General features: G+C 26.6%; 121 protein-coding genes and 1 other annotated feature (2 of these 122 running past the window's edge). Of the genes, 106 read left to right on the forward strand and 15 right to left on the reverse strand.

Features of this window, described 5'->3' with window-relative positions:
• The 3 genes from NG901_RS07440 to NG901_RS07450 all read left to right on the forward strand — a co-directional run.
• Positions 1-515, forward strand: partial view of an ABC transporter ATP-binding protein gene (locus NG901_RS07440; RefSeq protein ID WP_252213187.1) — the 3' portion only. It extends 496 nt beyond the left edge of the window; the window shows 515 of its 1,011 coding nt (coding positions 497-1,011); the start codon falls outside the window, past its left edge; it ends in the stop codon at positions 513-515.
• On the forward strand, positions 515-1,495 hold the full coding sequence (locus tag NG901_RS07445) for an ABC transporter ATP-binding protein (protein ID WP_252213188.1): 981 nt from the start codon (positions 515-517) through the stop codon (positions 1,493-1,495). The genes NG901_RS07440 and NG901_RS07445 overlap by 1 nt, the downstream gene beginning before the upstream one ends.
• A gap of 193 nt (positions 1,496-1,688) precedes the next feature.
• A complete protein-coding gene (locus NG901_RS07450) occupies positions 1,689-3,341 on the forward strand; it encodes a peptide ABC transporter substrate-binding protein (RefSeq protein ID WP_252213189.1) in 1,653 nt (550 codons plus the stop codon).
• A 185-nt stretch (positions 3,342-3,526) separates the two neighbouring features.
• Here the strand turns inward: NG901_RS07450 and dapB are convergent, their stop codons facing one another.
• The 3 genes from dapB to NG901_RS07465 are packed head-to-tail and all read right to left on the reverse strand — an operon-like array spanning position 3,527 to position 6,182.
• Positions 3,527-4,285, reverse strand: a complete 759-nt coding sequence (gene dapB, locus NG901_RS07455) for a 4-hydroxy-tetrahydrodipicolinate reductase (protein ID WP_252213190.1) — start codon at positions 4,283-4,285, stop codon at positions 3,527-3,529.
• Between the two features lie 9 nt (positions 4,286-4,294).
• Positions 4,295-5,173, reverse strand: coding sequence for a 4-hydroxy-tetrahydrodipicolinate synthase (gene dapA, locus NG901_RS07460; protein ID WP_252213191.1), 879 nt, complete (start codon positions 5,171-5,173; stop codon positions 4,295-4,297).
• A 16-nt stretch (positions 5,174-5,189) separates the two neighbouring features.
• The gene (locus NG901_RS07465; RefSeq protein WP_252213192.1) at positions 5,190-6,182 is read right to left on the reverse strand and encodes an aspartate-semialdehyde dehydrogenase; all 993 of its coding nucleotides are present in this window, start codon (positions 6,180-6,182) and stop codon (positions 5,190-5,192) included.
• A 272-nt stretch (positions 6,183-6,454) separates the two neighbouring features.
• Here NG901_RS07465 and NG901_RS07470 point away from each other — a divergent pair, with 272 nt between their 5' ends.
• The 3 genes from NG901_RS07470 to hslO all read left to right on the forward strand — a co-directional run bounded on the left by NG901_RS07470 (position 6,455) and on the right by hslO (position 8,526).
• Positions 6,455-6,724 (forward strand): alpha/beta-type small acid-soluble spore protein, encoded by a 270-nt coding sequence (locus tag NG901_RS07470; RefSeq protein WP_252213194.1) that lies wholly within the window; start codon positions 6,455-6,457, stop codon positions 6,722-6,724.
• Positions 6,725-6,886: 162 nt separating this feature from the next.
• Complete coding sequence (locus tag NG901_RS07475; protein ID WP_252213196.1) at positions 6,887-7,624, forward strand: class I SAM-dependent DNA methyltransferase; 738 nt, start codon at positions 6,887-6,889, stop codon at positions 7,622-7,624.
• A gap of 17 nt (positions 7,625-7,641) precedes the next feature.
• Positions 7,642-8,526, forward strand: a complete 885-nt coding sequence (gene hslO, locus NG901_RS07480; protein ID WP_252213198.1) for an Hsp33 family molecular chaperone HslO — start codon at positions 7,642-7,644, stop codon at positions 8,524-8,526.
• 167 nt (positions 8,527-8,693) lie between these two features.
• Here hslO and NG901_RS07485 read toward each other — a convergent pair whose 3' ends face one another.
• Positions 8,694-9,398, reverse strand: a complete 705-nt coding sequence (locus NG901_RS07485) for a DUF6873 family GME fold protein (protein ID WP_252213200.1) — start codon at positions 9,396-9,398, stop codon at positions 8,694-8,696.
• 152 nt (positions 9,399-9,550) lie between these two features.
• Between NG901_RS07485 and ytxC the strand changes: the two genes are divergently transcribed.
• The 12 genes from ytxC to NG901_RS07545 all read left to right on the forward strand — a co-directional run bounded on the left by ytxC (position 9,551) and on the right by NG901_RS07545 (position 22,804).
• Complete coding sequence (ytxC, locus tag NG901_RS07490) at positions 9,551-10,459, forward strand: putative sporulation protein YtxC (protein WP_252213201.1); 909 nt, start codon at positions 9,551-9,553, stop codon at positions 10,457-10,459.
• Between the two features lie 156 nt (positions 10,460-10,615).
• On the forward strand, positions 10,616-11,137 hold the full coding sequence (infC, locus tag NG901_RS07495; protein WP_252213202.1) for a translation initiation factor IF-3: 522 nt from the start codon (positions 10,616-10,618) through the stop codon (positions 11,135-11,137).
• Positions 11,138-11,158: 21 nt separating this feature from the next.
• Entirely contained in the window at positions 11,159-11,356 is a 198-nt protein-coding gene (gene rpmI / locus NG901_RS07500; protein ID WP_003373773.1) for a 50S ribosomal protein L35, read from the forward strand.
• A gap of 28 nt (positions 11,357-11,384) precedes the next feature.
• A complete protein-coding gene (rplT, locus tag NG901_RS07505; protein ID WP_003369926.1) occupies positions 11,385-11,744 on the forward strand; it encodes a 50S ribosomal protein L20 in 360 nt (119 codons plus the stop codon).
• Between the two features lie 148 nt (positions 11,745-11,892).
• Positions 11,893-13,242 carry a TrkH family potassium uptake protein gene (locus NG901_RS07510; protein WP_252213203.1) on the forward strand — a complete coding sequence of 450 codons (1,350 nt, stop codon included), beginning with the start codon at positions 11,893-11,895 and terminating at the stop codon, positions 13,240-13,242.
• Positions 13,243-13,255: 13 nt separating this feature from the next.
• The gene (locus tag NG901_RS07515) at positions 13,256-13,924 is read left to right on the forward strand and encodes a potassium channel family protein (RefSeq protein ID WP_252213204.1); all 669 of its coding nucleotides are present in this window, start codon (positions 13,256-13,258) and stop codon (positions 13,922-13,924) included.
• A gap of 14 nt (positions 13,925-13,938) precedes the next feature.
• A complete protein-coding gene (locus tag NG901_RS07520) occupies positions 13,939-14,718 on the forward strand; it encodes a TrmH family RNA methyltransferase (protein WP_252213205.1) in 780 nt (259 codons plus the stop codon).
• A gap of 56 nt (positions 14,719-14,774) precedes the next feature.
• Positions 14,775-14,999: a binding site (T-box leader), on the forward strand.
• A 52-nt stretch (positions 15,000-15,051) separates the two neighbouring features.
• The gene (gene pheS / locus NG901_RS07525; RefSeq protein WP_252213206.1) at positions 15,052-16,071 is read left to right on the forward strand and encodes a phenylalanine--tRNA ligase subunit alpha; all 1,020 of its coding nucleotides are present in this window, start codon (positions 15,052-15,054) and stop codon (positions 16,069-16,071) included.
• Between the two features lie 34 nt (positions 16,072-16,105).
• On the forward strand, positions 16,106-18,481 hold the full coding sequence (gene pheT, locus NG901_RS07530) for a phenylalanine--tRNA ligase subunit beta (RefSeq protein WP_252213207.1): 2,376 nt from the start codon (positions 16,106-16,108) through the stop codon (positions 18,479-18,481).
• A 127-nt stretch (positions 18,482-18,608) separates the two neighbouring features.
• Positions 18,609-19,526: a S66 peptidase family protein gene (locus NG901_RS07535; protein WP_252213208.1), complete on the forward strand. Its 918-nt coding sequence runs from the start codon at positions 18,609-18,611 to the stop codon at positions 19,524-19,526.
• Positions 19,527-19,827: 301 nt separating this feature from the next.
• The gene (locus NG901_RS07540) at positions 19,828-20,769 is read left to right on the forward strand and encodes a ComEC/Rec2 family competence protein (protein WP_252213209.1); all 942 of its coding nucleotides are present in this window, start codon (positions 19,828-19,830) and stop codon (positions 20,767-20,769) included.
• 340 nt (positions 20,770-21,109) lie between these two features.
• Positions 21,110-22,804 (forward strand): putative bifunctional diguanylate cyclase/phosphodiesterase, encoded by a 1,695-nt coding sequence (locus NG901_RS07545; RefSeq protein WP_252213210.1) that lies wholly within the window; start codon positions 21,110-21,112, stop codon positions 22,802-22,804.
• An 88-nt stretch (positions 22,805-22,892) separates the two neighbouring features.
• Here NG901_RS07545 and NG901_RS07550 read toward each other — a convergent pair whose 3' ends face one another.
• The gene (locus NG901_RS07550; RefSeq protein WP_252213211.1) at positions 22,893-24,140 is read right to left on the reverse strand and encodes an MDR family MFS transporter; all 1,248 of its coding nucleotides are present in this window, start codon (positions 24,138-24,140) and stop codon (positions 22,893-22,895) included.
• A gap of 212 nt (positions 24,141-24,352) precedes the next feature.
• On the opposite strand from NG901_RS07550, the gene NG901_RS07555 reads away from it, so the two are divergent.
• From NG901_RS07555 to NG901_RS07615, 13 genes are all read left to right on the forward strand, one after another.
• Positions 24,353-24,499 carry a hypothetical protein gene (locus NG901_RS07555; protein WP_252213212.1) on the forward strand — a complete coding sequence of 49 codons (147 nt, stop codon included), beginning with the start codon at positions 24,353-24,355 and terminating at the stop codon, positions 24,497-24,499.
• A gap of 303 nt (positions 24,500-24,802) precedes the next feature.
• Positions 24,803-26,419: a cell division protein ZapA gene (gene zapA, locus NG901_RS07560; RefSeq protein ID WP_252213214.1), complete on the forward strand. Its 1,617-nt coding sequence runs from the start codon at positions 24,803-24,805 to the stop codon at positions 26,417-26,419.
• 224 nt (positions 26,420-26,643) lie between these two features.
• Complete coding sequence (locus NG901_RS07565) at positions 26,644-28,989, forward strand: U32 family peptidase (protein ID WP_252213216.1); 2,346 nt, start codon at positions 26,644-26,646, stop codon at positions 28,987-28,989.
• 13 nt (positions 28,990-29,002) lie between these two features.
• A complete protein-coding gene (locus tag NG901_RS07570) occupies positions 29,003-31,360 on the forward strand; it encodes an endonuclease MutS2 (protein ID WP_252213218.1) in 2,358 nt (785 codons plus the stop codon).
• 374 nt (positions 31,361-31,734) lie between these two features.
• Positions 31,735-32,472 (forward strand): 2-thiouracil desulfurase family protein, encoded by a 738-nt coding sequence (locus NG901_RS07575; RefSeq protein ID WP_252213220.1) that lies wholly within the window; start codon positions 31,735-31,737, stop codon positions 32,470-32,472.
• 166 nt (positions 32,473-32,638) lie between these two features.
• Positions 32,639-34,366, forward strand: coding sequence for a phospho-sugar mutase (locus tag NG901_RS07580; RefSeq protein ID WP_252213222.1), 1,728 nt, complete (start codon positions 32,639-32,641; stop codon positions 34,364-34,366).
• Between the two features lie 99 nt (positions 34,367-34,465).
• Positions 34,466-35,554 carry a tetratricopeptide repeat protein gene (locus NG901_RS07585; RefSeq protein ID WP_252213223.1) on the forward strand — a complete coding sequence of 363 codons (1,089 nt, stop codon included), beginning with the start codon at positions 34,466-34,468 and terminating at the stop codon, positions 35,552-35,554.
• Between the two features lie 504 nt (positions 35,555-36,058).
• Positions 36,059-36,772, forward strand: coding sequence for a WecB/TagA/CpsF family glycosyltransferase (locus tag NG901_RS07590; protein ID WP_252213224.1), 714 nt, complete (start codon positions 36,059-36,061; stop codon positions 36,770-36,772).
• A 5-nt stretch (positions 36,773-36,777) separates the two neighbouring features.
• Positions 36,778-38,310 (forward strand): murein biosynthesis integral membrane protein MurJ, encoded by a 1,533-nt coding sequence (murJ, locus tag NG901_RS07595; protein WP_252213225.1) that lies wholly within the window; start codon positions 36,778-36,780, stop codon positions 38,308-38,310.
• Between the two features lie 11 nt (positions 38,311-38,321).
• Positions 38,322-39,605, forward strand: coding sequence for a glycosyltransferase family protein (locus NG901_RS07600; protein ID WP_252213226.1), 1,284 nt, complete (start codon positions 38,322-38,324; stop codon positions 39,603-39,605).
• A 5-nt stretch (positions 39,606-39,610) separates the two neighbouring features.
• Positions 39,611-40,774, forward strand: a complete 1,164-nt coding sequence (locus tag NG901_RS07605; RefSeq protein WP_252213227.1) for a glycosyltransferase — start codon at positions 39,611-39,613, stop codon at positions 40,772-40,774.
• Positions 40,755-41,993: an O-antigen ligase family protein gene (locus NG901_RS07610; RefSeq protein ID WP_252213228.1), complete on the forward strand. Its 1,239-nt coding sequence runs from the start codon at positions 40,755-40,757 to the stop codon at positions 41,991-41,993. The genes NG901_RS07605 and NG901_RS07610 overlap by 20 nt, the downstream gene beginning before the upstream one ends.
• 12 nt (positions 41,994-42,005) lie before the next feature.
• Complete coding sequence (locus tag NG901_RS07615; protein ID WP_252213230.1) at positions 42,006-42,656, forward strand: cyclodeaminase/cyclohydrolase family protein; 651 nt, start codon at positions 42,006-42,008, stop codon at positions 42,654-42,656.
• Between the two features lie 381 nt (positions 42,657-43,037).
• Here the strand turns inward: NG901_RS07615 and pdaA are convergent, their stop codons facing one another.
• On the reverse strand, positions 43,038-43,961 hold the full coding sequence (gene pdaA / locus NG901_RS07620) for a delta-lactam-biosynthetic de-N-acetylase (RefSeq protein WP_252213232.1): 924 nt from the start codon (positions 43,959-43,961) through the stop codon (positions 43,038-43,040).
• 363 nt (positions 43,962-44,324) lie between these two features.
• Between pdaA and ychF the strand changes: the two genes are divergently transcribed.
• From ychF to NG901_RS07635, 3 genes are all read left to right on the forward strand, one after another.
• On the forward strand, positions 44,325-45,422 hold the full coding sequence (ychF, locus tag NG901_RS07625; RefSeq protein WP_252213234.1) for a redox-regulated ATPase YchF: 1,098 nt from the start codon (positions 44,325-44,327) through the stop codon (positions 45,420-45,422).
• A gap of 150 nt (positions 45,423-45,572) precedes the next feature.
• The gene (locus NG901_RS07630) at positions 45,573-46,409 is read left to right on the forward strand and encodes a TerC/Alx family metal homeostasis membrane protein (protein WP_252213238.1); all 837 of its coding nucleotides are present in this window, start codon (positions 45,573-45,575) and stop codon (positions 46,407-46,409) included.
• Between the two features lie 151 nt (positions 46,410-46,560).
• The gene (locus NG901_RS07635; protein WP_252213241.1) at positions 46,561-47,898 is read left to right on the forward strand and encodes an FAD-dependent oxidoreductase; all 1,338 of its coding nucleotides are present in this window, start codon (positions 46,561-46,563) and stop codon (positions 47,896-47,898) included.
• Positions 47,899-48,016: 118 nt separating this feature from the next.
• On the opposite strand, the gene NG901_RS07640 is transcribed toward NG901_RS07635, so the two are convergent.
• Both NG901_RS07640 and NG901_RS07645 read right to left on the reverse strand, forming a co-directional pair.
• On the reverse strand, positions 48,017-48,316 hold the full coding sequence (locus tag NG901_RS07640) for an AzlD domain-containing protein (protein WP_252213244.1): 300 nt from the start codon (positions 48,314-48,316) through the stop codon (positions 48,017-48,019).
• Positions 48,317-49,063, reverse strand: a complete 747-nt coding sequence (locus NG901_RS07645) for an AzlC family ABC transporter permease (protein WP_252213247.1) — start codon at positions 49,061-49,063, stop codon at positions 48,317-48,319.
• 194 nt (positions 49,064-49,257) lie between these two features.
• Between NG901_RS07645 and NG901_RS07650 the strand changes: the two genes are divergently transcribed.
• From NG901_RS07650 to NG901_RS07750, 21 genes are all read left to right on the forward strand, one after another.
• Complete coding sequence (locus NG901_RS07650; protein ID WP_252213250.1) at positions 49,258-49,539, forward strand: hypothetical protein; 282 nt, start codon at positions 49,258-49,260, stop codon at positions 49,537-49,539.
• 169 nt (positions 49,540-49,708) lie between these two features.
• Positions 49,709-50,137, forward strand: coding sequence for a division/cell wall cluster transcriptional repressor MraZ (gene mraZ, locus NG901_RS07655; protein ID WP_252213253.1), 429 nt, complete (start codon positions 49,709-49,711; stop codon positions 50,135-50,137).
• A gap of 12 nt (positions 50,138-50,149) precedes the next feature.
• Positions 50,150-51,082: a 16S rRNA (cytosine(1402)-N(4))-methyltransferase RsmH gene (rsmH, locus tag NG901_RS07660; protein ID WP_252213256.1), complete on the forward strand. Its 933-nt coding sequence runs from the start codon at positions 50,150-50,152 to the stop codon at positions 51,080-51,082.
• A gap of 37 nt (positions 51,083-51,119) precedes the next feature.
• Positions 51,120-51,632, forward strand: coding sequence for a cell division protein FtsL (locus NG901_RS07665; RefSeq protein ID WP_252213259.1), 513 nt, complete (start codon positions 51,120-51,122; stop codon positions 51,630-51,632).
• Between the two features lie 165 nt (positions 51,633-51,797).
• Entirely contained in the window at positions 51,798-54,056 is a 2,259-nt protein-coding gene (locus NG901_RS07670; protein WP_252213262.1) for a stage V sporulation protein D, read from the forward strand.
• Positions 54,057-54,179: 123 nt separating this feature from the next.
• Complete coding sequence (locus NG901_RS07675; protein ID WP_252213265.1) at positions 54,180-55,634, forward strand: UDP-N-acetylmuramoyl-L-alanyl-D-glutamate--2,6-diaminopimelate ligase; 1,455 nt, start codon at positions 54,180-54,182, stop codon at positions 55,632-55,634.
• A gap of 19 nt (positions 55,635-55,653) precedes the next feature.
• Positions 55,654-57,015: a UDP-N-acetylmuramoyl-tripeptide--D-alanyl-D-alanine ligase gene (locus NG901_RS07680; RefSeq protein WP_252213268.1), complete on the forward strand. Its 1,362-nt coding sequence runs from the start codon at positions 55,654-55,656 to the stop codon at positions 57,013-57,015.
• Between the two features lie 40 nt (positions 57,016-57,055).
• A complete protein-coding gene (gene mraY / locus NG901_RS07685; protein WP_252213271.1) occupies positions 57,056-58,030 on the forward strand; it encodes a phospho-N-acetylmuramoyl-pentapeptide-transferase in 975 nt (324 codons plus the stop codon).
• A gap of 142 nt (positions 58,031-58,172) precedes the next feature.
• Positions 58,173-59,297, forward strand: a complete 1,125-nt coding sequence (spoVE, locus tag NG901_RS07690) for a stage V sporulation protein E (RefSeq protein WP_252213274.1) — start codon at positions 58,173-58,175, stop codon at positions 59,295-59,297.
• Positions 59,298-59,736: 439 nt separating this feature from the next.
• Entirely contained in the window at positions 59,737-60,402 is a 666-nt protein-coding gene (locus tag NG901_RS07695) for a cell division protein FtsQ/DivIB (RefSeq protein ID WP_252213277.1), read from the forward strand.
• A 15-nt stretch (positions 60,403-60,417) separates the two neighbouring features.
• Entirely contained in the window at positions 60,418-61,146 is a 729-nt protein-coding gene (locus NG901_RS07700; RefSeq protein WP_252213280.1) for a DUF881 domain-containing protein, read from the forward strand.
• A 20-nt stretch (positions 61,147-61,166) separates the two neighbouring features.
• On the forward strand, positions 61,167-61,505 hold the full coding sequence (locus NG901_RS07705) for a small basic family protein (RefSeq protein ID WP_003371191.1): 339 nt from the start codon (positions 61,167-61,169) through the stop codon (positions 61,503-61,505).
• 13 nt (positions 61,506-61,518) lie between these two features.
• Positions 61,519-62,250, forward strand: a complete 732-nt coding sequence (locus NG901_RS07710) for a DUF881 domain-containing protein (protein WP_252213283.1) — start codon at positions 61,519-61,521, stop codon at positions 62,248-62,250.
• 104 nt (positions 62,251-62,354) lie between these two features.
• Positions 62,355-63,029 (forward strand): YggS family pyridoxal phosphate-dependent enzyme, encoded by a 675-nt coding sequence (locus tag NG901_RS07715; RefSeq protein ID WP_252213286.1) that lies wholly within the window; start codon positions 62,355-62,357, stop codon positions 63,027-63,029.
• Positions 63,029-63,490 (forward strand): cell division protein SepF, encoded by a 462-nt coding sequence (locus NG901_RS07720; RefSeq protein ID WP_252213289.1) that lies wholly within the window; start codon positions 63,029-63,031, stop codon positions 63,488-63,490. Before NG901_RS07715 ends, NG901_RS07720 begins: the two co-directional genes overlap by 1 nt.
• Positions 63,491-63,498: 8 nt before the next feature.
• A complete protein-coding gene (locus tag NG901_RS07725; RefSeq protein ID WP_252213292.1) occupies positions 63,499-63,765 on the forward strand; it encodes a YggT family protein in 267 nt (88 codons plus the stop codon).
• A gap of 2 nt (positions 63,766-63,767) precedes the next feature.
• A complete protein-coding gene (locus NG901_RS07730) occupies positions 63,768-64,532 on the forward strand; it encodes a YlmH family RNA-binding protein (protein ID WP_252213295.1) in 765 nt (254 codons plus the stop codon).
• A 13-nt stretch (positions 64,533-64,545) separates the two neighbouring features.
• Positions 64,546-65,166, forward strand: coding sequence for a DivIVA domain-containing protein (locus tag NG901_RS07735; RefSeq protein ID WP_252213298.1), 621 nt, complete (start codon positions 64,546-64,548; stop codon positions 65,164-65,166).
• 281 nt (positions 65,167-65,447) lie between these two features.
• Entirely contained in the window at positions 65,448-66,356 is a 909-nt protein-coding gene (locus tag NG901_RS07740) for an RluA family pseudouridine synthase (protein WP_252213301.1), read from the forward strand.
• A 28-nt stretch (positions 66,357-66,384) separates the two neighbouring features.
• Complete coding sequence (pyrR, locus tag NG901_RS07745) at positions 66,385-66,927, forward strand: bifunctional pyr operon transcriptional regulator/uracil phosphoribosyltransferase PyrR (protein ID WP_252213304.1); 543 nt, start codon at positions 66,385-66,387, stop codon at positions 66,925-66,927.
• A 33-nt stretch (positions 66,928-66,960) separates the two neighbouring features.
• Positions 66,961-68,121 carry a THUMP domain-containing class I SAM-dependent RNA methyltransferase gene (locus NG901_RS07750; RefSeq protein ID WP_252213307.1) on the forward strand — a complete coding sequence of 387 codons (1,161 nt, stop codon included), beginning with the start codon at positions 66,961-66,963 and terminating at the stop codon, positions 68,119-68,121.
• Between the two features lie 250 nt (positions 68,122-68,371).
• Here NG901_RS07750 and NG901_RS07755 read toward each other — a convergent pair whose 3' ends face one another.
• The gene (locus NG901_RS07755) at positions 68,372-70,105 is read right to left on the reverse strand and encodes an Rqc2 family fibronectin-binding protein (protein ID WP_252213310.1); all 1,734 of its coding nucleotides are present in this window, start codon (positions 70,103-70,105) and stop codon (positions 68,372-68,374) included.
• 263 nt (positions 70,106-70,368) lie between these two features.
• Between NG901_RS07755 and dapF the strand changes: the two genes are divergently transcribed.
• From dapF to NG901_RS17145, 39 genes are all read left to right on the forward strand, one after another.
• The gene (dapF, locus tag NG901_RS07760) at positions 70,369-71,190 is read left to right on the forward strand and encodes a diaminopimelate epimerase (protein ID WP_252213313.1); all 822 of its coding nucleotides are present in this window, start codon (positions 70,369-70,371) and stop codon (positions 71,188-71,190) included.
• A gap of 25 nt (positions 71,191-71,215) precedes the next feature.
• Positions 71,216-72,220 carry a hypothetical protein gene (locus NG901_RS07765; protein WP_252213316.1) on the forward strand — a complete coding sequence of 335 codons (1,005 nt, stop codon included), beginning with the start codon at positions 71,216-71,218 and terminating at the stop codon, positions 72,218-72,220.
• A 94-nt stretch (positions 72,221-72,314) separates the two neighbouring features.
• Complete coding sequence (locus NG901_RS07770) at positions 72,315-73,691, forward strand: GspE/PulE family protein (RefSeq protein WP_252213319.1); 1,377 nt, start codon at positions 72,315-72,317, stop codon at positions 73,689-73,691.
• Positions 73,678-74,754, forward strand: a complete 1,077-nt coding sequence (locus tag NG901_RS07775; protein WP_252213322.1) for a type II secretion system F family protein — start codon at positions 73,678-73,680, stop codon at positions 74,752-74,754. Before NG901_RS07770 ends, NG901_RS07775 begins: the two co-directional genes overlap by 14 nt.
• Positions 74,751-75,188, forward strand: coding sequence for a prepilin-type N-terminal cleavage/methylation domain-containing protein (locus NG901_RS07780; protein WP_252213325.1), 438 nt, complete (start codon positions 74,751-74,753; stop codon positions 75,186-75,188). Before NG901_RS07775 ends, NG901_RS07780 begins: the two co-directional genes overlap by 4 nt.
• Positions 75,189-75,219: 31 nt before the next feature.
• Entirely contained in the window at positions 75,220-75,648 is a 429-nt protein-coding gene (locus NG901_RS07785) for a hypothetical protein (protein WP_252213328.1), read from the forward strand.
• A complete protein-coding gene (locus NG901_RS07790) occupies positions 75,641-76,096 on the forward strand; it encodes a competence type IV pilus minor pilin ComGF (protein WP_252213331.1) in 456 nt (151 codons plus the stop codon). Before NG901_RS07785 ends, NG901_RS07790 begins: the two co-directional genes overlap by 8 nt.
• A complete protein-coding gene (locus tag NG901_RS07795) occupies positions 76,087-76,485 on the forward strand; it encodes a hypothetical protein (RefSeq protein WP_252213334.1) in 399 nt (132 codons plus the stop codon). The genes NG901_RS07790 and NG901_RS07795 overlap by 10 nt, the downstream gene beginning before the upstream one ends.
• Positions 76,486-76,532: 47 nt before the next feature.
• Positions 76,533-77,234 (forward strand): hypothetical protein, encoded by a 702-nt coding sequence (locus NG901_RS07800; protein WP_252213337.1) that lies wholly within the window; start codon positions 76,533-76,535, stop codon positions 77,232-77,234.
• Positions 77,185-77,613: a hypothetical protein gene (locus tag NG901_RS07805; protein WP_252213340.1), complete on the forward strand. Its 429-nt coding sequence runs from the start codon at positions 77,185-77,187 to the stop codon at positions 77,611-77,613. Before NG901_RS07800 ends, NG901_RS07805 begins: the two co-directional genes overlap by 50 nt.
• Complete coding sequence (locus NG901_RS07810) at positions 77,600-77,980, forward strand: hypothetical protein (protein WP_252213343.1); 381 nt, start codon at positions 77,600-77,602, stop codon at positions 77,978-77,980. The genes NG901_RS07805 and NG901_RS07810 overlap by 14 nt, the downstream gene beginning before the upstream one ends.
• Positions 77,981-78,171: 191 nt before the next feature.
• Complete coding sequence (gene efp, locus NG901_RS07815) at positions 78,172-78,729, forward strand: elongation factor P (RefSeq protein ID WP_252213346.1); 558 nt, start codon at positions 78,172-78,174, stop codon at positions 78,727-78,729.
• Positions 78,730-78,815: 86 nt separating this feature from the next.
• Complete coding sequence (locus tag NG901_RS07820) at positions 78,816-79,181, forward strand: CD1247 N-terminal domain-containing protein (protein ID WP_252213349.1); 366 nt, start codon at positions 78,816-78,818, stop codon at positions 79,179-79,181.
• Positions 79,182-79,524: 343 nt separating this feature from the next.
• Positions 79,525-80,445, forward strand: coding sequence for a stage III sporulation protein AA (gene spoIIIAA, locus NG901_RS07825; RefSeq protein ID WP_252213351.1), 921 nt, complete (start codon positions 79,525-79,527; stop codon positions 80,443-80,445).
• On the forward strand, positions 80,433-80,951 hold the full coding sequence (spoIIIAB, locus tag NG901_RS07830; RefSeq protein WP_252213354.1) for a stage III sporulation protein SpoIIIAB: 519 nt from the start codon (positions 80,433-80,435) through the stop codon (positions 80,949-80,951). Before spoIIIAA ends, spoIIIAB begins: the two co-directional genes overlap by 13 nt.
• A gap of 14 nt (positions 80,952-80,965) precedes the next feature.
• Complete coding sequence (gene spoIIIAC / locus NG901_RS07835; RefSeq protein WP_003374374.1) at positions 80,966-81,163, forward strand: stage III sporulation protein AC; 198 nt, start codon at positions 80,966-80,968, stop codon at positions 81,161-81,163.
• Positions 81,164-81,171: 8 nt separating this feature from the next.
• Positions 81,172-81,555 (forward strand): stage III sporulation protein AD, encoded by a 384-nt coding sequence (gene spoIIIAD / locus NG901_RS07840; RefSeq protein WP_252213357.1) that lies wholly within the window; start codon positions 81,172-81,174, stop codon positions 81,553-81,555.
• An 11-nt stretch (positions 81,556-81,566) separates the two neighbouring features.
• The gene (gene spoIIIAE, locus NG901_RS07845) at positions 81,567-82,823 is read left to right on the forward strand and encodes a stage III sporulation protein AE (protein WP_252213360.1); all 1,257 of its coding nucleotides are present in this window, start codon (positions 81,567-81,569) and stop codon (positions 82,821-82,823) included.
• Between the two features lie 3 nt (positions 82,824-82,826).
• Entirely contained in the window at positions 82,827-83,414 is a 588-nt protein-coding gene (gene spoIIIAF, locus NG901_RS07850) for a stage III sporulation protein AF (RefSeq protein WP_252213363.1), read from the forward strand.
• Between the two features lie 11 nt (positions 83,415-83,425).
• Positions 83,426-84,055, forward strand: coding sequence for a stage III sporulation protein AG (gene spoIIIAG, locus NG901_RS07855; RefSeq protein WP_252213366.1), 630 nt, complete (start codon positions 83,426-83,428; stop codon positions 84,053-84,055).
• Between the two features lie 40 nt (positions 84,056-84,095).
• Positions 84,096-84,641 carry a SpoIIIAH-like family protein gene (locus tag NG901_RS07860; RefSeq protein WP_252213369.1) on the forward strand — a complete coding sequence of 182 codons (546 nt, stop codon included), beginning with the start codon at positions 84,096-84,098 and terminating at the stop codon, positions 84,639-84,641.
• Positions 84,642-84,757: 116 nt separating this feature from the next.
• Complete coding sequence (locus NG901_RS07865; protein ID WP_252213372.1) at positions 84,758-85,138, forward strand: Asp23/Gls24 family envelope stress response protein; 381 nt, start codon at positions 84,758-84,760, stop codon at positions 85,136-85,138.
• 118 nt (positions 85,139-85,256) lie between these two features.
• Positions 85,257-85,658: a transcription antitermination factor NusB gene (gene nusB / locus NG901_RS07870; RefSeq protein ID WP_252213375.1), complete on the forward strand. Its 402-nt coding sequence runs from the start codon at positions 85,257-85,259 to the stop codon at positions 85,656-85,658.
• Positions 85,659-85,680: 22 nt separating this feature from the next.
• Positions 85,681-86,529 carry a bifunctional methylenetetrahydrofolate dehydrogenase/methenyltetrahydrofolate cyclohydrolase gene (locus tag NG901_RS07875; RefSeq protein ID WP_252213378.1) on the forward strand — a complete coding sequence of 283 codons (849 nt, stop codon included), beginning with the start codon at positions 85,681-85,683 and terminating at the stop codon, positions 86,527-86,529.
• Positions 86,519-87,718, forward strand: a complete 1,200-nt coding sequence (xseA, locus tag NG901_RS07880; RefSeq protein WP_252213381.1) for an exodeoxyribonuclease VII large subunit — start codon at positions 86,519-86,521, stop codon at positions 87,716-87,718. Before NG901_RS07875 ends, xseA begins: the two co-directional genes overlap by 11 nt.
• A gap of 12 nt (positions 87,719-87,730) precedes the next feature.
• Positions 87,731-87,955, forward strand: coding sequence for an exodeoxyribonuclease VII small subunit (gene xseB / locus NG901_RS07885; RefSeq protein WP_252213384.1), 225 nt, complete (start codon positions 87,731-87,733; stop codon positions 87,953-87,955).
• Positions 87,942-88,811 carry a polyprenyl synthetase family protein gene (locus tag NG901_RS07890; protein WP_252213387.1) on the forward strand — a complete coding sequence of 290 codons (870 nt, stop codon included), beginning with the start codon at positions 87,942-87,944 and terminating at the stop codon, positions 88,809-88,811. The genes xseB and NG901_RS07890 overlap by 14 nt, the downstream gene beginning before the upstream one ends.
• A gap of 17 nt (positions 88,812-88,828) precedes the next feature.
• Entirely contained in the window at positions 88,829-90,688 is a 1,860-nt protein-coding gene (gene dxs, locus NG901_RS07895) for a 1-deoxy-D-xylulose-5-phosphate synthase (protein ID WP_252213390.1), read from the forward strand.
• A 16-nt stretch (positions 90,689-90,704) separates the two neighbouring features.
• Positions 90,705-91,514, forward strand: a complete 810-nt coding sequence (locus tag NG901_RS07900) for a TlyA family RNA methyltransferase (protein WP_252213393.1) — start codon at positions 90,705-90,707, stop codon at positions 91,512-91,514.
• Positions 91,515-91,531: 17 nt separating this feature from the next.
• The gene (locus NG901_RS07905; RefSeq protein WP_252213396.1) at positions 91,532-92,386 is read left to right on the forward strand and encodes an NAD(+)/NADH kinase; all 855 of its coding nucleotides are present in this window, start codon (positions 91,532-91,534) and stop codon (positions 92,384-92,386) included.
• Positions 92,383-92,835, forward strand: a complete 453-nt coding sequence (locus NG901_RS07910) for an arginine repressor (RefSeq protein WP_252213399.1) — start codon at positions 92,383-92,385, stop codon at positions 92,833-92,835. Before NG901_RS07905 ends, NG901_RS07910 begins: the two co-directional genes overlap by 4 nt.
• 18 nt (positions 92,836-92,853) lie before the next feature.
• On the forward strand, positions 92,854-94,542 hold the full coding sequence (gene recN, locus NG901_RS07915) for a DNA repair protein RecN (protein ID WP_252213401.1): 1,689 nt from the start codon (positions 92,854-92,856) through the stop codon (positions 94,540-94,542).
• Positions 94,543-94,832: 290 nt separating this feature from the next.
• Positions 94,833-96,023 (forward strand): SpoIVB peptidase, encoded by a 1,191-nt coding sequence (gene spoIVB, locus NG901_RS07920; RefSeq protein ID WP_252213403.1) that lies wholly within the window; start codon positions 94,833-94,835, stop codon positions 96,021-96,023.
• 379 nt (positions 96,024-96,402) lie between these two features.
• A complete protein-coding gene (gene spo0A, locus NG901_RS07925) occupies positions 96,403-97,221 on the forward strand; it encodes a sporulation transcription factor Spo0A (RefSeq protein WP_252213405.1) in 819 nt (272 codons plus the stop codon).
• A gap of 145 nt (positions 97,222-97,366) precedes the next feature.
• Positions 97,367-97,495: a hypothetical protein gene (locus NG901_RS17140; RefSeq protein WP_286674257.1), complete on the forward strand. Its 129-nt coding sequence runs from the start codon at positions 97,367-97,369 to the stop codon at positions 97,493-97,495.
• 4 nt (positions 97,496-97,499) lie between these two features.
• Positions 97,500-97,730, forward strand: coding sequence for a hypothetical protein (locus NG901_RS07930; RefSeq protein ID WP_252213407.1), 231 nt, complete (start codon positions 97,500-97,502; stop codon positions 97,728-97,730).
• Positions 97,731-97,973: 243 nt separating this feature from the next.
• Positions 97,974-98,393: an RDD family protein gene (locus NG901_RS07935; protein ID WP_252213409.1), complete on the forward strand. Its 420-nt coding sequence runs from the start codon at positions 97,974-97,976 to the stop codon at positions 98,391-98,393.
• Positions 98,394-98,846: 453 nt separating this feature from the next.
• Complete coding sequence (locus tag NG901_RS07940; RefSeq protein ID WP_252213411.1) at positions 98,847-99,281, forward strand: hypothetical protein; 435 nt, start codon at positions 98,847-98,849, stop codon at positions 99,279-99,281.
• A 72-nt stretch (positions 99,282-99,353) separates the two neighbouring features.
• Positions 99,354-99,479: a hypothetical protein gene (locus NG901_RS17145; RefSeq protein ID WP_286674256.1), complete on the forward strand. Its 126-nt coding sequence runs from the start codon at positions 99,354-99,356 to the stop codon at positions 99,477-99,479.
• A 52-nt stretch (positions 99,480-99,531) separates the two neighbouring features.
• Here NG901_RS17145 and NG901_RS07945 read toward each other — a convergent pair whose 3' ends face one another.
• A complete protein-coding gene (locus NG901_RS07945; RefSeq protein WP_252213413.1) occupies positions 99,532-99,672 on the reverse strand; it encodes a hypothetical protein in 141 nt (46 codons plus the stop codon).
• Between the two features lie 279 nt (positions 99,673-99,951).
• On the opposite strand from NG901_RS07945, the gene NG901_RS07950 reads away from it, so the two are divergent.
• From NG901_RS07950 to NG901_RS07960, 3 genes are all read left to right on the forward strand, one after another.
• Entirely contained in the window at positions 99,952-100,128 is a 177-nt protein-coding gene (locus NG901_RS07950) for a hypothetical protein (RefSeq protein WP_252213415.1), read from the forward strand.
• Positions 100,129-100,572: 444 nt separating this feature from the next.
• Entirely contained in the window at positions 100,573-101,223 is a 651-nt protein-coding gene (locus NG901_RS07955; RefSeq protein ID WP_252213419.1) for a hypothetical protein, read from the forward strand.
• A 106-nt stretch (positions 101,224-101,329) separates the two neighbouring features.
• Positions 101,330-101,878 (forward strand): hypothetical protein, encoded by a 549-nt coding sequence (locus NG901_RS07960; protein ID WP_252213422.1) that lies wholly within the window; start codon positions 101,330-101,332, stop codon positions 101,876-101,878.
• A 124-nt stretch (positions 101,879-102,002) separates the two neighbouring features.
• Here the strand turns inward: NG901_RS07960 and NG901_RS07965 are convergent, their stop codons facing one another.
• Entirely contained in the window at positions 102,003-102,545 is a 543-nt protein-coding gene (locus NG901_RS07965; protein ID WP_252213425.1) for a hypothetical protein, read from the reverse strand.
• A 280-nt stretch (positions 102,546-102,825) separates the two neighbouring features.
• Here NG901_RS07965 and NG901_RS07970 point away from each other — a divergent pair, with 280 nt between their 5' ends.
• The 7 genes from NG901_RS07970 to scpB all read left to right on the forward strand — a co-directional run bounded on the left by NG901_RS07970 (position 102,826) and on the right by scpB (position 109,791).
• Positions 102,826-103,248 (forward strand): hypothetical protein, encoded by a 423-nt coding sequence (locus tag NG901_RS07970; RefSeq protein ID WP_252213427.1) that lies wholly within the window; start codon positions 102,826-102,828, stop codon positions 103,246-103,248.
• Between the two features lie 107 nt (positions 103,249-103,355).
• Positions 103,356-104,927, forward strand: a complete 1,572-nt coding sequence (locus NG901_RS07975) for an alpha-amylase (protein ID WP_252213430.1) — start codon at positions 103,356-103,358, stop codon at positions 104,925-104,927.
• Positions 104,928-105,127: 200 nt separating this feature from the next.
• The gene (gene spoIIM, locus NG901_RS07980; protein WP_252213433.1) at positions 105,128-105,760 is read left to right on the forward strand and encodes a stage II sporulation protein M; all 633 of its coding nucleotides are present in this window, start codon (positions 105,128-105,130) and stop codon (positions 105,758-105,760) included.
• A gap of 119 nt (positions 105,761-105,879) precedes the next feature.
• The gene (locus NG901_RS07985; RefSeq protein WP_252213436.1) at positions 105,880-106,758 is read left to right on the forward strand and encodes a tyrosine-type recombinase/integrase; all 879 of its coding nucleotides are present in this window, start codon (positions 105,880-105,882) and stop codon (positions 106,756-106,758) included.
• A 292-nt stretch (positions 106,759-107,050) separates the two neighbouring features.
• Positions 107,051-108,241, forward strand: coding sequence for a D-alanyl-D-alanine carboxypeptidase family protein (locus NG901_RS07990; protein ID WP_252213441.1), 1,191 nt, complete (start codon positions 107,051-107,053; stop codon positions 108,239-108,241).
• A 217-nt stretch (positions 108,242-108,458) separates the two neighbouring features.
• Positions 108,459-109,214 carry a segregation/condensation protein A gene (locus NG901_RS07995; protein ID WP_252213443.1) on the forward strand — a complete coding sequence of 252 codons (756 nt, stop codon included), beginning with the start codon at positions 108,459-108,461 and terminating at the stop codon, positions 109,212-109,214.
• Positions 109,198-109,791 carry an SMC-Scp complex subunit ScpB gene (gene scpB, locus NG901_RS08000; protein WP_252213446.1) on the forward strand — a complete coding sequence of 198 codons (594 nt, stop codon included), beginning with the start codon at positions 109,198-109,200 and terminating at the stop codon, positions 109,789-109,791. Before NG901_RS07995 ends, scpB begins: the two co-directional genes overlap by 17 nt.
• A gap of 109 nt (positions 109,792-109,900) precedes the next feature.
• On the opposite strand, the gene ytfJ is transcribed toward scpB, so the two are convergent.
• Both ytfJ and NG901_RS08010 read right to left on the reverse strand, forming a co-directional pair.
• Positions 109,901-110,383 (reverse strand): GerW family sporulation protein, encoded by a 483-nt coding sequence (gene ytfJ / locus NG901_RS08005; RefSeq protein WP_252213449.1) that lies wholly within the window; start codon positions 110,381-110,383, stop codon positions 109,901-109,903.
• On the reverse strand, positions 110,373-110,939 hold the full coding sequence (locus NG901_RS08010; RefSeq protein ID WP_252213451.1) for a DUF2953 domain-containing protein: 567 nt from the start codon (positions 110,937-110,939) through the stop codon (positions 110,373-110,375). The genes ytfJ and NG901_RS08010 overlap by 11 nt, the downstream gene beginning before the upstream one ends.
• 140 nt (positions 110,940-111,079) lie before the next feature.
• On the opposite strand from NG901_RS08010, the gene NG901_RS08015 reads away from it, so the two are divergent.
• Positions 111,080-111,949, forward strand: coding sequence for a D-alanyl-D-alanine carboxypeptidase family protein (locus NG901_RS08015; RefSeq protein WP_252213453.1), 870 nt, complete (start codon positions 111,080-111,082; stop codon positions 111,947-111,949).
• A 74-nt stretch (positions 111,950-112,023) separates the two neighbouring features.
• Here NG901_RS08015 and NG901_RS08020 read toward each other — a convergent pair whose 3' ends face one another.
• Both NG901_RS08020 and NG901_RS08025 read right to left on the reverse strand, forming a co-directional pair.
• Positions 112,024-113,301 (reverse strand): FAD-dependent oxidoreductase, encoded by a 1,278-nt coding sequence (locus NG901_RS08020; RefSeq protein WP_252213455.1) that lies wholly within the window; start codon positions 113,299-113,301, stop codon positions 112,024-112,026.
• Positions 113,298-114,287 carry a sulfide/dihydroorotate dehydrogenase-like FAD/NAD-binding protein gene (locus NG901_RS08025; protein WP_252213457.1) on the reverse strand — a complete coding sequence of 330 codons (990 nt, stop codon included), beginning with the start codon at positions 114,285-114,287 and terminating at the stop codon, positions 113,298-113,300. Before NG901_RS08025 ends, NG901_RS08020 begins: the two co-directional genes overlap by 4 nt.
• Positions 114,288-114,587: 300 nt before the next feature.
• On the opposite strand from NG901_RS08025, the gene yaaA reads away from it, so the two are divergent.
• Positions 114,588-115,343, forward strand: partial view of a peroxide stress protein YaaA gene (yaaA, locus tag NG901_RS08030; protein ID WP_252213459.1) — the 5' portion only. The gene runs 18 nt beyond the window's last position; 756 of the gene's 774 nt are visible here — the first part of the coding sequence; it begins with the start codon at positions 114,588-114,590; its stop codon lies off the right edge, out of view.

The raw sequence follows: 115,343 nt of genomic DNA on the forward strand, positions 1-115,343 counted from the left end.
CAATGAGTTTAATTTGTGAACCAAAACTTATAATTGCTGATGAACCAACAACAGCATTAGATGTTACAATTCAAGCACAAATTTTAGATTTAATGAAGGAGTTAAAAGAAAAACTTAATACTTCTATTATATTAATTACTCATGATTTAGGAGTTGTTGCTGATCTTTGTTCAAGAATTAATGTAATGTATGGTGGAATTGTAGTTGAAACAGGTACTACAGAAGATATATTTTATAGAGGAAAACATCCTTATACTTGGGGTCTTTTACGAAGTGTACCAAATCCTAAGGAAAACTCTAAAGAAAAACTTAGACCAATTGAAGGACAACCACCAGATTTATTAAAACCACCAGTAGGATGTCCTTTTGCAGCTAGATGTGAATATGCAATGAAGGTTTGTCTTCAAAAACAACCTCCACAATTTGAAATAGGAGAAAATCATAAGGTATCATGCTGGCTATGCCATGAAAATGCTCCTAAAGTAGAGTCACCTATAAAGAGGAGGGAAGAATAATGGAAAAAGATAAAGAAGTAATTTTAGAAGTAAAAGATTTATGTAAATACTTCCCTGCTAGCAAAGGTTTATTCAAAGGAAAAAGTTATGTTAAAGCTGTTGATAGAGTTTCTTTTACAATAAATAAAGGGGAAACTTTAGGACTAGTAGGAGAATCAGGTTGTGGTAAAACAACTACAGGAAGAACAATATTAAAATTATACAATCCAACAGCAGGAAAGATAATTTTTAAAGGAAAAGATATTACTGATTACTCAGTAAAAGATATGATATCTTTAAGAAAAGATATGCAAATGATTTTCCAAGATCCATATGCATCATTAGATCCAAGAATGACAGTAGGGGATATTATAGGAGAAGCTATTGATATTCATGGATTATATAAAGGTGAAGAAAGAACTAATAGAATAAGAAGTCTTTTAACTAAAGTAGGTCTTGCTAGTGATCATATAAACAGATATCCACATGAATTTTCAGGTGGACAAAGGCAAAGAATAGGTATTGCTAGAGCATTGGCAGTTCAACCATCTTTAATTATATGTGATGAACCAATATCTGCACTTGATGTTTCAATTCAGGCTCAAGTTATAAATATGCTTGAAGAGCTTCAAGAAGAGTTAGGATTAACTTATCTTTTTATAGCACATGACCTTTCAATGGTTAAACATATATCAACTCATATTGGAGTTATGTATTTAGGTAGAATGGTTGAAAAAGGAGAAAGTAATGCAGTATACTCGGAGTCAATGCATCCATATACTCAAGCACTTCTTTCAGCAGTGCCAATACCTGACCCTGATGAAGCTAAGAATAATCAAAGAATAATATTAGAAGGAGATATACCATCTCCAATTGATCCACCTCCAGGATGTAGATTTGAAGGTAGATGTAGATATGCTAAACCAATTTGTAGTGAAATTGATCCTGAATTAAAAGAAGTTAAGCCAGGACATTTTGTAGCATGTCATTTATATGATTAATAAATATCTTTAATTAGATATTTATAATAAAATAGGATTATAAGTTTTCAGGTGAAGTTAAAAAGCTTCATCTGAAACTTAAAGTCCTTATCTAGGGTGCTGCAATCGTTATCTTTTTGCTTATTATGGAAATAAATAATGATTGTTAGTTTGCAAGATAAATTTGACAGAATTGTTAAGGGGGAAATTTTTAATGAAAACTAGTAAAATTAAAAAGTTGTGTGCAATAACATTGGCATTAACTTTAGGTTTTTCAACTTTAGTAGGCTGTGGTGGAGGATCAAGTAAGAATGATCCTAATGCACAAATTATAACTTATAATTTAAATGCAGATCCTAAAACTTTAGATCCAGCATTAAGTGAAGCTGTAGATAGTGCAACTATTATAGTAAATGCATTTGAAGGATTGTATAAATTAGATGAGAATAACAAGGCTATTCCTGGAATTGCTGAAAAATGTGATGTTTCAGAAGATGGAACAGTTTATACTTTTCATTTAAGAGATGGTGTTAAATGGTCTAATGGAGAATCAGTTACAGCAAATGATTTTGAATATTCATGGAAGAGAGTATTAAATCCAGCAACAGCATCAGGATATGCATTCCAAATGTCATATATCAAAGGTGCAGAAGCTTATAACCAAGGAAAAGGAACCGTAGAAGAAGTAGGAGTTAAAGCAATTGATGATAAAACTTTAGAAGTAACATTAGCTGCTCCATGTCCATATTTCTTAGATTTAACAGCATTTACTTGTTATTTACCAGTAAATAAGGCTACAGTTGAAGCTAATAAGGATACTTGGGCTCTTAATGCTGAAACTTACGTTTCAAATGGACCTTTCAAGATAACTAAATATGGTATGAAAGATGAAATAGTATTAGAAAAGAATGAAAATTACTATGATATTAATAATATAAAACTTGATAAGTTAGATGTAAAATTAGTTACTGAAGATACATCTGCTTGGGCTAGCTTTAAAACAGGTGATTTTGATATGGTAGATATTGTGCCAACATCAGAAATAGAAGGCGCATTAGCAGATGGAACAGGAAAGAACTTCCCATTACTAGGAACAGGATTTTATGTAATAAATGTTTCTGATTCAGTAAATGCAATTGATCCTAATGCTACAAAAGTATTACAAGATAAAAGAGTTAGAAAGGCTTTAAATCTTGCAATAGATAGACCTTCAATAATTAAAAATATATTAAAAGGTGGTCAAACACCAGCAACAGGATTTGTAGCACAAGGAATTAAAAACCCAGATGGATCAGATTTTGCTGATAAAAAATACTTTAAAGCAGAGGGTGATTTAGAAGAAGCTAAGAAATTATTAGCAGAAGCTGGATATCCAAACGGAGAAGGATTCCCTAATCTTGTAGCACTTATTAATCCAACTAATCCAAATGGAGATATTGCTCAAGCGCTTCAAGATATGTGGAAAACTAATTTAGGAATTAATGTTGAACTTCAAAGTCAAGAATGGAAAGTATTCCAAACTACAAGAACTGCAAAACAATATGAAATTGGATTCCATTCTTGGGTAGGTGATTATATAGATCCAATGACATTCTTAGATATGTGGGAAAGTACATCAGGCCAAAACTGTGCAGGATATAATAATCCAGAATATGATAAGTTAATAAGAGCTGCAAAGGTTGAACAAGATCAAACTAAGAGATTTGAAATGTTACATCAAGCAGAAGATATATTAATGGAAGATATGCCTGTAATACCATTAAATTATCAAGTTAAAACTAAAGGGATTAAAGACTATGTAAAAGGTGTTAAAGTATCACCATTAGGATTCATATACTTTGATAAGGCATATGTAGAAGGAAAATAAAATTTAAGCAAAGTGCTGATTATGTATAAATAAAATGGACTGAGTAATTGAACTTAGGAATTCTCAAAGTCCAATTACAATGACATATTATCTATTACATAATCAACACATATTTAAAATATGAATAGATAAAAAAGAGGAGATTTTTAAAATCTCCTCTTTTTTGAATTTAAATATCCAAAAAATTATTTAGTTATACCTATAACATCATCCATAGTGTATAAACCTGGAATTGATATATTACCCATGTATTCACAAGATTTTAAAGCTCCGATAGCAAATACTTCTCTAGAAATCGCTTTATGAGATAATTCTATTACCTCTCCAACTCCAGCAAAGATTACATCATGATCTCCAACTATAGAGCCACCTCTAATAGCATGAATTCCTATTTCATTCTCTTCTCTTTTAGATGCTCCTGAACGTCCATAAACGAATTTTGTTTCATCATTTATAGATTCCTTTATTGTATCTGCAAGTAAAACTGCAGTACCACTAGGAGAATCTACCTTTTGATTATGATGTTTTTCTATGATTTCAATATCATAATTACCATAAAGAAGAGGTGTTACTTTTCTTAATAGAGAATTTATTAAATTTATTCCAAGAGACATATTAGCAGAACGGAATAATGGAAGAGTTTTACTCTTTTCCTCTATTAAAGTTAAATCTTCATTAGAAAATCCAGTTGAACAGATTACTAAAGGTTTCTTAGTTTTTTCAGTTAGATTTAATAATCCTTTTAAAGCACCAGCTCTTGAGAAATCTAATAGTACATCATAATCTAGATCTAAGTCTTCAGGCGTTTCAAATATAGGATAAGATGTTTCATGAGGGAACTTATCTATACCAGCAATAATTTTTAAATTATTAAATTTGCTAGCACATTCAGTTATGACTTTACCCATTTTGCCACAGCAACCGTTTAATACTATTTTTATCATTTAATCACCTTATATTAATTTATTTTCCTTTAAAATAGTCTTTAATGTTTCTAAATTACTATCTTCCATTTCGCATAGTGGAAGTCTTAAAGAGCCAACTTCAAATCCCATAAGATTCATAGCTGTTTTTACAGGAATAGGATTTGTTTCTATAAATAAAGCATTTGTTAATTTCAATCTGTTTAATTGAATGTCTAAAGCTTCATTAAATTTTCCTTCTAAACACTTTTTGGTAAGTGTGTGAACTTCATTTGGTATAACATTAGCTGAAACTGATATAACGCCTTTGCCTCCAAGAGACATTATTGGAACTATTTGATCATCATTACCAGAATAAATATCTATTTTATCTTTACATAATGATTTCATTTCCATAATTTGGCTTATATTACCACTTGCTTCTTTTATAGCAACTACATTATTTAACTCTGCTATTTGTACTAAAGATTTAGGTGTTATATTTACACCAGTTCTACTTGGTACATTATAAAGAATTATAGGAATATTTACAGAATCATTTACTGCCTTAAAATGCTTAAATAATCCTTTTTGTGAAGTTTTATTATAATAAGGAGTAATTACAAGTATAGCATCAACTCCAACACTTTCAGCGTATTTACTCATTTCAATAGCAGAAACAGTGTTGTTTGAGCCAGTACCAGCAATTACTGGTATCCTTTTATTTATTGTATCAACTGCAAATTTGATTACAGCTTTTTTTTCGCTTTCTGTCATAGTAGTTGCTTCACCAGTAGTTCCACAAATAATTATAGAATCTGTTCCTTCTTTAACGTGCCATTCTAATAAATCCTGTAATTTATCATAATCTATTCCGTTATCATTAAAAGGAGTAACAAGTGCTACACCAGAACCTTCAAATACTGACATTAAAATTCCTCCATTTTTAATTGTTAGATTGGATCATTATTTCAGCAATTTGAATAGCATTAAGAGCTGCTCCTTTTCTTATATTGTCTCCAACAACCCATAGGTTTAAGCCATTATCAATACTAAAGTCCCTTCTGATTCTACCAACATAAACATCATCTTTTCCTGATACCATAAGAGGGGTAGGATATTTTAATTCTCTTACATCATCATATACAGTTACACCATTAGTGTTTCTAAATAATTCAAAAATATCTTCCACTTCAAATGGAGAATTTAATTCTACATTTATACTTTCACTATGCCCATTTAATACAGGAACTCTAGCTGTAGTAGCTGTTATTCTTAAATCAGGACAATTAAGTATTTTTCTTGTTTCATTAATCATTTTTTCTTCTTCTTTAGTGTATCCATTATCTAAAAAGACATCTATATGAGGTAGAACATTACCTGCTATAGGATAAGGAAATTTTTTTGGTGCAATTCCTTTAACGCCATCTTCTAAATCTTTTATGGCTTGAATTCCGGCACCTGATACGGCTTGATAAGTTGAATATACTATTCTTTTGATTCCATATTTATCATTTAATGCTTTCACTATAGGCATAGCCTGTATAGTAGAGCAGTTTGGATTAGCAATTATTCCTTTATGAAGTTTTATATCTTCAGGATTTACCTCTGGTACTATTAAAGGTACCTCAGGGTCCATTCTCCAAGCACTACTATTATCAATCACTACAGCTCCATATGAAGCAAATATAGGTGCAAATTCTTTACTAGCATCTCCACCTGCTGAAAAAAGTGCATAGTCTATTTTTTTACTTTTTATATTCTTTTCACATGTTTCTTCAACAATAAAATCCTTTCCTTTAAACTTTAAAGTTTTTCCTTCGGATCTTTTAGATGCAAAAAGATATAAATTTTTTACTGGAAAATCTCTTTCTTCTAGAATTTCTAAAAATTTTCTTCCTACATTTCCAGTAGCCCCAACTATTGCGACATTATACACATTAATCCCTCCTAATTATTTTTATAAGTATAATTTATTTTAAAAAATTATCTAATATACAAATACTATAGTTAAATATAATGAAAATATCAAGTGCATGTATAAAATAAGTGAAAATTTTTCATATAATAGCTATGTTTTATACATACTAATAGTATATTCAGAACATATTATTAGTGAATAATGATATAAAACAAATTAAGAAAATAATATACACTTTATTAGATATTATATAGTCTTAATAATTTGTTTTTTGAAAGGAGTGCGTAACTGTGAGTGGTACACCATTAAAAAAAATAATAAAATCCAAAATAAAATCTAATAAAGAACTTACTGAAGCAGAAAAAATGAGGGAAAAATTAAAATATGAAATTGCAGAAGAACTTGGCTTAAGTGATAAAGTTGATAAAGAAGGTTGGGGTGGACTTTCTGCAGAAGAGACAGGTCGTATAGGAGGTCTTATGACAAAAAGAAAGAAAATACTTAATATGCCAACTAATAATCAAATATTACAAAATTTAAATTATAATAAGAAAATATAATTTAAAGTATAAAATCTATATGGCTATAGTCTAATATTTATATGTAGTAAAGGAAATATATATGATAATGTGATTATATTCTATTAAAGTTGACGAATTACTTATTAAGATATAATATAATTGTTGGAAATATATATGATATTTTAAGGATGGGTAATATTTATGGCTTATGGCGAATTTGCAAATATTTATGATAAGTTAATATATGAAGATATAAATTACGACTTAGTAGGCAATAGAATTATAGAACTATGTAAAGAAAATAATATAAAATATGAAGACTACTTAGATTTAGCATGTGGGACAGGTAATGTATCAATAAATGTAGCTACATATTTTAAAAATACATATGCTGTTGATTTGTCAGATGATATGTTAAATATAGCATTTGATAAATTCAAAAAAAATAAAATTAAAGCAAAAATAATATGTCAAGATATGTGTGAGCTATCATTAAATCATAAATTTGATTTAATAACATCTGTTCTTGACTCTACAAATTATTTAACAGAATATGATGAGTTAATAAGTTATTTTAATAGAGTACATGAACATTTAAAAGATGACGGAATATTTATATTCGATATAAATTCTTATTACAAATTATCAACTATATTAGGTAATAATATTTATACATATAATTCAGATGATGTATTTTATACATGGGAAAACGTATTTGAAGAAGAAGTACTTAATATGTTTTTAACTTTTTTTGTTAAAAGTAAAGAAGAATTATACGAGAAATTTGAAGAGCAACACATAGAAAGAGCTTATAAAGAGGTTGAATTAGAAAAAGCTTTAAAAGACTGTGGTTTTAAATTAGTAGGTAAGTTCGATAGTTACAGTAATAAATCTGTATTTAAAGAAAGTGAAAGAATAGTTTATGTTGTAAGTAAATAATGGAGGGCGATATTTATATGAAAGATAAAATAGTTAGAGCAACGGCTAAAAATGGGATGGTTAGAATAATAGGAGGAATCACTACAAACTTAGTTGATGAGGGTAGTAAGATTCACGAATGTACTCCAGTTGCAGCAGCAGCGTTAGGAAGAATGCTTACTGCAGGAACTTTAATGGGAACTACATTAAAAAGTGAAAAAGAGTCTTTAACTTTAAAGATAAATGGTGGAGGAGAAGCAAAAGGAATAACAGTTACTGCACACAATGATGCAAGTGTGAAGGGTTTTATAGGGAATCCATATGTTACTAGGGAATTAAACGCTAAAGGAAAGTTAGATGTTGGTGGTGCTATAGGTAAGGATGGACTTTTATATGTAATTAAAGACTTAGGTTTAAAAGAACCATATGTAGGTCAAGTTCCAATATATAGTGGGGAAATAGCAGAAGACTTTGCTTATTATTTTACAGTATCTGAACAAACACCATCAGCAGTATCTTTAGGAGTGCTAGTGGATAAAGATATATCTATAAAAGCAGCAGGAGGATTTATAGTTCAAATGATGCCTGATGCAGATGAACTTTTAGCTGATTTAGTAACATATAGATTAGAAGAGATACCACCTATAACTACACTTATATCAGAAGGAAAAAGTATAGAAGAAATATTAGAATTTATATTTGAGGGCATGGATTTAAATATACTAGATTCTATTGAACCTAAATATAGATGTGATTGTTCAAGAGATAAAGTAGAGAAAGCATTAGCATCTATAGGTAAGAAAGAGTTGCAAGAAATATATGATGATGGTAAAAATGAAGAAATAGTATGTAATTTTTGTAACACTAAATATGCATTTACAACTAAAGATATTGGTGAGTTATTAAATTCTACAAAAAAATAATAGTAAAATTTACAACTAAATTATAATCTTAAGCAGTAAGTAATAAAAATGTACTTTGACTTTTAAGTTAAAGTACATTTTTTATATTAGAAAAATATTAATATAGGAACAGAAAAAAAATAAAATCATATTATTAATAGTGGATGTGATAAATTTACAAATTAGGTTTAAAGCACAAGTAAGCTACCTCTATCTATTAATTTACCTTTTCTTAAATAAATAGGAGAAACATCATATTTATATAAAAACTTATTCACTTCATTTCCCCACGTATAATGACTTAATTCACCAAAGAAAGCTATCTTATTATCAGAAATTAGCCCTCCAGTACCTCCAATAAATCCATAATTTAAATTTGGAAGAAGTATATCACCCGGAGGAAGCAAAAGGACATCAAAATCATAATTTATTAGTGTGGAATAAATTCCTACATCACTTGTTATAAGTGCTTTGTTTCTAACAGGTAGTACAGAGCATTTTGTATATCCTTGAGATACATTGATATTTAACTTAGATGATTGAGAATTTAAGAGAGTATTGTCACTATATTTTAAGTTGTGAATAAAATAATCATCTAAAATTAAAGAATTTAAAATAATATCTTTAGGGTATGTATTAGACAAGTTAGAATTTGAAAGAATATATTTTATATTCTTACTATCCAATAGTTTTATAAATTCTAAAGGGATATCTTTATGAATAATAATTTGATTTTCAGATGAATTGTTTAATATATTCATTTGAATATCAGGATGACCATTTATTGAGTCATATACATTATTAGATTTAGGAACTAAAATGGGTTCAATATTAAGTTTGTGTAAATTATTAATTTCTTCTTTTGTTGCTCTATAGTCAATAAAACAATACATAGTAATACTCCTTTAATATAGTAATTTATAATAAGAAATTACTACAAGATTAAAAAAAAAACAATAGGATATGAAAATCTAAAATTTAGTATTTTTATAAGTATAAGAGTTTTAAGTTTATTACATACTAATGTAAGAAGGGAGTGAAATCCATGCTTGTTTTGAAATTAGCTTATAATGATGAATTAGATTTTGTTGGTGAATTACAAGATTTAAGAGAATTGCTAAAGAAAAAAAATATAATAATAGGATTAGTAGAAAGCATAGAAGATAAGACTCATATTATAAAAATTATTTGTGAAGAAGAACATTATAATGAAAAGGTAAAAGATATTATTAATTTATATGTAAGTAATATTTTATATAAAGTTGTTATTGAAAATTATAGACAAAAAGAAATGTTTGAATTTTTAACAGAAAATTATTTTTTCTTAAAACAAGATGAAATATTAGAAATAGAAGATGATATTGTTAAAGTATTAGAATGTGAAAGTGGATTAAAAGATGGTAACTCTATTTATTATTTAAATAAGATGAACGGAATTATTGAAGAGATAAAAGATTGCATAAAAGAAAAGCAAGAAATTAATATAAATGGATTTATAACATTTAGAATGAAGAAACTTAGAGGCGATATAGAGAAAATAATACAAAAAGTAGTTGAAAATTATATTGTTGAAAAGGAGTATAAGGAATTTGTTAAGTTATTAAAGTATTTTGTTGATATACAAGATTGCAAGATAGAACTGATAGATATATCTATAGAAGAAAATGGTAACTATATAGTAACTGATAATTATGGAACAGATTTATTAAAAACATTTAAGGAAGAATTTTCGGATTGTAAGAAAATGAGCGATGTTAGTACAGAAGATATATTAATAAGTGGATTAATTACAAACACTCCTAAAAAAATAATAATTCATAATAAAGAGAATTCTATTAATAGAGAATTTTTAGATACTATTAATAATGTGTTTGAAGAGAGGGTCGAATATTGCACAGGATGCATGAAATGTGAAAATAAAAAAATAATAATAAAAAGTATTGACACATTATGAAATGCTTGATATAATTTAGTTCGTAAAGAAGAAACATAGCCGTTTCTCACCATACAGTTGTGAAGTACTAGTGTGGTTATATCTCTAGATTTTATCAATAGTGATAGTGTAAGACGGCTTATGGCCGTCTTTTATTATGTATAAAATTCCTCGGAGGTGAAAAGTATTAGTAAAGATTATTTTATTAATGAAGAGATAAGACAAAAAGAATTAAGAGTAGTTGCAAATGATGGAGAACAATTAGGTGTAATTTCTTCAAGAGAAGCTATGAGAATAGCAGAAGAACAAGAGTTAGATTTAGTTATGATTTCACCAAATGCAAACCCTCCAGTGTGTAAAATAATGGACTTTGGTAAGTTCATATATGAACAATCTAAAAAAGAAAAAGAAGCTAAGAAGAAACAAAAGGTTGTAAGTGTTAAAGAAGTAAGAGTAAGTCTTACAATAGAAGAACATGACATTGCTATAAAAGCAAAGAATGCCAGAAAATTCTTATTAGACGGAGATAAAGTTAAAATCACTGTTAGATTTAGAGGTAGAGAGATGGAATTGACTCATATTGGAGCAAGAATTCTTGATAACTTCGCAAAGAAATTGGAAGATGTCTGCCAAATAGAAAAGCATCCAAAAAAAGAAGGCAGAAACATGACAATGGTTTTAGGCCCTAAAAAGGGATAACTTGAGAGGAGGATTTTATTTATGCCAAAAATGAAAAGCCACAGAGGTGCAGCAAAGAGATTTAAGAAAACAGGTACAGGAAAGCTTAAGAGAGCGAAAGCATTCAAAAGCCATATATTAACAAAGAAGAGTCCTAAAACTAAGAGAAATCTTAGAAAAGGTGGATACGTATCAAAATCAGAAGAAAAAGTAATGAAAAAATTATTACCATATCTATAATTTGAAGAGGTTACAGGAGGTTTAAAGCATGGCAAGAGTAAAGAGAGCAAAAAACGCTCGTAAGAATCATAAAAAGGTTTTAAAACTTGCAAAAGGATACTACGGTGGAAAGAGTAAGTTATTTAAAACAGCTAACGAATCAGTAATTAGAGCATTAAGAAATTCTTATGTTGGAAGAAAGAATAAAAAGAGAGATTACAGAAGATTATGGATTGCTAGAATAAATGCAGCAACAAGAATCAATGGTCTTTCATATTCAAAATTCATGAACGGAATTAAATTAGCTGGTATCGATATAAACAGAAAAATGTTATCAGAAATCGCTATAAATGATGCAAAAGCATTTGCTGATTTAGTAGAAGTAGCTAAAAAACAATTAAACGCTTAATAAAATGCGACCTAGGTCGCATTTTTATTATATATTGAAAAATATTATAATATAAAAATTATTTATATATCTTTAGTTTACATAAAATTTATATTAAATAGGTAAAATAAAATGAAGTAATTTTAAATTAACCTTTTGAGGTGAGTATATGGGAAAAGTTCTGACAAAAAAATCAAGACTTAATGCAGTTCAAGTGCTATCTATAGGTTTTGCTATAGTTGTTTTAATAGGAGCACTTATATTAACTTTACCTATTTCTTCTGTCAGCGGTGAAAGTACAAATTTTATAGATGCCATTTTTACATCTACATCAGCAGTATGTGTTACTGGGTTAGTTACATTAGACACAGGAACTCACTGGAGTACTTTTGGTCAAGTTATAATTATAATGTTAATAGAAATTGGTGGCATGGGCTTCATGTCTTTTACTACATTTATTGCAATATTATTAGGAAAAAAGATAACTTTAAGGGATAGATTATTAATGCAGGAAGCTATGAACACTTTCAATATTGAAGGTTTAGTAAGAATGGTTCAATATGTTTTTGCATTAACATTTTCAGTTCAGTTTTTTGGCGCCTTATTATTATCAACTCAGTTCATACCGCAGCTTGGATTTTCAAAGGGATTATTTTATAGTATATTTCATTCTATTTCAGCATTTTGTAATGCAGGGTTTGATTTATTTGGAAATTTTAATAGTTTAACTGGTTATTCTAGTAATATAGTAGTAATATTAAGCATAAGTGCTTTAATAATAATTGGTGGTTTAGGTTTTACAGTATGGCTTGAAATATATAATTATAATAAAAGTTCTAAAAGATTATCTCTTAATTCTAAGGTGGTATTATTAGTTACTATATTTTTAATTATTTTTGGATTTATATGTATATTTTTATTTGAATATAAGAATATGCAAACTATAGGTGGGATGTCTTTTAAAGACAAAATATTAAATTCATTTTTTGCATCTGTATCTCCAAGAACAGCAGGATTTAATAGTATTTCTACTGATGATATGACGATGTCTGGTAAATTAATTACTATAATATTAATGTTTATAGGAGGATCATCGGGTTCAACAGCAGGTGGTTTAAAAACTGCTACATTTGGTGTTCTGATTTTAACAGTAATTTCTGTTTTAAAAGGAAGAGAAGATACTGAAGCATTTGAAAAAAGATTTTCAAAAGATTTAGTATATAAAGCATTTACTTTATTTTTTATTGCAATGATGCTTGTGATGATAGTGACAATGATTCTTACCATAGTGGAACCAAATCAATCTTTTATAAATTTACTTTATGAAGCAACTTCAGCTTTTGGTACAGTAGGATTAACTACTGGAGTAACGCAACAATTATCATTTACAGGAAAGATTGTAATAATGCTTACTATGTATTGTGGTAGAGTTGGTCCATTAACTGTAATTTTAGCATTGTTAAATAGAAAGAAAAAAAAGGGATATAGATATCCAGAAGGTAAGATATTGATAGGATAGGAGTGACTTAGTTTTGGTAAACAAACAATTTGTGGTGATTGGGTTAGGTCGATTTGGTGCTTCTGTTGCTAAGACTTTATATGACTTAGGAAATGATGTTTTAGTAATAGATAAAGACGAAGATATAATTCAAGATATTTCTGATAATGTAACTCATGCAGTTCAAATGGATTCTACTGATGAGAATGCATTAAGAACATTAGGACTTAGAAATTTTGATGTTGCAATTGTAACTATAGGATCTAATATACAAGCAAGCATTATGGCAACATTACTTGTTAAAGAATTAGGTGTTAAATATATAATTGCAAAAGCTAATAATAAGATACATTCTAAAGTTTTGTATAAAATTGGTGCTGATAGGGTAATATTACCAGAACAAGATATGGGGGTTAGAGTTGCTCATAATTTAGTTTCTTCTAGTATATTAGATTATATTGAATTATCTTCAGACTACAGTATAATGGAAATTGAAGCTTTAGATGAATGGGATGGAAAAAGTCTAAGGGAAATAAAATTAAGAAGTCAGTATGGAATAAATGTTATGGCAATTAAAGAAGGCGAAGATATAAATATATCACCTTCAGCTGATCACATTGTAAAAGCTAAAGATATAATAGTAGCTATTGGTTCAGCAGAAGATTTAAGTAAACTTGAGGGTATGATAGTAAGATTAAAATAATTGAGGTGTAGACTTTGATTTTTATTGAAAGTAAAGAAAATACTATATATAAAGAAGCTAAAAAACTCAAAGAGAGAAAAAATAGAAATAAAATTAATAAATATGTAATTGAAGGATTTAGACTTGTTAATGAAGCAATAAAAGCAAATTTAGATATAGATTATTTAATATTAACTGAAGTAGGGTATGAAAAATTAGATAATTATATAGATAAAAACAATATAGAAAATAAAAAGGTTTATTGTATTGCTGATAATTTATTTAAAGATTTAACATCAACAGAAAATCCTCAAGGAATAATTGCTATAGTTAAAATGGAGAATAAAAATCTAGATTTTCAAGGGGATTTTTATTTGTTTTGCGATAAAGTACAAGATCCAGGAAATCTAGGAACTATAATAAGAACTGCTCATGCAGCAGGTGTAAATGGAATAATATTATCTAAAGGAACTGTAGACATATATAATGAAAAAACAATAAGATCAACAATGGGATCATTGTTTTATATGCCTATATATTATGATGATGATTTTTCATTAATAAAATCATTGAAAAAAGATGGATTTAAATTAATAGTTACGTCATTAGAAAGTAGTAAAGATTTTTTTAAAGAAGATTTAAAAGGAAAGACTATACTTACAGTTGGCAATGAAGGAAATGGTGTATCTGATGAAGTGTTAGACTTAGCCGATAGAAGAGTTAAAATACCCATGCCAGGTGGAGCAGAATCTTTAAATGTAGCTATAGCGACATCCATTATAATTTATGAAAAAGTAAGACAAAATTTTAATTGAATTTTTAGTATTGAATTTTAATTAGTTTATTTGTATAATTATAGGGAATTAAATAATTATAAACTGTGAATGAGAGAGTAGATATTAGAAAGTTTTTAGGGAGAATAAGTCATAGACTGGAAGCTTATTTAAATGAAATAATGTTGAAGTTCACTCAGGAGTTCTAGCTGTGAAATTAAGTAGTAGCTAGCGGTCAATGCCGTTAAATTTTAAGTTGGATTCTTATAATATATTTTTATAAGTTTCAATTAGGGTGGTAACGCGGATAATTCGTCCCTTTTATAGGGGGACGATTTTTTATTGTACATAAAAATGTTTGAAAGGAGAAAAAACATGAAAGAAAAACTTAAAGAATTGCAAGAACTTGCATTAAAGCAAATTGAAAATTCAATGAAAAGTAATGAATTAGAAGAAATTAGAGTTAAGTTCTTAGGAAAAAAAGGGGAACTTACTACAATATTAAGAGGTATGGGGGCATTATCTGCAGAAGAAAGACCTTTAGTAGGAAAGCTAGTTAATGAAGCTAAAGCTAAAGTAGAAGAAAAATTAGAGACAGCAATAAAGAAAATAAAAGATAAAGAGAAAACAGAAAAACTTGCTAGTGAAACTATAGATATTTCACTTCCAGGTAAAAAGAAGGTTATAGGAAAGAGACATCCATTAGAATTAACACTTCAAAATATGGAAGATATATTTGTATCAATGGGATTTACAATTGAAGAAGGTCCAGAAGTTGAATATGATCACTATAATTTTGAAGCATTAAATATACCTAAAAATCATCCGGCTAGAAGTGAACAAGATACATTATATATAAATGATAATATAGTTCTTAGAACTCAAACTTCACCAGTTCAAGTTAGAACTATGGAAAATCAAAAGCCACCAATTAAGATGATTTCACCAGGTAAAGTTTATAGATCAGATTCAGTGGATGCAACACATTCACCTATATTCTATCAAATGGAGGGTTTGGTTATAGATAAAGGAGTTACTTTTGCAGATTTAAAAGGAACTTTAGAATTATTTGCTAAGAAGATGTTTGGCGATAAAGTTCAAACTAAGTTTAGACCACATCACTTCCCATTTACAGAACCATCAGCTGAAATGGATGCAACTTGTTTTGTATGTGGAGGAGAAGGCTGTAGAGTATGTAAAAATAGTGGATGGATAGAACTTTTAGGTTGTGGTATGGTTCATCCAAATGTACTTAGAAATTGTGGAATAGATCCACAAGTATATAGTGGATTCGCTTTCGGATTTGGTGTTGATAGAATGGTAATGCTTAAGTATGGTATAGATGATATAAGATTACTATACGAAAGTGACATGAGATTCTTAAATCAATTTTAATAAAGAATTTAAAGGTAAATGAGGAGGAAAAAATATGAAAGTACCATTTAGTTGGTTACAAGATTATGTTGATATAAATGTTAGCCCTAAAGAATTAGGAGATAAATTAACTTTAACAGGATCACAATTAGAAGAATTAATAATTCAAGGTGATGTTATAGATAAAGTTGTTACAGGAAAAATTACTGAAATAGAAAAACATCCGGATGCTGATAAACTAAGCATTTGTCAAGTTGATATTGGAACTGAAACTATTCAAATAGTTACTGCTGCAACAAACATGAAAGAGCAAGACGTAGTACCAGTAGCTTTACATGGTTCAACATTGGCAGATGGAACTAAGATTAAAAAAGGTAAGCTTAGAGGGGTACCATCAAATGGTATGTTCTGTTCTGAAGAAGAACTTGGAATTGCAGGAGATGAACCCGTTCATGGATTAATGATTTTACCTACAGATACTAAACTTGGAGTAGAACTTAAAGAATTATTAAAGTTAAATAAAGCTATTTTAGATTTTGAAATAACTTCAAATAGACCTGATTGTTTAAGTATAGTTGGTATGGCTAGAGAAACAGCAGCAGCTTTAAGAACTACTTATAAGATGCCTAATTTAGAATATAAAGTTTCTGGTGAAGGCAATGTAGATAATGAACTAAAAGTTGAAGTAAAAGATGATTTGTGTTTAAGATACATGGCTAGAAAAGTTAAAAATGTAAAAGTGAAACCATCACCAGGTTGGCTTCAAGAAAGACTTCTTGAAGCAGGAATAAGACCTATAGATAATATAGTTGATATTACAAACTTTGTAATGCTTGAATTAGGTCAACCGATGCATGCTTATGATGCTAGAGAAATATCTACTAATAAAATAGTAGTTGAAAGAGCTAAACAAGGTGAAAAATTCACTACTTTAGATGAAGCTGAAAGAAAATTAGATGACTCTATGCTTTGCATAAAAGATGACAATAAAATAGTTGGATTAGCTGGAATAATGGGTGGATTAAACTCAGAAATAAAAGAAGATACAACTGAAGTTATTTTCGAATCTGCAAACTTTGATGGTACTAACATAAGAGTTAATTCTAAGAAGTTAAACTTAAGAAGTGAAGCTTCTGGAAGATTTGAAAAAGATATAGATCCTAACTTGGCTAAACTTGCAATTGATAGAGCATGTGCTTTAATTTGTGAATTAGGTGCTGGAGAAATTGTAGAAGGAACAATAGATATATATAATAAAAAGAAAGAAACTGGAAAATTAGTTGTTGATTTTAACTGGGTCAATAAATTCCTTGGAACAGATATTTCTAAAGAAGAAATGAAAAAATGCCTAGATAGTGTTGATTTATTTACAGAAATCCATGGAGACAATTTAAATGTAACAGCTCCAACATTTAGAATAGATATAGCTATTAAAGAAGATATAGCAGAAGAAATAGCTAGAATATATGGATATGATGTTATTCCTGCTACAATATTTAGCGTAGCTACATCAAGAGAACCTAAATATAGAAAGAGATTATTAGATGATAAAGTAGTAATGCTTGCTACAGGCAGTGGATTAAATCAATCTATAAGTTATTCATTTGTATCTCCAAAGGTATTTGATAAAATTAATGTACCAGAAGATAGCGAGCTTAGAAATGTAGTTAGAATTAAAAATCCATTAGGTGAAGATTATAGTGTTATGAGAACTTCGACTATACCTTCAATGATGGAATGTTTAGGAAGAAATTACTCAAGAAATAATGACTATGTTAGACTATTTGAAATGGCTAAAGTATATATTAAAAATGAAGATGAAACTAAGATTCCAACTGAAAGAAACATATTAACTATTGGTATGTATGGAGATTGCGATTATTTAGATCTTAAAGGCGCAGTTGAAAACATAATAGATGGTCTTGGAATAAAGAATTCTAAATATGAAAGAGAAAGTGAAAATGTAAGTTATCATCCAGGAAAAACTGCAAAACTTGTTATAGGTAAGAATGTAGTTGGTACTTTAGGAGAAGTTCATTTAGATATAACTGAAAATTATGGTATTGATGTACCTTGCTTTATTGCAGAACTCAACTTAGATGCATTATATGAAAATGCTGACATGGATAAAAAATATAAAGCATTACCTAAATTCCCTGCGGTTACAAGAGATATTGCGTTACTTGTAGATGATAGTATACTAGTTCAAGAAATTGAAGAGTGCATAAGAAAAGCTGGCGGAAATTTAGTTGAAAAAGTAGAATTATTCGATATATACAAAGGAAAACAAATTCCTGATGGTAAGAAGAGTATAGCTTATGCTATTTGCTATAGAGCGGATAAAACATTAACAGATAAAGAAGTTAATAAAGTACATGATAAGATATTAAGATCTTTAGAATATAAATTAGGTGCTACTTTAAGAGACTAATTAAATTGAAATTAAAAATGACTGGATTTTATAATTTAAAATCTAGTCATTTTTTTATACTTTAAGGATAAATAAGTTTAAGTTTAAATATATTGATATTAAAGTAATTATAGAGGATGGAAATATATTGAGAAGACCTAAACCATTAAAAAAAGGAGATAAAATAGCTCTTGTAGGATTATCTAGTCCAACAACTGAAGAAAGATTAGAATTATCTATTAAAGCAATGAGAGAATTAGGATTTGAAGTTGTAGTTGGTGAAAGTTGTAAAGCTCATTATGGTTATTTATCTGGAAGTGATGATATGAGAGCTAATGATTTAAATACTATGTTTTCTGATAAATCAATATCTGGAATTTTTGCAATAAGGGGAGGGTATGGATCAACAAGGATTTTAGATAAGCTAGATTATAATATGATAAAAAAGAATGCTAAAGTATTTTCAGGATATAGTGATGTTACAGCTATTCATAATGTAATAAATAAGAGGTGTAATTTTATTACATTTCATGCACCTATGCCAGCAACAGAAATGTATAAGGGACTAGATAAGTACACTGAGTATTATTTTAAAAAGAGTATATTTACATTAAAGCCTTTAGGAAAATTAAGAAATATAGAGAGCACAGAAATTAAAACTTTATTTGAAGGAGAAGCAGAAGGAAGATTAGTTGGAGGAAATCTTTCAGTAATTTGTTCAACACTAGGAACAGATTATGAAATAGATACTAAAGGAAAAATATTATTTTTAGAAGAGATTGATGAATATCCATACAAAATTGATAGAATGATTATGCAATTAAAACAATGCAATAAATTAAAGGATGCAAGTGGGATAATTTTAGGGAAATGGACTGATTGTTTACCACCAAAGGGTAGAGAAAGCTTGTCATTAATGCAAATATTTGAAGAGTTAATAGCATCAGAGGGGAAACCTGCATTATATGATGTTTATTGTGGACATTGTTTACCAACACTTACCCTTCCTTTAGGTGCTAAAATAAAAATTAATGCAGATAATCAAGAGATAAATATATTAGAATAAAGAAATTAAGCAATAAAGTTCAATTACAATGCCCTTTACCTATTGCATATTTAAAATATAGACATAAATAATATGATTTAGATAAAGTTATCAAATAAAGGTCTTTATTTGATAACTTTATTAGTTTATACTATAAATTAGCGAACATATGTTTTGAATGATAGTTTATATTTTAGTAGCGTGTGGACATATCCAATTTTCCTATTGAATATATCAATACATATTTAAAACATAGTCTTAGTTAAAAGCAGTTTAACTAAGAGATGAAAAGAATTTTAATTATTAAGATGGAGGAAATAATTTGAGTAATAATAATGACAAACTAAAAAAAGCTTTTAAAAAGAGTATGAAAAAAAATAAAGGTAATAAAAAGGCGCAATTCATAACAATAATACTTTTTGCTATTATAGGACTTATGAGCTTTGTTTTTGGAAATGATTTTAATTCTAATACCCCAGAAAATTTAGGAAATGTAAGTGGGAACTTAGAAGTTTCTTATTTGGATGTTGGACAAGGTGATGCTGCATATATAAGAGTTAATGATTTTGATATATTAATAGATGCAGGTCCAAGAAGTGAAGCAGATCATTTATTAAAGCAATTAGAAGAAAAAAATATAGATGATTTTGAAATGGTAATTGCGACTCATCCACATGAAGATCATATAGGTGGAATGACAAAAATATTTCAAAAGTATAAAGTAGAAAATTTTTATATGCCTAAAGTTACTCATACAACAAAAACATTTGAAAATATGTTAAATGCAGTTTCAAATGAAGGGATTAAGATTCAAACGATAAAAGAAGGTATGAAATTTGATTTAGGTTCTGGTGCTAAAATAGATGTATATTCTCCAATAAAAGAAAGTTATGAGGAGTTTAATAATTACTCACCTATAATGAAATTAACATTTGGTGATAAAAAGTTAATGTTTACTGGGGATGCAGAAACACTTGTAGAACAAGAAGTTTTGTCTAAATATTCAAAAGATCTTAAAGCAGATGTATTAAAGTTTGGTCATCATGGGTCAAGCACATCTTCAAGTAATGAATTTATACAAGCTGTATCACCACAATATGGGATAATAAGTTGTGGCACAGATAATAGTTATGGTCATCCTCATAAAGAAACCATGAGTAAGATTTCTAAAAATGGAATAGAAACTTATAGAACAGACTTACAAGGTGAAATAACAGTAACATCTAATGGAAAGACTATATCAGTTAAAACAAAAAAGAGTTAAATATAACCATTTTAAGAGAAAAAACAATAAATAATTATAAGTAAAAAATAACAGAAATTATCTTAACCCTAGTAAGTGGTTCTGGTAGGTTCTGTTTTTTTTATTAGTTGCTTTTTAAAATAGAAGTTTTATAAAAATAATACGAATATATAAGTAGATAATTGTTAAATTTGTAATTTACTTAATTGTGGTTTATATATATTCTATTAACAAAAATAGATATTTTTTGACAAATTTATATAAAAATATTCCATAACATGATATAATATGTTTAAAATTATTATTTTGTTATAAAAGTGTTTATAATTTAAGTTTAATATTCTAGAAAGAAGTGATATAGGTGAAGCATAAGTATAATTCGAAAATTATAAATTTTGAACAAGCTTCCACAATATACAAGTTAATAGATAACAGTACTGATGATTATGTATTTATTTGGGATGTTAATAGCAATGTATTTAAAATATCATCATCTATTTTATGTGATTTTGATTTAGATGGTACAACAACTAGTGACATAGAAGAATATTGGTCTAAAATTATATATAATGATGATAAAGATATATTTTTGCATGGAATAAATAAAATAAAATCAGGACTTTCAAATATTAATATTTTTCAATGCCGTCTTGTAAATAAAAAAGGTGAAGTGATATGGATTTCTTTTCGTGGAAGTTTATTAAAAGATGAAAATGAAAACGCTATAATTGTATTTGGACATATAACTGATATGAATAAAGATACAAAAATAGATTTTATAACAGGAGTGCTAAATAGAAGTAAATTTCAAGAAGATATGATGAATTTTCTTGATAATAAATCTGAAATTGTTTCTGCAGTTATAGTTATGGGAATTGATAATTTTAAAAACATAAATGAGAAACATGGTTATTTATTTGGTGACATGGTTATTAGAGATGTGGCTCAAAAAATCACTTTAATGCTACCTAAGAATATGAATATATATAGAATTGATGGAGATAAATTTGCAATTTTTTATAAGGACGCAAATTATAAAAAAGTAGAAGTATTATTTAATAACATTAAGGACTATATGAATGTACAACATGAAATTGATGATAAAAAATATTTTTGCACTTTATCATGTGGAGTAGCATTATATCCTAATGATGCACTTTCATGTATGGAACTATTTCAAAGGGCTAATAGTGCCATGGAATTTGCCAAAATAAGTGGAAAAAATAGATTAGAATTTTTTTCAGAAGAATTATATAATAAGAAAATACGTTTCCTAACACTTCAAGAGCAATTAAGAGAAAGTATAAGAAATAATTTTGATGGATTTGAATTGTATTATCAACCACAAGTTAAGGCGTCTAATCATGAATTAAAGGGTGCAGAAGCACTACTTAGATGGAATTCACCTGAACTAGGAGAAATATCTCCTTTAGAATTTATTCCGTTTTTAGAAGAGAGTGGTTTAATTGTAAAGGTTGGTAAATGGGTTATTAGGGAAGCATTAAAAATGTGTATGAATTGGCAAAGTATAATCGAAGATTTTAAAATGAGCATAAATGTTTCATATATTCAATTAAAGGAAGATAATTTTAATGTGTATTTAGATGAATGTATAAAAGAATTCGGAATAAATAAAAATTCTGTTATACTAGAATTAACAGAAAGTTGTTGGGCACCAGATTTTAAATTTTTAATTAAAAAATTTGCTGATTTTGAGGAATATGGCATAAATATGGCTATAGATGATTTTGGAACAGGATATTCTTCATTAAATTATCTTAGAAATTTACCAGTAAATATTGTAAAGATAGATCGTTCTTTTGTAAGACATCTTACGGAAAAAAGTTATAATTTTACATTTATAGAGTATGTAATAAAACTTATGCATAGCATTAATATTAAAGTATGTATTGAAGGTATTGAAACTGTAGAAGAATTTGAAATTATAAATAAAGTAAACCCAGATTATATTCAAGGATATCTATTTGGAAAACCTGAGAGCACAGACATGTTTTATCGAAAGTTTATAGATGCTAAAGAACAATTATTAGTATAAGTTTAAAAATTCAATTAGTGCATATATATACATATATTTAAAACAGAGATATTTTTAAAAATTAAGAAGTAGTAAGAATACAGTATTACTACTTCTTATTATATGAAGATATATTAATATAATTAAGAAGATACATTAACATTCCACCTATTCCAACGATTAAGCTAACAATTAACCAAGCCTGTCTTATTCCAACTACAGAAATCATTCTACCCATGATTATAGGTCCAATACCATTACCAGTTCCATATAGTAAAGGCAAAATTGAATTTATTCTTCCTCTATGTGATGAAGGACTAAGATTTGCTATAAAAGTTTGAGAATTTGTAGCAATTGATATTTCGCCTATAGTCATTATAGCAACAATAATAAAAAATGAAAAAAGATTAGAGGCAAAGCTACAAAGGCCAAAGGCCAATGAATACAGAAGTCCTCCAACTGAAATGATAGAAAGTATTCTATATTTCTTTGTTAGAACTGTTATTATTGGAGTAAATAGAATTACTATTAATCCATTGAAACTACTCAAAACCCCAAAGTATCTAGCACCATTAGTGCTAAATATATCATTTAATTGTATTGGTACTGCAAATCCCCACTGAGAATAAGCAAAATGAAATGTTAACATTAGTAAGGAATAATAAATTAGAATAGGACGTTTAAGAAATATTTTAAATACTGAACAATTTTCAGCTTTCTCGAAAGAACTCTTATTTTCGTTAATGGAACCTTCTAATAAATTAGGTTTAATATCTTTTATAAAATATCCTATTAATAAAAGATAAATCAATGTTGTAACACCATCACCTATAAATATTAGACTTAAATAATTATTAAATAATAAGCCACCTAATAGTGGTCCTATTGCAAATCCTAAATTTAATCCTATATATATAAGTGAAAAAGAATTTTTTCTATTTTCAGAAGTTGTGATATCTGAAACTAGTGCATCATAAGCAGGCAAAGATACCGATGAAAAACAAGATGCTAATAGTATAAAGTTAGTTAATGTATTAGATAAAGGTAAAAAACCACAAATTATAAATGTACAAGCTGACAATCCTTGAAAAACAAGTATTACTTTTTTTCTTCCTATAGAGTCAACTAGTTTACCTCCTACTAATACACAGGGGGCTTGAAGAATAGCTAAAAAGGTTACAAATTCACCAGCTTGGCTTATAGATAGACCTATTTTTTGAATAAGTATTAGTGATAACAATGGATAAATAAAAGATCCTATACAATTTATTATTTTACCTAGAAAAAGTATATAAATTTCTTTAGGGAGTCCTGAATATGGGGAAAATATAAGTATTAATTTATTTTTTAATTTCATCTTAAATCTCCTTTTATTAATATTTAAAACAGAGCTAAATATAAAAATAATTATTAAATTATACCCTTAAATACTAAAAAATTCAATTTATTTCAAATAAATGAATTTGAAATTTGTGAATTGATAAAAAATATAAATATTATTTATAATATTTATATTTTTACACAAACTTATAAGTGTATAAATTTATTTTTGAAAGGAGAAAATGTATCATGGAAAAATTTGGAGAAGAAATAAAAGATACTGCTAGAAAAATGAAGACAGAAATAAAAGAAACTGCAAGGGAAATAAAAGGTAAGATGACAGAACAAGGTGAAATTATAAAGGAACATGCTAATAATTTAAAACATAAGCTATAATGTTTTGTATTAAATAAAGATTATAAGAACCAAGAAGTGAATTATTTGAATTTATCTCTTGGTTCTTATAATTTTTATATAGCATAAATATTACTAATATTAAAAATTGAGAATTTAGTATCAATTATTCGACTACAAAAATTATTAAATTTTAATGTTAGATATAAAGAGACTTTTAATATTAAAAAAAGTAAGAAAAAAGTAAATATTTTTATATCATAAGTATGTATCAATATAATTGTGTTATGAGTGAATATAGAATATAATTAAACAATGAGAAAGAAATTTTAAGAGGTGTAATTTATGATTAAGGTAACAGTTAATATAAATGGTATGGATTACAACTTAAAAGGTGATAAAAATGAACAATACTTAGTTGATTTAGCTGATTTTGTTGATAGTAAAGTAAAAGAGATAATGAGTAAAAATTCTAGATTAAGCACGAGTGCTGCAACAGTACTTGCGGCAGTAAATATAGCAGATGAACTTTACGAATGTGATTCTAATTTAAGAAATGCCATTAATAAGAAGAAAAATATAGAAACTGAAAAAAGTGAATTGATTCAAAAAGTAGACAAGTTAAATGAAGATTTAAAAACAACATTAGTAGAGAAAACAAAACTTCAAGAACAATTAGTAAATGGTGAGCAATCTTTAAAAGAAAAATATTTAGAAATAGAAGAGACACTTACTAATTTAAAAGAAGAGGCAACTAATCTAGAAAAAGAAAAGGGCCTATTATTAGAGAAGAATAATAAGTTGGAAAATAATTTAAAAGAAATTAGTAATTTAAATGAAGTATTAAACAAAGAAGTTGTAGAAATAAAAGAGAAAAATAAGTTCCTTTATAAAAAAGTAGATGAATCTAAAGGAAAAGAAGTAGAGTTAAGAAATAAATTACAAGTTTCAAGTGGAAATGTTAAAGAATTAGAAAATAAAGTTTCTTTTCTAGAAAACAAATGTACTAACTTAGGTAAAAAGTTTGATGATTTAAATACTTTAAATACAGAAAATTCATTAGAACTTGAAAGAATGATTAAAGTTAGAGCTAGTTTAGAAGAAGAAAATTCTATCTTGATTGAAAAAAGTAAGTCTTTAGAAGACAATTGCTTAACTTTACAAAGTAAGATAGAAGAATTAACATTATTAATATCAAATGAAAAGAGCAATAAACGAGTTCTTCAAGAAGAATATACTAAATGTAAAGAAGAGCTTGAAAATATCAGTGATCTTTATTATGAAACTGATAAAGAAGTTACAATTTTCAAACAAAAAATTGAAGAAGTCAATAGAGAAAATGAAAAATTAAATTCTAAAATAAACGTGGAAATAAAAAATAAAAAAATATTAGAAGATAATATTCAAAAATTAAATAATAATATTAATTCAATAAATAATGAAAAAAATAAAATAAAACAAGAGAATTTAAAAGTAAATGAGGAACTTACAAGCTTAAGAGATAAGTATTCTAAGTTAATTGTCAATGAAGATAATAGTAAAAAGACAATAAATATAAAACATAAAGAAATAGAAGAATTAAGAGATGATTTAAGCAATAAAGATAAATCATTAATAGATATAAAAAATATCTTAGAGTGCAAAGAAAAGTCATTAGAAAAATTAAAAGATAACTTAGATGAAAAAGAGAAAAACTTAGAGGTATTAAAAAATACTTTAAGTAAAAAGGATGCTTCTGTAGTAGAATTAGAAAATAAAGTTGAAGAATTAAATAAGCATAAGAGTAAACTTATGGAAAGAAGCAAAACTGTAAATAATAATCTTAGAACATCTAAGTATAAAGTTATGGAATTAAAGGATAAACTATTAAATGTAGAAATAGAATTAGCAGCATTAAAAAGCCAACAATTTTTAAATGGTAAAACAAAAAAAGTTATAGGACCACTTTCACATAAAAAGTAGGATAATATTAATAGAATTATAATAATTTTTTAAAAACTGCTATTTTTAATAGCAGTTTTTAAAGGTTTTTAAAGATTTTTAAGAATAATAAAAGTATGATGTTTTGTTTTTAAGATAGTATTCATATTGTCGTATAAGCGAATTTCAATGTCACTACGCCTTTATACTAAAATATTAATGTTAATTTAAAACAAAGATAAGTATAAATACTTAGGAGGAAATTAATGAAAAAAATAGAACTGTTAGCACCAGCAGGTAGTATGGAAAGTTTAATAGCGGCTATAAATAGAGGAGCTGATGCTATTTATTTAGGAGGAAATAAATTTTCTGCAAGGGCATATGCATCAAATTTTGATAATGAAATGATGATGAAAGCTGTAGATTATGCACATGGTTATGGAGCTCGGGTATATGTAACTATAAATACCTTATTAAAAGAAAATGAAATAAAAGAAGCTTTAAAATATGCAGGATATCTTTATGATATAGGGGTAGATGCTTTAATTATACAAGACACGGGACTTATTAATTTAATACAAAAAACATATACAGATTTCGAATTACATGCATCAACTCAAATGACAGTACATAATGGTGAAGGTGCAATGTATTTTACAGAAAAGGGATTGTCTAGAATAGTTTTATCTCGAGAGCTTTCTTTGAATGAAATTAAGTATATATCAAAGGATTTAGGTATAGAAACAGAGATATTTGTACATGGAGCACTTTGTGTATGCTATTCAGGACAATGCTTAATGAGCTCTATGATAGGAGGAAGAAGTGGTAATAGGGGAAGATGCGCTCAACCTTGTAGAATGGAATATATAATACAAGGAGAAAATACTTCACCTAAAAAGGCGTATTTACTTAGTCCAAAAGATATGTGCTTAATTGATGATGTAGAAGAATTAATAAAAAGTGGAACATCATCTTTAAAAGTAGAAGGAAGAATGAAGAGACCTGAATATGTATCAGGAGTTGTAGATACTTATAGAAAAGCAATTGATAGAGTAACTTGTAAACAAAAATTTGATTTAAAAAAGGGAAGAATTCAATTAGCTCAGTTATTTAATAGAGAAGGATTTTCTAAAGCATATCTTTATAAAAATACAGGAAAAGATATGATGAGTTATAATTTTCCTAAAAATACTGGTATTCCTATAGGTAAGGCTGTTGATAAAAATGAAATTATATTAGATGGAAATATAAGCATTGGAGATGGAATAAGATATAGGAATGACGGATTTGTATTAGGTAAAATATTACTTAATGGCAAAGAAGTAAAGGAAGCACTTAAAGGGGATAAAGTTAAATTAATACCTAGTGGTTATAAAAAAGGTGATTTAATATACAGAATGTCTGATAAAAAGTTATATGATGAATTAAAGGACTATGTAAAACCATATAAAAGAAAAGTATTATTACAAGGTGAATTAGAATTTAGAGTTGGTTTACCTTTAAAATTAAAAACTAAATTCAATGGAAAAGAATATGAAGCTTTAGGCGATACAGTTGAAGTAGCAGAGAAGTCACCATTAGATATAAAAAGAGTAGAAGAATGTTTAATGAAATCTGGAGAAATACCATATAAGTTCGAAAAAGTATTATTTAATGCTTTTGAAGACGGATTTATAAGAATAGCTTCTTTAAATAACTTAAGAAGAGAATTATTTGAAAAAATATTAAAAGAAGAAGCTTCTTCTTATAGGCGTAAAAGATTTAAGGCTGATACTTTAGGTGAAAACTTGAAATCAGGCGAAAGTTTAGGTTATATTTATAGTTGTATAAATAAAGAACAATTGAAAGCATTATTAGAAGATCATACTGTTAAAAACATAGCATTAGATATATCTTATACTAAGCATAAAGGTGCGTTAAATATAAGTGATTTTAAAAATGTAGAAAATAAAAACTTATATTTTATGACTCCTAATATAATAAAAGAAGAATTTAAAAATGTAGTTAAACAAATAGATGAAGTTATTCCATATATAAAAGGATTAATAACTTCAAATGTAGGAATACTTAATTTATATAAAGATAAATTATTTATAATAGGTGATTATAAATTAAATCTGTTTAATAAAGAAGCTTTAGATTTTTATAGGAAAGATATTGAGATTCCAACATTAAGCTTAGAATTAAACAGAAAAGAAATTAAAGAAATAATGAAAAGTGTTAATTATAATGTTGCAGTTGGTGTTTATGGAAAAACAGAATTAATGGTTAGTGAGTACTGTCCAATAGGAAGTACATTTGGAAATAAATCTACTTCTAAAGAGTGTAATGGAGTTTGTATGAGAGATGAATTCACATTAGTAGATAGAAAAAATGAAACATTTAAAGTATTAGGTGATAATAGCTGTAGAAGTCATATATTAAATTCACTTGCTTTAAATTTAATAGAAGAAATTGAAGAGTTAAAAACATTTAATATATCTACGTTTAGATTTGACTTTAAAGATGAAACTTATAATGAAGTTAAAGTGATATTAGAAGAAGTGAAAAAACTTAAAAAAAGTGAAAATAGAATCTATACTAAAGGTCATTATAAACGTGGTGTAGAATAGAGGGGAACTATAAATGAACAAGAGATCTTTAAGAGTTTTAGAATTTAATAAAGTAAAGGAAATACTTAAAAAGTATGCATATAGCAGTTCTGCCAAGAAATTAGTAGATGAACTTGTACCTTATGATAATACATATGAAATAAACAATGGATTAGAAGAATCTAATGAGGCACTTGAAATATTAATGAAGAAGGGTAATCCTCCAATAGAAGGTCTTTGTGATATAGGAGATATACTTCAAAGAGCGAAAAAAGGAGGTACATTAACACCAGAACAATTATTAAAGGTATTAGGAATGCTTACAGCAACTAGAAGAATGCAGGAATTTTTTAAAAGAGAAGAACAAGAAGTATCTTTTCCTAAGTTAGAAGATTTAGCGTATATATTAGCACCTATTAATGACTTGGAAAAAGAAATTGAGAGATCTATTTTATCAGAAGATGAAGTTAGTGATAATGCTAGCACTACTTTATATAATATAAGAAGAAGTTTAAAAGAAAAGAATTCTTCAGTAAGAGAAAAAATAAATTCAATAGTTAGAAGTAATTCTAAGTATTTACAGGATTCTTTATATACAATAAGAGGTGATAGATATGTAATTCCAGTAAAGGCAGAATATAAGAGTTCAGTGCCAGGGCTTGTACATGATCAAAGTTCAACAGGAGCTACTCTTTTTATAGAACCTATGGGGTTAGTTAATTTAAATAATGAAATAAAAGAACTTATGTTAAAAGAAAAGGCTGAAATAGATAGGATACTTTCAGCATTGTCATTAAAAGTAAAAATGAATGCAGAACACTGCGAGAGTAATTTTAAAATACTTACTAATTTAGATTTTATTTTTTCAAAGGGTAAATATGCATGTGAATTAAATGCAATAAAACCTATGGTAAGAGATGACGGAATATTCAACATAATGTCTGGTAGACATCCTTTAATTGAAAAAGATAAAGTTGTACCTTTAGATGTAAATTTAGGTGATGAATTTGACACTTTGATGATAACTGGACCTAATACAGGTGGTAAAACTGTTACATTAAAAACAGTGGGATTGCTTCATATAATGGCATTGAGTGGACTGCTTATACCTGCAAGTTCTAATTCATCAGTATCATTCTTTAAGGAAGTATTTGCTGATATAGGAGATGAGCAAAGTATTGAGCAGAGTTTATCAACTTTCTCATCTCATTTAACTAATATAGTAAATATCATGGAATATGATAATAGACAATCACTTATTCTATTTGATGAATTGGGTGGAGGAACTGATCCAGCAGAAGGTGCAGCACTTGCAATAGCTATTATAGAAAATTTAAGTAGTAAAGGTGCAAAATTAATAGCAACAACTCACTATAGTGAATTAAAGGCATATGCATTAAATAAAGAGAGAGTTGAAAATGCATCTGTAGAGTTTGATATTAATACATTAAGACCTACATATAGATTGTTAATTGGAGTTCCAGGAAAATCCAATGCATTTGAGATTTCTATAAGAATAGGACTTGGAAAAGAAGTTATAGATTGTGCAAAAAATTATATGTCTAAAGAAAATTTAGAGTTTGAAGGCTTAATAAGAAATCTTCAAGAAAAGAGTATTATAGCTAAAAAAGATGCAAGAGATGCAAAAGTCATTAAAGATCAAGCGGAAGAATTAAAGAATAAATATGAACAAAAGCTTGAAAGACTTGAAAAAGTTAAAGATAAGGCTTATATGGAAGCAAGAGAAGAGGCTAAAAAGATAGTATCTAATGCAAAAGACGAAGCAGATGATATATTAAAAGCTATGAGAGAACTTGAAAAACTTGGTATTTCAAGTGGTGGAAGACAAAGACTAGAAGAAGAACGTAAAAAACTTAAAGATAGTTTAGAAGAAAAAGAAAAGAATTTATATAAAATGAAAGAAAATGATGGTGAAGTACTTGAAAAAGTAACATTAGGTATGGAAGCGTTTTTGCCATCTTTCAATCAAAATGTGATAGTGATTTCTATGCCTGATAATAAAGGGGAAGTACAAGTTGAAGCTGGGATTATGAAAATTTCAGTTAAGTTAAAGGATCTTAGAAAAACTAAACAATCTAAAGTTGAAAAGGTAAAGAAAAAGAGAGAATTAAAATTAAATTTAAGTAAAGTTGAAAATCGTATAGATTTAAGAGGGTTAGATGCAGAAGAAGCTTGTTATAGAGTAGATAAGTATTTAGACGATGCTTATATGGGCAATCTTGGAGAAGTAACAATAGTTCATGGAAAAGGTACTGGAATTCTTAGAAAAGCAATAAATGACATGCTTAAGAGACATATACATGTTAAAAATTATAGATTAGGTGGATATGGTGAAGGTGGAGATGGTGCAACAATAGTCGAACTAAAATAATGTGATGTTTTGAAATATTGATCTTTTGTATAAAGCTCGTGGACAGAGAAATTTGTTTTAAGAACTCTAAAATAAAGATTAGTCCAATTAATGCATGCTCCCAATGAAACATTGTACTGTGTGAAAGTTCGTGTTTCCAAATATGAAATTTGGACACTTACTTTTGACAAGCAATTAATTGTAAGGCTAAAAGGAAACTCAACTCAAGTACATTCGCTGAGTAAGTAAGAGTAGCAAAATATAAAATTTTGACTCTTACTTAAGAGTTCTAGAAAAGTAAATTTCAATGCCACTTCGCCTTTATAACAAAAGATCAACATATTTAAAATAGGGTAGAATAAGAAATAAATATGAAGAAATTTTGAGGTGAGTGCATGTATATTATAAGTGCATGTTTATGTGGAGTTAACTGTAAATATAGTGGGGAAAATAATTTAAATGAAAAGTGTGTTGAGTTATTTAGAAGAGGAAAAGCTATTTTGGTATGTCCTGAACAACTTGGAGGATTAAGTACTCCTAGAACTCCAGTAGAATTAAAAAATTCTGCTCAGGATATACTAGAAGGGCATGGAATAGCAATTACAAAAGATGGTTTAGATGTTACAAATCAATTTGTAAAAGGTGCATATGAAACATTAAAGATAGCTAAAGAAGTGAATGCTACAAAGGCTATTTTAAAAGAAAAAAGTCCATCATGTGGTGTTAATAAAGTATATGATGGAAGCTTTCAAGGAAACAAAATAGATGGAATGGGACTTACTGCATACTTATTGCAAAAAGAAGGAATAGAAGTATTTTCTGAAGAAGATATAGAACCTAATAATGAAAAATTAATATATTTAAATGAATATTTTGAAAACAAATTAAAAAGAAAAAAATTTTTAAACTTAGAGGAAGATGATTTTGATTATAATTATGATGAGTCATTGGATTTGACAGAATGTTTAGATGAATTTTCTGATTTGCCAAGTCGAGTTAAGGATAATGTAAAAAGACTAATAATATCTTTAGCAGAAGATCTTATGGGATTTACTGAAATAGATGAAATATCAGAAGCTACAGGGCTAACAATAGAGGAAATTAAAACTATAAAGAATGAACATGAAAAATAAGAAATGTTAGTAATTGGAAAAATTTATTACTAAATACTATAAAATATTAAAAAAACTATTTTTTATTATGGATAAGTATTGTATAATAATAGAAGTATTAAGTAAAATTTTGTTAAGTTAGTATAAATGTTTAACAAATGATTTATACAAATGGGAGGGAACATATATGGATTATAAAGAAAAATATAACTCATGGCTTAATTCTGAGAGTATAAATGAAGAAACAAAGAATGAATTAAAAGCTATATGTGATGAAAAAGAAATAGAAGATAGATTTTATAAAGATTTAGAGTTTGGTACAGGTGGATTAAGAGGTGTAATTGGTGCAGGAAGCAACAGAATGAATGTATATAGTGTTTCAAAAGCCACTCAAGGTTTTGCTAATTACTTAAATGAAAACTTTAACAAACCAGCAGTTGCAATTGCATACGATTCTAGAAATATGTCAAAGGAATTTGCTAAGGCAGCAGCACTTACATTATGCGCTAACAATGTAAAAGTATACTTATATGAAAGTTTAAGACCAACACCAGTGTTATCTTTTGCTACAAGAGAATTAAAATGTAGTGGTGGAATAGTTGTAACCGCTTCACATAATCCAAAACAATATAATGGATATAAGGTTTATGATGAATTTGGAGGACAAGTTACAGATGACAAAGCTAACAAAATAATAACTTGTGTTAACCAAATTGAAGATTTTTCACAAATTAAAATTATAGATGAAAAAGATGCTTTAGAAAAAGGTTTACTTGAATATGTAGGTGAAGAATTAGATAAAGTTTATATGGAAAAAGTAAAATCTTTAACTATTAGAAAAGAATTAGTTAGTGAAAAAGCTAATACTTTAAATGTTATATATACTCCAATTCATGGATCAGGCAATGTTCCAGTTAGAAGAGTATTAAAAGAATTAGGATATACAAATGTAGAAGTTGTAAAAGAACAAGAAGCTCCAGATGGAAACTTTCCAACAGCATCTTATCCTAATCCAGAAAATCCAGATGTATTTAAATTAGCTTTAAATATGGCACAAAGCACAAATCCAGATATCATATTTGGAACAGATCCTGATTGTGATAGAATTGGTGTTGTTGTAAAAGACAGCAAAGGTGAATACAAAGTTTTAACTGGTAACCAAACTGGATTATTATTAACTCATTATATGTTAAGTTCATTAAAAGAAACGAATAAGTTACCTGAAAATGGAGTAGTTATTAAGACAATAGTAACTACAGAAGGTGCTAAAGCAATTGCTGATGATTTTAATATAGAAATATTAGATGTACTAACTGGATTTAAATATATAGGAGAAAAGATAAGAGAATTTAAAGAATCAGGAGAACATACTTACTTATTTGGATTTGAAGAAAGTTATGGATATCTTGCAGGAGACTTTGTTCGTGACAAAGATGCAGTAATAGCTTCAATGTTAATATGTGAAATGTGTTTATATTATAAAGAACATGGAAAGAGTTTATATGATGCTTTAATAGAATTATATGAAAAATATGGATACTTTAAAGAAACTCTTGTATCTTTAGAATTAGCAGGAAAAGAAGGTCAAGAAAAAATAGCTTCTTGTATAGATGCTATGAGAAATAGTAAAGTAAGTGAAATTAATAATGTAAAAGTAGTCAGAAAATTAGATTATAAATTAAGTATGGATGAAGATGTAGAAAACGGAAGTAAGGTAGCAATTGATTTACCAAAATCAAATGTATTAAAATTTATACTTGAAGATGATTCTTATTTTGTAGTGAGACCGTCAGGAACTGAACCCAAAATGAAAGTTTATTTATCTATTAAGGGAAATAGCTTGACTGATGCTGAAAAGCAAATATCAGAATTCAAAGAAAATGTCATGAAATTAATTAATGAAAAATTAAACTAAATTAATTCTACAAATAAGCTGTTTTAAGTGATATAATAATCATTTGAGACAGCTTTTGTTCTTAAATACTATCAAGATAAAATTAGGTGGTGTAACATAATGGATTATAAAACAATGTTGAAGGAAAAATTAAGTAAGATATTATTTTTAGAAATGGATATAGAGGGATTTAAAAAGACTGTAAATATTCCGGAATATGTGACATTTAAAAATAAAGATTTATATATGCCTATAAGTTCAGAATATATAACATCTAATGTTAATGATGAAATAAAAATGAAGAACTTACCTATATATTATTTTATTGAAGGAATGTTTATATGTTTTGCATGTGATGAAAAATTAAGATTTAATGATGATTATGGAATTATTTTAACTTATATTGCTAATGCCGAAGAATCTATAAAAAGTCTTATAGCTAATAGAATTAAAGAAGAAAGATTAGAAGAAGCTTATATATTATTAAAAGGATTATATATATATAATAGAGAAGAAGAGGTTTTTAAAAATCTATTATTGACAGGGGAAGCCTTGAGAGAAAAGGATTCTAAATTCAAATCAATACTATTACAAGATATTGAAGAAGGAAAGATAAAGTTTAAAAATATGCCAGAACCTTACTTGTATAATGCACTTATATTAAGAGATGATGGAGACTTTATAAATGCTAAAGAAGAAATTAATAGCTACCTAAATAAAGGCGGAGTAAAGAGCGGAGAGATAGATCAAATAATCAACGATATTAACAATGTAAGTCAATATGAAAAAGCAATAGAGCTTTTAAATGAAAAGCCAGAAAAAGCAATAGAAATGTTATTGCCATTAGTTGACCAATTTGAAACAAATCCACTTTTATATTATTACTTAGCAGTTGGATATAGAAATTTAGAAAACTATGAAAAAGCTATATACTATTTAAATCAAAGTTTAAGTATTGAATCAGGTATATTAGAAGTAGTTAATGAACTTGGTATAAATTATGCTTGTCTTGGTAATTATGAAGAAGCAATAAAATACTTTAAAAAGGCTTTTGAGGCTTCAAGAGATGTTGAAATTTGTACTAACATAATAATGTGTTATATGAATTTAGGCGATAATGAACAAGCAAAACTTCATTTAGAAATTGCTAAAAAATTAAAACCTGAAGATGAAATTGTAAGTCAATTAGAAAAAGCTTTAACTAAATAGTTAAGTTTGTGTTTTAAAAGAAAGTTTATAATTTTAGTATAAAGCTCGTAGACAGGGAAATTTCATTTAAGAACACTAAAACAGATATTAGTCTAATTAATGCATGCTCCCAATGAAACATTGTGACAAGCAATTAATTCAACAAATATCTATTAAGAGTTCTAAAAAGTAAATTTCAATGCTACTGCGCCCTTATACTAAAATTATGAACACTATTTTTAAATAAAGGGTTTTATTTCAGCACTATCAAAATAGCATTAGATATTTTGTTAGTGCTTTTTATATATAGGAAAAGATGTTTTAATATGCATATATCAACACGTTGCTAAAACATAGCAATTTTAAAAAATTATTATTTTAATACATAAAAAGGGATTTATTATATGATATAATAGTCTAATCAATAATAAGTATTATATTTATGAAAATACTACATAATGAAAGGAGAAACTACTTTAAATTATATCTAAATTTTTAACTTTGTAATTTTAAGTAGCGAATTTTATGTTTACAGATATACTTAATTTTAAAATATTTAATGGCAACAAAAAAGAACTGATGAAATACATAGAGAAATTTGAAAAGATAAATATTATATCAGGAAATCCAGAGATATTATTTAATGGATTAAATGATAAAATACTTAATAGATGTTTTAAAGAAGACAACTCTGTAATTATTCCTGATGGGGTAGGGACAGTTCTTGCTTCTAAATTGTTAAAAAATCCAGTAAAAGAAAAAATAGCTGGAATAGAGGTTATGAAAGATCTTTTATCAAAAGCTAATTTAGAAAATAAATCTATTTATTTATTAGGAGCAAAAGAAGAAGTAATTCAAAAATGTGCGGAAAATATTAAAAATGAATTTAATAATTTAGATATATGCGGTTTACATAATGGATATTTTGATTTAGATAGTTGTGCTGAAATAAAAGATGAAATAAAAGAGAAAAAGCCTTGGGCTATTTTTATTGCTATGGGATGCCCAAGACAAGAATATTTTATTGAAAAATATATGGATATATTACCTTGTAATATATTTATGGGTGTTGGAGGAAGTTTTGATATATTTTCAGGAATTTCTAAAAGAGCACCTAAATGGATGATAAATTTAGGACTTGAATGGCTTTACAGGGTGATAAAGGAACCTTGGAGAATAACAAGACTTACTTCTATACCTAAGTTTTTAATAAAAGTATTAAAGTATAATAAAAGGTGATAAATATGAAGAAGAATACTTTATTAAAATCTACTTTAATAATAATGATAGTATCGTGTATAAGCAGAGTTATAGGTTTTGTTAGAGATATGCTTATTGCAAATAATTTTGGAGCTGGTATGTATACAGATGCATATAATATTGCTGTTACTGTACCGGAAACTATATTTATGCTTATAGGCCTTGCAATCTCTACATCATTTTTACCAGTACTAAGTAAGATAAAGGCGAAAAAAGGCAAAAATGAAATGTATTATTTTGCTAATAATGTGATTAATATATTATTTATTATTTCAGTTATATTTTTTGCTATAACTAGTATTTTTTCAAAAGAAATAGTTATGGCTTTGGGAAAAGGGTTTGATACAGAAACAACTATTTTAGCAATTAGATTAACTAGAATTACACTGATTAATTTATTATTTATGTCAATTAACGCATGTTTTACATCATTATTACAAGTTAATGAAGATTTTGTTATACCATCAATATTAGGTTTGTTTTTTAATTTACCTATGATAGTGTATTTACTATTTTTTAGAAGTTATGATATTATTGGATTAACTATAGCTAATGTTATAGGAAACTTTTTTAGAGTAGTAGTTCAAGTACCATCGTTAGTATCACATGGGTATAAATATAAATTTTTTGTTAACTTAAAAGATGAAGGATTAAGAGCCATTTTATTCTTAATAATTCCAGTGGTTATAGCAGCGGGTGCAAATTCTCTAAATATGATAGTTGACAAAAGAATTGCATCATCATTAGAGATCGGATCTATTTCAGCATTAGGTTATGCAGAAAAGCTTATATTTTTTATAAATAGTATAATAACAACATCTATATCTAGTGTTGCATATCCTATGATGGCTAATGCTAGGAATGCAAAAAAAATAGATGAGTTTGTAGAATTATTAAAAAAATCTCTTATATATTTAGCTCTAATTTTAATACCAATTACAGTTGGAGTTATAATATTTAAAGAAGATATTGTAAGTATTATATATGAAAGAGGAAAATTCACAGAATATGCAGTAAAATTAACAAGTTTAGCTTTACTTGGATATACAGTTGGAATATTTTTTACTGGAATGAGAGATATATTAAATTCTACTTTATTTTCTATGGGAAAAACTAAGATTACAACTGTAAATGGAATTATAGGAGTAATCATAAATATATGTTTAAGCATAATATTATCAAAAACTATAGGAATATATGGAGTAGCATTAGCATCTTCTATAGCTATGATGATAACTTCGATTTTATTATTTATTAGTATTACAAAATTAGAACGTAATTTTACTTATAAAGATTTATTTGTTAAAATATTCAAGATAATTATTAATTCAATTTTAATGGGATTAGTCATTATTACATTTATAAATTTTATGGATGAAATAATACCAAAAATAATGATTATTATTTTTGGAACTATTATTGGTATCATAAGCTATTTTATATTATGTAATTTATTTAATATAAAAGAGGTACAGGAGATAAAAAATTTATTTTTAAACAAAGTAAAGAAGAAATAATAGGAGGACATATGAAAATATTATTTATAGCTTGTTATTCTCCATTAATAAATAATTCAGCTGCAATAGAAACTTTGCAGTATTTAAATAAATTAAGCGAAATTCTAGGAAATGAGATACATTTATTAACTGTTAATTTTCCTAAAAATTCAATATATTATGATGAATATTTATTTTCTATGATGGATAGCAAAATAAAATATCATTTAATTGATGGTGGAGTAATATTTAAAAAATTTATTCCTAGAAAGCAAAGTGTATCTAAGATAAATAAAGAATCTATAAAAAATAGAAAAATTTTAAGAAGGATTAAAAATGCACTTGTAATACCTGATATGTATTATGGATGGGCTAAAAAAGCAGCAAAGTATGGAATTCAACTTATGCAACAAGAAAAATTTGATGTTATATTTTCAATGCATGAGCCGCCATCTTCTCATTTGTGTGCATACTATATAAAAAGAAAATTCAAAAATATACCATGGATTACATATTGGAGTGATCCTTGGCTTAAGGATTCAACACGTCAAAATTCTTTTATATTAAAAAAACTAATCGAAAAGAATATGGAAAAGAAGGTTGTTGAATTATCAGATAAATTTATTTTTGTAACTGAAGAAAATAGAAAAGATTACTTAAATCAATACAAAGTTGTTGAAGCTAAAAGCGATTTTACTTATATATTAAATAGAGGATTTGATAAAGAATTATATAATAAATTATCATTAGAAAATACTCCATCACTTATACAAAGCAATAAAATTAACATGGTTTATACAGGAGAAATATTTACTAAATTAAGAAATATAAATCCTTTCATTGAAGCGTTAGAAGAGATTAAAAATGAAAATAAAGATGACTATGAATTACTTAATATTTTATTTTTTGGCAACATAGATGATATTGAAGTTAAAAGAAAATTAAGTAATCTAGAAATAGCAAAAGTTTCATCTAGAATACCTTTTGATGAAGCACTTAAGTATATGTTAAATTCAGAAATATTAATTTTATTTGGTAATAAAAATTCTAAACAAATACCTGCAAAAATATATGATTATTTTGGAACGGATGCAAGAATTTTTGTTATTTATGGTGATGATAATGATCCAATTAAAGATATAGTTGAGAATAATGAAAAGTGCATTAATGCTAGTAATTCTGTTAAAGAAATAAAAGATAATATATATAGGTTAATAGGCTTATATAAAAGTAATAATATAAAGTCAGAACCAGATTATAGATATGAATGGAATAGCATAGTTAAGAAGCTAAATACTATATTAGAAGAGAAGTGATAAAAATGCATATTATGGTAATACCATCGTGGTATTCATCACCAAGAAATAAAATTCATGGAAGCTTTTTTAAAGAACAGTTTAAAGCATTATCTAATAGTGATGAAAAAATTACGGTGGCTTATAATGAAATTTGGCCACTTACGTTAATTGGTAAAATAAAAGAAAAAAGAAAAATTAATTTTAGTATAGAAGATAACCTTAGAACTTATAGATATAAAGATTTCAATTATTTTCCTAAGAACCCATTAATGTTTAAAAGCTTTAATAAGAGAATGGATAAATTATATAAAGAAATAGTTAAAAAAGAAGGTAAAGTTGATATAATACATGCCCATTCTGCAATGTGGGGTGGAATTTCTGCAGCTTATATAAGTAAAAAATATAATATACCATTAGTTATAACAGAGCATTCATCACTAAAGTATGCAAAATATTTAAAAGATAGTTATAGAAAACATATTTATAAAGCTTATGAAAGTTGTGATTCATTAATAGCAGTAGGTAATGGCTTAAAAAAGGAACTTAACACATATGTAAATAGAGATATAGAAGTTATTCATAATATGGTTGATTTATCTTTATTTAATATGGAAGCAGAGTGCAATAAAGACGCAAAGAATAATACGCTTACTTTTTTCTCATGTGCTTTTCTTGAAGAGGGAAAAGGTATGGAGTTGTTAATAAAATCTTTTAAAGAAGTGTTTATTAATGAAAATGTGGTACTTAAAATAGGGGGAGACGGGTCTCTAAAATCTTCATTAGAAGAATTAGTTAAAAGTATAGGTATGGAAAAACAGATATTTTTTTTAGGGGCGTTATCAAGGCAAGAGGTAGCTAATGAAATGAAAAATTGTGATATATTTGCATTACCATCAGAACATGAAACCTTTGGCGTTGTATATATAGAGGCTTTAGCTTGTGGCAAACCTGTTATAGGTGCTAAAAATGGTGGCGCTGAAGATATAATAACTAAAAAAAATGGAATTATTGTTGAAAAAAACAATGAAGAACAATTAATATCTGCATTGAAATATATGAAAGAAAATTATAAAAATTATAATGAAAGCAATATTAGAGATATGACAGTTAAAAATTATTCAGAAGATTTATTGGTAAAGAATTTGAAGGGAGTGTATAAAAAAGTAAATGAAAGAGGTATTAAATAAAATTTACAATTTTATAGGTAACAGATTATATTTTAGATTACTATATATATTAGTCAGCTTAGGTTTTGCAACTATTTTTTTATATGTTCCAGCAATAAAAAAATTAAATACTATTGTTTTAGCATGGGGTATTTTACTAATATTAATTATGATATTTAAAGATTATAAAACAAGAAAGATATATAAATTTGATATTCCAATAATTTTATTTATAATTTTTACTTTAGCACTTAACATATTTGCTTATAGGACTACGGAAAACATCAAAATATGGATAGTTAATTTAATGATATTTACATCTTTATATACAATAGATGTATTTAAAAGCAAAAGGCAAAATATAAAAGAAATGAATATTATATCATATTTTTATATTGCTTTAATGTTACCATTATCAATAGTATCATTATATGTGGACTATAAGAAGATAACTATACAAGCAACTGATATGGTATTTGGAACAGGTCGATCATTTGGGATTTTTGTAAATCAAAATGCTTTATCTATAGCAGCAGGATTAGCAGTTGTATTAAGTATATATTTAATGTTAAAAAATAATAATATTAAGATGAAAATATTATTATTTCTAAATGTTATTATACAAGGTATTACAATGGTAAAAGCAAATGGAAGAAGTTCATATTTGCTTATAATTGCTGTAATATATTTATTTATATTTGTATATTTAAAAAGTAAACATTTAAGAATAGCATTATTAATAATTCCATTATTATGTTCAAGTGTATTATTAACTTTTGATGAAGACAGACTACATAGCTTTACAAGTGGAAGAAATATTTTATGGAAATCAGCTAGTTTTGTTATAAAAGACAATCTGTTGCTTGGAGTAGGAAATTCAGATTTAATAGAAGCAGTAAGAAATGCTAGAATAGTTGAATATTTACCAGGAATAGAATATGGTGGACTTCATAATATTTATCTTCAAATAGCAACTGTAAATGGAATTATTTCATTAGCATTAATTTTAATTTTTCTAATAAGTATTATGGTATTTATAATAAAGAGATTAGATAAGCTGAAGGGGAAAGAAAAGCTTCAAATGACTACAATATCTTCTATGTTACTTGGAATATTAGCAGTAAATGCATTTGAAAGTAATTTAGTTTATATAATAAGTTTTATATCTATTATGTTTTGGATATATCTTGGATATATAATATCTATATTAGATAATAAAAATATAAGCAATAATAAATAAGGGGGATTTTTAATGGAATTTTATAAACAAACAATTAAAGAATTTATTGGGGATGTAGAAAGTGATAAAGCATCACCAGGTGGCGGAAGTGTAGCAGGGCTAATAGGTGCATTATCAGGTGCGCTGAATTCAATGGTATATTCTTTAACAGTAGGTAAGAAAAAATACCAACAATTAGATGAAGAAATTAAAACTATTATAGATGATTTTAGAGAAAAATCTAAAGGATTTACATATAGAAGCTTAGAACTTATGGAAGAAGATCGAAATGGATTTTTAAAGTTAATGGATTGCTACAAACTTCCTAAAGATACAGAAGAAGAAAAAAGCAATAGAAATAATGCTATAAAAGAAGGTACAAAAGAAGCTATGTTACCACCATTAAAATTAGCAAGAGAATCTTTTGAGTTTTATAAAAATTTAGATGTTATGAGCCAATATGGCAACAAAATGCTTTTATCAGACTTAGGCATGTCAGCAATATTATTACACTGCACTATAGAGAGTGCAATAATGAATGTCAAAGTTAATTTAAATGGCTTAAGAGATGATGAAATATTCTTTAATGAAATAAAAGAAGAATTAGATGATTTATTTAATAAATCTAAAGATAAAAAAGAAGAAATTGTAGCACAAGTAAATTCAGTTATATTTCAAGAATAATAATTTGCAATTAAATCTATGTTTATATATGCAATAGGCAAAATGGCATTGTAATTGGATTTTGAAAATAGTTAAGTGAGAGTCGGAATTTTCATATTTCGTTCCTCAAACTTACTCAGCGACTAAATAGGAGTCGAGTTTCATTTTTAATTTATATTTATTGCTTGTCTCAATTTTATATTGGGAACAAGCTGAAATGGGACTATACTTGTTTTTAGTATTCCTAAGTTCAATTACTCAGTCCACTTTGCTTATGCATATATAAACATCTTTAAAAATTATAGTCTTAAATAGAAAAGGGACTATGCATAATGAATAAAAATTATGCATAGTTCCTTTTTATATATTTAAAAGCATTGTTTAAGAATAGTCTAAATATCTTTATTCTGTTGGAAGTTCATTTAAGGATTTAAATTCATATCCATCATCTTGTAATTTTTTTATAACAGTATCTAATATTTTAGCATTAGTATCAGATACAGCATGAAGAAGCATTATACATCCGGGATGAGCACCGTTAGTTATCTTATTTATTGCAAAACTTTCAGCAGGTTGATTTTTTACTAACCAATCTTTATAAGCAAAACTCCAAAATACAGATTTATATCCTAAGTCTTTTGTGGCTTTTAAAGAATCTTTTGAATATTTACCCATTGGTGGTCTAAAATATTTTGGCATATCTTTCCCTACAACCTTTTTATAAGCTTCCTCTACTTCAGTAAATTCTGATTCAAATTTAGCTTTATCATGAATTGATGCCATTGAAGGATGATGAGATGAATGATTACACACTAAATGTCCCTCATCAACCATTCTTTTAATTAAGTCAGGCTCAGTATCAATATAAGGTTTAACAACAAAAAAGGCAGCAGGTACATTTAATTTTTTTAATGTATCTAATATTTTACCTGTATTACCATTTTCATATCCTTCATCAAAAGTAAGATATATTACTTTTTTAGATGTATCTCCTAGATAACAAGCATCATTTTCTTTTAGGAAATCTACTGACTCTTTTGGCCCTTCAGCTACATTATCTTTACCTTTACCTACATAATACCAATTTAGTTCTCCTTGATCGGAAAACAATGAAAATATATCTTTAACTTTATTTTCTTCAAATTCTATAAATTGCTCCATTTCATCTTCATTGGGCTTTTTGGATTTGGCATTAATAGGTGTAGCAAGAGAATTTATAGTTAACACTGAAACTAATAAAGCTAAAATTGATTTTTTATAATATTTTTTCAAATTTCCACCTTCTATCTTAAAATTATTTATTTTAGCTATATTTAAAAATAACATTGATGTTGTAGTATAAAACAAACTCCAATTTTATTTAGCATATATACTAAAACACCAATAGTGGCTTAAAATATAGCTTATTTTACATAACGTTTTCTAAATATTATATAGAATAATAAATTTCTACAGATTTAGAATATGTTCATATAAAATATTGTTTGTATTTTATCAAACTATTAATCATGGTAATTTCTATTAAATATAGATTTTTATTTAAGTAACTATTTATTTTAGGTGTGTTAAAGCAAAAATCTCTGCCTACAAGCTTCATACTATAACATCAAACATATTTAGTTGAAAAGAAAGACGTTCTAGAGTATAATTTTTAAAGGTGTATTAAATGTTAGAAAGGACTGTACATAAATGAAGTTAGGAATTGTAGGATTGCCGAATGTAGGTAAAAGTACATTATTTAATGCGATAACAAAAGCTGGAGCAGAATCAGCTAATTACCCATTCTGTACCATTGAACCAAATGTGGGAGTAGTTAGTGTTCCAGATAAGAGATTAGATGTCTTAGAAAAGATGTATAACACAAAGAAAAAAATATATACAGCAATAGAATTCTATGATATAGCAGGATTAGTTAAAGGAGCTTCAAAAGGTGAAGGTTTAGGAAATAAATTTTTAGCCAATATTAGAGAAGTTGAATCAATAGTTCACGTTGTAAGATGTTTTGATGATGAAAATGTTGTTCATGTTGAAGGTACTGTTGATCCAATAAGAGATATTGAAACTATAAACTTAGAATTAATTTTTTCAGATTTAGAAGTTTTAGAAAGAAGAATGGAAAAAGGTATAAAACTTGTAAGATCTGGTGATAAAACTGCTAAGTTTGAATATGGAATTATGGAAAAAATTAAAGAACAATTAGAATCTAATAAACCAGCAAGAACTTTAGAATTTACAGATGAAGAGCAAGCTTTTGTAAAAGGATTATTCTTAATTACTTCAAAGCCTGTTTTATATGCTTGTAATATTTCCGAAGATGATGTTATGGAAGGAAACTTCGAAAATAAATATGTGAAAACAGTAAAAGAATATGCAGCATCTGAAAATTCAGAAGTAATAGTTGTAAGTGCTAAAATAGAAGAAGAATTATCTGGATTAGAAGATGACGAAAAAAATGAAATGTTAAGAGAATATGGATTGGAAGAATCTGGTCTTGATAAGTTAATTGAAGCAAGTTATAAATTATTAGGACTTATGAGTTTCTTAACAGCTGGAGTTCAAGAAGTTAGAGCTTGGACTATTAAAAGAGGGACTAAAGCTCCACAAGCTGCTGGTAAAATCCATACTGATATTGAAAGAGGATTTATCAGAGCTGAAGTTGTTGGATATGATGATCTAGTTGAATGTGGATCAGAAGCAGCAGCAAAAGAAAAAGGTAAGTTCAGACTTGAAGGAAAAGAGTACATAATGGAAGATGGAGATGTAGTTAACTTCAGATTCAATGTATAACATATTTTTTAATACTAAGAGGAACCTTTGATTAAGGTTCCTTTTTTCTTTAAAAAATTATATTTTTAAAATTAAACTTTTATTATGTAAGGATATATTTAGAAGAAAAATAATATATATACTTTAAGAATGTTAATAAGGAGTTATTTTATGGAAACAAAAAAATCATTACGTAATTTAAGTTTTTGGATAATTTTATCTATAATATTTAATCTATTTATTTTTCATTTTAAGGGAGAAAGTGCTGCAATTGAATATTTTGGAGGCTACATAATAGAAATGTCTTTAAGCTTGGATAATTTATTCTTATTCTTAATGATATTTTCAAGCTTTGGAATAAGAGAAGAATATCAAGAAAGAGTTTTATTATATGGAGTTATTGGAGCTATGGTACTACGTCTTATATTTATTTTACTTGGTGTTACTATAGTAAATAAATTCCATTGGATTCTTTATATTTTTGGAGTGGTATTATTATTCAGTGGATTTAAAATGTTGTTTTCTAAAGAAGATAATATACAATTTCATGATAATTTTGCTGTTAAATTATTAAGGAAGGTTATGCCCGTAAGTAATACAATTAATAATAAGAAGTTTTTTGAAAGAAAAAATAAAATTCTTTATGCAACTCCATTATTTGTTGCTTTATTAGTTATAGAATTTTCAGATGTAATATTTGCTTTGGATTCAATACCAGCAATATTCTCAATAACTACAGACACATTTATAGTGTATACATCTAATATATTTGCAATACTTGGATTAAGAAGTATGTATTATGTACTAGCTAAAATGAATAGCATGTTTAGATTTATGAAATATGGAGTTGGATTTATATTAATGTTTACAGGAATAAAGCTTATAATAATTCAATTTGGAATTGAGATATCAGTTGTAAATTCAGTACTAATAATAATGATAATATTACTTACAAGCATTTTATTATCATTATTATTTGATGGTACAAAGAAAGAAAATAGATGCTAAATTATAAGTATATACCTTGTAGTAAAAGGGTAAAATTAATTAAAAATATTTAAATGGTATTTACCTTTTTAAACATAAGGTGTATTATATATTAAAAGATAATTATTATTTTTTAATAAAGAATATTTATAATTTAAAGGGGAAATATATTATGAAAATTGTTGTAATAGGATGTACTCATGCAGGAACAGCTACCATTGTTAATTTAAAGGAACGCTATCCAGAAAGTGAAATAACAGTTTATGAAAGAAATGATAACATATCGTTTTTATCATGTGGTATTGCTTTAAGTATAGGAGGGGTTGTTACTGAAACAGAAAAGCTTTTCTATAATTCACCAGAAAATTTAAAATCTCTTGGAATTTTAACTAATATGAAACATGATGTTTTAGATATAGATTTTGATAATAAAAAAATTAAAGTTAAAAATTTAGATTCAGAAAAAATTTTTGAAGATAATTATGATAAATTAGTTCTTACTTTAGGATCTTGGCCAATAGTACCTAAATTCGAAGGTGGAGAATTAGAAAATATTATTTTATGCAAAAATTATAATCATGCAAAAGTTATTGAAGCAAAATGTAAAGATGCAAAAAATGTAGTTATAATAGGGGCAGGATATATTGGTGTTGAACTTGCAGAAGCTTTTCAAATGAAAAATAAAAATGTTACTTTAATTGATGCAGAAAAAAGGATAATGGCTAAATATTTAGATGAAGAATTTACTGATATAGCAGAAACAGAATTTAAAAATCATAATGTAAATCTAGTTTTAGGTGAAAAGGTAAAATGTTTTAAAGGTGAAAATGGTAAAGTAACACATGTAGTAACTGATAGTGGAACTTATGAAGGGGATTTAGTTATATTATGTATTGGCTTTGCACCTAGCGCAGCATTAGTAAAAGGAAAATTAGAAACATTACCTAATGGTGCAATCATAATAGATGAGTATATGAGAACAAGCAAAGAAGATGTTTTTGCAGCTGGAGATTGTTGTGTAGTAAAATATAATCCAGCAGGTGATACAAGATATATTCCACTTGCAACAAATGCTGTTAGAATGGGAACATTAGTTGCAATGAATATAGAAAATCCAACATTAAAGTATATGGGTACTCAAGGGACATCAGGTATTAAGATATACGAAAAGTGTATAGCTTCAACTGGACTAACAGAAGAAGTTGCAAAAAGTACAACTTCATTTAATGTAGAATCAGTAGTAGTTAAAGATAATTATAGACCAGAATTTATGCCAACTTTTGAAGAAGCATGCTTAAAATTAGTTTTTGATAAAGAAACAAGAAGAGTTCTTGGTGGCCAAATAATATCTAATTTAGATTTAACACAATTTATGAATACACTTTCAGTAGTTATTCAAAATAATATGACTGTTGAAGAACTCGCAATGACAGATTTCTTCTTCCAACCACATTTTAATAAACCTTGGAGCTTATTAAATATAGCAGCTTTAGAAGCTATGAAAAAATAATTTAAAAAAGTATAGTTAATATTAAAAAATATTAACTATACTTTTTTTATGTAGGAAATTGTGGAATTTTTTATTTCCACTTTCAACTAATAAAATATGGTACAACTATTTTGTTCTTCTATACAAAGATATTTAAACAATAAATAACTAAGACTGAAGAAACTGCAACAATAAGCAAATCTTTTTCAAAATATGCTAAAACTATAGCAGCTAAAGTTCCTACAGTTGAATATAACATGTTTTCTGTACTATAAAATATACTAGGAAATGTCATAGCACCTAAAACAGCATATGGAATATAATTCAAGAGAGATTTAATAAATATTGAGTTTATTTTTTTGTTAAATATAGTTAATGGAATTACTCTAGGTATGTAAGTAACTACAGCCATAATTATTACACAAACAATTATATACATTTATAAAACCTCCTTTATAGGAAAAAGATAAGCACCAATTGCAGAAGAGACTATTGATGCAACAATAACAACAAATCCAGAAGAAACTCTATTTAAACAAGGAATATATCTAAAGATACAACTAATTGTAACAGCAATAATAACCACTACTAATATAGGCTTGGACTTTTTAATTTGTGGTATTATTAAAGCAATAAACATAGCGTATAAGGCTATACCTAAAGAATCTTGTAAAGAAGCAGGTAATATTTTAGTAGTTACAGCACCTATAAAAGTTCCTAATGCCCAACCTAAATATGGAAGAGTCATTAATCCTAACATAAATTCAGAACTTAATTCATCTTTTTCAAGTGATGCAAGTGTAAATGTTTCATCTGTTACACCAAAGGATATTATAAAACGTTTAAACAAAGGTATTTTATATTGCATTTTTTGAGATAGAGATAATGACATAAGCATATACCTAATATTTATAACAAATATAGTTAAAGCTATTTCCAAATAAGAAGCAGAAATAAATATTAGGTTAATACCAGCAAATTGACCTGCTGATGTTAAGTTAGTCATTGATATTAATATTGCAATCCATGGACTAAGGCCTCCCCGTACAGCCATCATTCCAAAGGTAATAGAAACAGATAGATATCCAAGTGCAATTGGAATCCCTTTCTTTAAACCATATTTATAATCATCTAAATTATAAATTCTTCTTGTGTTTATAGTTTTTAATTCAATGTTTTTTTTCAAGAATAAGCCCTCCGCAAAAATAAGCAAAAATTTTTATAAATAAAATTATATCAAAAATATATTTGAAAATATATACATTAAAGTAATAGTACTGTAAATTAAAATTTTATTTTAATTTTTTTTATTTATTTAAGATACTTTTAACTAAATTTAAATAAGTATATATTAAGAAGAATTAAATCAGGAGAAATTTTATGAATTTAGTATTAGTGTTTTTAATTACAGCAATAATTGTTTGGAAAAGTATATATACAGTTAAGTTAATTGTAAAATTTACGATAGAAAAAAATAAAAAGGAAAAATATATTAATATAGTTTTATTTAATGGTTATGTCATATATTTTTATTTTTTATACAAAGCTGCTACAAATTCATTAGAATCTCCAATTGAAGGTCCAATTTGGTTAATATTAATTTTTATATTTCTTATATTTGGAAATTTACTCTATGATTTTAGAAATGGAAAAAAAAGATAAAAATTTTATTATTTGTTTAAAAAATTTAATTAAATTTCAAAAAAACTAAGTATATGGAAGGAAATATAATATTTATATAGAATAAATATTATAAAGTGGTTTAAAGTGGTTTAAAGTGGATTGAAATAGAGCTTAAATTGCTGTAAATTATTAAGGTGAGGGTAAATTAATGTTTATTGGAGAATATCAACATTCATTAGATTCTAAAAACAGAATGATTGTTCCAGCAAAGCTAAGAGAAGACTTAGGAGATAAGTTTGTAATAACCAAAGGTCTTGATGGATGTATTTATGCTTATACAATTAATGAATGGGGAATTTTGGAGAATAAGCTTAAAACCTTACCTTTGACAAATAGAGATGCAAGAGCATTTGTAAGATTCTTTTTTTCTGGTGCATGTATAGTAGAATTAGATAAGCAAGGAAGAGGATTAATTCCACAAAATTTAAAAGAATATGCAGGCATAGAAAAGGACATAGTAAGTATAGGGGTATTATCTAGAGTTGAGATTTGGAGCAGGGAAAAGTGGATTAATTACAATGAATCAGATATAGATTATGATCTGATTGCAGAAAAAATGAATGATTTAGGAATATAAGGAGTTTTTAATATGGAATTTAAACATATTTCAGTTTTACTAAACGAATGCTTAGATGCATTAGATATAAAGGAGAATGGAATTTATGTTGACTGTACACTAGGTGGAGCAGGACATTCATCTTATATATTAGAGCGTTTATCAAAGGACGGGGTATTAATAGGAATAGATCAAGACAGGGATGCTTTAAAAGCAGCAAAAGAAAGATTGAAAAGGTTTGAAAATGTAAAATATGTTCATAGTAATTTTTATGACATAGATAATATTCTTCAAAATTTAGATATACCTAAAGTGGATGGAATATTGATGGATCTTGGAGTATCTTCTTACCAATTAGACGAAGGAGAAAGAGGCTTTAGCTATATGAAAGATGCTCCTTTAGATATGAGAATGAATAGAGATAATGATTTTTCAGCTTATGAAATCGTAAATGAATATAGCGAAGATGAATTATACAAAATAATAAAAAATTATGGTGAAGAAAGATTTGCAAAAAGAATTTCAAACTGCATAGTAAATAGAAGAAGCGAAAATCCTATAAAAACTACTATGGAGCTAGTTGACATAATTAAAGCAGCTATTCCAGCAAAAGCGAGAAGAGAAGGTCCACACCCAGCAAAGAGAACTTTTCAAGCTATAAGAATAGAAGTAAATTCAGAACTTAAAATACTTAACCAAACTATTGAAGATGGTGTAAATAGATTAAATCCAGGTGGAAGAATGGCAATAATAACTTTCCATTCTTTAGAAGATAGAATAGTTAAGCTTAAATTTAGAGAACTTAATGACCCATGCACATGTCCAAAGGAATTTCCAATGTGTATTTGCGGTAAAAAACCTAGTGTAAAGTTAGTATCTAGAAAAGGAATAGAACCTACTAAAGAAGAGGTTGAAGAAAATCCAAGAAGTAGGAGTGCGAAACTTAGAATAATTGAAAAGTTATAAAATTTAATTTTTATTATGTTATAAATTAAGCGGGGATGTGAATAAATTGGAAGGAAAAGAATATGATTATATTAAAGGTAGTACAGCAGTAAAACCATCGAGAAAAAGAATAGTAAGTAGACCCAAGAAAAGTAAACAAAATTTACGAAAAGTTAAAAAGAACAAGAGCATTAAGATAAAAAATGAAAAAATAGAAGCAAGAAAAAGTACTCTTATAATATCTATATTGATAGTTTCATTAGGACTTATGACTATTGCAGGAGATGCTAAGGTTTATAATATGCAAAAGAATTTAGGGAAAATAAATAGTGAAATTAATAATTCTGAGGAAACAAATGAAGCATTAAGAGTTAAACTTTTAAAATTTGGATCTTTACAAAATATACAAGAAACTTCAGAAAAGCAGTTATCAATGATGTTACCTACTAAAGATGACATAGTAAAGATAGATTTTTCTGAAAATTATTTTGCAAATTTAGAAACAAATACTGATACTGAGGTTAACAAAAAACAGAGCTTTATATCTAAGTTTATAAGCAAATTCAGATAGTAACTTTTTATTAATTTAAAATAAGTAGTAAAGTTTAAGTGCTTAATAGCTTCATATTCTTAGATAAGTATTTTTTAGACTAATTATAAGGGGATTTTTAATTACATTACAGTTTAAAAAAGAGACACTTAATCTAATAGAAATTATATGGAGGAGTTATAAGTAGTGAAAAAACTAAATTATAAAGATAGAGCAAAAATGCGCAAAAGAATGACTGTAATTATTGCAGGATTGAGTTGTGTGTTTTTAGTGCTAAGTATTAGACTATCTTACATAATGATAGCTAAAAGGCAAGAATATGCAGCAAGAGCGGAAGAACAATGGACAAGCGAAGTAAAAATAGATGCAAGAAGAGGAAGAATATTAGACAGAAATGGCAAAGAATTAGCTGTATCTGCTAATGTGTATAGAGTTGACTTTGATTTAAATTCTATAAGATCTTTTTTAAGGCAAGATTTAACTGAAAAAAGACGAGAAAAGCTTAGTAGTGTTGGAATTAATGTAAAACCAGGACAGGAAGCCTTAACAACTGCTGATATTGCTCCTGTTATTGCAAACGCTCTAGATTTAGATTCAGAAAAGGTAAAAGAAAAATTAGAAACTAAGCTTCCAAGTGGAGCAGATGCTGGTTCAGCAACGCTTATAAGAAGAATTGAAAAAGATGCTGCTGATAAGGTAAGGGATTTAAACATTAGTGGTGTTTTGGTATCACCAGATACTAAAAGATATTATCCGAATAATAATTTTTTATCACATGTTCTCGGAAGCACTAATATTGATGGTCAAGGGTTAACTGGAGTAGAAGTACAATATAATAGTTATTTGTCCGGAGTACCTGGAATGAAAATTTCAGAATTAGATAGAAATAGTGGAGAATTACCTTATACAATATCACAATTCACACCTCCAGTAGATGGAAAGGATATAACTTTAACAATTGATGAGAATATTCAATTCTTTGCTGAAAAAGCAGCACAGCAAACATATGAAGATAATAAAGCTAAAGCAGTATCTATATTAGTTATGGATCCTAAAAGTGGAGAGGTTTTAGCTATGGTTAATAAACCTGATTTTAATCCTAATGTTCCATATGAAGGCACAGAAGATTTTGAAGGTGCAAATGAATCAGAAAAATTACAAAAGATGTGGAGAAATAGACTTGTAAATGATATGTTTGAACCAGGCTCAATTTTTAAAGTTATAACAGCAATTACTGCATTAGAAGAAAATATTGCAAATGCAAATACTGATTTTACATGTGGTGGTGGCTTACATTTTGGAAATAGATATATAAAGTGTTGGAGAACACAAGGCCATGGAGCTCAAAAGTTTCCAGATATAATTCAAAATTCATGTAATGTTGGATTTATGAAGCTTGGAGAAATGATAGGAAAAGAAAAGTTATGTGAATACATTGAAAAGTTTGGATTTGGAAAAGTAAGCGGTATTGATTTACCAGGAGAAACAAGAGGCATTGTTAAAAAGGTTGATAAAATCTCAGAAACAGACTTAGCAACTATAGCTTTCGGGCAAACTAATACTGTAAATTCAGTTCAATATATGACAGCTTTTAATGCTGTTGCAAATGGTGGTCAATTAATACAACCACATGTTATGAAGGAAATTACTCATAGTGGTGAAAATGGAGTTAAAATAGTTGATGAATCATTTAATTCTAAAGTAACGGATGTAGCAACTAAGGAAAAAACAGCAGAACTTAGAAGTTATCTTGAAAGAGTTGTAACTGGTGGATCTGGTGCAGGAACCTTTATGGAAGGGTATCATATTGGTGGTAAAACAGGAACAGCTCAAAAGGTGAATCCGGAAAATGGTACTTATGGTTCAGGACAATATATATCATCTTTTGTTGGTATGGCACCAGTAGATGATCCTAAGATAACTGTAATGGTAACAGTAGATGAACCAAGCAATGGTTCATATTATGCAGGTCAAGTATGTACACCAGCAGCTAAAATGCTATTCTCTGATATATTTAATTATTTAGATAGTAAGTTTTCTGATGAAAATTTAAGTCAAATATCTAGAGATATTATTATTCCAGAGGTTAGAGGAATGAAAGTTGATGAAGCAAAGAAAGTGTTAAAAGAATCTAAGTTAAATTTTTCTATAGATGAATCAGGTGATACTGTTATAGATATGAAGCCATATCCAGGATATGCAGTAAAGGAAGAATCTGAAATAAATCTTTACACAGGTAACAGTGGGTCTTATAATAAAAATGTTGTGATGCCTGATGTAAGAGGATATTCTAAAGATGATGCTAATCAATTATTAACTAGTATTGGAATAACACCAATCTTCCAAGGTGGAGGTATGGTAATAGAACAAAATGTTAATCCGGGAGAAGTTATAACCAAGGGCACATCGGTTAAATTAACTTTAAATTCAGATTATAAAGACTAATTAGAATACTTAAGTTAAAATTTAGCATGTGGGTTTTGCTCACATGCTAAATTATTGTAAAATAATCTTTTATAGAGTATTTAAATAACATAATAAGCATATTATTTAAGGAGATGGTTAAAAATGAACCTTAAAGATATTTTAAAGGGAATAGACTATAAACTTGTACAAGGAAGTTTAGACAAGGAAATATCTTCAATTAATTATGATAGTAGAAAGGTTAATAAGTCCGATATTTTTATTTGTATAAAAGGATATGCTACAGATGGACATAAATATATTCAAAAAGCAATTGAAAATGGCGCGTCTGTTATTATAATACAAGATGATATAGAAATATTAAATAAGAATATATCTGTTATTAAGGTAAAAGACACTAGAAAAGCTTTGGCTCTTATTGGAATAAATTATTACGATAATCCAAGTAAAAAAATGAAGATTATTGGTATAACAGGTACTAATGGCAAAACAACAACTGCATTTATGATAAAATCAATTCTAGAATCCAATGGTAAAAAGGTAGGGCTTATAGGAACTATAGCTAATTACATTGGAAATGAAAAGCTTCATACGGAAAGAACTACACCAGAATCATTAGAATTACAAGAATTATTTAATAATATGGTCAATAAGGGTGTAGAATATTGCGTTATGGAAGTATCTTCTCATTCTCTTGAATTAGATAGAGTATATGGAGTTGATTTTGAGGTTGGAATTTTTACGAATTTAACAAGGGATCATTTAGATTTTCATAAGACTTTTGAAAATTACTATAATTCTAAATTTAAATTATTTAAGAGAAGCAATATAAGAATAATTAATAATGATGATAATTATGGAAAACAAGTAATAAAAGATTTAAATAAACTAAAAGCAAAAAATATATATGATTATTCTATAAAGGAAGACTCTAATTTTAAAGCCTTTGATGAAAAATTGGGAAGTAAGAACATAAGATTTAAAGTTAATTTAGAAAAAGATGAAGAATTTATATTATCAATACCAGGAGAATACAATATATATAATGCTTTAGGTGCTATAGGAGCATGTTATAAGTTAAATATACCAATGGAATCTATAAAAGATGGAATTAACAAAGTTATAGTTCCAGGTAGATGTGAAAGAACAGCTACTAATTATAATTTACCTTATGACATAATAATAGATTACGCTCATACTCCAGATGGATTACAAAACATCTTAGAAACTGCAAGAGGATTTACGCAAGGAAGATTAATTGCTATCTTTGGATGTGGAGGGGATAGAGATAAGGTAAAACGTCCTCAAATGGGTAAAATAGGAACTGAGATAGCAGATATAGCTATAGTAACTTCAGATAACCCAAGAAGCGAAGAGCCTATGAGAATAATAGAGGATATACTAGTAGGAATAGAAAAAGAGAATTATGAAGTTATAGAAAATAGAAAAGATGCTATAAAAAAAGCAATGGATATAGCTAAAGAAAATGATGTGATAGTAATAGCTGGTAAGGGACATGAAACATATCAAATTTTAAAAGATAAAACAATACATTTTGATGAAAGAGAAGTTGTTAAACAAATATTAGATGATAAATAATAAGAGGTGAGATTGTATTATGGATTTAACTCTAAATGAAGTACTAAAAGCAATTAATGGTGAATTGCTAATAAAAAATAATGAAGGAAATTTTGAAAAAATTTCAACTGATACAAGAAAAATTGATAAAAATAGTTTATTTATAGCATTAAAGGGTAATAATTTTAATGGAAATAATTATGTGGTTGAAGCAATAAAAGGTGGATCAACTGTTGCAATAATAGATGAAGTGAATTTTAAGTTAGAAGAGTTAAATGACAAAGGAACAGTTATTAAAGTAAATGATACAAAATCAGCATTAGGAGCTTTAGCAAAATACTATAGAGAAAAATTAGGGATAAAGGTAGTAGGTATAACAGGATCTACAGGTAAAACATCTACTAAAGATTTAGTAGCAGCCTTTTTAAGTGGAAAATATTCTGTATTTAAGACAAAAGGAAACTTTAATAATGAAATAGGGTTACCACTTATGATTTTTGAATTAGATTCAAGTTATGATATTGCAGTTCTTGAAATGGGAACAAGTAACTTTAATGAAATTCATAGATTAACTAATATTGCAAGACCTGATATGGCTATAATTACTAATGTAGGAGTATCTCATATAGAATATTTAAAGACAAGGGAAAATATTCTTAAAGAAAAATTTAGCATAACAGACTTTTTTAAAGAAAATAATACTTTAGTAATAAACTATGAAAATGATATGCTTCAAAAAGTAAATGAAGATAATAAATTTAAAATTGAAAAAATTGGATATGATAAAGAATATGATTTATATGCAGAAAACATAGAGTTAACTGAAGAAAGTACTTCTTTTGATGCAGTTAATAGTAATGGAGAGCGTCATAGATTTAAATTAAATATGGTGGGAGAACATAACATATTAAATGCGCTTTTAGGAATAAGAATATCAGAAAACTTTGGTATTACATTTGAAGAAATGGAACTAGGACTAAATAACTTTGAAGCTACTTCTATGAGATTAGAGTTTATAAAGAAAAATAATTTTACAATAATAAATGACTGCTATAATGCTAGTCCAGATTCAATGAAATCTGCTTTAAGTGTTTTGAAAACATATAGTGGAAGTAGAAAAATTGCTGTGTTAGGAGATATGGGAGAGCTTGGAGATCATGCTAAGTCATCTCATGAAATGGTAGGTCAAGATGCAATAGGAAAAGCAGATATTGTTTTAACAACAGGTGAGTTTAGAGAAGATTATAAAAGTGGTTTTGGAAAAGATGCAGTGACTTTTAACTGTAAAGAGGAATTACAAAATTATTTATGTAATTTAATAAAAGATGGAGATGTTATTTTAGTTAAAGCATCAAGATCAGCAAAATTTGAAGATATAGTAAAAAATATAGAAGCTTTATAGTATAACAAAGGAGGTGAACTGCCAAAAAAGGCAGTATAAGATGGGGGATACAATAAAAGAATTATTAAATCCAACAGTTTTATCAGCATTATTAATGGGATTTGCGTTTTCAATGGTTTTAGGACCGATATTTATACCTATGCTGCATAAATTAAAATTTGGTCAAAACATAAGAAGTGATGGTCCTAAAAGCCATCTGAAAAAATCAGGTACTCCAACTATGGGAGGTCTTATATTCTTTATCTCAGTGAGCGTAACAATGCTTATTATAGGATATAAACCAACTGATGAAGGTATGATAATATTATACTCATTGATTGCATTTGGTGTAATTGGGTTTTTAGATGATATATTAAAAATAATTCATAAAGATAATTTAGGGCTAAGAGCTTATCAAAAGATGATTTTATTATTACTATTTTCTATTGCGTTAGCTTATTATGGATATACTAATATAGGAACAGATATTATAATTCCATTTATGAATTCTAAATTGAATTTAGGAATTTTCTATATACCATTAGTAGTTGTATATTATGCAGCAACAACTAATGCAGTAAATCTTACAGATGGAATAGATGGTCTTGCGTCATCAGTAACCGTTATAGTTTTAACTTTCTTTGCAATAGTAGGTTTTAAAACAGGACATTATCAAGTTGGAGTGTTTTCAATTGCTCTTGCAGGTGCGTTATTAGGATTTCTTAAGTTTAATGCTTTCCCAGCAAAAATATTTATGGGGGATACTGGATCATTAGCTCTTGGAGGTGCAATAGGAACAATAGCTTTAATACTAAAAATGCCATTATTCATAATAATAGTTGGTGGAATATATGTAATAGAAACATTGTCTGTTATAATACAAGTAACATCTTTTAAGACGACAGGTAAAAGAGTATTTAAAATGGCTCCTATCCATCATCATTTTGAACAATGTGGATGGAGTGAGGTTAAATTAGTTACAGTCTTTTCAATAATAACATTAATACTATGCATCATAGGCTTTATTGCACTTTAATTAATTGAAAGTAAATAATTGAAAGGTTATGTTTTAAATGAATGCTGATATTTTAGTATAATATCAACACTGCCTTAAAACAAAGCTTAATACGATAACATTATTTTAATTAACTTAGTAATTAAGTTTGGAGGATTTGTGTATGAGAGTTAGTAAACTCAAAAAAAAGAATATGGGTCAAATAGACTATGGGATATTCTATAGCGTAGTTTTACTATTGGCAGTTGGAGTTGTTATGGTATACTCTGCAAGTTCTTATTATGCTATGTTTAAAAACAATGATAGTATGTACTTTTTAAAAAGGCAACTTGTTTGGGCTGTTTTAGGAATGATAGTTTTAGGGACAACGATGTCAATTGATTACCATAAAATCAAAAGATATACATTATGGCTTATGATAGGGTGTATACCCCTATTGCTAGTTGTGTTTTTATTTCCAGGAGTAAATGGAGCTCAAAGATGGATTCAGATAGGTCCATTATCATTTCAACCATCTGAACTAGCCAAATATGTAGTAGTTCTATTTTTAGCTAAGAGTATAGAAATGAAAGGTGATGGAATAAAGAATTTTTCAACTGGTATAGTACCATATTTATTTGTTTCAGGAATATATGCGGCTTTAGTATTAGCAGAGAAAAACTTAAGTATAGCATCCGTAATAATGATAGTTACATTTATTGTTCTTTTTTCAGCTGGTGGAAGAATAAAACATCTATTTGGAATAGTTGCTCCACTCATGGTAGCGGCAGCGACTATATTTACTTTAGGAGAAGGCTATAGAAGAGCAAGAATGTTAAACTTTATAGATCCATGGAAAGATCCAACAGGAAATGGATATCAATTAATTCAATCTTTTTATGCATTAGGTGCAGGAGGCATTACAGGTCTTGGGTTAGGGCAATCAAGACAAAAAACATTATATATGCCAGAACCACATAATGATTTTATATTTGCAATAATAGGAGAAGAATTAGGACTCATTGGTTGTTTGTGTATAATAATGCTTTTTGTAGTTTTTATATGGAGAGGTATAAAAGTTGCTATGAGTGCAAAAGATACTTATGGAACTTTATTAGCAATTGGTATAACATCTGTTGTCGCAGTACAATCTTTAATAAATATTGCAGTTGTAACTGGTTCAATGCCTGTTACAGGAGTACCATTGCCGTTTATAAGTTATGGAGGAACGTCCCTCGTAATAAATATGGCAGCTATGGGAGTCCTCTTAAATATATCGCGTCAGACAGAAGGAAAAAAGGATAAGTAAATTAAGTTATTCTTTAAAATTATATGTTGATATATGCAATAGGTGAAGTGGAATTGTAATTGGACTTTGAGAATATTTAATTAGTATTTATAAGTTTAATTACTAAACTCACCTTTACTTATACATATATCAACACACTCCTAAAACATAGCCTTAAATAAAAATAAGAGTCATAATTATTTTAAAATTATGACTCTTATTTTATTAAGTTTTTCTTATTATGTAAAATCTATTAAAAAGTTGATGAAAATTTTCAAACAAAGTGGTATTATTATATAAGAAATTTATTAAAAAATTTTATTTTAAGATAAATTTTAAATATATATTATTAAGTAGAGAAATAGGGATGGGCATGGTAAAAAAAACAAATAAATATATTATAAAGTCTAAGCGTAAAAGATTCATAAAGAAAATAATAATAACGCTTCTTTTTTTAATTATGGGAATAATAATATTTATTACTAAATCAAATATTTTTATAGTAAAAAAGGTAGCAGTTACAAATAATCCAATAATAACTGGTGAAGATGTAAAAGAGAGATGTGAAAAGGTACTTGGAGAAAATATTTTTTTTGTAAGTAAGTCTGATTTGACAAATGAAGCTAAAAAAAATCCTTATGTTGAGTCTGTGACAGTAACAAAAAAATTTCCTAAACAAATAAATATAAATATAGTGGAAAAAGAGGGAATTTACTATATAGATGAAGGTAAAAATAAATTAATTTTAAGTAATAGATTAGTTTTACTTGAAAGAACTGATGACTTAAAAGGAAGAAATTTAGTAGAAATAAAAGGTATTGAATATAAAGAAGGGGAAGTTGGAGAAAAAGTCTTAGATGATGATAGAATTAGTGAAATATTAACTACTTTCTATGATATAGTGAGAAACAATCCAACAGAATATAATATTAAATCTATTGATCTCCAGGATTTAACTAATATTAAAGTATATATAGGGGAAGTAGAAGGAAGACTAGGAAATGATGAAAATTTATTAGATAAAATGAATAAAGTAATCCATATTGTGTCAAGTCCAGAAGTATCAATGACTAAAGGATACATAGATGTTAGTTTTGAAGGTGCACCTGTATATTATCATGAATAGGAAAGGTAGGTAAAAATGAAGATATCTAAATCACAAATTTTTGTAGCACTGGTATGCGCACTTTTAGGTTTTTTATTGGCATATCAATTTAAGATGTTATCAAATAAAAATGGTCCAACGGAAATAAGCAATTATGATAAAAATAATATTATTGCAGAACTAGAAAACTTAAGAAAAGAAAAAGAGGAATTACAAAAGTCAAATAGTGAATTATCAGAAGAACTTAAGGTACTAGAAGAATCAGCTGCTAAAGAAGGCGATTTAGGAAAAGAAATTAAAAATAAGTTAGATACTTCAAGAATGAATTTGGGTATAATTGACGTTAAAGGACCAGGAGTAGTAATTACAATAACTCCTAAAACATCAATATTTGAATCTAACACTGGAGTAAGTGGGGTAAGTTTAGGTGAAGAAGAACTTGTTCATATTGTAAATTTACTTTGGTATTCAGGAGCAGAGGCAATTTCTATAAATGATATACGAATAACACCACAAACAGGAATAAAAATAGCAGGTAATGGTATATCTATAGGTTCATCAGGCAGAATATATCCTAATGATAAAATAACTATAAATGTTATTGGAGATAAAGGAAGATTAAATGTAGGTATATCCTTTCCAGGGTCTTTAGATTATGGAGCACTTCCTAATTATAATTGTGAAGTTAAAACAAGTGATGATATATTGATTTTAAAAACAACTCAATCTATAAAGAATGAGTTTATAAAAGCAGTTAAAGAATAGAATTATAAGGAGGAAAAAAGTTGATTGCAATAATTGGTCTATTAATAGGAGTCATATTAGGTTTTGTATTTGATGTTAATATTTCTGAAAGTTTTTCACCATATATGTCGGTTGCAATACTTGCATGTTTAGATTCAGTCTTTGGTGCAGTAAGAGCAAATTTATCTAAGAATTTTCAAACAGATATATTTATATCAGGATTTTTTGGTAATGCATTGCTTGCGGCAGGTTTAGCATATCTTGGAGATAAACTTGGAATTCCTATATACATAGCGGCGGTAATAGTATTTGGTGGAAGAATTTTTAATAACTTTGCAATAATAAGAAGACTCCTATTGGAAAAATTAAAATCGCGCTAAAGTAGGTGAGATTGTGAATAAAAGTAAGCAGACATTCCTTATTTTTCTTACAACTTTAATTTTAGGAATTTTAATTTCAACAAATATTAATCTTGGAGAAATACAGTCATTTGTAGAGTTAAATGCTAAACAATATAAAGATGCTATAGAAGAAAGAGCTAATTTGTATAAAGAAATAGGAAATCTAAAAGAAAATAATAGTGAAATTAAAGATAAAATTAATGACTATATGAAAGAAGATGAAAAGAACGATAAAATTCTTGAAGATATGAAAGCTCAAATTTTAGATTATGAATTATTTGTAGGCTCAAGTCAAGTTGAAGGTCCTGGAATAGTATTAAAAATAAATGATGCAAGCATTAATTTAGAACAAGACTCACAGTTTGAAGTGACGGATAAAATATTTCATGATAATGATATGGCATTAGTTTTAAATGAGCTGCGAAAAGCAGGAGCAGAAGCTATTAGTGTTAATAATCATAGGGTAGTCCCATGTACAGGGGTAATATGTAATTGGGCTTTTATAGGATTTGATGATAATACTATGGAGTCAGCTCCATTTAGTATATATGCAATTGGAGATCCAGAAAAGCTAAAGACTGCATTGTTAGAAGATGGAAGTCACGTAAAAGAACTTATAATTAGAAATCTTTATGTAGAAATAGAAGAAAAAGATAAAATAACATTGCTCCCAAGTAGAGCTGCTAATGAGATTGAATTTATGAAAAGATACGAAAATAATTAAAAAAAATTAAAAAATTTTAATTTTAATATACTTTATTAAAGGAAATTTAATTTTTATAGAGAATAATATTAAAGATAGAGAATAATAAGTAAAAGGAGTAGACTATGAGCATTAAGGAAAATATAGAAAAGCTAAAATTAGAAATTCCTAAAAATGTAGAGCTCCTGGCTGTTTCTAAAACCAAACCTATAGAGGATTTAAAAGAAGCATACGAAGCAGGAATTAGAGATTTTGGTGAAAATAAAGTACAAGAACTTGTTAATAAGGAAGAAAATCTTCCAAAGGATATAAGATGGCATTTAATAGGTAAACTTCAAACTAATAAAGTAAAATATTTAGTGAATAAAGTTCACTTAATACATTCTTTGTCTAGTATAAAACTTTTAAATGAAATTGAAAAAGTTTTTGAAAAAAATGATACAGTGGCAAATGTATTAATTCAAATAAATATTGGTAGAGAAGAAAGTAAGAGTGGAATATTAAAAGAAGAACTACCAGACATAATAGAAGCTATTGAAAATTGTAATCATGTATTAGTTAAAGGCATTATGGTTATTATTCCTAAAGGTGATGAAAAAAATAATAGAAAATACTTTAAGGAAACGAAGGAAATATTCGATTATTTAAAGGTAAGGGAATATAAGAATATAAAAATGGAAGTACTTTCTATGGGAATGACTCATGATTTTAATGAGGCAATAGAAGAAGGTTCTACCTTGGTGAGAATTGGACAGGGGATATTTGGAGAAAGAAATTATAATACAGGAGGAGAAAAATAATGAGTAATGTATTAACAAAAATGAAGTCATTTTTAGGATTAGGGGACGAAGAATATGATGAATATGATGAATATGATGAAAATTATGAAGATTCAGAAGATGATGATGTAGAAGACATGATAGAACCTGTTATTACAAATAAAAAAAATAGCAAGGTTGTAAATATTCATACATCGCCAACAACAAAAGTAACAATAACAAAGCCGGTTGATTACGAAGAAGCAACAGAAATTTGTGATGCTTTAAAAAATAGAAGAATAGTTTTAGTAAATACCACTTTGTTAGAATTAAAAATAGCACAAAGATTATTAGATTTTATAAGTGGTTCTTGTTATGCTTTAGGCGGGGAACTTCAACAAATAGAAAAAGGTGTTTATATCCTTTCTCCATCAAATGTAGAAGTAACTAATGAGTTAAAGAATGAATTAAGTTCAAAAGCTTTATTTAATTGGTCAAAATAGGAGGAGACATGGCATTTATTATTGGGAATTTTATTAGTATACTTTTTAGAATAATAGAATTAGCTATACTAATAGAATGTATATCTTCTTGGATTTCTCCAGGAAAGCAAAATGAATTTCTTAATATAATAAGTAGCTTCACTTATCCAGTACTAGAACCATTTAGAAAGCTTCAATATAAGTTTATGCCAAATATGATGATAGATTTTTCACCTATTTTTGCAATCTTTGCATTAGATATAATTAAGGCTGTTATATTATCTATAATTTATTAATTATGAAAGAAAAAATAATAAATTATTTTTCAGAAGATGATAAAATTGAGGCATTAAACTTATATGAAAAATATATGCTAGCAGTAGATAAAGATATACCTGTTTTTGGGAATTGTTTTTATTCACCAAAGGTATGGAAATGGTTTAAGAAAAATTGTGAAACTAGCAAATTTAAAGTTACTTGTGAAGGTATTTTTAAGGATTCAGAAAGAAAAATGATTTCATTTAATAATATTTATGATAGTCCTTTTCCTATAAGGTTACTTAAGGTTGAAGGAAAATCTAAGTTTTCCAATTTAGAGCATAAGGATTTTTTAGGTGGAATCTTATCACTAGGAATAGAAAGAAATAAAATTGGAGATTTAATAGTTGAAGATAATGTATGTTATTTGCCTATACATGAAGACGTATTAAATTTTCTATTATCTAATGTTGATAAAATTGGAAAGACTCCCTGCCGTATTACTGAAATACAAAATGAGGGAGACTTTCCTGAAATAAAATTTAAAGAGGATGTTATTTTAGTTTCATCTTTAAGAATTGATGGGATTGTTTCAAAAATATCGAAGTTATCTAGGGCAAAAGCTCAAATGTTAATAGATCAAGGTCAAGTTTTAATTGAGTATAATAAGATTAAAGATAAAAGTTATGAAGTTAAAAGTGATGAGAGAATTGTTATAAGAGGAATTGGAAAATTCATTGTAGGAGAAGTTATTGGAAGCAGTAAAAGCGGAAAATATAAACTGATTATAAAAAAATATACATAGTTGAGGTGAGTTTATGAAGTTAACACCAATGGATATAACAAATAAAGAATTTAAAAAAGGATTAAGAGGATATAACGTAGAAGAAGTTGATGAATTTTTAGATGAAATAGTAGAAAATTATGAAGAGCTATATAAAGAAAATTCTAATTTAAAAGAAAAGTTAACAAATATGCAAGAAAAAGTTGATCATTATTCACAAATTGAAACAACAATTCAAAATACATTAGTTTTAGCACAAAATGCAGCAGAACAAGCTAAGAGTAGTGCACAAAAAGAAGCCGAATTAGTACTTAAAAATGCAAATGAAACTGCTCAAAAAGTTCTTGATAAATCTCATAATGATGTTATTGGCATTAATGATGAATATGAAAGAGTTAAACAAGAATTTATTAAATTTAGAGCAAAATACAGAAATTTCATGAATACTCAACTTGAAACTTTTGATGATTTAGAAAAAGATTTTATAAAAAATTATAACGTTTCAGAACCTATTGATGATGGAGACATGAAAGAAAAGGATATTGTTGATCAAGAAGTAGAAGTAGAAATTTCAGATGATGATTTGATTGATTACGATAAAAATTCACTTACTGAGGATTTAAGTGAAATAAAAAGCTTTTTTGCTAAGGAGTAAAATTTATATTATGTAAGTTTATTTACCTTTAAATTGTTATGCATAATTACAGTTTAAAGGTATTTTTATTTATTTGATTAAAACATAATTTAATGATAAAAAGGAAAAAGTATTTAAATGATAAGGGATAATATATTACAATGAAAAATTTTTATTGTATGGGTAAAAAAATCGACAATCATTATAGTACATTTAGTGATTTATATATATATATTTGTTGAGTAATATATAGGATTATATTATAATATTGAGAGAATATTTACAGAAAGGCTATTATTTTTATGGAAGAAAATATTTTAACAGTAAGCAAAGAGAATGAGGGAACTAGAATAGATAAATATTTAAGCGAAATGTTAAATGGAAAATCTCGTTCTTTTGTTCAAGGCCTTATTGAAAAAGAAAACATTAAGGTAAATAGTGAATTAATTAAAAGCAATTATAAATTAAAAGCTTGGGATGAAATATCAATAACAATACCAGAAGCTGAAACTTTAAAAGTTGAATCTGAAAATATAGATTTAGATATATTATATGAAGATAAGGATATAATAGTAGTTAATAAAGAACAAGGAATGGTTGTTCATCCAGCACCAGGTAATTACAATGGAACGCTGGTAAATGCATTATTATTTCATTGTACTGACTTATCTAGTATAAATGGAGTTATAAGACCAGGAATAGTACATAGAATAGATAAAGATACTTCAGGTGTATTAGTAATAGCTAAAAATGATGAATCTCATAATAAATTGGCTTCTCAATTAAAAGATCATTCAATGAATAGAGAGTATTATGCCTTAGTAGAAGGCATATTTAAGAATGATTCTGGAATCATAGATAAGCCTTTAGGAAGAGACAAGAAAAATAGGCTAAAAATTGCAATAACTCAAGATGGAAGAAGAGCGGTAACTCATTATGAAGTTTTAGAAAGATATGATTTAGGATATACGCTTATAAAATGTAAACTTGAAACAGGTAGAACACATCAAATAAGAGTACATATGGCATCACTTAATCATCCTTTAGTTGGAGACCCTATTTATGGATTTAAAAAACAAAGATTTAAATTAAAGGGACAAATGTTACATGCTAAAAAATTAGGATTTATACATCCAACTAAAAATGAATACATGGAATTTTCAACAGAATTACCACAATATTTTGAAGAAGTATTACAAAAATTAAGATAAAATATAGTATTAATAGGGGGAAGAAATTATGGAATTAAAATCAACTTTATTAGATGATAAAGCGATAAAAAGAACATTAATTAGAATTTCTCATGAAATAATTGAAAGAAATAAAGGTGTAGAAGATATAGTCCTTATTGGTATAAAAAGAAGGGGATATCCATTAGCAGAAAGAATAGCAGAGCAAATTGAAGGCATTGAAGGTAGGAAAGTAGATGTTGGATATGTTGATATAACTTTATATAGAGATGATCTTACTATCGTTGAAAAAGATCCAAAAGTTAAGAGTATCGATATAGAAACAACTATAAAGGATAAAAAAGTAATATTAGTTGATGATGTATTATATACATGCAGAACAGTTAGAGCAGCCATTGATGCAGTTATGGACTTAGATAGGCCAGAAGGAATACAATTAGCTGTTTTAATAGATAGAGGTCATAAGGAATTACCTATAAGAGCAGATTATGTTGGTAAAAATATACCTACATCTAAAAATGAAGTTATAAAAGTTATGTTAAATGAAATTGATGGAGAAGATTCTGTAAAAATATATGATTCTATTAATTAGTATAATAGATGAATTTTATAAAAGGAGCAAACTATGTATAATTTAATTGCAACAAGTACTTTTGGTATAGAAAGCATAACAGCAAAAGAATTGAGAGCGCTTGGTTATGAAGATCTAGAAATTGAAAATGGGAAAGTAACATTTGAAGGAGATGAAATGGATATAGCTATAGCCAATGTCCATTTAAGAACTGCTGATAGAGTATTAATTAAAATGGCTGAGTTTGAAGCAAAATCTTTTGAGGAACTTTTTCAAGGAACTAAGAATGTGAAATGGCACGAAATAATACCTAAAGATGGAATTATGCATGTTGTAGGGAAATCTGTAAAATCAACACTACATAGTGTACCTGATTGCCAATCTATAGTAAAAAAAGCTGTAGTTAGCAGTATGAGTGAACATTATGGAATTGAAACTTTTAGTGAAAGTGGTTCTACATATAAAATCGAAGTTGCTATTTTAAAAGACAAAGTAACATTAACAATAGATACTACTGGTCCTGGATTACACAAAAGAGGATATAGAGAACTAGCAGGAATAGCACCATTAAAAGAAACATTAGCAGCATCAATGCTTTTACTTTCAAGATGGAATGATAACTTTGAACTTGTAGATCCATTTTGTGGATCAGGAACTATACTTATAGAAGCTGCTATGATAGCATTGAATATAGCACCAGGATGTAATAGAAACTTCGTGGCAGAAGAGTGGTCTGATGATATAAGAAACACATTTGCCATGGTTAAAGATGGAGCTAAAAAAGCAGTTAAAGATAAAGAAATAAATTTAATAGGATATGATATAGATTATAGAGTTTTAAAAGTTGCTATGGATAATGCTGAAAAAGCAGGAGTTTCTAAGTATATAAAATTCCAAAAGAGAGATTTCATGAGCTTTTCAAGTTCTAAAAAGCATGGGTTCATAATATCAAATCCACCATATGGTGAAAGAATTGGTGAAAGAGAAACATTAGAGCCTCTTTATAATTATATGGGCCAAATGAAGAGAAAACTTAATGAGTGGGACTTTAATATTTTAACGTCTATTGAAGGATTTGAAAAATTGTTAGGAATAAAATCTACTAAAAATAGAAAGTTATATAATGGAACAATCAGATGTTATTATTATCAATATTTTGATAATATAAAAATTAAAAATCCAGGAGATACATTAATAAATGAATTGATGGATTAAACATATACTTTAAATAAAGGTTATATCAACACTTTGCTAAAATACAGCATAAGTAAAAAAACGATAACTCAAAGTTAATTTTTGGTTATCGTTTTTTTGTTTATGAAATTGTAGAATTTTTGAAGACTTTTAATCAAAACATTAATTAAGCTACCTTTAATTAAAAAAAGTATTACACATACCTTTTGCTCTTTAAATAGTATACAGAAAATTATATGATTATAAGAATTCAATCCATGAATAACTTAATTTATAATTCTAAATTTAGATTATCAAAATCTTTTGGATCTACTATCAATGTTTTATTTGTATGGTAGATTACCATTCCAGGTTTTGCTCCATTTGGTTTTTTAAGTTCCTTAACTTTTGTATAGTCAACTGGAACTTTTGAAGAATTTTTAGCTTTACTATAATAAGCAGCTATTATTGCAGCTTCTTCTAAAGTTTTATCTGGTATTTCATATTCAGCAATAATAACATGAGAACCAGGAATATCTTTTGTATGTAACCAAAGATAATTTTTATTAGCAAACTTTAAACTTAAATAATCATTTTGCAAGTTATTTTTACCAACATAGATATCTATACCATCACTAGATTTAAAGTGGTGTGGTTTAGAGGTTTTCTTCTTTTTATTGTTTTTATCAGATTTTTTAAATCTTATATAACCAGTTTCAACAAGTTCATTTTTTATATCGCCTATTTCATCGTAGCTTTCTACATTTTGAATATTAGTAAGAACTGAATTTAAATACTCTTCTTCTTTGAGACTTTTATCAAGCTGAGATTTAGCGTATTCTTCTGAAACTTTTAGTTTATTATATTTCTTATAATAAGCCTGAACATTTTCTGAAGGAGTCTTAAAAGGATCTAATCTTATTTCTAGATACTCCTCTTTTTCACTATAATAATTTAATAGAGAAGCTTTAGTAGCACCTTTTTTTATACTATATATATAAGACGTTAGTAAATCACCTTTAATTCTCAAGTTTTCTTTTTCATCACATTCTTTTAAAGTTTCATGTAAAATTTTTGATTTCTTTTTACATCTATCTATGTTTGTAACAACTAATTTTTGTAAATCTATAGATTTATTATGAAGTCTATCTTGCTTATCTTTTTTATAAAAGAAATCATCCATAAGTATATTAGGATTATCATATTCTATAGTAGAAAAATTATTTTCTAAAGAAGATAATTTTAAGAAATAAAAGTCCTTATAAACTCCACTATCATTAGTGTAAATATTATAAGAAAGATTTTTATCAAGATTTAATATAAAATTCTTAAAAATTTCATAAATTTCTTCTCTAATGGGTGATGAATTGGATTTTATAATGTTATAATATAAATCTGAAGACAATAATTTACTAATACCTGTAAAAGTTTTTGAAAAGAAGTTCTCATCAAAAATTATTGAATTAGTAGATATAAAATTATTAAAATCTTCATATTCAAATAGTAAAGGATTTAATTTATTAGATTCTGGTGGATAAACATAATTAACACCAGGATAGAGAACTCTAAAAGTATTAATATCTGGGGTTATGTGCTTTATTGATTCCATAACCTTATTATCTCTATTTCTAACTAATGTGATATTAGAATGTCGGCCCATAATTTCAATTATAAGTGAATAAATGCTATCGAAGCCTAATTCATCACGATTTTCTATATCAATTACTAAAACTCTATCATTATTTTTTTGAGTCAATTTAGTAATTCTACCACCTAATAAGTATTTACGTAACACCATTAAGTACATTGGTGCTTTTATAGGATTGCTTTTAGTTGAATTAGTTAAATGAATTCTAGCAAATCTTGGAGATGCTGATATTAAAAGCTTTAAATTTTTACGTTCTTTTCTTAATGTTAAGATTATTTCATCTTTTTCAGGTTGATTTATTTTATCTATTTTAGAATCTAATATTGATTTTTTTAAATCATTAACTAAACTATATAAGTAGATACCGTCTAGTGCCATTGTAATTCGTCCTTTCTTAGTGCGACTAGGCAAAAAATAATGCCTTTAAGATAGTATAACATTATAATTGCTTTATTATCAAATATTGATATTACATAGCAAAGCAATTATATTTTATTCATAAAAATTAAAAAATTTAACGTTATATTTTAAGATATTATTAATAATTTAGTATAAGGCAAGTTCAAATTCTATTGGGGCATTAAGTTAAATTGTTAATATTTATTTAAGTAAAATGAAAATAGATTGGGGGAGATACTAAAATGGAATTTTATAAAATGCATGGAGCAGGAAATGATTTTATTTTTATTGAAGACTTTAATTATGAAATTAAAGATGAATGTGATTTAGCACAAAAAGTTTGTAATAGACATTTTGGAATTGGAGCTGATGGTTTAATTATTGTTAGAAAATCAAAAAATTCAACAGCTAAAATGGTTATTATAAATTCTGATGGTTCTAGAGCAAATATGTGTGGAAATGCAATAAGATGTTTTGGAAAGTATATTTATGAAAATAAAATCATAGATAGTATTAAGTTTCCAGTTGAAACAGGAGATGGCATTAAGGAAATAGAATTAATACTAAGAGATGATAAAGTAGAATATGTAAAAGTGTATATGGGAAAACCATCTTTTGATGGAAAAGATATACCATTAAATAATTTAGAAGAATTAATTGATAAAGAAGTTGTTATAGATAAAGAAAAATATAATCTGACAACTTTATTAATGGGTGTCCCCCATACTGTTATTTTTGAAAAGAATCAGGAATATGAGGTTGAAAATGGAGAAAAGATAGAAAAATTCTCTTTATTTAAAGAAGGAACTAATGTTAATTTTGTAAAGGTTAATGATAAAAATCATATACGTGTAAATACATGGGAAAGAGGTGCTGGAGCAACGCTTGCTTGTGGTACTGGATGCTGCGCTTCAGCTGTAGTTGCAAAGAAATTAGGCTATGTAAGTGGAGAAAAGATATTTGTAAAAGCTCCAGGTGGAAATCTTATAATAGAAGTTCTAGAAGATGGAGTATATATGAGTGGGCCAGCAGAATTTATTTGTAAAGGAAATATTATTTTATAGTGATAAATTAATTGAGGGGATAAAAATGAACGTGTTAAAAAAGAAAAAAATGAGTATTTTAGTATTGATTGTTCTACCTCTGCTGATGCTAGGATGTTCATCTAAGAATGATGAACCTATTAGCATAGCAGAGGAATTACAAATTAACCAAGGTACAATATTAAAATATGAAGAAGATAAGTATAACTTATATAATTACAAAGAAGATGAATATAAATTATACGAACCAAATAAAGCAGTAGTAGCTTATGACAAATCAAGTTCTAATTATATATACAGTGAAGATAAAAAATATTATATTGTACATAACGGAGAAAAAAATGAAGTAAAAGATAGAGAATTTACAGACATAAAAATATCCCCTAATGGAAAATATATATCATACTTTATAGAAGATGAAGGTTTACATTTAAAAGTATTTGAAACAGATAAAAACAAAGAAATGAAAATTAATTCTAAAGTATCTGTGTCAGGTGTTTTATATGACTGGTATGATGAAAATATCATTCTCTATTATGGAATCAGTAGTGATGGTATAAATGGAGTTTTCACATATGATTTAGATAACAATAAAGAAAATCTTATTTATAAAATAGATGAAGGATATCTAGGATTTATAAAATCTTCAAAAGAAAATATTATCTTTTTACAAATAGATTTTGATAATAATAAAGAGCTGATGATGCTTAATAAATCTAATAATGAAGTAGTATTATTAACTGATAAAATTGAGTTATTACAGGATGTTATAATTAAGAATGATGAAATATATTTTGTTGGAAAAGCTTATAATGATAAGGAGTCCCTTTATAAAGTGAATGGAAATAAGGTGCAAAGAGTAGTATTTGACTTTCCTTCAATAGTAGAAGTAGGTAAGGGATTAAGCATTGGTGAAAATGGAGAGATTTTATTTATAGGTAAAGATAATAGTTCAAAAAAGAAAGCTGTATATAGTTGCTCTGAGGATAAGACAATAAGCTTAGTATCAGATAAAGCTAATGATTATGATTTTATAAAATTTAATGAATAAATTAAAACGCTGAAATTAGAGAGTAACCTCTTTGATTTTAGCGTTTTTACTATTTTTTGAATATATTTACATTAAGAGGGTATAGTACTTAATAATGATGAAGGGAGGTATAAATATAATTGAATATAAAATTAGAGATGTAGATGTGAGCATTTCAAGAAGGATAAGTAAAAAGATATCTGACAAATATAAAGTTATTCCTATAAAACAAGAAAAAAGTACAACTATTGTATTGGGACATGAAATCAAAGATGAAGCAGAAGAATACTTAAGGTTTATTTATAATAATAAAATTGTCTTAAAAGAAATAAGTAAACAAAATTATGACTATTTAAGAGATATTATATATAAAGTAGAAGATGAAGATATAGAAAATACTTTGATTTATAATGCTATTTTAAGGAATGCTAGTGATATACATTTTGAACCATGCGAAAAAGAGGTAGATATAAGATATAGAATTAATGGTGGATTAATTTTAGTTCACAAAATGCTTTTATCTGAATACCTAACTTTAGCTTCAAAAATAAAACTTAAAGCTAATATGGATATATCAGAAAGGAGAAAACCACAAGATGGAAAAATACTTATAAATTATAACAATAATAATTATGATTTAAGAGTTTCATCTATTCCTGTAGTTTATGGTGAAAAAATAGTTATAAGAATACTATATAGCGAAAATTTTAATTATAAATTAGAAGATCTATATTTTTCAAAAGAAAAAATAGAATTAATAAGAAAGATTATGTCATTAAAGAAAGGTCTAGTTTTAGTTAATGGACCAACTGGAAGCGGGAAATCGACAACTCTGTATACTATATTGAAAGAAATCAATAAAGAAGATATTAATATAACAACTCTAGAAGACCCAGTGGAAGCAATCATTCCAAATATCAATCAAATGAGCTTAAATAAGAAATTAGATATAAATTTTTCAAATGGTTTAAAAAACATATTAAGGCAAGATCCAGACGTTATTATGGTTGGAGAGGTTAGAGATGAAGAGACAGCATCTATGTCTGTAAGAGCATCGATAACAGGGCATAAAGTGTACACCACTATTCATACATCAACACCAAGAGAAGTCTTTTTTAGACTTGAGGATATGGGGGTAAAACCTTACTTACTTAGAGATTCAATTGTGGGAATAATATCTCAAAGATTAATAAAAATACTATGTGAAAATTGTAAAAAGGAAGATATTAAAAATGATTATAAAGGAATTAAATTATATAAAAAAACTGGTTGTTCAAAATGTAATTATTCTGGATATGAATCAAGAAAACTTATAAGTGCTGTATATTTTTTAGATAAGGAATATGATGAAGTCGATATTTATAAAGACAAGTACTGTTTATCTAATATTGGAATGAAAGATGATTTAGAAAAGTTATTAAAGAAAGGACAAATATCCTATGAAGATTATGTAAGATTTATGAAAGGAGAAGGATTAAATGAGTATCTTTAAGAAAATAAATTGTTTTCTTAACAAAAGGTACAAGAAAATAAACTACAATGAATTAAGTTTGATATCTGGAAGCTTAGCACAATTATATAAAGATGGAATAAAAATAAATGAATCTTTAAATTTAATAAAAGAAGTTACATTAACTAAAGAGTACAAAAGAAGTATTAGTGATATTGTTAAAAACATAGAAAATGGAATGACATTATCTAACGCTTTCGATGAAAAAAGAGAATTATATCCTAAGTTTTTTATAGGAATAATATCTATAGGAGAAAATTCAGGAAAGCTATATGAAGCTTTAAAAACGCTAAAAAATTACTATGGAAAAAGAGCTTTTATAAATAAATATATTATAAGTTCATTAACATATCCAATGATATTAATGATAAGCATATTAGCATTAATGGTATTTTTAACTTTAGTAGTTATACCTAATTTTCATAGTATTTATTTATCAATAGGAATAAAACCACCTTTTAGTTGTGAAAAAATATATGAATTAAGTAATTATATAAAAGAAAATCCACTTTTAAATTTTATATCTTTTCTATGCTGGGGAGTTTTTATACCATTCATAAGTATAAGGAGATTAATAGACAAAAGATATGTAAGTTTATTAAGTAATTTCAAGATTTTTAACAAGTTTTTAGAGTATGTAATTGTATTTATATTATCTATTATTGTTAATAGTGGAATGAATATTTCGTATGGACTCAGGTATTGTTCAGATAGTATGAATTTTAATTATATAAGTGACAAACTTAATAAAATTAATGAAGATATATTAAAAGGAAGTACATTAAGTGAAGCAATAACTGACACAAATATATTTTCTAAATATACAATTGCTGTAATAAAGGTAAGGGAAGAAAGTGGGTCTATAGGAGAAGCTTTAAAAGAATTAAGTTTAACGTTAGAAGAATCTTTAATTAGAACAATTAATAAATACTTAAGTTTATTGCAACCATTTCTTATAATATTTATATCAATAGTTATTACAGTATTTTTTATGATTTTTATTCTTCCTTTATTTGATAGCTTAAAAATAGGAGCGATTAAATGAAGAAAAAGGGATTTACCTTAATAGAAGTCATAGCAAGTTTATCAATAATTTTAATAATATTTTCTTTAACTTTATCAGTAAAAGATATACATTCTACCATTTCAAATGATATAGAAAGCAAATCAGCTCTTTATGATGTAGAAAATTTATTATCTTATAGTAAAGCTTATTGTAAGAAGAATAGAAAAAGTGGTGAAATTCAAATAGATAATATACGAAATAGAATTTTATTTGGAAAAGATGGCCTAACAACAGTAAAACAAGTTGTTTTACCAAGAAAAATAAGAATCATTAGTAAAAATGATTGTATACAAGTAAGATCCAATGGTCACATAAAGCAAGGAAAAACTATAGTGTTTCAAGATAATAAAAATAATATATATAAGGTTACTATAGCAACAGGCATTGATCCTATCAATATTAGTGGCTTTTAAAAGTATATAAATTTTTAGAAAGGAAATAAGATTGAAAAGTAAAGGAAGTATTTTAATAGAAGCTATTGCAGCATTATTTATGTTGAGTTTAATTATAATCTTCTCAATAAGTACTTATATTCATAATAATCGTATATTAAAAGAAAGAATGTTAAGAGAAGAGCTAAATAGAGCAATATATAATATTACCAATGAATTAAAATATAATACTAAAATGAATAAACTAAAAGACACACTAAATAAAGAACCGTTAACATTAAGTTTTGATGAAAACTTTTTTGAAGAGTTAACTAATACAGAAATTTTGGATTTAACAAAAGGAAATGATATTAAAATCTCTAAACTTAAAGAAGATGATTATAAAATTGAAATTTTAATCAAAGGACTTATTAATAAAGACAATATTCAAGTTGATATAGAAGAAAGTTTTATAAAAATGTGGTGGATGGAGTATGTTTAGAAATAAAAGAATGATAAGTAAAAATTCAAATGGATTTACCATTATAGAATCAATGGTGTATATTTTTTTTACAACAATAATATTTCTTATATCAACTAACTTAATTTTTGATAGTTATAAAGTATATATACAAAATCAAGAAATCAGTAGAGTATATAATAAAATGCAAAACTTTTATATAAATCTAGATTCAATATTGCAAAAAGACATAATAAGAGATATAGAATTTGGTGAAACATATTTAATCCTTTATAGGGACAAAGATAATGTTTTGATAAGTAAGAATATTAGAAGTGATAAAGAATCATTAGGTGCAAAGTACCCAGGAAGAATATCCCCTAATATATTACTTAAAGAAGTTAAAGATTTTAAGGTCATACAAAAAGATAAATTAATCTATTTAAAGATAATTGATAAAAGTGGAAGGGAATTTATTAGATGTATATAAAAAGTAAAGGAAATATTATTATAAGTACACTTTTAGCATTTTCAATAGTTATGCTTATAAGTAGCTGTAGTTTTATAGTTATGAAAAATAATAATGAGATGTCATATCTATACAATAATGATGGAGACAGATATAGCTTATTACAAAATGAAGAGAAAGCATTACTAAACTTTAATAAAGAATTAAACAAAATGAAGAATGAAGAAATCTTTATTGAAAATTTTAATATAAAAAATGATACTAATGAATTAAAGTACAAAATAGAAAAAGATAAATTTTATTTATTAACAGAGAAGAACATATGTAGAGAATTAAAATATATATTTGATGGAAATAAAATATTTTTAATTCCAATATATAGAAATATAGATATGAATAGTGAAAAATAAAAAAGTTAATAATTTAAAAAAGATTTAAAGTATTAAGGAAGTGGATTATGAAAAAATCAGTTTTAATTATGAAAAAACATGCCTTTATATATAAGGACAAAGAATACTTATTTGAACAGTTTGAAGAAATTGAAAAATTAATGAGTAAAAATAGAGAATTCATAATAATTGAAGAAGAATTATATTCAAGACACTTTACTGAAAATATAAAAAAATCACACATATATGAATATGTTGAATTTAAGTTAAATAAAGAATTCCACAAGAATGAGGATATATTATACCATTATGATTATGATAAGAAAAATGGATTAGTATCAATTTATTCTATAAAAGGTGGAAAGAGATTAGAAATATTATCTAAAGGGTCCAGCAACATAAAGGTTATTCCAGTTCAATTTATTATTAAAGATATAATTGTAAATTTATTAGGAAAAAATGCATTAAATTCTAATTGTATAGTTTATTTTTATGGATTTTATTATTACATCGAATTGGTAAATGGAAAGTTTAATCGTGCCTTTGTTGAAAATGAACTTGATAATCTAATTAATAGAATAAATAATTTTGAGAGTTTATGCGAAAATAAAGAAAGTATTTTTTATATAGATAAAAACATAAAAAACAAAGATATAATTACCTTTGATAGTGCCAATAAAGAAATAAAAATAATGAATGTTAATTGCGAGGATGTATTATATGAAAAAATATATAAGAAACGAGAACTTCATTCCAAAAAAATTTTATGATTTGAAAATTCAAAAAGAAGTAGAAAGCATAAAAAGAATAAAATTTTTATTTATAATAATAAACCTTATTCTGTTACCAATGACATTTAAAAATATATATATTTTTAGAGAAAATAAATCAAATTTAATAAATAATGCTGATAATAATAAAATTGAAGTTGAAGAAAGTAGTATTGATTGTGATGATATAGTAAGTTGGATTAATAATATATTTTTAGATGAGATTGAAAGCGCATGCGTAGATAAAGATGGTGGACAATTTAAAATAAATGAAATGGATGCAATAGAAAAAATAGATAGTGATATTAATATAAAAAATATAAATAATGACAATACTAATTATATATTAGGAGTAGAATTGAACAATGAAAGGAAATAAAGTATTAGCTATAATTCTAATTATTATGTCTTGTTTTCAAAGTATGATTTTATATACTACAAACAAATTTAATTTAACTATAAAAAAAGAAGAGTCATATAAAGAAAGTGTAACTATAAACGACTATAAAAATATATCTAATATAAGTTCTGAGTTTAAAGATTTTGATAATATTGAACTTTTAGAAGGAGCAAAGCAACAAGATGGCAATTGGATTGTATCTTTAAAAATAGAAGGTGAAAAAGAGGAGATTTTAGAAAGCCTATCTAAGTTAAGAAATTATGCTATAAAGAATTATAAAATTGAGCATAATAAAGACAGTGGTTCATTGATAATAGAATTAAGTAAAAACAATATAAAGATGTGATTTAAAATATTTTTATGCTATTTATGATTATTTTGTAGACTTTTTTTATTTAAAGTAGAGAGAAATAATTGCAATTATTTCTTTCTTTTGATAAAATATCATTGTTATGTCGAAGTTTACAACAATTGAACTTTAGTATATAAATATTAATTTAGATTGTAATTATTTTATAAATTTTGGAGGGATATTTAATGATATCAGCAGGAGACTTAAGAAAAGGTGTAACTTTTGAGTTCGATGGACAAGTGTTTACAGTTACAGATTTTTTACATGTAAAACCAGGTAAAGGAGCTGCCTTCGTAAGAACTAAGCTTAGAAACGTAATTTCAGGAGGAGTTGTAGATAGAACATTTAATCCAACTGAAAAATTACAAGAAGCTGTAATAGAAAGAAAAGAAATGCAATATCTTTATTCAGATGGAGAATTATATTACTTCATGGATCAAGAAACTTTTGAACAAATTCCTTTAAATGCTGAAAAGGTTGAAGATGCAATAAAATTCTTAAAAGAAAATATGTTTGCAGTTATAAAATTCTTTAAAGGAAGTGCTTTCTCAGTAGAAGCACCAAATTTTGTTGAATTACAAATAACATATACTGAACCAGGTGTTAAAGGTAATACAGCTACAAACTCATTAAAGCCAGCTACAGTTGAAACAGGAGCAATAGTTAATGTTCCAATGTTTGTTAACGATGGCGATGTTATAAGAATAGATACTAGAACAGGAGAATACATGGAAAGAGTTTAAGCTCTGTATGTATTTAAGGTTTTAATACTAAATAAAGTTGCTAAGTTATTTCTTAGCAACTTTATTTATAAAAGGAAGTGGGAAACATGGAAAAACTAAGGAATCAAATTAATGAGTTAAAGTTAAATTTATCTAATATTGAAAGTGAAGAATATAAAAACTATTTTTCATCAATAGTATCAATTTTAGAAACTATGGATAGTAAAATTGAAGAATTAACTGTAAATCAAGAAACTATAGAAGAAAACATTAGATTTATGGATGATGACTTAAGTGGTCTTCAAGAGGAACTTTTTGAAGAAGTATCAATAGATGAACTAAATGAATTAGAAGATGAATATGTAGAAGCTACTTGTTGCCATTGTGGCAATACAGTTTTTGCAGAACAATCAACTTTAAAAAATAATAATGAAATTCCATGTCCATATTGCAATAAGAATATTAAAGGCTAAATATTTAATGTCCATAGTTTTACTATGGCTTTTTTTATTTTTTAGGAAATTATAAAAATCTTATGCCACACCATTATTACATCATTGTGTTTGGAAAGGGTACATGGATAAAAGAATCTGCGTTACAAAAGTCGCCTTGGCGATTTTTTTTATAAAGAAATATATATCTAAATTTAAAGTTTATGTATATATAATACGATGCATATAGTATTTTAAACACAATTTTTCATATGATTTTAAAGGTATGTAATTTAATTTTACATATCTTTTTTTATTTAACAGTAATATTTTAATTTTTATATAAATATTAATAACTAAGAAAAACATTAGAGGAGGAAGTGAGATGAAAGATGATAGTGATTTCTTAAATATATTTCCAAGTAATATATTTAATGTACTTAAAGATAAATGTAAACTAGAACAACTTTATGAAATAAGGATAAAAATAGATAAACCTATTATAGTTTATTCTAATAAAGGAGAATCAATTGTAAATTATAATCCATCAAAGGAAGAGATGAAATCAATAATACAAAAAATATCTAATTATTCACTATATGCTTATGAAGAAGATATAAAACAAGGTTTTATAACAATTAAAGGTGGACATAGAATAGGTATTGCTGGCGAATGTGTTATGTGCAATGGTGAAGTAAAAACTATTAGAAATATATCATCTATAAATGTTAGATTTTGCAGAGAAGTTATAGGATGTTCCAATAAAATTATGAAATATATAGTTAGTGGAGATAGGATTTACAATACAATAATTATTTCTCCACCTAAATGTGGAAAGACAACAATTTTAAGAGATATATCTAGAAACATATCAAATGGAATGAAATTATTAGGTTTAAATGGTAAAAAGGTTTCTGTAATTGATGAAAGAAGTGAAATTGGAGCTTGTTACTTTGGAGTTCCTCAAAGTGATTTAGGAATTAGAACAGATATTTTAGATAATTGTTTGAAAAAAGAAGGAATGATTATGTCAATAAGAAGTTTATCACCAGAGGTATTAATTTGTGATGAAATTGGCACTAAAGGAGATATTGAAGCATTAATTATGGCATTTAATTCTGGAGTAAATATAATTACAAGTATTCATGGATTTACAATTGAGGATATTTATAAACGTAAAGTATTTAAGGAACTTATTGATAATCAAATACTTGAAAGAGCTATTATTTTAAGTTCAAGACAAGGGGTAGGCACTATAGAAAAAGTTTATAAATTAAGAGGAGAAGAAAAAATATGCTTAAATTAGTACTCATCTTTATGCTATTTTTAACTATTTCTTATATTGGCTTTTTATATGGTGAAACTTTTAGAAAAAGATACATTCAACTTAAGGAAATTTTAAAAAATTTAATAATATTGCAAAATGAAATTTTATATGGAAGTACGCCTTTGCCAGAAGCATTAAGTAATATTCAGAAAAAGACAATTAAACCATTAAATACTCTAATAGGTAATGTAAATGAAAAGTTATGTGAAGGTGAAGCAGAAAGTGTATATAGTGCTTTTAGTAGTGAATATATTTTTTTAGAAGAAGAGTTTTATTTATCAGATAGTGATAAAAACTTTTTAATAGATTTCATAAAGTCTTTAGGAGAATCAGGACTTTATGGCCAAGAAAAAATTTTTAATTTAGTAATAGAAAATATAAGGAGCAATTTAAAAGAGGCAGAAGAGGAATCTAAAAAAAATATAAAAGTATATAGATATTTAGGGATATGCATTGGTGCTATGATTACAATATTTTTAATTTAGGTGGTGAATTTATTATGCACGATATAAGCATTCTTTTTAAAATTGGAGGGGCAGGAATATTACTTGTGATACTCGATAAGGTATTAACAAGTAGTGGAAAAGGTGATGTTGCAGCTATAACTAATATTGCAGGTACTGTAATACTCTTATTAATGATAGTTTCTCTTATTGGAGACTTGTTTAACACAGTAAAAACTATGTTCGTAATGTAGGTGATTTTATGTTAATAGTAAAAGTTGTGGCCTTAGCCTTTGTTGGTTTGTTTCTAACTTTAATTTTTAAAAATAGCAAATCTGAAATGACTACATTTATTTCTTTAACAGTTGGTACTTTAATATTACTTTTTATGATAGGTCAAGTACAAGAAATAATTACATTTTTAAAAACTGTAGCAGATAGAGCTAATATAGATACATTTTATATTGGAGTTATCCTAAAAATTTTAGCAATTGCTTATTTAGCTTCATTTACAAGTGAATTATGTAAAGATGCTGGAGCTTCAAGTATAGCAACTAAAGTAGAGTTTTCAGGAAAAATAATGATTTTAGTATTAGCAATTCCAATTCTTATGGCTGTATTAAATTCTATACTACAGATAATGTAGGTGAAATAGATATGAAGATAATAAAAAGATGTACAATATTTTTTTTGATAAGTATTATTGTTATTTCTGTATTAAATTGTATCTTTATACCAGAAAAATCAGTATATGCTTTTGAACAAAATAACTTAAGTACAAGCAGTAATTCTCATGCTAATAAAAGTGAATCTATAATGGATGAAATCACAATAGATAGTTTAGATGATAGTACACAAAAACAAATAAATAATTTATATGAGTATATAAATAAAATGAAAAATAATGTAGAGCTCATGAATGATCTAGATCCCATTCAATATATCAAGGAATACATTAAAAATGGTGAAGGTGATTTTAATATAAAATCCTTGAGCAAGGCATTAACGAGTATATTATTTAAGGAAGTTAGAAGTGTATTAAAACTTATAATATCAATAGTTACAATAGTTATAATCTGTTCACTAATTAAAAATTTACAAGATGCATTTTCAAATGACAATGTATCGGAAATAGCTTTTTATGCATGCTATGCGTTGATAATAATGATTCTTTCAAAGAGTTTTATTATATCTATAGGTGTTGCAAAAGAAGTTATATTAAATATTTCTGATTTTATGGCTGCATTATTACCGGTGCTTATAACAATGATAGCTATGGTAGGAGGATTAACTCAGGCAGCAACATTAGACCCTATTATTTTAGCAGCTGTAGTGTTTATACCGAGAATTTATTCTAATATTATAATTCCACTTATATTAATGGGGTTTGTATTAGAGTTTGCAAATAATTTATCTAATGATCATAAGATTACGAATCTTTGTAAACTTTTAAAACAGTGCACTTTATGGATGCAAGGAATAATAATAACTGTTTTTATTGGTGTTTTAACAGTAAGAGGAATTACATCAAAAACAATAGATGCAGTTACGTTAAAAACTACTAAATTTGCGGTTGATAATTTCATACCTATAGTAGGAAAGACATTTTCTGATGCTATTGCTTCTATTGCAGGATATTCATTAATAATTAAAAATGCAATAAGTTCAGTAGGACTATTAATTATAGTATTAATGCTTTTATACCCAATAATAAAATTAGTACTTATGACAGTGATATATAAATTAGCTGCAGCGTTAATAGAACCAATAAGTGATTCTAGAATAACTAATTCAGTGGCGGCAGCAGGAAATTCAATGACGTTAATTATATCATGTGTTTTAAGCGTAAGTTTAATGTTTTTTATTTTAATAGCTCTTGTTGCATCCTCAGGGCTGTTTATAGTAGGAGGATAAGACATGAATTTGTTAAAGGAACTCGTAACAACCTTAGTTACTGCACTTATATTTATAACGGCAATAGAACTTATAAGCCCTAATAATGGTATGAAAAAATATCTAAAGTTTATATTAGGGTTAGTTTTAATAACCATAATATTAAATCCAATAGTGAAAATTATTTCAAATGGAGAAGACAGTATATATGAATCTATAAGTAATTATGAAGACGTATTCTCTAATTATAAAAATGAAATTAAAAGTAGTGATGAGGATAAGTTAAAGGATGGAGATTTAAGAAAACAAGCTTTTGAAGAAAATTTTAATAAGAATTGTGAAAGTTTACTTAAATCTGAATATCCAAATAAAAACTTTAAAAGTGATGTTGAATGTATAGTTAATTTTAATAACATGATTTTTGATATAAAAAAAATAAAAATAGGTATAAGCGAAAAGTCAGTAAGTAAAATTAAAAAGGTGATAATTAATAAAAGTGATAAATATTATGAAGAGAATCAAAATAGCCAGTATAAAGAAATAGTGACATTTATAAGTGAACAGCTAGATATTCCTAAAGAGAAAATAGAAGTATATAAAATAGAGGAATAGGAGATGAGTTTATGGATAAAAAAAATTTTTCTAATAATCTAAAGAAAATACTAGGCGAAAAAAAATTAAGCAATCTTATTTCTATTTGCTTAGTATTAGCATTTATATTTGTGACCATGAATGTATTATTACCAAAGAATAAATATATAAATAAGAGTAATGACATTATTTATAAAGAAGACAAAAAAGAAAGTCCAAAAGAAAATGAAGTAAGCACTTCAACGACTATTTCAGGTGATCAAAAAACATATGAAGAAAATCAAAAGGTAGAATTAAAAAATATATTAAAAAAGATGGAGGGGGTAGGAGAAGTTGACGTAATGATTTCATTTGAAAGTGGAGAAGAAAAAATTCCAGCATATGATACTAATGCTCAAGTATCAACTACGGAAGAAACGGATACTGAAGGAGGAAAGAGAACTAATAATCAAAAAAATGATGGCGCAACAGTTGTTATGACAAGTAAAGACGGTGGAAATGAACCATTTATTTTAAGAACATATAAACCAAAAATAACAGGTGCTGTTGTTGTTGCAGAAGGTGCAGAAAATAGTAAAACAAAATATAACATTGAGCAAGCAATTTCAAAATTATATAACTTAACTTTGGATAAGGTTAATGTATATCCGATGAAGAAGTAGCATATAATTTAAAAGATAAAAAGGATGGGAGGAAAATATTATGAAAAGGAAACAATTAGGTATAATCTTTACTTTGTTAGCATTAATATTATGTGTAGGGGTGTTAGCAGCAAAGTTAAATAAGGGAGGACTAAACGATCCGACTGATTTAAGTGCAGTATTATCAACAGAAAATGTAGGGGTAAGTGAGGAAAAAGGAGAAGTAGCTAAAGCAGATGATGATAAAGCTACATTAAGTCAAAATGAATACTTCTTTCAATCTAGAAGTGAAAGAGAACAACAAGAAAGTGCAACAATTCAAAGCTTAAAAGCGTTAGTAGCAGATGAAAATACATCTAAGGAAAAGAAGGAAGATGCAAATAAGGAATTGACAGAAAGAATTTTAAGAAAAGATAATGAAGGAAGAGTTGAATTAAACATAAAAAATAAAGGATATGAAGATGCATTATGTATGATTGATGACAAGAAAGCAACAGTAATAGTAAAGTCAGCAAATACTCTTGAAGAGAAAGATAGCATTGCCATTCAAGAAATAGTACAAAATGTATCAAAGATAAAAGATGTAGTAATACAAGTTCAAAAATAACATAATTATAGCTTTGAAAAATAATATAAGTTTAATTGTAATGTTAAATCATATTTGTTATAATAAACGTAAGATTAACATGTTTTGTTATTACAAAACCTAGGAGGGTGAAAAGCATGGAAAGTTTGAATAAAGAAGATAACGTTGGTATCGTAAAAATATCAGACGAAGTAGTAAGCGTTATTGCAGGCATTGCCGCACAAGAAATTGATGGCGTTAGTGATTACCAAATAGGGGGCTCAAATAACTTATCAAGCATTTTAAAGGGTAAAAAGTCATTAGGGAAGTCAACGAAGGTTACTTTGCTTGATGATAAAGCAACTATAGATATAAATTTAAGCGTCGAGTATGGTGTAAAAATAATGGAGGTAGTTTCACAAGTTCAAGATAATGTAAAAAGAACGGTTGAAGCTATGACTGGATTAGTAGTAGAAGCAGTAAATGTGTATGTTCAAAACATTTATATGCCGAAAAAAGAAGAAGTTGAATCTAAGTAGTATCTAAATTTCACCCTCTGAATTTCAGAGGGTGTTTCCATGCTAGATATTATTTAGAGAATAAATTTCAACAAAAATGACAAGAATTAAGAAGAATTTAAAGTACGTGGAGGATCAGATGAATAGAAAACTATCAAGAGAAAAAGCAATGGAATTATTATTTGGGATGACATTAAACACTGATAATTATGAGGAAACATTAGAAAACTTTATAGACAATTATGAAAGTGATATAAAAGAATTAGATATAACATACATAAAGAGAATATTAATAGGGGTAGAAAATAATAAAGATAACATAGATGAGGCTATATCAAAGAATTTATGTAATTGGAAAATAGATAGAATATCAAAGGTTAACTTATGTATATTAAGATTAGCTGTATATGAATTATTATATGATGAAGAAATTCCAAACAGAGTTGCAATAAATGAAGCATTAGAAATAACAAAGAAATATTCAGATGAAAAAAGCGTTTCATTTATAAATGGAGTTTTAGATAATATCTTAAAAAAATAAAATATAAGGGGCGAAAATAAAAATGGGGCAAATTATAAACGGAAAAGAAGTAGCATTAAAGATAAAAGAAGAAATAAAAACTTTTGTTGAAGAAAGAAAAAATAATAAACTTAGGATTCCAAAGATTGCATCTATATTAGTTGGAAATGATGGGGGATCAATTTATTATATGTCAAGTCAAGAAAAGGTGGCTAATTCTTTAGGTATAGATTTTTTAAAGATTATATTAGAAGAAGATGTTACTGATGAAGATGTTATAAATGAGATTCATAAATTAAATGAAGATGTTAATATTCAAGGCATAATGCTTCAATTACCATTACCTAAGCATTTAAACGAAAAAAAGATAATAAAAGAGATATCTGTTAAAAAGGATATAGATTGTCTTACATTTGAAAGTCAAGGTAAATTGTATATGGGGGAAAAAGGATTTTTACCATGTACACCTAATTCAGTTGTAACTTTAATTAAGAGTCTTAATATTGATATAACTGGTAAGGAAGTAGTTGTTCTTGGAAGAAGTAATATAGTAGGAAAGCCAGTAGCACAACTTTTATTAAATGAAAATGCAACAGTTACTATATGTCATTCTAAAACAAAAAATTTAAAAGAAGTATGTAGTAAAGCAGACATATTAGTTGTAGCAATTGGTAAACCTAAGTTTATAGATGAAGAATACATAAAAGAAAATGCAATAGTTATTGACGTAGGTACTTCATCTTTTGAAGGTAAAATAACAGGCGATGTTAATTTTGACAAGGTAATAGATAAAGCTTCTTTCGTAACACCAGTACCAGGTGGAGTTGGAGCTTTAACTACTACTCTTTTAATAAAAAATTCATGTGAGGCTTTAAAGGAATATGAAGATTAAAACTTTAACTGTTTCAGATCTAACAAACTATATAAAAAAAGTAATTGATAATGACTTTATTTTAAATAATCTCTCTGTAAAAGGGGAGATTTCTAATTTAAAGTTCCATAGCAGTGGGCATATTTATTTTTCTTTAAAAGATAACAATAGTAAAGTAAATTGTGTTATGTTTAAAAGTAAAGCAAGTCTTTTAAATATTGCCTTAGAAGATGGTATGGAAGTGATGGTAAAGGGAAGAGCATCTATTTATACAGCTACAGGGAGTTTTCAACTTTATTGTGATGAGATAAAAAAAGAAGGGCAAGGAGAGTTATTTATAAAATTCGAAGCTCTTAAAGAAAAATTATCAAAGTCTGGATATTTTGATGAAAAGTATAAAAAAAATATACCTATGTACGCTAAAAGAATAGGTGTTATAACCTCATCAACAGGTGCAGTAATAAGAGATATAATAAATGTAACTAAAAGAAGAAACTCATTAGTAGACATAATATTATATCCAGCTAAGGTTCAAGGTGACGGTGCATATAAAGAAATAATTGCAGGAATTGAATATTTTAATAAGAAGAAAAATATAGATCTAATAATAGTTGGAAGAGGTGGAGGTTCTATAGAAGAATTATGGAACTTTAATGAAGAAGAACTTGCAAAAGTTATATTTAATTCTAAGCTTCCTATTATTTCAGCAGTAGGTCATGAAGTCGATTTTACAATTTCAGATTTTGTTTCTGATGTAAGAGCAGCAACACCGTCACAAGCAGCTGAAATAGCAGTTCCGCTATTAAGTGATATAAACACAAGAATTTATGAAATATCAAAATCATTAGATTATGAAATACAAAAGAAATTAAAAGATTGCAAAAGTAGATTAGAGTCAAATGAGAAAATTCTAAAATTACATTCTCCAATGTCAAAAATAGTAAACTCATATTTAGAAATTGATAAATTAAAAGATAGATTATATTTTGCAATAGATATAAAAATAAAAAGAGAAAAGCAAAAGATAGAATCATTAAATAATTTATTAAGCGCTAATAATCCTATAAAGGTACTTAATAAAGGATATGCTATAATAGAGGATGAAAATAATAATATCATTAAAGAAATATCACAATTAGATGAAAAAAAAGAAATAAGTATTTCTTTAAGTGATGGAAAAATTAAAGGAAATTTTATACCTATTAAGTAAGGAGAGTATTATATGGCAAAGAAAGAAAGCTATGAAGATATGCTTGGTAAACTTCAAGATATTTTGAGTACTTTAGAAGATGATAATTTAAACCTTGAAGAGGGTATGAAATCTTATGAAGATGGAGTAAAATTAGTAAATAAACTTTATAAAACTTTAAATTCATATGAAGGAAAAATATCTGTAATTAAGGAAGAGAAAGAAGTGGAGTTTGAAAGTCAAGATGGAGATAGATAATTTAAAAAATGCAATAGATAATTATTTAAAAAATTATTTTACAAATAGAAGTTCTTATAATAAAGCTGTTTATGAATCAGCAGGATATAGTGTAAATATAGGTGGAAAAAGAATACGTCCAACATTACTTATATTAACTTATTCTTTATATAAAGATAATATAGAAAAAATAATGCCAATGGCAGCTGCAATTGAAATGATACATACTTATTCTTTAATACATGATGATCTTCCATGCATGGATGATGATGATTTAAGAAGAGGTAAACCAACAAATCATAAGATTTTCGGTGAAAATATTGCAGTTTTAGCAGGTGATGCATTATTAAATGAAGCTATGACTTTACTTATGAAAAGTTCATTAGAATTAGGAGAAAGTGCTTTAAAAGCTTCTTATGAAATTTCAAAAGCAGCAGGCGCAGAAGGAATGATAGGCGGTCAAGTTGTTGATGTATTAAGTGAAGGAAGCGAAATATCAAAAGAAGAATTAGAATATATGCACGAAAAAAAGACAGGGGAACTTATAAGAGTATCAATAGTAGCTGGTGGTATTTTAGCAAAAGTTCCAAGTGGTGATATAGAAGCTTTAAATGAATATGGTAAAAAATTAGGCTTAGCTTTTCAAATAAAAGATGATATATTAGATATAGTAGGAACAGAAGAAACATTAGGCAAAGCAACTAATAGAGATAAAGAATTAAACAAAACTAATTTTATAACTGTTTATGGATTAGAAAAATGTGAAGAGCTTTGTAAAATGTTAACTGATGAATGTATAAAAATTTTAGATAACTTAAGTGTAGACGCTAGTTTATTAAAAGAATTAACTTATAATCTTTTAAATAGACTAAATTAAAAAAGGGAATGGTTATTATGAAATCATTATTAGATAGTTTAAATTTTCCAAAAGATTTAAATAATTTGAGTGATAGTGATACAGAGAGATTAAGCAAAGAAATAAGGCGATTTTTAATAGAAAGTGTTTCCAAAACAGGGGGACATTTATCATCTAACTTAGGTGTTGTAGAGCTTACTTTAAGTCTTATGAAATCTTTTGATTTTGAAAAAGATAAAATAGTATGGGATGTAGGACACCAAAGTTATGTGTATAAGATTTTAACTGGTAGAAAAGGTGAGTTTAAAAATCTTAGACAGTTTGATGGTCTAAGTGGATTTCCAAAGAGAAATGAAAGCAAGTATGATTATTTTGACACAGGTCATAGTAGTACTTCAATATCAGCTGGACTTGGAATGGCAAGAGCTAGGGATTTAAAGAAAGAAAAGTACACTGTAGTTTCTGTAATCGGAGATGGAGCTTTAACAGGTGGAATGGCATTAGAAGCTTTAAATGATGTTGGTTTTAGAAAAACTAAAATGGTGATAATTTTAAACGATAACCAAATGTCTATTTCACTTAATGTTGGGGGACTTTCTAGATATTTAAATAAATTAAGAATGGGCCAAACATATAATAAATTAAAAGCTAATATAAATACATCTCTTGGTTCATCTGATTTAGGAAAAGATCTTATTTCTAAAATGTCAAAAGTAAAAGATAGTATAAAGCAATTAGTTGTGCCTTCAATGTTTTTTGAAAATATGGGAGTAAAATATATAGGTCCTATTGATGGTCATGATATAAAAGCAATGAACGAAGTTTTCAGTAAAGTTAAAGATATAGAAGGTCCTGTTATAATACACACAGTAACTCAAAAAGGTAGAGGATATTCATTAGCAGAAAAAAGTCCATCTAAGTATCATGGAATTCCACCTAGTAATGATAAAAAGGAAGAACCAAACAAAGCTTGCAAGGAAACATATTCTAAAGCTTTTGGTAATGCATTAATGGATATAGCAAAAGAAGAAAAAGAACTAGTTGCTATAACAGCAGCTATGCCAGACGGAACTGGACTAAAAGATTTTTCTACTACTTATCCAGAAAGATTTTTTGATGTTGGAATAGCAGAACAACATGCAGTAACATTAGCAGCAGGAATGGCAGCTAATGGATTAAAGCCTGTATTTGCAGTATATTCTACTTTTTTACAAAGAGGATTTGATCAGGTAATACATGATGTGTGCATTCAAAACTTACCTGTAATATTTGCTATAGATAGAGCAGGAATAGTAGGAGAAGATGGAGAAACTCATCAAGGAATTATGGATGTAAGTTATTTGTCAATGATGCCTAATATGACAATAGTAGCTCCTAAATGTACAGAAGAAATTTTAAGTTTATTAAAATGGGCAATAAAAAGGAATTCACCTGTAGCCATAAGATATCCAAGAGGTAAAGATGTTGTTTGTAATTTAGATGCTTTAAAAGAGATAAATTATGGAAAATGGGAAATTGCAAGTGAAGGAAATAAGATATGCATTATAGCTAGCGGAAGAATGCTTCAACATGCACTTTTAGCAAAGGAAATACTAAAAGAAAAAGGAATAAATCCTAAGATAATAAATGCAACTTTTATAAAGCCAATAGATGAACATTTATTAAAGAATTTAAAAGAAGAAGGATATGATATTTTAACTATTGAGGATAATATTATATGTGGAGGCCTCGGAATAGCTATTCTAGAATATTTAAATTGTATAAATTATAAGGGAAATATGAAATTATTAGGATATGATGATGAATTTATCCCACAAGGAAATGTAGAAATACTTTATAAAACATATGGATTAGATCCTGTAAGTATAAGTAATACAATCCTTAAACTTTATAATTAAAAGGAGAATATAATATATGGCAGAAAAAAAGGAAAGACTTGATATACTTTTAGTAGAAAAGGGTATAATTACTTCTAGGGATAGAGCTAAGGCTTGTATTATGGAAGGTAAAGTATTTGTTGATGGTCAAAGAGTTGATAAAGCAGGAGAAAAAGTAAGTATAAATGCTAACATAGAATATAAAGGCGCAAAACTTAAATACGTGAGTAGAGGTGGACTTAAACTAGAAAAAGCTATGAAGTCCTATGATATATCTTTAGAAGATAAGGTATGTATGGATATAGGGGCATCTACTGGTGGATTTACTGATTGTATGCTTCAAAATGGAGCAAAGAAAGTGTATTCAGTAGATGTAGGATATGGTCAGTTTGCATGGAAATTAAGAACTGATGAAAGAGTAGTATGCATGGAAAGAACTAATATTAGATATGTTACATTAGAAGATATTGGTGAACCTTTAGATTTTGCATCAATAGATGTATCTTTTATATCATTAAAAAAGATAATGCCAGCAACATTAGGACTTTTAAAGGATACTGGTGAAGTGGTAGCTTTAATAAAGCCACAATTTGAAGCAGGTCGTGAAAAAGTTGGTAAAAAAGGCGTTGTTAGAGAAATTAGTACACATAAAGAAGTAGTGTATGGAATAATTGAATTCCTTAAAAATGAAAACTTAAATATCCTAGGGGTAGGATATTCTCCAATAAAAGGCCCAGAGGGAAACCGAGAATACTTAGTCTATTTTACAAAAGATAATGAAAAAGAAAGTAATTTTCAAATTGATGATGTAGAAAGGGTTATAGAAGAATCTCATAAAGAACTTTAGAGATTTTCGGAGGGGTTATGAAGAATATAGGTATTGCGATAAATCCATCAAAAGACTGTAAAAATACTATTTTAAATATGGTGAAAGAAAAAATTGAAAATATTTGCAATATTACTAATATTGAAGTATACAATAGTTTTGATATAAAAAATTTAAATTTAGGTTCATTAGATTTGCTTATTGTTTTAGGAGGAGATGGAACACTTCTTGGAGTAGCAAGGGAATTGGATGATGATTTTAAGGCACCTATATTAGGAATAAATATAGGTAACTTAGGAGTTTTATCTAGTATAGAAATATCCGATTTAGATTTGGCATTAAAAAAATTGATGACTAAAGATTGTAAAGTACACAAGAGAATGATGTTAAACTGTGAAGTAGATATAAATGAGTCAATAAAGAATATCAAGGCCTTAAATGAAGTTGCAGTAGCAAGAGGAACTTTGTCAAGAATGGTAAAATTCAAGATATTTGTTGATGAAAAATTATATGCTATATTTAAAGGCGATGGACTTATTGTTTCAACTCCTACGGGATCAACAGCGTATTCTTTTTCAGCAGGAGGACCATTTATATATCCTGACTTAGAAGTTATTAGTATAGTGCCTATATGTGGTCATACAAAGAGTATGCATCCAATTGTACTAAAAGGTGATAGTACTATAAAGATAATAGCACAAAATGGCGGAGATCAAATATACTTGACAATAGATGGACAAAGAGCAATAGAAATGAAAGACAATTCTGTTATAACTGTAAAAAAGAATCCAAAGTCATTAAAATTACTGTTATTTAACGATTATGATTATTTTAAAGTAATAAGAAATAAGGTATTAAATAATTCTAAGGAATGTGATGGTGAAGAAATTTGAAATCAAAAAGACATACTAAGATATTAGAAATTATATCATCTAAAGAAATAGAAACTCAGGAAGACTTAGCGGAAGAATTAAAATCACAAGGTTTTGATGTAACTCAAGCAACTGTTTCAAGAGATATCAAAAATTTAAAACTTATTAAAATACAAGGTGCTTCTGGAAATTATAAATATGTTGTATCTTCTGGTGAAGAAAAAAACATAATAGACAGATTAAGTAATATATTATCTAATACGGTTATAAGCGCAGAAAACGTAGATAAGATGGTAGTAATAAAAACTATAAGTGGTTCCGGATCAGCAGCAGCAGAGGCTATAGATAATTTAGAAGGATCCGATATAGCAGGAACAGTAGCGGGAGACAATACAATATTTATACTTCTTAGAAGTTTAGAAAAAGCAGAAGAATTAGTAGCTAAAATAAGAAAAAGAATATCACTATAAATATAAGGATGGGTATATATGTTAATTCAATTGAACATTAAAAATTTTGCATTGATACAAGAAATAACTATGAATTTCAATGAAGGATTTAATATTCTTTCAGGTGAAACAGGAGCGGGTAAATCTATTTTAATTGATGCAATAGATTATGTATTAGGTGGAAAATTTTCGAAAAGTTTAATAAGAACTGGAGAAGATAAAACTTATGTTGAAGCTATATTTACTATTGAAAATAGCTTATTAAAAAATGTATTGATTGAATTGGATATTGAAAGTGACGATGATATGCTAATTGTCTCTAGAGAAACTCATCAAAGTGGGCGAAGTTTAATTAAAGTTAACGGAAAAACTTTTTTAGCATCTCAATTAAAAAAAATAAGAGAAAGATTATTAGATATACATGGTCAACATCAAAATCAAACTCTTCTTCAAAGAAATAGTCATATATTGTACTTAGATGAATTTATAGGAGAAGAAATTCTTAATCACTTAGAAGAATTTACTTCTTTAAAAGATAGTTTATTACAAATCGAAAACAAAATTCAACAAATATGTGGAAATGATGATAGAGATAAACTTTTAGACTATCTTAAATTTCAAATTGAGGATATAGAAAAAGGAAAATTAAAAGAAAAAGAAGAAGAAAATTTAAAAGAAGAATTTAATTTACTATCAAATGCTGAAAAAATAAGCAAGAGTTTAAATTTATCATATGCTTTATTAAATGGTGTTGATGGAGAAAATAGTGTTATAAATTCAATATCAAAGGTAATTCAAGAATTATCGAATATTGAAAATAATTTTGAAAAAGTTAAAAAAAATAGAGAACTAATAGAAGAGGCTTTTTATACAATAGAAGAAGTATCTAGAGATATAAGAAATATAGCTGAAGAAGTTGTATATGATGATGACGCTTTAGAAAAAATAAATGCAAGAATATATGAAATTAATCAATATAAGAAAAAATATGGATCTACTATAACAGAAGTTTTAGAGTATTATAATAAAATAAAAATACAATATAATGATCTTATAAATTCTGAAAAAATCATTGAAGAATTGAATTTGAAAAAGCAAGAAATTATAAAAGAAATGGAAAAAGTATCACTAAAACTTCATGAATTAAGAGTTAATAAAAGCTCTGAATTAAAAGAAAAAATTTTAAATGAACTTAGTTTTGTAGGTCTTGAAAAATCAACTATGGAAATAAGTATAATAAGAGAAGAAAAATTTAATTCTAGAGGTTTTGATGATGTATGCTTTATGATTTCTACAAATCCTGGAGAACCACTTATGCCATTAGAAAAAATATTATCTGGTGGAGAACTTTCAAGAATAATGCTTGCATTAAAATGTGTTTTTGCAGATAAAGATGAAATAGCAACTTTAATTTTTGATGAAATAGATACTGGTATTAGTGGCGTTGTGGCAAAAAGAGTTGGTGAAAAAATGTATCAAGTCTCTAAAAATCACCAAGTTCTATGCATAACACATCTTCCACAAATAGCAATTTTATCAGATTATCATTACTTTGTATCAAAAGTAGTAAAAGAAAATAAGACATTTACTAATATAAGAGTGTTAACAAAAGAAGAAAAAGAGTATCAAATTGGTAGAATGCTTGGTGGCGATGAAGTTACAGAAGCAACATTAAATAATGTGAAAGAAATGATAAAAATTGCCGAGTTAAAAAAATTAGAAATTTAAAAATTAATACATATAGTAATATATTTTGGTAAAAATAAAATCATGTAATGCGTGGTTTTATTTTTTTTTATTGTCCCAAATTTCTTGCAGGCGAGTTCTAAAAGACAAAAAAATAGAAAAATCCATAATTTTAAGAATGGATTTTATATTTTTTCAAATAACAATAAAAATATATTTATAAAAAATTTAACATGAACTAAAAATTTTTGACTTTTATAACAATGTTAATACAGCATAAGAGGCTTGTCTCATGGGGAAATTAAAATCAGAAGCAAAGGAGGAGGGAAATTATGAAGAAGAAAATATTAAAAACTATTAGTTTAATTACAGCTCCAATCTTGATTCTGGTTTTAATAACTAGTATATATTTAAAAGGTATTCCAAATACAATATATACAAATAAAGATATACCAGTATCTTCGATGATTCCGATAGGAAGTACAATAAATAAAATTGAAGATTACGGGAATAAATACGAGGTTAAGTTATTAGGGTTGATACCAGTAAAGTCATTAGAGGTTCAAAAAGTAAAAAATCTAGAAATTTATCCAGGTGGAAATAGCGTAGGTGTTAGAGTATCTACACAAGGTGTTTTAGTTGTAGGATATTCTGATATAGTAATTAATAATGTAACAGAAGAAAGCCCCGGTAAATTAGGTGGAGTTCAATTAGGCGATATAATATTAAAGATTAATGGTGAAGAAGTTGAAAATTGCAAAGATTTAGTAGGTATAATTAAAGATTGCAAAGAATGCAAAATAAAAGTTGACTTATTAAGACATAATGAAAAATTGAGTAGAGAAATAGAACTAAAAAAAGAAGAAAACTCAGATTATAAACTAGGACTATGGATTAGAGATTCTACAGCAGGTGTAGGAACAATGACTTTTATAGATAGTGAATCAAAAAAATTTGGTGCATTAGGTCATCCTATTACCGACTGTGATACAAATGAAGCATTTTTAATTAAAAAAGGTGATTTATTAGAATCATCAATAATAAGCTTAAGAAGAGGTGAAAAAGGATCTCCAGGAGAACTTAAAGGTGTATTTATAAACGAAAATAATGTAAGTGGTAAAATAAAAAGTAATACTGAAAGTGGTATTTTTGGAACAGTTGAAAATATGAATATTATAAAAAGTAATGTAAAACCTATGAAAGTTGGATTTAGAAATGAGATATGTGAGGGTAAGGCAAGTATAATAACGACTATTGACGAATCTGGACCTAAAGAATATGAGATAGAAATAGTTAAACTTTTGGAACAAAATACTCCAGGACCTAAAAGTATGGTGATAAAAGTTACTGATTCTAAGTTATTAGAAAAAACAGGAGGAATAGTTCAAGGAATGAGTGGAAGTCCTATTATTCAAAATAATAAAATTGTAGGAGCAGTAACTCACGTGTTAATAAATAAGCCAGATACAGGTTATGGAATATATATAGAGTGGATGTTAAAAGATGCAGAAATAATAAAATAACATGTAGTATTAAAAGCACTAATTTTTATAATTAGTGCTTTTACAATAAAAAAATAATGAGTTTTACAAACTATTTTCTACAAAACTATTTACTTATATTAAAAATAAGGTTATAATTTACAAATAGTGGAATATAAATTAAATATAACAATTAATGTTATATTTGATTAATTAGTGTTATAATTTAGTTATTAACTGTTATTTTTAATGTAAAGTAATACATATCACTATAACGTAATAAAGCAAAAAGAGGATTTTTATTAAAGAGTATAGAATTATTTAATGTGATAAGTTTGGCTATTAAGAGTAGTTTATGATGTTATAGAGAGTATGATTCAAATAGTAATATAATTAGGTTTATGAAGGAGAGGAAAAAAGCATGGAAGATAAAAAGATATCTGTACTTATTGCTGATGATAATAAGGAATTTTGCAGTATTTTAAACGATTATTTATTAAATCAAAGGAATATAATAGTAACTGGAATAGCAAAAGACGGTAGGGAAGCTTTAGACTTAATAATTGAAAAGAAACCAGATTTATTAATTCTAGATATAATAATGCCACATTTAGATGGATTAGGTGTTTTAGAAAGATTAAATACTATGAACTTAGAAAAGATGCCTAAAATTATAATATTATCTGCAGTAGGTCAAGATAAAATTACTCAACAAGCAATAACATTAGGAGCAGATTATTATACTGTTAAGCCATTTGATATGGAAGTGTTTACAAAAAGAATAAGAGAAATGTTTAATAACGAAACAGATAACCAAAGTATAAGAAGAACATCATCACAATCTATGATTTCTTATACTAGTGAATGCCAAGAAAATAAAGGAACTTTAGATTTAGAAACAGAAATAACAAATATTATACACGAAATTGGTGTACCAGCTCATATAAAAGGATATATGTATTTAAGAGAAGCAATAACAATGGTTGTTAATGATATAGAATTATTATCAGCTGTAACAAAGGAATTATATCCTTCAATAGCTAAGAAGTACAATACAACAGCTTCAAGAGTGGAAAGAGCAATAAGACATGCTATAGAAGTAGCGTGGGGCAGAGGTCAAATAGAAGCTATTAATAAGCTATTTGGATACACAATCCATAATGACAAAGGCAAGCCAACAAATTCAGAATTTATAGCAATTATTGCTGATAAATTAAGACTTAAAAATAAAGTATCTTAGTAATATTTTACTAGGCTAAGTATATATAACTTTTATAAAGTATAGCCCAAAAATATTATTTTATACCTATAAATATATGAACTTTCAATAAGACATCATTTAATCAGTTTGGGATAAAAATTGGTTAGGAGGTGTCTTATTTTTTATGCCTAGACTTAAGAAAAGAATTTATGATTTTGATGAAAGTATTAATGACTTTATGATTTACTGTACCAATAAGGATTTGACTAAAAAGATGAGAAAATCCTATGAAGGAACATTGAAGCTATGCTAAATATTTGGCTGATGAAGTCAATATCTCTACTCCTCTAGAGGTTACAACAAAACAGATTAAAGATTATTTGGAACTTATAAAAACAAAGAGGAAATATTCATATGTTGCAGATATTAATTCTTTAAAGTCTAATAATCCATCTGGAAGAAGTGATTTTGAAAAGCCAGTATTGATTTATACTGTCAATAACTATTTAAGAAATATTATATTGAGAGTTAACTCAAAAAGAAATTGAGTATATAAATATATTAAAAAAAATTACTATAGATGATAAAAATTATTCAACTAATGATGTTTTATACAATATAAACGAATAGATTATTGAATTTAATTTATATGAAAGCATATAAACAAATAATATGATTACCAAACAAAAAATGGTAGTTATTTTTAATACTAAAAGTGCAAAATAATTGTAAGGAAATAGATTAAATAGTATAATTATGATATTAACAAAGTTCGGGAGAAGATATTATAAATGTATGCAGGATTTTTGAATCGATATTTAGCGTATTTTATTGACAGATTAGCTATTTTTTTAGTGTATATTTTATTTTGGCTAGTTTGGATATTATTTGACAGGATATTAAATGAAATTGGTATTGAACAAAAAATCAAAAAAATAATATTAGGTAATTTAGGGGTAATTATTTATTTAGTTATACCTTGGTTATATTATTCTTTTTTTGAATCATCTAATGGAAAAGCAACGCTTGGTAAAAAGGCATTAGGTATAATAGTTGTAGATGCAAATAATAATAAAATTTCATTTTTAAGAGCCACTGTTAGATATTGGAGCAAATATATTTCTTTGATAATTTTTTTATTGGTTATATTATGGCAGGTTTTACCAAGAAGAAACAAGCTCTTCATGATATTATATCAGTTACATATGTAATAAAGAATAATACAAAGTAAATGCTACCTAGAATTCATTTAAAAGGATTCTCAAATTTGATGGTTAGTAATTTTTTAATACAAAATAAAACAATTATATAAAGAAAAATAAATAAGATATAGATAATTAGAGAAACAGGGTGAAATTCAGTAAAATAAGAAAATTAGATTAAAAAAATGAGGTGGAGCATGTGCGTAAAATAGGAGATATCATTTTATAAATATACAGGAAATAATTAAATATAAATAGCAAATAATGAACTTAGTACAAATAATTGCATTAGGTTCTTTTTTATGTTGAAAAATAGAACCTAGAAACAACGGTAAGTCTAAGTTACATATTCTAAAGTTAAAGGAACATATAGAAAAAACAATATATTTATGTATTTTATGATATAATATGGAATAAGTAAAATGTGTATATATTAAAAAACATAATAGGGGGAATAAGTAAGTGCTATTAATGCAAAAAGATGAAATATTTCTAAATGATAATTATAATCTAAATAATAATTATAGTCTAATAAGACAGTTAGATATTAGAGAGTTAAAATTGTTGAAATATAAATATGAAATGAAAGCTAAACAACTTAGAAACAGAACAACTACAATGACTACTGTTAGTACTATAATATCAATTGTATTAGCGCTAATAAGTACAAGTACTAAGGTTGTTGAAAAGTTTGATATTATTAGTTTATTAAATATTATCGAAGTTTTTGTGTTATACATAATAGCAATTACAAGTGTTGGAGTGTACGTAAAAGCCAGTTTAGATATGGCTTCTGAATATGAAACATTAGTTGTTATGATAATAGAAAGAATAGCTGAAATAAAAGCTAGTGATTGGAACAAAGCACAATTAGTTAAAGTACAAATTTTTGATTAAGAAAATAATCAAAAATATAAATAAAACATTGAGAATTTGATAAGAATCGTATATCATTAAGCCGATAAACATATGGCTAATAATACAAAAAAACTGTATAGATATATGTATTTAAGAGAAGCAATAACTATGGTTGTTAATGATATAGAATTATTTTATTCTCTTATAAGTAATGAAATCTGTTCTAATTTTGTATGAGAAAATTAGAACAGATTTGTATTTTTTATTAAATGAATAGTTATTTATAATTTTAAAGTTTATTAAACGTAATATCCTTACCTCTAGATACAACATTGTTTGTATTATCTAGTTTCTCTTCATATGACTTGACTTTAACTTTTGATATATCATTTGACTTTTCAATGAAATCTTCTTTTTTATTTTTTGACAACTCTAGATCATCTCCTTTTTTATATTATTAGTATCTAAATAATAGTTATACTTATAATTTGCTCTATTATTAAGATGAACTAGGTAATTTTATTATAGTTAGTAATGATACAATGGAATTATATGAAAAATATTTCCAAGAAACCAACAATAAAACTTATGTGAAAATGTTAAAAGATATTCTTTTAAATAATAAAAAGTAATAAAATGTCGAAATTTATCAACAAATATCTTGGAAATATGTTATAATATTTATAGATATAAACCAAGGAGGAAAAAAATGATAAAAGAATGTAAAAAAGGCTATGATGTAAATATAAGAAAATTTGGCGTTCAAACAAATGTAATTTTACCATTTTCATTTGTTAATAGTGATGGCACAAGTTCTGTAAGATGCAAAACTGATAATTGTGAATTCATTAATGTATGCGAATATAAAGATTATATAAAAGATTAAGATAAGACCTTTTCTTTTTATTTGAAATAAAAATGTTTTTAAGTGTCTTTTAGTGTATATAGAGTGTTATATAGTATATTTAAATGTGATATGATGTTTGAATCGATTAAAACTAAAATAAAGTTAAAATATTAAGCTATTAAAGTGAAGTGAATTTAATAAATAGTATGTAGAAATTTAAGAAGATGAACCTAAGATAAGGAAACATCTTCTTTTTCGTTGCTATAAAATAGATATTTGGAATTAAAAATAACATTTTCCATTACTTCAGGGTATACCAAAGAGTATAACTCAGTTGATAGATGTGGTGAAAGTACTAAAAAAATGCAACATCTTGTTAAATGGTATAAATATAATAAAGAAAAATTGCACCCAATAGAATTAGTATCAGATATCTAAATTTTGTGTAATCTAATATTAGAGTTATTAATTATAAGGTGAAATATGGATTTAAATAATTTTAGTGGAATTGAAGAACTTTTGAATTATTTAGGGTATGAAAAAATCACTGAAGAAGATGATGAATCAACAGAATCCAATGAATCAAGCAATGAAAGCAATACAAGCGATTGTAAGTGTAAAATAGATCCAACAGCAGGGGCAAGTACAAACTGGTGTTCAAAGTTAAATTTAGATATACCAGGTGGATTTCAAGATATAAATCCAATATTATTTGTAACTTTAGGAGAAGTTATAGGAAATGTTATTTCTGGACAATTACCGTACAATGTTGCTAATACTATATCTAATCTTATTATTCTTGTTGGTCAAATAATAGAAACTTATGGTACGCAGCAGCAATATTATGAAATAGGACCTGGAAGATACTTCAATTATGCATATAAAAATGTTGAAAATCCTTTTTGCAATTTTGATACAAAGAAAGAAGAGGGTTTAAATAATGCTAATGATTTAATTAAAGATGAAAATTTAAAAAAAGGTAATTTAAATGAAGATAAAGGTTTAAGGCAAAAATATAATAACATAAATGATATATGTTTTAAATTAGAAAATTTAGAATGTGAATTTAATAGAATTGTAACTAAAATGTATGAATTAGAGAAAAGAATAAAAAAGATAGAAAATAGTAAATAGACTAACAGAGAAAATTATTTCTAGATTAATATAATATTAGATCCCCATTTGGATAGATAAAACATATATTGTAATAATTTTTTATAATTTTAGATATAGGTGAGATATGGATAACAATAGTTTTTATGATTTAGATGAGATATTAAAGCATCTTGGCTATAAAAAATGTGAAAAGAATAATTCTGATGATAAATGCAAAGAAAAAGATGAAGAAAGAAAGTGTAAAATTGATCCAAGTGCTGGGGCAAGTACAAATGAGTGTCAAAATTTAAACTTAGATATGCCATGTGGATTTCAAGATTTAGACCCTATGTTAATGTTAGTTATTGGAGAATTGATAGCTAATGCAATATCTAGTAAATTACCATCTAGCTTATTAAATGCTTATGGAAACTGGCTACAATTAGTAGGACAAGTAATTGAAACATTTAATGCACAGCAACAGTATCAACAAGGTGGTCCGGGACGGTATTATAATCCAGAGTATAAGAATGTAGATAATCCATTTTGTTCAAATGAAGATGTTAAACTTGACAAAGAGTACAAGTACAAAAAAAGAAATAAAAAAGATAATTGTGATAAAATAAAAAAATTAACTTTTAGGGTAAATCAATTGGAAAAGGAAATAGAAGAATTAAAGAAAAACTTTAAATGAATACCTCTAATGAGTATTTTTCATTAGAGGTATTTTAGAGTTAAATTATTCTGTAGAATTTTTCTTTATATCGATAGCTTCTAATTGAATAAAAGCTTGAAGTCTAATAAAATTAGCATAAATTTTATTCAATATCATCAAAATAGTTCATATAGCTTTGATCATCATATATATTTTCAGCTTTATCTTTTCCAAGTTGAATTTTTTCTTCTATATATAATGCTTTATCTGTAAATAAATAATCAAGGTCCATATCCTCGCACCAAAGATACTTAGCATAGGTAATTAATTCATCTATAGATATAGATGCACATCTTAGTATATTCTCATCTAAATTTTCTAATTTAATTTCTGCATTAAGATAACCGTGATGTATTCTTCCATCAAAGCTAGAATTACCTTTAATAATTAATTCATCAGATAATTCAATACCTCTAGTAGAAAATCTTATTATAGGTTTTTCACACCAAGAATAAGGATATGAAAGTAAATTAAATTCTTCAGGCTTTATGGCTACAAATTCAATATCATTTGTTTCTTCATTAGAATATGTATATATTGAAGCTGAAGTTCTATCCATAAGGTCTAAAAGATTTTCTTTTTCATCTCCTTTATTAAAACAAAACCAAGTTTCATAAAAATGTTCATTTGTAATGTAAATATTCAATATTTTCACCTCATTAAATATATTTATATAAATTAAAAATGTGTTAATTTTAAAAATTAAGCTTTACTTTAAAGTAATAATTTTTTATAAAATAAAGTCCACCTTATTTTAGTGTACATAAAATAATATTGACATGCAATATAGAAACCTTTACCATATGAGTATAAGGCTTCTAATTATACTTTTATAAAGTATAATTATTTAAATTCAACTTGTCAATTATTAAAAATAAAATCGTTTACAGTATGTAGGGAAATAATATAAGAGAGGGGATTTAATTATGAATTCAAAAAAATATGGTCAAGATGTATTTATTGAAAAAATAAATGAATTAAAGAATAAGGAAAGTTTCACTTTAGATTATGGGATTAAATCTATAAAAACTTTATACGATATGAAGGATGAATGTGAGTTACTTTCTATAAGAGATACAATAGATATTGTTATTCTTAAAATAGCAGAAAAAATATCTTTTAGTAAAATAGCAGTAAAGGTATTTAAATATAAAAAATTTAGAAGTAAATTGTCTGTAGATCAAAATAGAATAATCTGGTATGAAGGTGTTGAACGTGTAGGATCAGCAGATGGAATAAAGCAAGTTATTTTTAGAGAAGTAGATAATATGGAAGAAATTCTAATAGAAAAATTTAATGGAAGATCAATAAGAATTAATGAGAAAGCTTTTGTTTTAGGATGGGAATAAATTAAAACTTATATGACTTAAGATAGGAATTAATCCTATCTTAATATTTAAAAACAAACTGGTATCGTTACCAAAGCATAATTTTGTGAATTAAGGAGAGGATAATAATGACAATAGAATTTTTAATAATAATAGTATTTGCAATAATAGGAGGAGTAATGTATTTGAATTTAGAACAGGACAAAGCTAATGACGTAGAAAAAAATGAAGACAAAGTTTACATAGAAGATAAAAAAGTGACAAACAAAACTATGATGCAATATTTTGAATGGTATTATCCTAATGATGGTTCTCTTTGGAGTAAAGTAAAAGAAAATTCTAAAAAGTTAAGCAAAAAAGGGATTACTGCACTGTGGCTTCCGCCTGCTTATAAGGGGGTAGAAGGCATTAATGATGTTGGGTATGGAGCGTATGACTTATATGATTTAGGAGAATTTAATCAAAAAGGAACCATAAGGACTAAATATGGTACAAAGGAACAATATTTAGATGCTATAAATGAAGCACATGATAATAATATAGAAGTATATGGAGATACTGTATTTAATCATAAAGCAGGTGCAGATGAAAGTGAGATAGTAAAAGCTCAATTAGTAGATAGTAATAATAGAAATAATATTATAGGAGAAGAAAAAGAAATAAAGTCGTTTACTGTATTTAATTTTCTTGGTAGAAATAATAAGTACTCTTCTTATAAATGGAGTGCAAAAGATTTTGATGGGGTAGATTTTGATGATTTAACAAAACAAAATGGAATATTTAAATTTGTAGGGAAAGAATGGGAACAAGATGTAGATAATGAAAATGGAAACTTTGATTTTTTAATGTGTGCGGATTTGGATATAGATAGCAGAGATGTTGTAGAAGAACTTAAAACATGGGGAAATTGGTATGTAAATGAATGCAAGTTAGATGGTTTTAGATTAGATGCAATAAAACATATAAAATTTGATTTTTTTACAGAATGGTTAAATGATATTAGGAATAAGAAAGGTGACAATGTATTTGCTGTTGGTGAATATTGGTCTGGAGATATAAACAAATTAAAATACTATATTAGTAAATCACAAAATGTTATGTCGTTATTTGATGTTCCTCTTCATTATAAATTTTATGAAGCAAGCAATTTAGAAGAAAACTTTGATATGAGAACATTAATTCAAAATACCTTATTAGAACATGATGAAAAAATTTCAGTTACTTTTGTTGATAATCACGATACTGAACCTGGTCAGGCGCTTGAATCTTGGGTGAAACCGTGGTTTAAATTAATAGCATACACATTTATATTAACAAGGCAAGAAGGATATCCTTGTGTATTTTATGGAGATTATTATGGAATTCCTGAAAAGGGGTTTGATGGTTTTAAGAGTCAGCTGGATGTGATTTTAAATGTAAGAAAAAAATATGCTTACGGTGATCAATGTGATTATTTTGATGATAAAAATATAATTGGGTGGACTAGACAAGGCGATTTGGTGCATGACAATTCAGGTGTTGCGGTATTAATAAGTAATGGAAATGAAGGTAGTAAAAAGATGTTTATGGAGACTAAAAATATAAATACTGTTTTTATAGATATAACAGGAAATGTACAAGAAGAAATACTAATAGACAATGAAGGAAATGGGACTTTTAAAGTAAATAATAAATCATATTCAATATGGGTTAAAAAATAATAAAAAAATTTTAGATGACTTAATAAGGGTCATCTATTTTTTATGTAATTAAAAAGTTTATAAAGCAAGCATTCATCACGTTTTAGTGGATTTTATAAAAGGAATTCTAGTATTTTAATTAACATATATTTTGTTAAGTACTATGAATAATATGGAAAAATTAAACATAGTATAAAGTAGAGTAACTCAAGGAGGAATAAGTGGTGAATTATATGGTGAATAAGCTTGGTCAAACCTTTAAAGATAAAAAAGTATATTTTTTCATGGTATTAATAATGTTTTGCATTGGAATATCTTTTGGACTTTATGTAGTAAAGTACATGAGCGAATCCAACAGAAATGATTTGTTAAGTTATTTTTCAAGTTTTACATCTTCGATAGGGGACACGCCTATTAATTATGAAAATTTGTTAATTAATGTTATAAAAAAGAATATGTTGCTAATTATACCTATATTCATGTTTGGTTTTACTTTTTTTGGAATGCCGTTCATATTAGTTTTAGATATGTTTAAAGGATTTACGTTAGGATATACATTTTCGTTTATACTAACAACTTTTCAGGGCAAAGGTATTGGACTAGCATTAGTATCTGTAATTCCTCAAAATTTAATTTATATTCCTTGTTTTATAGCATTAAGTGTTATAGCATTAGCTATGTCAACTCAAAAATTTAAAAGTAAGTTTTTTAAAAGAGCGAATTTAAATGATCCATTTTTTAATTCTTTAGGAAATAAACTGATTATAATCTTAGGATTTTTTATATTTGCAGCTATTATAGAAACTTATGTGTCACCTAATTTTATAAAATTTGTGGTTACTAAATTTTATTAGTTTTATAATTAAAAAACATATATAGAAAATTATAAACTTAAGATATAAATCTTAATTAAAGAGGAAAAATGATAATTTTGTCGAATATTAATTCATAATCAATGGTATAGGAGAGAATAATGGTAGATAGTATAAATAACTATAAAGAATATTTATTTGATAGTGGAAAAAGTGAAAATACTATATATGCTTATGTAACGGATGTGACATTATATCTTAAGTTTTTGGATAAGAAAGGTATAGATGTATATAAGAGTGATAAATTAACAGTTATGGCATATATTCAATATTTATTAGAGTCAGGAAAATCCGAAAGATCTATAAATAGAATAGTTATAAGTCTTAGGAGTTTTTACTCTTATTTAAAAAGTCAGTCATTAATAAATGAGGTACCAAAGATAGAGTATAAAAGTTCTAAAAATAATAGAAAGTTACCGCAAATTTTAACAGTAGATGAAGTAGATAAAATAATTAGAACAGTAGAGAAAGATTGTCCAAAAGGAATTAGAGATAACGCATTGCTAGAGCTTATGTATGCTACTGGAATGAAAGTATCTGAACTAATATCTTTAAATGTAGATGATATTAACTTGGAATTACACTTTGTAAGATGTACCGATAGTAGAAATTTTGAAAGATTAATACCTATAGGTAGAAGTGCTTGTAAAGCATTAAATGAATATCTTAGCATAAGATATAAAATAGCCGAATGTGGAGTTCCTAACTTATTTGTTAATCTAAATGGAAATAAATTAACAAGACAAGGGATTTGGAGAATAGTAAAAGAGTATTCTAAAAAAGCGCAGATAGACAAAGATGTAAATTTAAATACATTTAGACATTCATTTGCGGTACATTTACTTCAAAATGGTGCAAATGTAAGAGCTGTACAAAAGTTACTTGGAAATCAAGTATTAACATATATGGACACTTATTATGAAATAATAAATAATGATAAAATTAATTTTATATATATGAATACACATCCAAGAGCTTGATTTCACTAACTTTAAGTAAAATTAAATATTTTTTTAATTACAAACTTCCACTCAGTTGCCACCGAAAAAACTATATTTCGGTGGCAAATTTAATTTTCGATTTAATTAAATAGTTATTCACTTAAAAACTGATACCTAAATTGGTGTCAGTTTTTATTTTTCATTGAGTTTGTTTAGACTAGATATAAATAAAAATAAACTAAAAATTTTGTCACATAATAAGGAGTTTTATAGTTTTATAATAATATTATTTATTATTTTGGTAACACTAATTTTGAAGGGAGGAAGATTGATGAAAAATAATATAAAAAGAATAATATCTTTTACATTGGTTTTTGTTTTGACTGTTATATTAATACCAATAGGAGCTGTAAATGCATCTATGCTAGAGGATGAAGTTAAAGCTGAGGGTATGAATGTAGAAGCAAAATCAGCATTATTAATTGAACCAACAACAGGAAAAGTTGTGTATGAAAAAAATCCAGATGAAAAGTTTGCACCAGCATCTGTAACCAAAATCATGACAATGCTTCTTACCATGGAAGCAATAGATAATGGTAAAATTAAATTAGATGATAAAGTAACTTGTAGTGAAAATGCAAAAAAAATGGGTGGAAGTACAATGTTACTAGATACAGGTGAAATAAGAAGTGTTGAGGAATTATTAAAGGGTGTAGCTATAGCGTCTGGAAATGATGCAGCAGTTGCTTTAGCCGAATATTTAGGTGGAACAGAATCAGACTTCGTTGTATTAATGAATAAAAGAGCTCAAGAGCTAGGAATGACAAATACAGTATTCAAAAATTGTAATGGACTTCCTGCAGATGGACATTTATCAACAGCACGTGATATTTCGTTAATGTCTATTGAGTTATTAAAACATCCAACTGTATTAAAATACACAGGAACTTATATGGATTCTATTTCAGAAGGAAGAAAGTCACCAATTGAACTAGTAAATCATAATAAATTAGTTAGATTCTTTGAAGGTTGTGATGGATTAAAAACAGGTTTTACAAATGAAGCAAAATATTGTATTTCTGCAACAGCAACTAGAAATGGAGTAAGAATGCTTACTGTTATTATGGGGGCACCAACTTATAAAATAAGAAATAGAGATGCAGGAATATTATTAAATCATGGATTTTCAAAATATGAAGGTAAAAAAATAGTAGCAAAAGATGAAGATGTAGAAAAAATTCTTATGGATAAACAAACAGATAGATTTTTTATGGCAAAAGCAAAAGAAGATTTAACAGCAGTATTACCTAAAGGAAACAATGGTGAAATTTCTAAGAAAATAGTTATTGAAGAATTAAAACCTGAATATAAAATGGGTGATATAGTAGGAAAATGTGAAGTTTATCTAGGTGAAGAAAAAGTAGGAGAAGTAGATATATATTCTGATAGAGATATAAAGAAAGGTAATCTATTTGATAATATAAAATATAATATAAAAAACTTATTTGAAAAAGGAGTATAGAAGAAACTTTTAAGATAACAATTTTAAATAGCACTTATAAAAAGATAGATTGTTAAGGGAAGTTATTTTGACTTCCCTTAATTGAGTTTTCTATTTATTTCAATAATTAATATATATTCTTATAAAGGTAATAAGCTTGTTTAAAATATATTTAATTGATATTATTTAAATAAGATAGTAAAATACTAATATCCATGCTAAAAAGGTGAGTGAATATATGGATTTTCCAAGTATTAAGATAAAAGATTTTGAAGGCCCATTTGATTTATTACTTCATTTAATTAAAAAGAATCAAATGGATATTTATAATGTAGAAATATCAAAAATAACAAATCAATACTTAAAATATATTGATGATATGAAGGTTATGGATTTAGAAATAACATCAGAATTTATAGTCGTTGCAGCTACATTAATAGAAATAAAATCTAAACATTTATTGCCTAAAATTAAGAAAGATGAAGATGAGGACGAAGAAGATCAAGAAAAAGATCTTATTGAAAAACTTATTTTATATAAGAAAATAAAGAAGGCAGCTGAATTTTTTAAAGAAAGATATATTAATTCAGGTGAATTGTATACTAAAAAGCCAGAAATAATAGAAGAAATAAATTTACCTCATAATAATGAAGATATATTTAAAAATTTAACTCTTTTGGAATTATATAATATGTATAACAACCTTTTAGAAATATATAATAATAAACAAAATAAAGCTAATGTAATTCAAAAAAGAATATATGTTGATAAATATAAAATTGAGGACAAGCTTGAGTATCTTTTAGGACTTATAGAAAATAATAAAGTTAGTAAATTTTCAGAAATTATTAATAAATGTGAATGTAAATTAGAATGTATTGTTAGTTTTTTAGCTTTACTTGAAATGGTAAAGCTAAGAAAGATAAGAGTATATCAAAGTGATAATTTTAATAATATATTAATTGAAAGGAGAGAAGATGATGGGGAAGAGTGATAGACTACAAATTCAATTTTTAGAAGAATTTCAAAAAAAATCTTTAAAATCAGGAATTGAAGCATTGCTTTTTGCAAGTGGTGAGTCATTGACAGCTAAGGATTTATCAATTTATCTTGAAGAAGAACTTAAAATTGTTGAAAATACTATACAAGAAATGATAGAAGAGTATGATATGCAAGAACGAGGAATAAAGCTTATTTCTATTAAGGGATCTTATCAATTAGTTACAAAACCGGAAAATAGCAACTTTATACAAAAGTTATTGAAGAAAAGTAAGCGCCAATCATTATCACAAGCTTCTTTAGAAAGTTTATCAATAATAGCATATCAACAACCTATAACTAGAATAGATATTGATGAAATAAGAGGGGTAAAATCTGAAAGTGCCCTTCAAAGATTGTTAGAAAGAGATCTTATTAAAGAGGTAGGACGATTAGAAGTACCAGGAAGGCCAATATTATATGGCACAACTGAAGAATTTTTAAGACAATTTGGGATTAAAGATTTAAATCAACTTCCATCACTAGATTTTTTTGAAGAGGATAAATCTTATGATTTAGAAACAGAATTTTAGTAGTACATAATTTATTTAAAATTAACATTAAAAACAGGTGTATTAAAGTATTTATTAATACACCCATTTAAATTAATGTGTATGAAATTAAAAAAATTAGGAGTTATTTTTAATCGTCTGTAGTATCACTAGAAGATGTATTTAAATTTTCAGTGATATCAAGATCGATATTAGTATTATTACCATGTTTAGCACTTTTATTCTTATTTTTCATTTCTTTTATTAAATCTTTTGCCATATCTATGACCTGGGGGACTGAATCAACAATTCTATCATAAGTAGAATCTTGATCAACTGGAATCATTCTTATACCATCTTCTTTAACGACTAAAAATGCGACTGGTTTAACAGAAACACCAGCACCTGATCCACCACCAAAAGGAAAATTTGATTCACCATTAAAGTTTTTATCTAATGTAGAGTATTCAGCTCCTCCGGAGGCAAAACCAAAACTTAATTTTGAAACAGGAATGATATAAGTACCATCTCGTGTTTCAACGGCATCGCCTATTACTGTATTTACATCAATCATACTTCTGAGATTTTCCATTGTGCTTCTCATCAATTTTTCAACAGGTTGTTCATTTGTCATAATTATTCCCTATATAGGGGTCCACCTCCTCAGAATAAAGTACTGATTTAAATATAATAATCAGTACATATATAATTTTTACAATAGAAATGAATATTATACTTGAAATTTCAAATTTTACTAAAAATTTATCTTCAAATATTGGATTTATATTAAATTTAAACTTATTTATTTTGTAAGGGATACTTAAAACAAAATAAAATATAGGTGTAAATTGAGATAATAGTCCATAAGTTATTGCAGTATGGGCAGAATCATTAAGACTATAATCTAAATTACCTTTTAAATTAATTTTAGGCTTAAATTTTGAATTATATAATTTTTGTATTAAATATTTTTTATGTATAATATCAAAAATATTTAAAGAATCTTTCTTTTTTTTGTGTGATTTTGATTTTGTATTTGAGCTTTGTTTTTTCTTTTTAATTTTTTCTTTTGATATTATAGTAAATTTATATAACTTTATATAATAATTATCAAATGAATAGTAAATACTAATTTTTAATGGAATAGGTGCAAGGATAATTATCATTAATATGAGTAAAAACAATTTCATAAATATATCTCCAATTTCTAAAGGTATTGTAATTATTGACATGTTATCCAAAAATAAAACTGATTTTTTTTGAAATATAGGTTTAAAATTAAAATTTCAAGGAAAAATAGAAGTAAGTAGTAATTAAGAAGGTGAGTATTATGAGAAAAACTATTAAAAATAATATAGTAATAATAATATTACTAAGTATTATGCTTTTTCAAATTTTCTCAAAAACTGTTTTAGCAGATAGCAAATTAAAAGATAATTTTAGGGTAAATGCAAGATGTGCAATAGCACTTGATAGAGAATCTAAAGAAGTACTTTTTGAACAAAATGCGTATGAAATAGTACCGATGGCAAGTACAACAAAGATAATTACAGCAATAATTGCCATTGAACAAGGTGATTTAGATAAAAAAGTAGTTATAAGTAAGAATGCTGCTTCAATAAGAGGGTCAAAAGTTGGGTACAAAGCAGGGGAAGAAATAAGTTTGAAGGAACTTGCATTTGGTTTAATGTTTAAATCAGGAAATGATGCAGCAATAGCCATAGCTGAATCATTAGGAGGTTCTGTGGAAGGATTTGCACAAATAATGAATCACTATGCTACAGGAATTGGAATATTAGACTCACATTTTGAGTCTCCTCATGGATTAGATAGTAATTCACATTACTCTTCAGCATATGATTTAGCTATTTTAACTGCAAAAGGTATGGAATATGACTTATTTAGAGAGATAGTTGGCTCAAAACAAATTAGTAAAGAAAAATATAATTTTACAAGAGACTATAATAATATAAATAAAATACTTTGGCTTATTCCAGAAGCAAATGGTGTAAAAACAGGTTATACTGGTGGAGCAGGTAAATGCTTAGTTTCATCTGTAAATCATCAAGGTAAAGATATAATTATAGTTGTATTGAATTGTCCTGATAGATGGGCACAAACACAAAAAATATATAATCATATTTTAGAAACGGTGGCATTCGAAAATCATAATATTAAGGAATTAGTTTATAAAAATTAAATATTAAAGCAAAAATAGTCTGTTTAATTTAAGTTTTTTTAATTAAACAGACTATTATTGTCAGCTATTAACTTTTAACATAATCTTTGCCCAAATATATTATCTAAATTAACCTTTTTAACACGTTCATTTATTTCATCAATATTAGTTGTATACAGACCTAATTCTTGCATTCTCTTAAAATATCCTGCTCCTGCAAAAGTATATCTATTCTTTCTTCCTTCCCTTGTATTAGCTTTTTCATTTGCAAAACTTATAATATCACCTACTGCAATAGAAGAAGGTAATATTAGAAGAGGCATACCCATAATAAGCCTAACTGCATTATGCCCAGATAATGTTCCGGTACATATAGCTTCTGTATGGCCAACAAAAAGACCACTCTTTTCTCCAGCACAGAATAAATTGTCTACTCCTACAACTTTTAAATCATTTGTTCTAGGTGCTACTGATAAATATCTAATTGAATTTCCTTTACTACCTGCATATGGATCAACATATTTAGCATATTCTAATCCCTTTATTTTTCTCAATTTTTCTAGTGGATAATAGGTAGTCATAAGTTTGGCATGACCTGTATCAAGAAGAACTACATTCTCAGCAAATTCTTTTAACGCATATTGTTGACAAACTTTAGTGCTAAGCTTTCCATAATTAACGTCTTCTTTAGGAATTTGTAATACTACGACACCGTCCTTATCTAATTTATTTTTAATATCTTCAGATAAACTTTCTTTCGCTAATTTACAAGAGCCTGAGAATGCACCTAGCACATCATCATCTCTTTCTCCTTGAATATCAGCAACTCCACATCTTTCACTAATACTAATTCTAGGACCAAATGCTGGGCATCTTAAAATGCACATTGAACAACCATTTCCGTAACGCAAACAATTTCCCATAGGTCCTGTTGTTCCTGTTGTCTCTATAAATACATCACCTTTAATATAGGTTCCATCACTTAAATAAACACCATGAATTTTATTTCCATCAAATTTAACATCGTTAACTCTACTTTCTATTAATATTTCTATTCCTAATGAAATTAAATATTTTCTTACTTCTCCTTCTATAAGATTTACATTATATAAAGTAGCATGTTTATGGCCTGGAAAATCTATATTTCTATGAGTTGATACCCTATCAGTAATTTTTATTAAATCTCCGCCACCTAAAGCAATAAGTTCTTCAGATGCAGTATATCTTCCATTGTTTCTCATTATTCCACCAACGTTACCTAAGCCGAGTAGAAGATCTGTTTTCTCTATTATAACAACATCAGCTCCTGCTTTTTTACTACTGATTGCTGCAGCACATCCAGACCAACCTCCTCCAATAATAACAACCTTCATATAAATCTTCTCCCTTCAAATATACTTCTTGGATCAGCTTGCTCCTTACAAAATCTTCTTACTCTATGACCAGAGAATCTTGCTGTACATGCTCCACAAATTCCTTCACCACAGCACATTTTAAAATTATTACAACAAGACAATAAAACATCTTTTCTATCTAATTTATCTAAATATTCAATAACCTCGTAGGTAAAAATGTCAGCTCCAGCGATATGAATATAATTAACCCCATCTTTTAAGGCTTCTTTTATGATAACCTTACAATGATCAGAAAGTTTTCCTTTATCAAGTAATTCATTCTCACTTGCCTCTACAGAATATTTTAATAATAATTCATTAGAAAAATCATCTGTAAATGGTGTTTTATCTATAACAACTTTCACCTCATTATCTTGAGAAAGTAATTTTCTTATAACTGGCATCATTGGAGCTACACCTATACCTCGTGCTAGTACTAATGATTTACCTCCTTTTTGAGAAGTTATATTTTTAATACCAAAAATTCCATTCCAATAAGGGCCTCTAATAATTATGTTTTCTTCTGCTTTCAAATTTAAAATGCTTTTAGTTTTTATTCCTCTAACTTCTATTAATATTGTTATAATGTTTGTTTCTATATCAGATTCCATAATGGAAATAGGTACATCAAAATATTTATTTTCATTTTGACTTACAAATATATAACTTCCTGGCTTAACTAAATCTAATGCTAATTTATGTGGCGCTTCAAATTTAATCATTACAACTTCATCATTAAAATTGGTTATATCTTTAATTAGACAGCTGTAACTTTTTCGTCCCTCTTTTGCCTTATTACCATTATTAAATAATTCTTGATATATACAAACTCCTTTCCAATTTAAACAATCACAAAAACATTCCCCTTGTAGCTGAGAACATATTAAACATTCACCAGTTTCTGCTAACTTGCAAGGGCAATATTCAGTACCAGCATCTATGCAATCTCTTGGTTCTTTTACCATCGTCTCTCCTTTAGATAAAATTACTCCTCTTAATAATTTATAATTTTAACTTTAATTTGACACAAATAAATTGTGACAAAATTTTTACTTACTAATTATAATGAGTTATGCTCCAAACGTTTCAAAGTATAATTAAATGTTTATATACTTTTAACTAGGTATTATTAAAGAATTGATTGTATTTGAAAAGAAAATTATTGTTAGTTGATAGTTAATATCAAAACATTTATAATTAAAAATATATTTAATAAAAATGCCCAACAAGTGGCTTATAATTACTTATAAGGAGAGAGAAAAATTATGTTAGTAGTTATTTCTCCAGCTAAAACGCTGGATTTTAATAAGACAAATGAAACTTTACCAATGACAAGTCCAAAATTTTTAAAAGAAGCTAGAACCTTAGTAGACGAATTAAAAAAATATGATTCTTATTCATTAGGGAATCTAATGAAAACAAGTGATAAATTATCATTATTAAATAAAGATAGATTCGAAGTTTGGAATGAATCTTTTGATAATGCAAGACAATGTTTGATCGCTTTTAAAGGGGAAGTTTTTAGAGGAATAGATGTTGGAAGTTTTAATATTGAAGACTTATTTTATACTAATGAGCATTTAAGGATTTTATCTGGTTTATATGGTGTTTTAAGTCCATTCGATGGAGTAAATCCCTATAGATTAGAAATGGGAACAAAACTTTCTTTTGATAATTATAAAAACTTATATGATTATTGGGAGGATAAATTAAAACATAAAATAATAGAAGATATAAAATCTACTGGTAATAATATATTAGTAAATCTAGCGTCTTACGAATACTTTAAATCTATAGAAGGAATAGATATATTAGATACATCAGTAAATATTGTGACTCCTATATTTAAAGAGTATAGAAATGGTGAATATAAAATAATAACTATGAAAGCTAAAAAAGCTCGTGGACTTATGACTTCATTTATAATGAAAAATAAAATTAATAATATAAATGATTTAAAGAAATTTGATTTAGAAGGATATTTATATAATGAACAACTTTCAAATAATAATGACTTAGTT

The sequence above is a fragment of the Clostridium sp. CMCC3677 genome (assembly GCF_023845585.1).
Lineage (GTDB): Bacteria > Bacillota > Clostridia > Clostridiales > Clostridiaceae > Clostridium > Clostridium aquiflavi.

Bases quoted from the DNA above. Each gene is read 5' to 3' on its own strand.
- NG901_RS07570 (WP_252213218.1), top strand. From the start codon at position 29,003: ATGAACAAGAGATCTTTAAGAGTTTTAGAATTTAATAAAGTAAAGGAA.
- NG901_RS07445 (WP_252213188.1), top strand. From the start codon at position 515: ATGGAAAAAGATAAAGAAGTAATTTTAGAAGTAAAAGATTTATGTAAA.
- NG901_RS07450 (WP_252213189.1), top strand. From the start codon at position 1,689: ATGAAAACTAGTAAAATTAAAAAGTTGTGTGCAATAACATTGGCATTA.
- NG901_RS07640 (WP_252213244.1), bottom strand. From the start codon at position 48,316: ATGTATATAATTGTTTGTGTAATAATTATGGCTGTAGTTACTTACATA.
- dapF (WP_252213313.1), top strand. From the start codon at position 70,369: ATGGAATTTTATAAAATGCATGGAGCAGGAAATGATTTTATTTTTATT.
- spoIIIAA (WP_252213351.1), top strand. From the start codon at position 79,525: ATGAAAGATGATAGTGATTTCTTAAATATATTTCCAAGTAATATATTT.
- NG901_RS07865 (WP_252213372.1), top strand. From the start codon at position 84,758: ATGGAAAGTTTGAATAAAGAAGATAACGTTGGTATCGTAAAAATATCA.
- pyrR (WP_252213304.1), top strand. From the start codon at position 66,385: ATGGAATTAAAATCAACTTTATTAGATGATAAAGCGATAAAAAGAACA.
- NG901_RS07820 (WP_252213349.1), top strand. From the start codon at position 78,816: ATGGAAAAACTAAGGAATCAAATTAATGAGTTAAAGTTAAATTTATCT.
- rsmH (WP_252213256.1), top strand. From the start codon at position 50,150: ATGGAATTTAAACATATTTCAGTTTTACTAAACGAATGCTTAGATGCA.
- NG901_RS07580 (WP_252213222.1), top strand. From the start codon at position 32,639: ATGGATTATAAAGAAAAATATAACTCATGGCTTAATTCTGAGAGTATA.
- NG901_RS07550 (WP_252213211.1), bottom strand. From the start codon at position 24,140: ATGAAATTAAAAAATAAATTAATACTTATATTTTCCCCATATTCAGGA.
- dapA (WP_252213191.1), bottom strand. From the start codon at position 5,173: ATGTCAGTATTTGAAGGTTCTGGTGTAGCACTTGTTACTCCTTTTAAT.
- NG901_RS07590 (WP_252213224.1), top strand. From the start codon at position 36,059: ATGTTTACAGATATACTTAATTTTAAAATATTTAATGGCAACAAAAAA.
- rplT (WP_003369926.1), top strand. From the start codon at position 11,385: ATGGCAAGAGTAAAGAGAGCAAAAAACGCTCGTAAGAATCATAAAAAG.
- rpmI (WP_003373773.1), top strand. From the start codon at position 11,159: ATGCCAAAAATGAAAAGCCACAGAGGTGCAGCAAAGAGATTTAAGAAA.
- hslO (WP_252213198.1), top strand. From the start codon at position 7,642: ATGAAAGATAAAATAGTTAGAGCAACGGCTAAAAATGGGATGGTTAGA.
- NG901_RS07755 (WP_252213310.1), bottom strand. From the start codon at position 70,105: ATGGCACTAGACGGTATCTACTTATATAGTTTAGTTAATGATTTAAAA.
- NG901_RS07695 (WP_252213277.1), top strand. From the start codon at position 59,737: ATGGGAATAATAATATTTATTACTAAATCAAATATTTTTATAGTAAAA.
- NG901_RS17145 (WP_286674256.1), top strand. From the start codon at position 99,354: ATGGCTAATAATACAAAAAAACTGTATAGATATATGTATTTAAGAGAA.
- nusB (WP_252213375.1), top strand. From the start codon at position 85,257: ATGAATAGAAAACTATCAAGAGAAAAAGCAATGGAATTATTATTTGGG.
- NG901_RS07985 (WP_252213436.1), top strand. From the start codon at position 105,880: ATGGTAGATAGTATAAATAACTATAAAGAATATTTATTTGATAGTGGA.
- NG901_RS07990 (WP_252213441.1), top strand. From the start codon at position 107,051: ATGAAAAATAATATAAAAAGAATAATATCTTTTACATTGGTTTTTGTT.
- NG901_RS07950 (WP_252213415.1), top strand. From the start codon at position 99,952: ATGATAAAAGAATGTAAAAAAGGCTATGATGTAAATATAAGAAAATTT.
- NG901_RS07675 (WP_252213265.1), top strand. From the start codon at position 54,180: ATGAACCTTAAAGATATTTTAAAGGGAATAGACTATAAACTTGTACAA.
- NG901_RS07970 (WP_252213427.1), top strand. From the start codon at position 102,826: ATGAATTCAAAAAAATATGGTCAAGATGTATTTATTGAAAAAATAAAT.
- ychF (WP_252213234.1), top strand. From the start codon at position 44,325: ATGAAGTTAGGAATTGTAGGATTGCCGAATGTAGGTAAAAGTACATTA.
- ytxC (WP_252213201.1), top strand. From the start codon at position 9,551: ATGCTTGTTTTGAAATTAGCTTATAATGATGAATTAGATTTTGTTGGT.
- NG901_RS07565 (WP_252213216.1), top strand. From the start codon at position 26,644: ATGAAAAAAATAGAACTGTTAGCACCAGCAGGTAGTATGGAAAGTTTA.
- NG901_RS07615 (WP_252213230.1), top strand. From the start codon at position 42,006: ATGGAATTTTATAAACAAACAATTAAAGAATTTATTGGGGATGTAGAA.
- NG901_RS07890 (WP_252213387.1), top strand. From the start codon at position 87,942: ATGGAGATAGATAATTTAAAAAATGCAATAGATAATTATTTAAAAAAT.
- scpB (WP_252213446.1), top strand. From the start codon at position 109,198: ATGATGGGGAAGAGTGATAGACTACAAATTCAATTTTTAGAAGAATTT.
- NG901_RS07795 (WP_252213334.1), top strand. From the start codon at position 76,087: ATGTATATAAAAAGTAAAGGAAATATTATTATAAGTACACTTTTAGCA.
- spoVE (WP_252213274.1), top strand. From the start codon at position 58,173: ATGAGAGTTAGTAAACTCAAAAAAAAGAATATGGGTCAAATAGACTAT.
- NG901_RS07730 (WP_252213295.1), top strand. From the start codon at position 63,768: ATGAAAGAAAAAATAATAAATTATTTTTCAGAAGATGATAAAATTGAG.
- NG901_RS08010 (WP_252213451.1), bottom strand. From the start codon at position 110,939: ATGAAATTGTTTTTACTCATATTAATGATAATTATCCTTGCACCTATT.
- zapA (WP_252213214.1), top strand. From the start codon at position 24,803: ATGATTAAGGTAACAGTTAATATAAATGGTATGGATTACAACTTAAAA.
- dapB (WP_252213190.1), bottom strand. From the start codon at position 4,285: ATGATAAAAATAGTATTAAACGGTTGCTGTGGCAAAATGGGTAAAGTC.
- NG901_RS07875 (WP_252213378.1), top strand. From the start codon at position 85,681: ATGGGGCAAATTATAAACGGAAAAGAAGTAGCATTAAAGATAAAAGAA.
- pheT (WP_252213207.1), top strand. From the start codon at position 16,106: ATGAAAGTACCATTTAGTTGGTTACAAGATTATGTTGATATAAATGTT.
- NG901_RS08015 (WP_252213453.1), top strand. From the start codon at position 111,080: ATGAGAAAAACTATTAAAAATAATATAGTAATAATAATATTACTAAGT.
- NG901_RS07975 (WP_252213430.1), top strand. From the start codon at position 103,356: ATGACAATAGAATTTTTAATAATAATAGTATTTGCAATAATAGGAGGA.
- NG901_RS07955 (WP_252213419.1), top strand. From the start codon at position 100,573: ATGGATTTAAATAATTTTAGTGGAATTGAAGAACTTTTGAATTATTTA.
- xseB (WP_252213384.1), top strand. From the start codon at position 87,731: ATGGCAAAGAAAGAAAGCTATGAAGATATGCTTGGTAAACTTCAAGAT.
- spo0A (WP_252213405.1), top strand. From the start codon at position 96,403: ATGGAAGATAAAAAGATATCTGTACTTATTGCTGATGATAATAAGGAA.
- NG901_RS07995 (WP_252213443.1), top strand. From the start codon at position 108,459: ATGGATTTTCCAAGTATTAAGATAAAAGATTTTGAAGGCCCATTTGAT.
- efp (WP_252213346.1), top strand. From the start codon at position 78,172: ATGATATCAGCAGGAGACTTAAGAAAAGGTGTAACTTTTGAGTTCGAT.
- NG901_RS08025 (WP_252213457.1), bottom strand. From the start codon at position 114,287: ATGGTAAAAGAACCAAGAGATTGCATAGATGCTGGTACTGAATATTGC.
- NG901_RS07905 (WP_252213396.1), top strand. From the start codon at position 91,532: ATGAAGAATATAGGTATTGCGATAAATCCATCAAAAGACTGTAAAAAT.
- NG901_RS07900 (WP_252213393.1), top strand. From the start codon at position 90,705: ATGGCAGAAAAAAAGGAAAGACTTGATATACTTTTAGTAGAAAAGGGT.
- NG901_RS07725 (WP_252213292.1), top strand. From the start codon at position 63,499: ATGGCATTTATTATTGGGAATTTTATTAGTATACTTTTTAGAATAATA.
- NG901_RS07860 (WP_252213369.1), top strand. From the start codon at position 84,096: ATGAAAAGGAAACAATTAGGTATAATCTTTACTTTGTTAGCATTAATA.
- NG901_RS07810 (WP_252213343.1), top strand. From the start codon at position 77,600: ATGAAAGGAAATAAAGTATTAGCTATAATTCTAATTATTATGTCTTGT.
- NG901_RS07740 (WP_252213301.1), top strand. From the start codon at position 65,448: ATGGAAGAAAATATTTTAACAGTAAGCAAAGAGAATGAGGGAACTAGA.
- pdaA (WP_252213232.1), bottom strand. From the start codon at position 43,961: ATGTTATTTTTAAATATAGCTAAAATAAATAATTTTAAGATAGAAGGT.
- xseA (WP_252213381.1), top strand. From the start codon at position 86,519: ATGAAGATTAAAACTTTAACTGTTTCAGATCTAACAAACTATATAAAA.
- spoIIIAG (WP_252213366.1), top strand. From the start codon at position 83,426: ATGGATAAAAAAAATTTTTCTAATAATCTAAAGAAAATACTAGGCGAA.
- NG901_RS07780 (WP_252213325.1), top strand. From the start codon at position 74,751: ATGAAGAAAAAGGGATTTACCTTAATAGAAGTCATAGCAAGTTTATCA.
- spoIIIAE (WP_252213360.1), top strand. From the start codon at position 81,567: ATGAAGATAATAAAAAGATGTACAATATTTTTTTTGATAAGTATTATT.
- NG901_RS07575 (WP_252213220.1), top strand. From the start codon at position 31,735: ATGTATATTATAAGTGCATGTTTATGTGGAGTTAACTGTAAATATAGT.
- NG901_RS07735 (WP_252213298.1), top strand. From the start codon at position 64,546: ATGAAGTTAACACCAATGGATATAACAAATAAAGAATTTAAAAAAGGA.
- ytfJ (WP_252213449.1), bottom strand. From the start codon at position 110,383: ATGACAAATGAACAACCTGTTGAAAAATTGATGAGAAGCACAATGGAA.
- NG901_RS07475 (WP_252213196.1), top strand. From the start codon at position 6,887: ATGGCTTATGGCGAATTTGCAAATATTTATGATAAGTTAATATATGAA.
- NG901_RS07485 (WP_252213200.1), bottom strand. From the start codon at position 9,398: ATGTATTGTTTTATTGACTATAGAGCAACAAAAGAAGAAATTAATAAT.
- murJ (WP_252213225.1), top strand. From the start codon at position 36,778: ATGAAGAAGAATACTTTATTAAAATCTACTTTAATAATAATGATAGTA.
- NG901_RS07585 (WP_252213223.1), top strand. From the start codon at position 34,466: ATGGATTATAAAACAATGTTGAAGGAAAAATTAAGTAAGATATTATTT.
- mraY (WP_252213271.1), top strand. From the start codon at position 57,056: ATGGGGGATACAATAAAAGAATTATTAAATCCAACAGTTTTATCAGCA.
- NG901_RS07630 (WP_252213238.1), top strand. From the start codon at position 45,573: ATGGAAACAAAAAAATCATTACGTAATTTAAGTTTTTGGATAATTTTA.
- NG901_RS17140 (WP_286674257.1), top strand. From the start codon at position 97,367: ATGCCTAGACTTAAGAAAAGAATTTATGATTTTGATGAAAGTATTAAT.
- NG901_RS07800 (WP_252213337.1), top strand. From the start codon at position 76,533: ATGAAAAAATCAGTTTTAATTATGAAAAAACATGCCTTTATATATAAG.
- NG901_RS07510 (WP_252213203.1), top strand. From the start codon at position 11,893: ATGGGAAAAGTTCTGACAAAAAAATCAAGACTTAATGCAGTTCAAGTG.
- spoIIIAB (WP_252213354.1), top strand. From the start codon at position 80,433: ATGCTTAAATTAGTACTCATCTTTATGCTATTTTTAACTATTTCTTAT.
- mraZ (WP_252213253.1), top strand. From the start codon at position 49,709: ATGTTTATTGGAGAATATCAACATTCATTAGATTCTAAAAACAGAATG.
- NG901_RS07605 (WP_252213227.1), top strand. From the start codon at position 39,611: ATGCATATTATGGTAATACCATCGTGGTATTCATCACCAAGAAATAAA.
- NG901_RS08020 (WP_252213455.1), bottom strand. From the start codon at position 113,301: ATGAAGGTTGTTATTATTGGAGGAGGTTGGTCTGGATGTGCTGCAGCA.
- NG901_RS07715 (WP_252213286.1), top strand. From the start codon at position 62,355: ATGAGCATTAAGGAAAATATAGAAAAGCTAAAATTAGAAATTCCTAAA.
- NG901_RS07680 (WP_252213268.1), top strand. From the start codon at position 55,654: ATGGATTTAACTCTAAATGAAGTACTAAAAGCAATTAATGGTGAATTG.
- NG901_RS07555 (WP_252213212.1), top strand. From the start codon at position 24,353: ATGGAAAAATTTGGAGAAGAAATAAAAGATACTGCTAGAAAAATGAAG.
- recN (WP_252213401.1), top strand. From the start codon at position 92,854: ATGTTAATTCAATTGAACATTAAAAATTTTGCATTGATACAAGAAATA.
- NG901_RS07650 (WP_252213250.1), top strand. From the start codon at position 49,258: ATGAATTTAGTATTAGTGTTTTTAATTACAGCAATAATTGTTTGGAAA.
- NG901_RS07935 (WP_252213409.1), top strand. From the start codon at position 97,974: ATGTATGCAGGATTTTTGAATCGATATTTAGCGTATTTTATTGACAGA.
- dxs (WP_252213390.1), top strand. From the start codon at position 88,829: ATGAAATCATTATTAGATAGTTTAAATTTTCCAAAAGATTTAAATAAT.
- NG901_RS07775 (WP_252213322.1), top strand. From the start codon at position 73,678: ATGAGTATCTTTAAGAAAATAAATTGTTTTCTTAACAAAAGGTACAAG.
- pheS (WP_252213206.1), top strand. From the start codon at position 15,052: ATGAAAGAAAAACTTAAAGAATTGCAAGAACTTGCATTAAAGCAAATT.
- NG901_RS07770 (WP_252213319.1), top strand. From the start codon at position 72,315: ATGATGAAGGGAGGTATAAATATAATTGAATATAAAATTAGAGATGTA.
- NG901_RS07790 (WP_252213331.1), top strand. From the start codon at position 75,641: ATGTTTAGAAATAAAAGAATGATAAGTAAAAATTCAAATGGATTTACC.
- spoIIIAD (WP_252213357.1), top strand. From the start codon at position 81,172: ATGTTAATAGTAAAAGTTGTGGCCTTAGCCTTTGTTGGTTTGTTTCTA.
- NG901_RS07750 (WP_252213307.1), top strand. From the start codon at position 66,961: ATGTATAATTTAATTGCAACAAGTACTTTTGGTATAGAAAGCATAACA.
- NG901_RS07600 (WP_252213226.1), top strand. From the start codon at position 38,322: ATGAAAATATTATTTATAGCTTGTTATTCTCCATTAATAAATAATTCA.
- spoIVB (WP_252213403.1), top strand. From the start codon at position 94,833: ATGAAGAAGAAAATATTAAAAACTATTAGTTTAATTACAGCTCCAATC.
- NG901_RS07765 (WP_252213316.1), top strand. From the start codon at position 71,216: ATGAACGTGTTAAAAAAGAAAAAAATGAGTATTTTAGTATTGATTGTT.
- NG901_RS07610 (WP_252213228.1), top strand. From the start codon at position 40,755: ATGAAAGAGGTATTAAATAAAATTTACAATTTTATAGGTAACAGATTA.
- NG901_RS07635 (WP_252213241.1), top strand. From the start codon at position 46,561: ATGAAAATTGTTGTAATAGGATGTACTCATGCAGGAACAGCTACCATT.
- spoIIIAC (WP_003374374.1), top strand. From the start codon at position 80,966: ATGCACGATATAAGCATTCTTTTTAAAATTGGAGGGGCAGGAATATTA.
- NG901_RS07700 (WP_252213280.1), top strand. From the start codon at position 60,418: ATGAAGATATCTAAATCACAAATTTTTGTAGCACTGGTATGCGCACTT.
- NG901_RS07720 (WP_252213289.1), top strand. From the start codon at position 63,029: ATGAGTAATGTATTAACAAAAATGAAGTCATTTTTAGGATTAGGGGAC.
- spoIIIAF (WP_252213363.1), top strand. From the start codon at position 82,827: ATGAATTTGTTAAAGGAACTCGTAACAACCTTAGTTACTGCACTTATA.
- NG901_RS07805 (WP_252213340.1), top strand. From the start codon at position 77,185: ATGAAAAAATATATAAGAAACGAGAACTTCATTCCAAAAAAATTTTAT.
- NG901_RS07960 (WP_252213422.1), top strand. From the start codon at position 101,330: ATGGATAACAATAGTTTTTATGATTTAGATGAGATATTAAAGCATCTT.